We start from the raw sequence: 115,343 nt of genomic DNA on the forward strand, positions 1-115,343 counted from the left end.
CAGTTTTGGGTTAATCACATATTGATCGTAGGCTATGCCCATTCTGGCGTGCATTTGCTTAAATGACATTAACCCAGGACGAACCAAGTAGTCATTATAGGGTAATACCGCATATTGATATTGGCTTCCTACTAATCCTAGCTCGCCTTTTATGACATTCAGTAAACCTAGCAGATAAGATAGTTTTGAATGGGTAAACTGCAACAATGCAATCGGTTCACCCTGACCACTGTGAAGGTAGATAGTCTCGAATGCTTGTCCTGAGGTTACTTTAAGATGAATAGCCTTAAGCACTAATATAGGGCTGATAAATACCAGTAACATTAAGCTCAGTAGAGTCTCGATAATTCTTACTGACGCTGAAATTTGTGCAGTGTGAGTTCGCATAAGCCACCTCGATATATTGTTGAATTTCCACTAGGAAATTAGTTGTTATATATCTAGCAATGCTTAAATCGTGCCATGTTTTAAGTTGTTGTTATTTAGGGTTTTTTATTTGTTAATTAAGGAGGGGAAGAACCTGTTTGCAGTTTGCAAGGCAGCATGCAAACAGGTTTGTATCAGAGGGAATAAGGAATGTTACATGAGTGCTTTTATAAAAAGATAGATGACACACCATCACGGCTAATTTTATACTTTTGGATACTGCCGATGGCTTTTTGCCCTAAACTTTCTAGCCAATGATAGGCAAAAGCGGGTAACAACCATTGCATATATGCCGCACTGACAGTGCTAATGGTTCTGCCCATTTCATCTTTTAAGATTTTAGGCGAGGTTGTTAAGGCTTGTGTTGCTAATTTAGCGGCCATTTTGCCATCTTTCATTCTAATAGCCTGGCGTGCTAAATATCGTAGTTGATAAGCCCTAGCATCATTTTCATGACGTTTTAACAGCTTAGGAGCAAAGTAACGTGCCTTACTGATCATTTGTTCCCATGAGGCCAGCTGCTTCAATAAGTTAGCAGACAATCCGCCATGATTTAAGCGATAGTAAGTTAATGGTTGTGGTAAGCCTTCCATTTTCCACTTTGTTGTTGCCACAATGCGCAGCCAACACTCAATATCTTCAGATTGACGGAACTTTTCGTCAAAATAGCACGAGTAAAGCTCATAATGGTTCACCGCTTGAAAGCGAATATCATTGAGTGTTGCACGGCGGATCACCGGCGCCGAACCATTACCTACCGGGTTGCGACATAATAAATGCGCCGCATCAATATTGTTGAGTTGTGGCATCTGATAAAAGTCCAATAACTTGCCGTCATAGCTCATAAAACTCGAGCGCGAAAAGCTGATCCCGACTTTGGGGTTGGCATCAAGATGATCGCAATGACGTTGCAGTTTTTCTGCATGCCACATATCGTCAGAATCTAAAAATGCCACATACTTGCCAAGCGCATGCCTGATCCCCGTGTTACGTGCTGCAGCCAGCCCTTTGTTTTCCAGATGGTTAATTATCTTAACTCGGCGATCATGGAATTGTTGGCAGATTTTCAAGCTGTTATCTGTTGCACAATCATTGACAATGATCAGCTCAAAATCAGTAAAGGTTTGTGCTAAGACGGATTCAATCGCTTGTTTTACAAACTTTTGCACGTTGTATACGGGCATAACAACAGTAATTTTAGGGGTCATAGTGATTCTCCTACAGAGGTAAGTTGTTGATTATTTTTAAATACTTTTTGGTAGCTATAGATACAAATGACTGGCAAGGTGACGAGGTAACTCACCATTACGGTTTGTGCCACTGTGATCAGACTGAATTGGCAAGCAATGCCGATGACGATTGCCAGACAAATGGTGAGTGATACATTAATTTTGAGGTTGGTTTGACTTAAACCATTTGCAAGTAACAATTGGCTTGCGGCTTCGCCTAGCGGTCTTACTAAGCCACTTAGACAAAGAAACAGGAAGACATTTATGGCATCGGTTGATAGCCATTTATCACCGTAAACCAATGGAACATACCAATCAGAAAGTGCGCTTTGCAGTAAAATAACAGGTACGGTTATTGCCATAATGGCGGCGATACTGCTGAGGTATTTTGCCGATAAATCATCCTCAACCGCATTATGTTGGCAAAGGTGGCTATAAAATGCGGTGCCAAAGCTTTGAATTAACCCAAGGCTTATCCCCAGGCTAATGTTGTAAGCAAAAAAGTACACCCCTAAAGCTTCCACACCCATGAAGTAGCCAATTAATAAATAATCAATATTTTGTCTTAGGGTGTTGGTTAAATCGCTTAAGCTAACGGGTATGCCAAAGTGTAAAAGTGTGATGACTTGAGCATATTGAATACCCATTACAGATTGCACTTTAGGTAAAGGATTATGGTAACGATGAATCGCAATCCACACAATAATCACCAATACTTTGGGTAAAATAATTGCCCAAATTTCAAACCCAGCTAAGGCTAGTATTGCAGTAAGCGCCGCATCAATAAGGGTTTGCCAAAGATTCGCTCGGCCGACAATACGCATTTTGTTGTTGCGTAAGTTTAAGGTGGCATATTGCATACCTATTGGCAGTAATAAAAAGCTCGTTGCCATTACCGCAATAGGCAAAATTAACGATGCGTCATGGTAATAATTGGCAATTGGGTAACTAGTTAATAGCATTAGCAAAAATGCTAATAAGCATACTCCCCAGTTAACCCAATTAGCACTGCTTAAATGGCCAATAAATTGCTCGTTGTCCATACGGATTAATGCCGCGGAGGTAATTCTGCGTGTGGCGGTACAAATTAATTCGAACAGGGTGAGTACAATTGCCGCTTGGCCAAACATTTCAGGCATCAGTAATCTGGCCAGTACGATACTTGAAAGTAGACGAATAATACGTCCACTAAACTGGGCCGAACCTAACCACATCATGCTTTTGCCTAGCCCTGTAAATCCTGAGCGAATTAGCATGAGGGGTTGATCAAATAATGTTTTATGCTGGTGTTTCATATTCATCCTAGCGTTAATTTATCGCTTTATATGCTAGGGGTTACACAAATCGTGCCATATTTTAAGCTACTGTTTTTTAAATGTTTTTTATTTTATTTTTTAGTTTAGATAAATGGTTTTGCAGAATGCAAAGGCAAAATGCATGTGGGGGGATTAAGTTTGTGACAGCCAAGGTGAGCGCTGAAGTTGTGAAAGGGATCGAATGGTGAGATATTTCGATACTGATAATGTCTAACAGGGTCTTAGCGGCTTAGATTCTCGCGACTCATATTTTAATCATTGAAATTTGAATTGTTAGGGCATAATCATCTTGTTATCAAAAAGCAATTACTCAATTTACGGCCCTCACCATTGCATTTCAGTTATAAAATCTTTGACGCTGATGATGTAGCGCATTGTGTTTAGTCTTGTCTGGTTGATATTTGTTCATTAGCTTCTTCTGTGGGCATGTTGTCATTGTCTGCAATTAAGGCTTTACCTAAAATAATTAAGCCAGGCCAAAACAGATAAGCTAAGATTTCGAGGTTTTCACCTAAGGTGTAAAGCATTAGTAGCATTAATATCGCCATACCAACTTTAGCTAAAGGGCGGGCAAATATATTAACCATCAGCACAACAAAGCTCACTAACATAGGCACAGCCAGTGCAACTGCACCCACTAAGCCTTTTACGAACAAAAGCCCATACCAGGTATGATGTGACCCTATTGGCATATATTCCACCATGTGCGGGCCTCGCTCAACAATGCCATGCCCAAATAATACCGCCTCATTCCACCAACGCTCAACGGCAATGTCAGCTAAGGCCTGTCTTACTCTGGTGGAATCCGCCCGTGCTGATTTTACCGCGGCAATACTCATGGATATTTTGTTAAGAATCGATTCTCCGACAAACCCTGTAGCCAGAATGACAGGACACAGAATGAAATAAAGTATTGGAGAGCGGACAAATTTAAGCATAGAGAAATAGCCAAATAAGGCGAGATAACAAATTAATGCTAAGCGTGACTGCGACATTAACACCATTAACAGACTGCCTATCACTCCCCAGCGTTTCCATTGAGTTGATGATTCTTGTAAAGCAAAAATGAAATATAAGTTGCCAAGCATGCCTAAGGCTGGAGCCCAAGGCGTGAATAGTCGCCAGCGAGGAATACCGCTACCAGGGTCTATTTCATATAAGCTTAACGAGAAAAACTCAGGACCAGGTCCACCAATAATACTTAAAGGTGAAACATAAAGGGTGCTGGGTAAACGGATAATCCAAGCCAGTAAGAATATAGGCAATAATAAAACCGTGTGTTTACACACTTGGCAGCAAGCCCGGTAAATAATTTGCGGTCTGATATTAAGGCAAGCCACCACAGGGAATATGGCCAAAAGTGCCCAGCCTTTTGCCCAACCAATAGTCGATTTAATTAATTTGGCTAGGCCTAAACCTTGCTCTAAATGGCCCACAATCAATGCCATTAACATCACCCACATACCCAATAGCCATACATAGTGGGCCAGACTAATAGTATGTGCTGGTTGGTAAGATATTTTTTTAACCAATAAGCGACAAAACAATATCCAGGCAATCACAGGGGCGACAATATATAACGCCCCCACTAGCCAAAAAAGATAGCTATACACTATTGCTTTATAGACGAGTCTTTCGTCAGCATTTTGCGGAGTAACGGTTTGCGGATCCATAAAATACTCAGTCCTATTAGTGCCATAAATGACGCGCCCAAAGCCGCTACTAGTAATAACATTGTCGCCAAATTATCAGCTTTTGATGGCAGAGAAGGTGGTGACAATAATTGCAATAATGGATATGCAGTAAAAATATCGGCCTTGCCTACATCCATTTTGGCCACTGCTGAGGTCATTACCGCCGTCGCTAATTGATGAGCGCGGTGCAAATCTTCTAATTTAGCCGCATCATCATTAGAAAGCTCTAAGCGAGTTTCCCACTGCAAAATTTGGCTATCAAGTGTATTTAGCTCTTCATTAAGGCCAGTGTTAGTCGCTTTTAACTGAATGAGCTGCTCCATTAAATCGGCACGGCCATCAATATCATCTAATAATAGCTTGTTAATCAATGTGCGATCGGCTTTACCTTTTTGATGTGCAATTAAAGTGCTAATTCTTTCTGAAAGGGCATTTTGTAACTTTGTTTCTTCGGCATTTAGGCTGGTTATTTGTGGATGATTACTGCCAAAATGTGCAGAAAGCTCGTGTAATTTACCCAATATTTCATTGTGAGATGTCAGTAATTGCTGAAAATATTTATCATTGTGCAATTTTAATAAATCGGCGGCTTCATTGGCAGTGGTGCCTAAGTGCAACATTAATGATTTTTCTTCTGCTTCAATACCTTTCAATTTTGAAATCATATTAACGCGGTTATGACGTAGACGTTCGATGGTGAGCGCTAATTCTTTAAATTGGTCAAGTGAGACTAAGCCACGTTCAGATTGAAACGCTAAAATAGCGTCTTGGGATAGCTTCACCTTTTGGTTGTATCCCGCTAAACCCTGAATGATGCCACTTTCCCTTAAATTAACTTCATCGGCACGTAAATCGTTTAGCAAATTTTGCAATGAACGGTAAAGCGCCCAAGCTTTATCTTGCGCTTCTTTTGCTGAGCCGCCTTTGATACTAAATTCCATTAAGCCAGTTTGACTGGGTAATTTAAGTTTTGGTTTGCCAAGCTGGCCAACGGGTATTTTTAAGCTGGTCGCCGCAGAGGTCAGTAATAAGTCAGTGTCAGATATTGCTTTATAGTTTTCACGTGGGTCAATTGCCGAGCTTAAATATGGTGAGCTTGATGAGCTGGTGGCCTGACCAATACTGTCCAAACTCACCAATGAGCCTGCACCATTCCCCGGTAAAATCAGAGTCCATTTAGACACATAAGAAGTTGGTTTAATCGCCATCAGTAAGAAAGTAGCAGCCCAGATAATCAGTAAACTGACTAATGCGGTTTTAAGATACAATTTTTTACGGGCTTTAGGGGTGAGTTTACTGCCTTCTAATGCCGCGCGCTTAATCCAAAACAAATAAGCTAATTCACTTAAGCTATTATCTTTTGAATCATTTATTTGATAATCAGCTTCATTGGAAGATTTTTTTGAGTTGTTCTTTACGGGCTCAGTAAAAGGCACACTGATCTTTTCATATTCAATTATGTTTTTCTCAATGACGTTATCCATGGGAAACTCCTTTATAACCAGCCAATCAGGCTTGAAGGAATAAGCACTTCGGTTACGCTGCGGGCCATTTCACGGAAGTTAGTCATGCGAGAGTCATAACAGGCAAGTCCGTCACCAGGAAGCAACACAGGGTTCATCTTATTTGACCAGGGTTGTTGAATCAGGCCATCAATAGAGCGTTCTACCACATCCACTTGATTAGATAATGGATTTTTAGTGATAAGCAAAATGTAACGTCCAGCGTTAGTTGTTTGTGCGCCACCTACACAGTTCGCGGCAATGGCGCCATTCAATAAACGTGTTCCATAAGGAAAACGTGTTGCCTCACGGTCTACTGCAGATTGACTGTTTGAGCTTGCTGGTTGAGTTAGGTTTGAAATATACACTCGAATACCGGGCGCTGTGATCGGCGATGGTCTGGCTAGCTCATCATCAAACTGATTACTGCTTGGCACATGGACTTTATCGCCACTCATTAATGTGAACTCTTTGATAGCCTCACCCGTTAATATACCGCTGAGATCAAGACTATAAATTTGATTATCACGAATAACATTGACTGCTGTTAAGTCGGCATCAGGGCGAATGCCACCAGAGGATCGCAGAGCGGCTTCAATGCTGCGCTCGGTTGCCTGATCGCCGGCATAGTTGCTACCATCATCTTTCTCTTCAATGGGAAGTTTCTTGTTGATCATGTGTTGACCAGGTTCAAATACGGCACCTGAAGTCATAATGTTAATTGGCGCCCAGCTGATTGGAACAATGCTAATGCGGATAGCATGTGGCCGCATTAAATTTTCAATAATAAGCTGGTTTTTAATTGCGCTGTTGAGTTGCGCTAAAGTGAGGTTTTTAGCCACAACAGCCCGCATGTAAGGCAAATAGATATTGCCGTCAGCATCAATCTCAACGGCTTTGCTAAAATCATCACCGTTTAAGATACTGATATCTAATTTATCGCCAACAGACAGCTTAAGTTGGGCATTTTTCCATTGAGTTGCTTGTAAACTCGGATCTAAATGACCGATCTTAAAACTGTCTTTAGTTATAACAGCGTTGTTGGCATCGTTCATGGTCAGATGTTCTGCAAGTGTAAATGCAGGATGACTAGGTTTCTGGGCACTAATTTGGCGGTCATAGGGCATAGTTTGACCAAAATAATGGCATTCTGTCAGAGTGTCAATTTGACAAATATCTTTGCTAGCAGGTGCATTCGGGGTCACACAGCCGGTTAAGCTGGTGCTGAAAATACCGATAAGTGCTGCAAGTTTTGTGTTTGTCATAATGTAGCTCCTTAGAATGAATCAATTAAGATAAATGCGAGTTAACTGGCAATATCTTCGATGATTGAGCTAAAACGTAAGTTGTCTAACGCTTGTTCCTCTGATTCATAAATGTCCATAATGTGATGCAAACGAGTCAGTTCGATTAATGCCCTAACGCTCGATTTTGGGTTAAGTAGGACAATATTGCCTTGATAACTCATCGCCTGTTTACGAGCTGAAATTAATACTGATAAGCCACTTGAATCGATATACTCTAAGTTGCTCATGTCGATGACTAAACGGGTATGGCCTTGATTGATGTAATCTAAAATCGCGGCGCGGTATGTGGGTGTTTGTGCCATAACCATTTTTGCTGGTAGACGAACCACACTGGCATGTTTTTCTGCTTTTAATTCGAAGTTCATAATGTCACCTCATTTTTTGTTAAATTACCAAGTAAGATAATGTTGTCGTTTTACGTTTAGTTTAAGGGGAACCTAAAACGATCTATCTTGAGTGCTTAAGGTTTTGCAGTAAGCGTGCCAATATTTAATAGTCTGTTTTTATTGGATAATTAGTGTTTTCAGATCTGGCTTTTGCAAATTGAATATGAAAATTAGCAATATGCAACAGATTGCATATACCTCTTTTTAGGGACTTAAAATCTTGAAATGAGCATTAATAAATAAAAATCACAACATAGTTAAACGCTAGTGAGTACTTGGCTTTTGAGTCTTTATAACCAACAAAGACCTTGAATTAGTCTGACTTAACCATCTCTTAGACAAGCTTTTACCCGAGTGGCTAAGTTAATCAGCTTGTTGCACCTAAATCCAGTTTGACTAGTTTTAATGGATGTTGCTAAAGAGCTGAGGGCGGTCAGCAATATATAGGTGAGGGGGTTATTCGCCATTTATTTAACTAACAAAGCTATTCAATCTAGCTTTATTAAATGTAAATAATTAGACTCGATAGGTTTCAATTCATAAAATGGCTAGCTTAATCAAATTAGTAAAGGTAAAGGCATGTTGCTGAAATCAGTTTGCGGAATATTAGTGCTATTTGGGCTTAGTGCTTGTGCAACTTCACTTCACGACAATAATGATGGTCAGGATAACAGTATCGTGCCGCAGGTCCCAGTCGACAGTATTGACCCTATGAGGGAAAATAACGAGCGTCTTATTAAAGAGGGGCGCGAAGATGTGTGGCGAAAAGGCACGAAATAACCTTAATTTGGTATAGAAACGCTTATTAAGCATAATATTTAATGGCGTTTATTGAAGTAGTTTTTTTATTGCCGTTTAATAAAGTCTCAGTGCTGTGGTTGAGGCAACTTGGCTGCGATTTAGGTGCAGCCAAGCTGATAATTGTGACTGTTGATTTTGCTGTTATGGTATCTTCCATTTTAATGCCTTAATAGGCTCATTCTTAAATGGCTGCCTAACACAGTAGGTTGGTTTAAAACCTGATCCATCCAGTTATACATGATCCATAATCCTCTACCGTTTTCGGTATTATTATCAGGACAATCTGTTGGCGTTGGCAGCGAGTGATAGGGTGCGGTATCTAATAAATCGACAATAATTCGGTCGACATTACAATGCATCAATAAGATAATATTTGCAGCATCACATTCGGTATGTTGCAAGATATTGTTAACTCCCTCTAATGTGCAGGTGATCACCTTAAATCTTTGGCGGTCATTTATCGCGTTATTCAGCATAAATTGATCTAGCTCAACACAAAACTGTTGTTGCTCAATAACTTGTTCATTTAAGTTTAATTGTAAACTATTCATGTTGCGCTCCTTATGCCACGGATAATGGCGAGGGGGTTATTTGAGTTAATAAGTTATTACTCGGGTCTTTAGCGGTATTCTGTAATTGACTTGTACTCTGTGGTTGAGTAATGGTTGGACTGTGTGTGTTATTTGAAAACAGCATAATCGACATGTCATCTTGGCCATCACCTTGCTGCCAATCAGATAAGGCATGACGTATGTGGTGCATCATGGCATCACCACTGATGGTTTGTTTCAGGGTGCAAAGCGTTTTTAGCCTTTGTAGCCCAAACATTCCATGAGTCGGGTTATTCATTTCATAAATCCCGTCGGAAAAAATCATTAGCTGTTGATTAGCGTTTAACCTACCTTGCCAATTAACGTATTGGGTATTCCCATCTATCCCAATGGGGAGGCTGGATTGCATATTAATTGAGTCACAACTATTTTCACTGATTAATAAAGGCTGAGGGTGCCCTGCATTACACAGTTCATATTCACCTGTAGTGCAATTCATTTTGCCAATGATCATGGTGGCAAACTGCCCTTGATCACTTGGGTCAAAAAAGACTTGGTTAATATATTCCATCAATAGATCTGGGCTAGTATGCCAATTGGCTCTATTGGGGTTGAGCGCCTGGGCCAAGGTAAAACTTTGCATTGCAGCGCCAGCACCGTGACCTGATACATCAATCAGAAAAAAACCCATCCACTGCTCATTAATTTTGAAACATTGAAACACATCGCCCGCTAACTCGGTGGCAGCCTGAAAGTAATGATTTACCTGCCATTGCTGTTGGGTGAAACGTTTGGCGGGTAACAAAGAGTGTTGAAGTTGTGCGGCCTGCTTTAGTTCGGCTTTTTTTTCAGCTAATAACTTTATAGTTTGCTTGTGCGAGTCATTGAGCGCTTTGTGCTGGGCTTGCATTATTTTTTGAGTTTTTATTAGTCGTAATGCAGCTATGACACGAATGGTTAATACTCTGGGATCAAATGGCTTTGCTAAGTAGTCATCAGCACCTGATTGCAATGCATATACGAGATCTTCCGTTTCATTATTACCTGTCAGCAGCAGTATATAAGGCGTGTAGATTTCGGCTTTCAAACGTTTACAAAGTGCTATGCCGCTAAGATTTGGCATACGCCAATCACTTACCACTAAGTCAATTGCTTGAGTTTGACAAACCGCAAGCGCTTCTTCTCCATCTACAGCCTGATGCAATGCCATAGTACAACCATCAAGTTGTATCTTTTGCAAAATGCTGGCGATAAATAAGCGTTCACTTAGTGTATCTTCAACAAGCAAAATACTAATGTTATGGGGGGCTTCAGTTAAATTCATCTGTGACTCCAGTTTTCAGTTATGCCTGCATCATTGATTATGCAACAGCAAATAAACCACTCCGTGTTTATACCTAATTGGTATAGCAATAGCCGTTCCATAATTTAATAATCATATTAAACAATGTTTTATGTTTATTGGTTTTAAGTTTTCATCAATAAATTATCAAATTGCATCGTGCTCATTGCAAAATGCAACAGCGTCATCCATAGTGATTATGTGGTGTAAAATCAAACGTTTTAGCGGCCAGCTAATAAAGGGAGCAATAATTTGTCTTTTAGATTAAAAACAATTTTAGGCATTGCAATTATCGAGGGTGTGTTGCTTCTTTTATTGGTTTATACCAGTGTCAGTTACCTTAAAGAATCAAATCAGATTGAAATTGAGAAACGTGCTCAATTGACGGTGAGTTTATTTTCTGTAGCCGCTAAAGATGCGTTAGTTGACGTTAATAAACCTAAGTTAACCCTTCTTGTAACAGAACTGAGCCAGCAACAAGAGATTGCCTATGTCTATATTTATAAAGGTGATGACTTAATCGTTGCTATGCATAAAGAAGATAACACTGCTGTTTGGGGAGGTAATGATCTTGCACCGTCAAATAAAAATGATCATATTTTTAATATTGAAATGCCAATAATTAATCAAAAGAATGATGTTGGTTCAGTTAAAATTGGCTTTGACCGTTCTGGTTTTGATGCATTACTGGTTCAAGCCTCTACGCGCTTCTTTTCTATTGCTGCACTTGAAATGCTGCTGGTGGCTTTATTTTCCTGGTTGTTAGGCACCTATTTAACCCGCAATTTATCTCTATTGCAAAATGCATCTAAGTTAATATTAGACGGCCAAACAGGCGTTCAAATTCCAGTGTCTGGTCAAGACGAAGTTGCACAAACAACCATAGCCTTTAATCAGATGGTACGTAATGTCGATGCCAGAACACATGCATTAACAGGGGCGAATATTCGCCTGAATACCATTCTAGAGTCTGCCGCTGATGGATTTATTGTCATTAATCTTGATGGTGTTATTAGTGAGGCAAACCAGTCTGTTACAAATCTTTTTGGTTACACTAAAGAAGAGTTAGTGGGTCAAAATGTGGTTAAATTGATGCCTATGAATGAGCGTCATATGCATGATGGGTATATGAAACGTTATTTAGAAGGGGGCGGAGCTAAAATTATCGGCGTAGGACAGGAGTTAAAGGTTGAGCATAAAGATGGCCGACAGTTTCCAGTTGAGCTATCTATTTCAAAAATGATTATTGATGAACAAGTTTTATTTTTAGGTTTCCTTAAAAACCTTACCGAAATTAAGCTCAATCAAGAAGCTGCTGCCCGAACTCAGTCGATATTATTAGCGACCTTAGAAGCTAGTCAAGATGCATTAATCACCATAGATATTACTGGTAGCATTGTGGAGTTTAATACCGCAGCGGTTAAATTATTTGGCTTTAGCCGTGATGAAGTTATCGGTAAGCATTTAGAAGAACTTATTATCCCTAAGGCTTTCCAACAAGCGCATAAAAAAGGCATGGAGCATTTTCGCCAAACTGGGCAGGGCGCTGTTTTGCATAAGCGTGTTGAGGTACCTGCTCATAACAAAGCAGGCGAAGAGTTTCCTATTGAGCTTAGGGTGATCCCTATTCAATTAGGTGACGATACTTTGTTTACAGCATTTTTACGTGACATTTCTGAGCAAAAATCCAAAGAAGAAGAATTACGTCTTGCTAAAGAACAAGCCGAAGCGGGCAGTAAAGCAAAATCGCGCTTTTTGGCGACTATGAGTCATGAGATCCGCTCGCCACTGAACGCGGTGCTTGGCAGTGTTGAGCTATTGCTTCATTCAACTCTGTTAAAAGAACAGCGTGTATATGCCACTATGGCCAAAGAAGCGGGTGATGCTTTACTTAATACCATTAATGATATTTTGGATTTCTCTAAAATTGAAGCGGGCCAAATGGTGTTGGAGTGCCATGAATTTGAACCAGATAAGTTGGTGGCTCAGGTATTACAGATTTTAGAGAGTAAAGCACTTGATAAAGGGGTGCATCTAGCCAGCTTTATTAACCGAAATGTACCACAGCTGTTGGTTGGTGATCCGCAGCTACTTCGACAAGTTATCCATAATTTAGTTGATAATGCGATTAAGTTTTCTAATTCTGGCTGTATTACAGTAGAAATGTGGATCCCCGATAGCCATAAAGAACGAGTTGAATTATGTTGTGCGATAACGGATCAAGGTATTGGCATCAGTAAAGAAGCTCAGGATAAATTATTTGCTGAATTTTCTCAGGTACACGACACCCATACAACTAATTATAAAGGTACTGGGTTAGGCTTGGCCATTAGTGCCGAGTTAGTGCGTATGATGGACGGTACTATATCGGTTGAAAGCGAATTGGGAACAGGCAGTCGATTCAATGTGATGGTGACCCTTGATGAAAGCTCTGAAACATCGAGTCATTATGTTCGTTTACCAGAGCATGCTAGGGTATTAATTATTCATCCCAATGAACAGCTGTGTAAATTAGTTAAAAAGCAATACGTTCAATATGGCGTTGAAACTATCTATATTAATGATGTTGCTAAAGTTTTTAAACACTCTGAGATCCGTGGACGATTCGATCTGATTTTAATAGATGATTCTTGCATGATGACGGTCGATGCTAAGTTGCTGAAAGTATTGAACCAGGACTTTTTATTACCCAAGGGGATTTTAGCGGCGCTCAGCACAGGTGTAAATGCTCAAATATCACAAGTGTTAAATGACATTGGCATTGAGCAAGTTGTCAATAAACCCCTTAGTCGAGCCATGTTATTGAATTTGATCAGTGGTGCAACTCAAGAGAGTCATATTGAAATTGAATCACAGGAAATAACTGTCTTCCCTACCAATAGTAAAATTTTATTAGCCGAAGATAGTCCTGCAAATCAGATGGTTGCGGGCACCATGTTAACTAAGCAAGGTGCAGAACTAGCCTATGCTAATAATGGTATAGAAGCAGTTAAAATGGCACTAGCGGATGATTATGACATTATTTTGATGGATATTCGTATGCCTGAAATGGATGGTTTAGAAGCCACCAGTAAAATTTTGCAGCATAAACCACAACAAATTATTTTAGCGATGACAGCAAATGTGTTTAAAGAAGAATTAGCAGCTTGTACTCAAGCGGGAATGCTTGATTTCATTGGTAAACCAGTTAACAGCAAAGTGCTAATTCAAACGGTGGCGCAGTGGTTAAATACCGCAAAGCTACGCCACAAGACTGTTAACCCATCACCAAAAACAACCCAAACCTTAGATTTACAACTCGCGCCTAGCATGGAAGTGAAAAGTCATCTGAATATTGACCTTCAAATCCCATTGCAGAAGCCAATAAAGGTAGCGCTTTTGGATCACTCTCAAACGCCGATAATCGATAGCAATGTGATAAACAGTTTAATTGAGGTGATTGGTGAACCCAGTTTGAAAAAAATGTTAGACGTTTTGTGTCAAGAAACCCAAATGCGTATCGACATATTAAATAACATAAACGCAGATGATGATTTTAGTAAAATAGAAGACGAAGCTCATACTTTAAAGAGTAGCTCGGGTAGTTTTGGTGTCACAAGATTATATGAAGTGGCCAAAGTATTAGAAGCGGCTGCAAGGCTTAAACAGCAGCCAATTATTCCACTAATTGAACAAACCATTAACATTGCAGAGCAGAGTATTGCTGCGATTAAACAAACTTATTTATTGAATACAGAAGAATAAACTCTAATACTTCAGAGGAATATTATGGGATTTCGAGTCATTTTGGTTGAAGATAGTATGTCGCTAGGTGCGTTATATACTGAATACTTGTGCAGCGAAGGTGCTGACGTCACATTGGTGCAATATGGCGCCGATGCGATAAAAGAAATTGACCGTCAACCACCTGATTTGCTTATTTTAGATATCAAACTGCCTGATATGTCCGGTATGGATATTCTTTTACAGGTCCAGCAAAGTCATCCAGAGATGACAGTCATTATGATAACAGCCCATGGAACGATTGATATTGCCGTTGATGCTATGCGCTCTGGTGCGTTTGATTTTCTGGTTAAGCCATTTGACAGTAAGCGGTTGGCAATTACGGTTCGCAATGCAATGAAGCAACGTCAGCTTGTCAAACTAGTCTCTCAATATGAGAACAGTTTACCCAAGGCTAACTACCAAGGGTTTATTGGTGAGTCGCTGGCAATGCAAACCGTTTATAAAACCATTGATTGTGTGGCAAACAGTAAAGCATCTGTATTTATATTCGGCGAAAGCGGCACAGGTAAAGAGGTTTGCGCACAAGCAATTCATAATGCAGGCAATCGTAAAAATAAGGCATTTATTGCGTTAAACTGTGCCTCAATTCCAAAGGATTTAATTGAAAGCCAAATCTTTGGTCATACCAAAGGGGCGTTTACGGGGGCAGTGAGTCAGCGCGATGGTGCCGCAACCCAGGCCGATGGCGGAACATTATTTTTAGATGAAATTTGTGAAATGGATTTAGAGTTGCAAAGTAAACTGTTGCGCTTTATTCAAACCGGAGTATTCCGCCGTGTGGGTGGCTCTAAAGATGAAAAGGTGGATGTGAGGTTTGTTAGCGCAACCAATAAAGATCCTTGGCAGCAGGTGCAAGATGGCTTGTTTAGAGAAGATTTATATTATCGTTTGCATGTTATTCCTATTGAGTTGCCGCCGTTAAATCAACGCGGTAAAGATATTATGTTAATCGCCAATAAACTGCTTGGACAATACGCTAAAGAAGAGGGCAAACCGTTTAAAGGCTTTGACCAGATGGTGCAAAAAGTGTTGAGTGACTATCACTGGCCTGGCAATGTCAGGCAGCTTCAAAATGTGATCCGTCAAATTGTGGTGCTCAATGAGGCCGTTGACGTGGATATCACCATGTTACCTGCACGTATTGTCAATGATGGAAAAGATCGAGTAGCAGCGTCAATAGCCCCTAACACTAAGGTAATAGAGCAAGTTAGCTCACCCTCAATTGCAGCACATGACACTGCGGCTGTTATTCTGCATGATACGGATATAACAACAGAGCAGGTTATCGAGCCATTGTGGAAAACAGAAAAGCGCACTATAGAAAATGCAATTAACTTATGTGAAGGAAATATCCCTAAAGCGGCTGCAATGTTAGATATCAGTCCATCGACTATTTATCGTAAAAAACAATCCTGGGATGAAATGGAGCAGGTATAACTAAGCTGAACTAGGGTTATTATTTTCTACAATAAAAATGCCTGCTATCAAAGCAGGCATTTTTCATACAAGCTTTTCTAACCTGTTAGCTGTGGTATTGCTCACAAGCATATAGGGTATTTTCAAGCAAACTAGCAATGGTCATCGGGCCTACGCCGCCAGGAACGGGTGTAATAAAGGCTGCATTTTGTGCGGCTATATCATATTGGACATCACCGACTAAGCTACCATTGTCTAAACGGTTAATACCAACGTCAATTACGATTGCACCAGGCTTGATCCATTCTCCTGGTATAAAGCCAGGTTTACCCACTGCAACAACCACAAGGTCGGCTTGACGCACTTTTTGTTCTAGATTTTTTGTAAAACGATGGCATGTTGTCGTGGTGCAACCCGCCAGTAATAACTCCAATGTCATCGGTCTACCGACAATATTAGATGCGCCAACAACGGTGGCATCTAAGCCATAGGTATCAATACCGGTTGATTTTATCAGGGTCATAATACCCATCGGCGTACAAGAACGCAGCACAGGAATGCGTTGCGCTAAACGACCCACGTTGTAAGGGTGAAAACCATCTACATCTTTGTCCGGACGAATGTGCTCTATGACTTTAGAGTCGTCAATATGCGCAGGTAAAGGTAATTGCACTAAAATACCGTCAATTGCAGGATCTGCATTGCATTTATCGATTAATGCCAGTAAGTCTGCTTCTGTAGTAGATACATCAAGATCAAAGGATTGTGATTCAAAACCGACTTCTTCGCAGGCCTTACGCTTGCTGCCGACATAAACTTGTGACGCTGCATCACTGCCGACTAAAATCACCGCCAGTCCGGGTGCACGAAGTCCCGCGTCTTTTCGAGCGGTGACTTTTTGTTTAAGAGTGTTGCGGATAGATTGTGCAATGGCTTTACCGTCAATAATTTGAGCAGACATGGCTGTAGAGTTTCCTTTGAGAGACACAGGTATAGATTGGTGATGGTTAATCGGACGCTATTCTAACAGGCGTATGAAAGAGTGTCATTTGCTAGACTAGGAAAATACAGTGAATAAACTATTCGCGCTATGATGCTAATCATTATTTTGCTGTTTAAAGCACCATATAGATTATTCTATTAAAAAAATCGTTGACGCTAGCAAAGTGACTCGTTAATATGCGCTCCGTTCTTGAGACTATATAGCATTATATATTCTTAAATAACGTTTCGGTGATTAGCGCAGCCCGGTAGCGCATCTCGTTTGGGACGAGAGGGTCAGAGGTTCGAATCCTCTATCACCGACCAAATTTAAGTTATTTTTTTATGTTTATACTAAAAAGATAACGTGACAAGTGATAAACTTGTTAAGCCAGACAGGAAACAGTGAAAGCTGTACCATGCGCCCGTAGCTCAGTTGGATAGAGCACCCGCCTTCTAAGCGGGTGGTCGCAGGTTCGAATCCTGCCGGGTGTACCATTTCAGTGGTGATTGTAGCTCAGTTGGTAGAGTCCCGGATTGTGATTCCGGTTGTCGTGGGTTCGAACCCCATCAGTCACCCCATTATTCTCAAATTAGTATTTAAAGATAAATATTAATCTGATGAACCAATCGAACGTAATTTGTTCGATTATATTAAAAGCGACCTCAGGTCGCTTTTTTTATATCTTAAAAGCCACTATTGATGCTCGACTAAGCAAAAAACGCTAGCTATAATGTCGCGTCTTGATAAATATCAATTATGAGCTACTAGTGCCAACAGCGTTTTCAGCATTTATAAATAGCTGTGCTGGGTCTTCTAGTCAAAACCATGGTCAAGAAACGAATACTGAGTAGTTGAAATGTCGACTACTACAAAGGACGTTAGACATATTTCGAGGTAAAACAATGCAAGTTTCTGTTGAAACAACTCAAGGCCTAGAGCGTCGCCTAACCATTTCTGTTCCTGCTGGACAAATTGAGAAAGTGGTAAAAGACAATTTATTACGTGAAGCTAAGCGTGCACGTATTCCTGGCTTTCGCCCAGGTAAAGTACCTGCTTCAGTAATTGAAAAGCGTTATGGTGCTGCTATCCGTCAAGATGTGACTGGCGAAATCATGCAACGTAACTTCATTGAAGCGATTGTTGCTGAAAAATTAAACCCAGCAGGTGCGCCAGTATTTGCACCGGGTAAAGTTGAAGGCGAAAACTTTGAGTTTGTTGCTACTTTTGAAATCTACCCAGAAGTTGTACTAGCTGGTTTAGATAGCATTCAAGTAGAGCAACCAAAAGCTGAAGTGAATGACGCTGATGTTGATGCAATGATTGAAACGTTACGTAAGCAACACGCTACTTATGCAGCTGTTGAGCGTAACGCGGCTGACGGCGACAAAGTTAAAATGAACTTTGTCGGCAGCGTAGATGGAGAAGAGTTCGAAGGCGGCAAAGCTGATGACTTCGAACTTCAACTTGGTAGCAATCGTATGATCCCTGGTTTTGAAACCGGTATCATTGGTCATAAATCAGGTGATGAATTCGAAATCGAAGTGTCTTTCCCTGAAGATTACCATGCAGAAAACTTAAAAGGTAAAGCGGCCAAGTTCGTTATCACCTTAACTGAAGTTCAAGCGGCTAACTTACCAGAAGTTAACGACGAGTTTGCTTCACTATTCGGTATTGCTGACGGTGGCTTAGATGCCCTTAAAGCTGAGATCCGTAAAAATATGACTCGCGAGCTTGATCAAGCATTAAAAGCTAACGTGAAAGAGCAAGTTATCACGGGTTTACTAGCCGCTAATGACATTACTATTCCATCAGCATTGGTTGACGGTGAAGTGAATGTTTTACGTCAGCAAGCTATGCAACGTTTTGGCGGCGACGCTAAAAACATGCCTGAGCTACCAGCGGATCTATTCGCTGAACAAGCTGAGCGTCGTGTGAAGATTGGTCTTTTATTAGGTGAAGTTATCAAAACTAACGAACTTAAAGCAGAAGATACTCGTGTTAATGCATTAATCGAATCTATGGCTTCAGCTTATGAAGATCCATCAGAAGTTGTTGCTTACTACAATGGCAACAAAGAACTTATGCAAAACATGCGTAACGTTGCTTTAGAAGAACAGGCCGTGGAAGCATTGCTAAAATCTGCAAAAGTAACCGTTAAAGACGTCGCTTTTGAAGAATTTATGAACAAGGCTACCGGTCGCGCGTAACCTTCGCTTGACTTAATAAGGCGTTAGCCATTTATAATGGTTCGTATGAGGTTCTCATACGAGCCATTTTTTATTTTAGGGAAATGAATAATGTTTAAAGCGCCAGAATCTGTACTTAATGCTCTTGTACCTATGGTTGTTGAACAAACGGCTAAAGGTGAACGTTCATACGACATCTTCTCTCGTTTATTAAAAGAGCGTGTGATCTTTTTAGTTGGACAAGTTGAAGAGCACATGGCTAATCTAATTGTGGCTCAATTATTGTTCCTAGAGTCAGAAAGCCCAGACAAAGATATATTTTTGTATATTAACTCACCTGGCGGCTCTGTTACTGCGGGTATGGCTATTTATGACACCATGCAGTTCATTAAGCCAAATGTGAGCACAGTATGTATGGGACAAGCTTGTAGCATGGGTGCATTCTTGCTTGCCGCTGGCGCAAAAGGTAAACGTCATTGCCTACCGAATGCACGCGTGATGATCCACCAACCATTAGGTGGATTCCAAGGTCAGGCATCTGATATCGCTATTCATGCTAAAGAGATGTTAGGCATTAAGAATAAATTAAATGAAATTCTTGCTGAACATACGGGTCAACCGATTGAAGTTATTGAGCGTGATACAGACCGTGACAACTTTATGAGTGCCACTAAAGCGGCAGAATATGGCTTAGTTGACTCAGTAATTACCACTCGAAGCTAATACAAGCTGATTTTTTGCTGTGACTGGGTTATTCTTACTTTAATTGTGAGAATAACTCAGATATACGGCTTGAGAGTATATCGACAAGCAGAGCTCAGACGTCAGGTCTAGGCTGCAACCAGAGGTATAATAATGGGCGATAACAAAAATAACGGTGACAGCACAAAATTGCTGTACTGCTCTTTTTGCGGAAAAAGCCAACATGAAGTCAGAAAACTGATTGCTGGCCCATCGGTGTATGTATGCGATGAGTGTGTGGAATTATGTAATGACATTATCCGTGAAGAAATCAAAGAGATTTCACCTAAACGTGATGATGACAAGTTGCCTACGCCCCATGAGTTACGTAATCATTTGGATGATTATGTTATCGGCCAGGATAAAGCTAAAAAAGTATTAGCCGTGGCGGTATATAATCATTACAAGCGCCTTAAAAATGCGTCTCCAAAAGGTGGCCTCGAGTTAGGTAAAAGTAATATTTTACTGATAGGTCCAACCGGTAGTGGTAAAACATTACTTGCTGAAACCTTAGCGCGTTCACTCAATGTGCCATTTACGATGGCTGATGCAACTACTTTAACCGAAGCGGGTTATGTAGGTGAAGACGTTGAAAACATCATTCAAAAGTTATTGCAAAAATGCGATTACGATGTTGAAAAAGCACAACGCGGTATCGTGTATATTGATGAAATTGATAAAATCAGCCGTAAGTCTGACAATCCATCGATTACCCGAGATGTGTCAGGTGAAGGTGTTCAACAAGCTTTGCTTAAATTGATTGAAGGTACCGTTGCAGCAGTTCCTCCTCAAGGTGGACGTAAGCACCCTCAGCAGGAGTTTTTACAGGTTGATACCTCTAAAATCTTATTTATCTGTGGCGGAGCGTTTGCGGGCTTAGAAAAAGTCATTGAACAACGTATAAACACAGGAACCGGCATTGGTTTTGGGGCTGAAGTTAAAGGCGAAGCAGATAAAGCGACTATTTCTGAAGTTTTAGGTCAAGTTGAGCCAGGCGATTTAGTTAAATTTGGTTTAATTCCTGAATTTATTGGTCGTTTACCTGTTGTTGCTACTTTGACTGAACTTGATGAAGATGCCTTAATTCAAATTCTGTCCAAACCTAAGAATGCGTTAACTAAGCAATATGCCGCATTGTTTGAAATGGAAAATGTAGAACTTGAATTTCGCGAAGATGCCTTAAAAGCCATAGCTAACAAAGCAATGAATCGTAAGACAGGCGCACGTGGTTTACGTTCAATTGTTGAAAGTATCTTACTTGATACCATGTACGATATTCCTTCTCAAGAAGGTGTGGTTAAAGCTGTGGTTGATGAGTCAGTCGTTAAAGGTGAGTCTGCACCTATCTTGATTTATGAAAATAGTGAATCGAAAACGGCCTCTGGCGAGTAATAAATATACAGCTAGGTAATAAGTTGAAAAATAAGGAGTCCATTGGGCTCCTTTTTTCGTATTGACCATTGAAACTGAGTGCATCACCCCAATATACTCTGTAATAAGTCTTTTCATGAAACGGAATCGAGCCATGACCCAAGAGCGTGAAGCGCATATCGAACTCCCCGTATTACCACTTCGTGATGTTGTGGTATATCCCCATATGGTTATTCCGCTATTCGTCGGACGGGAAAAATCTATCCGTTGCTTAGAGTCGGCAATGGAACAAGACAAGCAAATTCTATTAGTGGCCCAACGAGATGCAGATCTCGATGAGCCAACAAAAGATGACATATTTGACATAGGTACTGTTGCATCAATATTACAGTTATTAAAACTGCCTGATGGAACCGTAAAAGTATTGGTTGAAGGTGGCCAACGGGCTAAAATTACCCGTTATACTCAGGAAGATACTTTTTTTGTTGCAACTGCTGAGTATTTAGAATCTGAGTCGTTAGCGGAGAAAGAAGAAGAAGTGCTGGTTCGTAGCGCGATAGGTCAATTTGAAGGCTATATCAAGCTGAATAAAAAGATCCCGCCTGAAGTATTAACCTCACTAACTGGTATCGATGAGGCTGCACGTTTAGCCGACACTATGGCGGCGCACATGCCACTCAAGCTTGAAGACAAACAGTCTGTGCTCGAGATGATCAATGTTGGCGAGCGTTTAGAATATTTAATGGCGATGATGGAAGCTGAAATTGACTTGTTACAAGTTGAAAAACGCATCCGTACTCGTGTTAAAAAACAGATGGAAAAAAGTCAGCGTGAGTACTATTTGAATGAGCAAATGAAAGCCATTCAAAAAGAGCTAGGTGATATTGACGAAAGCCATGATGAATTTGAGCTCTTAGGTAAAAAGATTGAAGAATCTGGCATGCCAAAAGATGCCAAAGATAAAGCGAGCGCTGAATTAAACAAATTAAAAATGATGTCTCCAATGTCTGCTGAAGCGACGGTTGTCCGCAGCTACGTTGATTGGATGACCTCAGTGCCATGGAAAAAACGTTCGAAAATAAAACGTGATTTAGCCAAAGCACAAGATGTGTTAGATACTGATCATCACGGTTTAGAAAAAGTAAAAGAACGCATTTTAGAGTACTTAGCGGTTCAAAGCAGAGTCAAACAGCTTAAAGGCCCTATTTTATGTTTAGTGGGACCACCAGGGGTAGGTAAAACCTCACTGGGGCAATCAATTGCGAAAGCGACAGGGCGTGAATACGTACGTGTTGCATTAGGTGGCGTGCGTGATGAAGCGGAAATTCGTGGTCATCGCCGTACCTATATTGGTTCTATGCCTGGCAAGATTATTCAAAAAATGGCTAAAGTGGGTGTTAAAAACCCATTATTCCTACTGGATGAAATTGATAAAATGAGTTCAGATATGCGCGGCGATCCATCGTCGGCATTACTTGAAGTATTAGACCCAGAGCAAAACGCGACCTTTAACGATCATTATTTAGAAGTTGACTATGACTTATCTGATGTGATGTTCGTGGCAACCTCAAACTCAATGGATATTCCCGGTCCTCTATTAGACCGTATGGAAGTGATCCGTTTATCGGGTTATACCGAAGATGAAAAACTCAATATCGCCAAGCAACATTTGTTGACTAAACAAATTGAGCGTAATGGTCTTAAAGCGAAAGAAATTAATATCGAAGACAGCGCAATTTTAGGCATTATTCGTTATTACACCCGTGAAGCAGGCGTGCGTTCATTAGAGCGTGAATTATCTAAAATCTGCCGAAAAGTCGTTAAGCAAATTTTATTAGATAAGAAAGTCAAAACGGTTAAAGTGAATCAAGATAACTTGAAATCATTTTTAGGTGTTCAGCGTTTTGATTACGGTAAAGCTGAGTCTGCTAACCAGATTGGTCAAGTAACCGGATTAGCTTGGACTCAAGTTGGCGGTGACCTGTTAACTATTGAGGCAACCTCGGTTGCAGGTAAAGGCAAGCTTACCTACACAGGTTCACTCGGTGATGTAATGCAAGAGTCTATTAAAGCCGCAATGACAGTTGTGCGTGCCCGCGCTGAACAGTTAGGCATTAATGCAGACTTTTACGAGAAGCGTGATATTCACGTGCATGTACCTGAAGGGGCTACACCGAAAGATGGGCCATCTGCAGGTGCGGCTATGTGTACCGCGTTGGTTTCTAGCTTAACGGGTAACCCTGTACGCAGTGATGTGGCAATGACTGGTGAGATAACGCTTCGTGGTGAAGTGTTACCTATTGGTGGCTTGAAAGAGAAATTGCTTGCAGCACACAGAGGTGGCATTAAACACGTGCTTATTCCTAAAGAAAATGAGCGTGATTTAGAAGAAATTCCACAAAATGTGATTGCTGATTTACAAATACATCCAGTACGTTGGGTTGATGAAGTGCTTAAATTAGCGCTTGAGCGTCCGGTGGAAGGCTTCGAAGTGGTTAAAAAGTAGCTCTTTAGTGAAAAAATTGCTCTAGAGCATGAAAAAAGTGAAAAAAGGGGCTTAACAAAACGCTGAGCTGTGGTAGCCTAGGTTTGTGGAGAGTCAGACACACCAAGCCCTTGGCGCATCTGACTTTGAGCTGTATCCAATTTTTATTTTTTTGGTTTTCTATAAAATTTGACATAGTGTTGAGTTTTTAACAAAAAGCCTCCGCAGACCGCTCTAAACATGGATTTGGTTGCGGCGCGACAATAACATTCAAGGGGATGACATGAACAAATCTGAACTAATCGAGAAAATTGCTTCTGGTGCTGATATTTCTAAAGCTGCTGCTGGTCGTGCGTTAGACTCATTTATTGCTGCAGTGACTGAAGGTTTACAAGACGGTCAGAAAATTTCTCTAGTTGGTTTTGGTACTTTTGAAGTACGTCAACGTGCTGAGCGTACTGGCCGTAACCCGCAAACGGGTAAAGAAATTAAAATTGCTGCTGCGAACATTCCTGCGTTCAAAGCTGGCAAATCACTAAAAGACGCTGTTAACTAAAAAGAGTTAATTACGTCGCCTTTTGTTAGGCATTCGTGAGTTAAGCACTGCTTTGGCGGTGCTTTTTACGAAATGGAATGTCAGTTGTTAAGTTCACTGATATTCGGAGTATTGGGTTGTACCCTTGGTAGCGTCTGATAACTCCATGTAAACAAGGCGCATCACAAGAGATGCGCCTTTTTATTTTAATCGCAACAAGCGAGAATTCAGATGTTAGAAAAAATCCGCGAAGGATCACAGGGAATTGTTGCTAAAACGATTCTAGTGCTTGTGATATTTTCATTTGCTTTTGCTGGTGTTAGTAGCTATTTAGGCTCTAGTACTGGTGTACCTGCTGCTATTGTTAATGGAATTGAAATTCCTGAAACTGAATTAGAACAAGCTTTCCAAAACGAGCGTGCTAGTTTAAAACAACAATATGGCGAAATGTTTGATGCTTTATCTGCAGATGACAGCTATATGCAAGGCATCAAGAAAGGTGTGTTAGATCGTTTAGTCGCAAACACACTTGTCGATCAAGCCGCTGTTGACCTTGGTTTACGTGTTTCTGATGAGCAAATAAAACAAGCTATTTACACTGAACCCGCATTTCAAACCGACGGCCAGTTTGATAACGATCGTTATCAAGCAGTATTGCGTCAATTGAACTATCAGCCAGTCACATTTCGCAATATGATGCGTGTTGATATGACGCGTAGTCAGTTATTAAAGGCGTTAGTCGGTAGTGAGTTTGTACTTGATGGTGAAGCAAAACAGCTTGCTGAAGTACAAAGTCAAACCCGTGATATTCGTTATATCTCTGTTGATTCAACACCTTTTTTAGTATCAGCTGATGTTACTGCTGAAGAAACTAAAGCGTTTTATGATGCTAACTTAATGCAGTTTATGAGCCCAGAGCTTGTCAGCCTTGAGTATGTTGAATTAAATGTGAAAGATATGGTCAGCGATATTGTTGTTGATGATGCTGAAGCGACTGAATATTATCAAGACAATCAATCACAGTATCAAACACCTGAAAAGCGTTTAGCGAGTCATATTTATGCAGCGAGTGGTGATGATGCAGCTGATGAAGCAAAGTTAGATGCGATTGCAGCACGTATTGCAGCAGGTGAAGATTTTGCTGAATTAGCGAAAACGGAATCTGATGATAAATTCAGTGCCGAGCAAGGTGGTCAAATCGATTGGTTTGAGCAAGGCGTTATGGATGCCGCGTTTGATGAAGTCTTATTCAGTCTTGAAAAAGGTCAAGTATCAGCGGTTGTTAAAGGTGAATTTGGTTTCCACATTATCAAACTAGTTGATGTTCAGCCAGGCGCAATTGCTGCGTTTGATGATGTTAAAGCTAAAATTATTGCTCAAATTAAAGAGACAAAAGCATTAAGTATATTCTATGGCTTACAAACTAAGCTTGCAGATACTAGCTATGAAATCCCTGACACATTAATTGATACTGCTAATGCAGTGAATAAAGAAGTTCAGACAACAGCTTTGTTTACTCGAGATAATCCACCGGCTAATTTAAACAAGCCTGATTTAGTCAAAGCGGCATTCTCAGATCAAGTACTGAGCAGTGGCATGAACAGCGAAGTGATTGAGCTTGACCCTAATCATGTTGTCGTTATCCGTGTTAAGCAGCATCAAGATGCCGGTACCATGAGTTTTGACAAAGTTGAAGCGCAAATCGTACAACGTCTTAAGTATGATAAAGCCAATGAAGCGGCACGTGAAAAAGCGGCTACTTATATGACTCAGCTTAAAACGGGTGATTTTGCTATTAGTGGAGCAGAATTAATCACTGTGGCTAAATTAGATCGCTTTAATCAAGATGTTGACGCTGCGATTGCTAATAAAGCATTCAAAATGCCAGCACCAGAAGCAGAAGCTGTGTCAATTGATACCGTTGCATTAGGTGCAGGTTATGCTGTTGTTGTACTTGATAAAGTTAACGCTGCTGAAAATATTGATGCTAGTTTGTTGCAGTCGATTAAAGACGGTTTATCACGTCAATATGGTCAAGCGGATTACCGTGCTGTGATAGATTCGTTAAAGTCTAAAGCACAGATTGAATATCCTGTAGCTGAATAATTTTTAGTTACATTATCACGATGCTAAAAAAGCCAAGGTTTATTTAACCTTGGCTTTTTTTATTTGCTTTATCATCTTATCGATGACTTATATCGCTTTTACAGCATCTGTTTATATAATGAATTTAATGAGCTATGTTCTCAGGCTTATCTCGATTAAATATGATTTTAAGAGGCTTTACTGTGGATCTTGAGCAGCAATTTGAAGGTGTTTTACAACTTATTGATAATCACTTAAATGAAAACCTGTCCCTTGAGCGATTGTCTGCTAAGGCGGGGGGACCTTTAAACCATTTTGAGTTTATTTTTTATAGTTTGTATCACACTCAAGTTGGAGACTATATCGCGTTATTGAGAAATATTGAAGCGGCTCAAACCTTAGGGTTTGATAAGAGTGTCAGTATCCTTGAGGTTGCAAAAGCAGCTGGGTATTCATCCACTGTTGAGTTTACCAAAGCTTTTACATCAAGTATTGGTCAAACTCCACAAGCTTTTAGGCAAGCACCCGATTGGGCTAATTTCTTTATAAAACAACAGCCACTAAAAACATTATCGCAGGGGCATAACACCTTAACTGATACTGATGTAAATATTGAAATCATACAGCTAGATAAACTTGATTTAGTGCTGATTAAACATCGCGGAGCTAAAGTTTATTTACCGCAAACTATTCAGGCGTTAATCGCCTTTAGAAAAGCACATCAATTAACACTCTTAGATAACCGAACATTTAATTTTGTTTATAGTTTGCCACAAAATATGAGTATGAACTACGCGATTGATATTGGTGTGAGTGTACCTACAGCCAAATTGAGTGATCTAAAGGTTGTAATGGCTGATTCAGAATATTTTAAAGCGAGCGCGACACCAAGCGGAACATACGCTACTTTCGAGCATAAAGGCTCTGAAATAGCGCTACAAAGTAAAATTAGCTATCTGTACAGCATATGGCTAGCTAAAAATGATTTTACCCTTACAGAGCACCCACTAACCTTTGAGCGTTTTGATCTTACTGACACTATTGACGACGTGCATGTGAAAGTTTATTTAGCGGTAAGTTAGATCACTATGGTTCAATATGTGAGTGATTTAATACCCGGTTAATTTAATGTGCCAGTGATTAATGCGTTAGCGTTGTTAAAGTGAGGACAAGGTGCTTCAGAGGCTTATCTAGAAAGAGGGAAGAGCTCTTTGAGTGAATGTGTACTTAGCCCACTTTTATTAAGTCTTACCTCGCTTAAAAAAGAAAAACCAGCCAAGTAGGCTGGTTTTTTAATAACTGAATCTATTGTTTATAAACTAACAACATCAAACTCTACATTCGGGTTTACGTCTGCTTCGTAATCAATACCGTCAATACCAAAGCCAAATAGCTTCAAAAACTCTTCTTTATATTCTCGGTAGTCCGCAAGTTCAGATAAGTTTTCTGTGGTTACGAGTGGCCATAAATCACGACAATGCTTTTGAATTTCTTCACGTAATTCCCAGTCATCTAAACGTAAACGATTAGTGTCGTCCACAGCAGGAGCTTGACCATCAGCACGGAATAAACGCTCACTGAACATACGGTAAATTTGATCCATACAGCCTTCGTGAAGACCTTCTTCACGCATTTTCTTGAATACCATAGCGATATACAATGGCATAACAGGGATCGCCGAGCTGGCTTGAGTCACAACACTCTTCAATACAGCAACATTGGCTGAGCCGCCTTTAGTGGCTAGTTTGTTATTTAATGAATGAGCAGCACGATCTAAATCCATTTTAGCTTTGCCAAGGGCGCCATGCCAGTAGATAGGCCAAGTGATTTCTGTACCAATGTAGCTGTAGGCGACTGTTTTACAACCGTCAGCAAGTACACCTGCTTGTGAAAGTGCTTCAATCCACAATTCCCAATCTTCGCCGCCCATAACGGTAACTGTATCTGCAATCTCTTGCTCAGTAGCGGGTTCAACGGAGGTTTCAATAATAGTGTCTTTATTAGTATCCACTGCGGTTGCACTGTAGGTTTCACCTATTGGCTTTAATGATGAACGAATAACTTCACCGGTATCGGGCAGTTTACGCACAGGTGAGGCAAGTGAATATACCACCATATCAATTTGACCTAAGTCTTGTTTGATAAGCTCAATAACCTTTTGCTTTGCTTCATGGCTAAATGCATCACAGTTAATGCTTTTTGAATATAAACCTTCGGCTTTAGCAAACTTATCAAACGCGGCAGAATTATACCAACCTGCTGTACCGGGTTTAGTTTCTGAGCTTGGTTTTTCGAAAAATACACCGATTGTAGCTGCGTCACTACCAAATGCTGAAGCGATACGTGAAGATAAGCCATAGCCACTAGATGAACCGACCACTAATACCTTTTTAGGACCATTAGTGATTTTACCTTTTGCTTTAGTTAAATCGATTTGTTCTTTTACGTTAGCTTCACAACCAACAGGATGGGTTGTGGTACATATAAAGCCACGAATTTTTGGTTTAATAATCATAAGTCAGTTCTTCCTTTGTCGTTGGCACTAGGATAATTAGATCGTCGATGAAATGGCACTTATTTTTGTGTAAAGTTGCCATTTAGGCCAGTGGTTGGAGCAGTTTAACGCTTTTGCATGAAATGAGTTTGTTCTTGAATGAGCCTTTGGGTGTATTCATGCTGAGGCGAAGTGAATAAGTCTGCAGTATTTGCTTTTTCTACCATACAGCCATTGTGAAGCACCATAATTTTATCGCTGATATGGCGGATGATATTTAAGTTATGCGATACAAATATATAAGATAAACCGAGTTCTTTTTGTAATTTTAACAATAAGTTAATGATTTGTGACCGAACAGATAAATCAAGTGCGGTTAATGCTTCATCGGCAATAATAATTTTGGGATTTAGCATTAATGCTCGCGCAACGGCAACACGCTGTTTTTGACCTTCTGATACCATATGGGGATAAAAATTAACGTGCTCAGGCAATAAACCAACCTTACGCAAAGTATCAATTACTTGCACCCGTCGCTCTTCAACGGTAAGGCTTGTACTAAACTTAAGTGGTTCATTGAGTAATTCACCAATGGTTAATCTTGGATTTAACGAGGTGTTTGGGTCTTGGAAAATCATTCTGATTAAGCGGCAACGCTGTTTTACATTACGTGACTCTAAGGCTTCACCTTCAAAAAAAATATCACCACTACTTCTTTGTTCTGCACCCACTAAAATACGCGCAAGGGTTGATTTTCCTGAGCCCACTTCACCGACAATTGCCAATGTTTCGCCACGCCCTAGCTCAAAGGATACGGGTAATAGTGCATCATAATATTGTGGTACGAACCCTTTGTAACCTGTTAAGTATTGCTTACTCAGGTTGGTCACTTTAAGCAAAGGTGTTGTCATCGGCTTCTTGCTCATTTTTGTATGGAAAGTGGCAGGCAAATGCACGATCTTTAACGTGCTCTATTTTAGGCTGTTTGACACATTGTCGTTTAGCTTCAGGGCATCGAGGCCCTAATCTGCAACCTGCAGGGAGATTTTGAATTGAAGGAGATGATCCTTGCAGTGTTGGTAAATCAGATTTATGTCGCATTTTACCCGTGTAATCAGGTAAGTTCTTTAAAAGTGCACGGGTATACGGATGAAACGGACTCGCAACTATCTCATCTGTGGGGCCAGACTCCATCATTTGACCACCGTATAATACGGTTAAATGATCGCAATATTGGACTAATGTTTCAAGTTCATGGCTAACTAATAAAATCGACACATTTTGCAGCTGATTTAACTGTGATAATAACCTAAATATCTGTGCCTGAGTATTTTGTTCCATCGAGTTTGTCGGTTCATCCGCAATTAATAACTTGGGGTGATTCGCAACCGCCATAGCTATCATGACTTTCTGGCATTCACCTTCTGATAATTCCCATGGATAGCACTTCATCAAGGATTTAGGGCTTTTGATGCCCACCTTATGTAACCATTTTTGCGCGTTTAGGTAGGTATCTTTGGCTCTACGCCAAAAAGGAACATTTTTGTTAGGTACCATAGCTTCAATTAATTGGCTACCGACGGTTTTTACCGGATCAAGACTGCCCGATGGGTCTTGAAAGATCATTGCCATATCGCTGCCCATTAAGCAGCGGCGCTCTTTGGCGGTTAATTCGAGTAAGTCTTTGCCATCAAACATCATTCTGTCAGCCATAACATACCAGTTAGTGCCTAAAATTCCCAAAATGGCTTTAGCTAATATACTTCGTCCTGAACCTGACTCTCCCACCAAACCATGAATTTCTCCAGGGTTCATGGTGAGACTGACCTTTTCTAATACCGCCACTCTACCGTGGTCGGTATCGAGTTCTATTGTTAGGTTTCGAATATCGAGTAATGGCATAAATTAGTTTCTTATTGGTGCAATAGCGGATCGTAAACCGTCACCAACCAGGTTAACGGCAAGTACGCTGAATAATATAGCTACACCAGGAATGGTAACAGTCCAGGGCGCCAGTAATAAATTATCTAAGCCCTGTGCAATCATCGCGCCCCATTCTGGACTCGGTGCCTGGGCGCCAAGGTTTAAAAAACCTAACGCAGCAATATCTAAAATGGCTGCCGAAATAGCCATAGTAATTTGAATAATAAGTACTTCCCATACATTTGGCATAATAACATACCAAAAAATTTGCAGATTATTAGCACCGTCAAGCCTAGCGGCAGTGACATATTCTTTTTGTAATTCTTCATGAACAGCCTGATGGATTGTGCGAATAAACTGCGGCACCATAGCGATTCCAACCGCCCAGAATACGTTATAAAGTCCTGGCCCTATAACCGCGACCACTAATATGGCCATTAATAATGATGGAATAGATAAAAGAGCATCGAGTAAATGCCCTAAAATACTAGACTTTAGCCCTCGCATCATGCCGGAAATCGAACCGATTAAAAATCCAAAGAATAGTGCGCAGCTTACAATAATAAGTGACATGCCAAACGTTAGCTGAACACCGTGTAAAATACGGCTGAATATGTCTCGCCCGAGATCGTCAGTGCCTAAAAAGTATTCCACGTGCCCTAATGGATCCCAAGAAGGGGGCAGTAATAAAATTTGTTGATTCTGCTCATTAACAGAATAAGGGGCAATAAAGGGGGCTAAAATAGTGAGTAATAATAAAAAACAAACCCCCCCACAATCCAATAAGTGCAAATGGATTTTTAGAAAATGCTTTCCATACCCTACCAGCAGGGGTAGCAATATAGTCTTGTTTGTAAATCTTAATAGGAGGCATACAGTTCCTTTTTGCTCATTGGATTGATCACTGTATGGATAAATTCAATCAGTATGCTTAAAAAGATAATTAACAGTGAAACAGAAAATATACCTGCTTGAATGACGGTATAGTCACGTTGGTAAATACCTGATACTAACCAGCTACCTACTCCCGGCCATGAAAAAATAACTTCCACAACAATACCATAGCTCGCAAATGAGCCTAACATAATCCCGATGCTTTTAAGCACAGGTATCATTGCATTTGGTAATGCGTGGCGAATAATAATTTTGAATGTGTGTAGGCCCCTAGCTTCAGCAGCACGAATATAGGTTTGATTCATCACATGTAACATTGCCTGATGTGTAATGCGCACTATTAAGGTAAAGGGCAAAACCGCAAGTGTAATAGCGGGCAAAATCAAGTGCATGATGGCATCGACAAAAGCTTGAAGCCGATAAGCGGAATCGGATAGCAAGGTATCAATTAACATGAAACCAGTGACAGGCTCAATTTGATAAAGTAAATTTATTTGCCCAGAGATAGGCAACCAGCCTAAATTTACGCCAAACCAAAGTGATAAGGTTAATCCAAGCCAAAATATCGGAGTGGAATAACCGGTCAAGGTAAGTCCTAATATACTACCCTGGACAAGTTTATTTTTGCTCAGCGCCGCAATAATTCCAATTGGTACGCCTAAAAATAATGCGATAGCGCCTGAGAATAGTGATAATTCAAATGATGCGGGTAGCACCGCTTTTAATTCGTCATAAACAGGTTGTTGTGAGTTTATGGAAATGCCCATGTTGCCTGAAAAACGTTGTTGTACATAAGCGATAAATTGTCTTACATCATTACTATCTAGTTTAAAGTCTTGATATATTTGAACGAATTGTTGATTGGTCGGTTGTTGAATACCGGTTAAAGCGTAGGTCTGATCTACGGGGAATAGATGAGTGGCATAAAATAATACGGCCATCATAATCAAGGTTGTGGCTAAAAACAAACTGCTGCGTCTAAAAAAATATTGCCACATAATTATTTACTCTCTGGTGTTTTCTCAACTATTTTTGCAAATGCAATGCCGCCATAGGGCCTTACTTGCATTGAGGTTATAGTGTCTTTCTTTAAAATAACCTTCTGAGCATGCGCAATAGGAATAAGCGGAACTTGATCACTCAGTATGGCTTCAGCTGCTTGGTATATTGCCTTACGCGCTTCACGTTCAGTAGTATTTTGAGCACTGGTTAGTAAGTGATCAAAATCTTTTTGGCACCATTTTGAACGGTTATTGTGCGATGCTAAAGCTGCGCAGCTAAGTAAAGGAGTAAAGAAGTTGTCAGGATCGCTATTATCTGCGTTCCATCCAATTAGCACAGAATCATAATCATCACGGATAAGTTTTTGTGTAAAGACACTCCAATCATATGAAACGATATTGATTTTGACGCCAATTTTAGCCAAATCAGCTTGAATTAATTCTGCTGTTTTAAGGGCGTTAGGGTTATAAACTCGCGCCACTGGCATTGCCCAGATATCAATTGATAATTTATCAATACCGGCTTCATTTAATAGTGCTTTAGCTTTTGCAGGATCATAGTTATTGGCATTGATATTATCAGAATATGCCCATGACGCGGGCGGTAAAATCCCTTTTGCTTCTACTGCAATGCCATTATATACCACGTCTAAAATATTTTGTTTATCAATAGCGTGTGCCAGCGCGCGTCGGACCTTAATGTCATTTAAAGGTGGCTTTTGAGTGTTGAGCGCCCAAAATGCAACATTAAGCCCAGGTTTAATATCCACTTTGATATGCTTATGCTGGTCTATTACTGCTAACTCTCCAGCTTTAGGCAAGGCTGATACACTGCAGTCGCCGGTAATTAATTTGGTAATACGCGCAGTGCTTTTAGGTGTGATATCAAAAACTAAATGCTCAATGTCTGCCGCCGCTCCCCAATAATAAGGATGCCTGTTGTAACGAATGTACTCATTTTTGACATATTGATTTAATTGAAATGGGCCAGTGCCAATAGGCTGGAAATCTATCTGTTCGGGTTCTCCATTTTTAAGCAACATGTCGCCATATTCTGCAGACAGTATCACCGCAAAGTCTGTAGCTAAATTTGATAAAAATGAAGCATCTTTACGATTCAAGTGGAAAACCACATGGTGAGAATCAATTTTTTCAATTGAACCAATAAGTTTATCAAAACCGATGCTTTGAAAAAATGGATAACCGGTGCGACTAACGAAATGATAAGGGTGTTGCGAGTCAATAATGCGATTAAACGAGAATAAAACGTCGTCTGCATTGAACGCTCTTTGTGGTTTAAAGCGACTTGTTTGGTGAAATAAAACATCATTACGCAGCACAAAAGTATAATTTAAACCATCATCACTAATGTGCCACTCAGTGGCTAACCCTGGCACAATATCACCCAGTTCAGGGTCGTAATTAACTAACCGACTGTATATTTGATGGGAAGTGGCGTCGATAGTTGTGCCTGAAGTGACAAGTTGAGGGTTAAAACTTTCTGGGTTACCTTCACTACAATATACCAGCCCTGGGGGGAGGGTTGCTTGACCACACGCACTGAGTATAAGTCCGCCAAGACATATAAACATATGCTGAATCTGTTGTCTTAAAGACATTGCCATAGCTAAATCGTATTTTATGAGTCTGAAGAGCTATTTTAGCAGTGTAAATATCTTGGGAGCAAACAAGTTATTAAATTGTTTTTTTTAGTTTTTATCTTTGCCCTTTAAATGAATATTGAATTAAAGGGCAAACAGAGAGTTTAGCTTCACAATAAGTTGTATTTTTTTAGAATCCCCCGTAGTTGATGATAGCTAAGGCCTAAGTTTTCAGCGGTTTTCTTCTGATTAAACTGGCTTTCAGCTAAGGCTAATTGTAATAAGGTGACTTCTTGTTTTTCTGTGTACTCTTTAAAGTCGATAGGGAAGTTGATTGGAGGTAATTGTGTTGTTTGCCCGTGATGGCTCTGTGAAGTTGATGACTCTATGGAAGGGCTCGCTTCTATACCCATCGACTCAGTGTTTGTCTCATCGACATTATTCGAAATAACGGGCTGAATAAATGCCTGTTGACGCTCTTTGGTTTTAACACGAGTTTGTGGTCTATAAGGAGATGCGAAAGGGTCAAGAATAATATGATCTATTTGCTGCCCCTCACTACCTTCTCGATATACGCTACGTTCAACCACGTTTTTAAGTTCTCGTATATTACCTGGCCAGGTATAACTTAATAATTGTTCAACAGCTAAAGGACTAAAACCGCCAAAATATTCTAGTTTGAGTTGCCTAGCCATACTGATGGCAAAGTATTCAGCTAAGTCCATAATATCTTCTGTACGACAACGCAGTGGTGGTAAAGTTATTACATCAAATGCTAATCGGTCTAATAAGTCTGCTCTAAATTCACCGGATTCAGCCAGTGCAGGTAAATCTTCATTTGCCGCACATATCAAGCGCACATCGGTTTGCACCGTTTTACTGCCGCCCACACGTTCAAATTCACCATATTCAATTACCCGTAATAATTTTTCTTGAATAAGCCCAGAGGTATTTGCTAGCTCATCTAAAAATAAGGTGCCGCCGTCGGCCCGCTCAAAACGGCCTTCGTGTTTTCCTTTAGCTCCAGTAAATGCGCCAGATTCGTGACCAAAAAGTTCGCTTTCGAGCAAGTTTTCACTTAAAGAAGAGCAATTCAGTTTGATAAAACTCTGATCCCACCGACCGGAAAGATAATGTAGCCGCTCTGCGATTAGCTCTTTACCTGTGCCACGTTCACCAATAATAAGCACAGGCTTTGACAAAGGGGCTATTTTAGATACATGCTCTAATACTTCGAGTAACGCATTGGATTGACCGATAAGGTTATCTTGCTGAAATTGCTTATTCACAGTATTTTAGTCTTTTACGCTAATTATTGGTGAAAATCATAATAGATGGCTTAAGAGAATAAATAAAGAAAAACATCATTTTCACTTTAAGTAACTGAAAATAGAGTATTTGTAAATGTTGGCACACATAATGTATTAGTCTATGCGACATCTACATATAACTTTGAGGAACACATTATGGGAATTTTCTCTCGCTTTGCTGATATCGTTAATTCAAACATCAGCGCAATACTTGATAAGGCCGAAGATCCAGAAAAAATGGTTCGCCTTATCATCCAGGAAATGGAAGATACAGTCGTAGAAGTGCGTTCTACTTCAGCAAAAGTGTTAGCTGAGAAAAAAGAACTACTTCGTCGTATTAGCCGAGTGCAAGAGCAAGTACAGGATTGGGAAGATAAAGCTGAATTAGCTATTTCAAAAGATCGTGAAGACTTAGCTAAAGCTGCGTTGGTTGAAAAGCAAAAAACAGCTGGTTTGCTGGCAACGCTTGAAGCGGAATTAAAGGTTGTTGAAGAACACATTGCTCGTTTGAAAGATGAAGTGGCGCAATTACAAGATAAGCTAACCGATGCGCGTGCCCGTCAAAAGACGATAATCATGCGTAAGCAAACAGCGACTTCTCGTTTAGAAGTTAAAAAGCAACTTGATTCAAGTAAAATTGATGATGCTATGATGAAGTTCGAACAATACGAGCGTCGTGTTGAAGGACTTGAAGCGCAAGTTGACGCTTATGATTTAGGCAAGAAATCGACCTTAGATGATGAGTTTGCCGCGCTTAAAGCTGAAGACTCAGTTAACGATGAGCTAGCTGCATTAAAAGCAAAGATGAAAGCGAAAAACCAACCTAAATCAAAAGTATAATAATTTTTCAGAGGTGAGTTATGGATATGGATCTTCTTATTGCACCAATTATCATCTTTTTGGTTATTGTGGCACCTATCTGGTTGGTTCTTCATTATCGCAGTAAGCGACAAGTGAGCCAGGGGCTCACTGAAGAAGAATTTAACCAACTAAATGATTTAATTGCTAAAGCGGAAAAGATGGGTGGTCGTATTCATACGCTTGAAGCAATTCTTGACAGTGAATCTCCAGAATGGAGGACCAAACATGAGTGAACCTAAAGCGCGAACCTTATACCGAATTCCCCAAACGGGTAAAATTGCAGGTGTATGTGCGGGGATTGCAGAGTATTTAAATTTTGAAGTGTGGTTGGTCAGAGTGGTCGCTGCATCAATATTTTTACTCGGTGGTAGCGGTGTAATCTTAGTCATTTATATCGCAATGTGGATGATTTTAGATGTAAAACCGCGAGTGCAACAGCACCAAGACAACCATAAAGACATTGAGCTTAAAAAGAAAGTTTGGCAAGCGGGCGAGCCAGCAAAACAGGCATTGTTTGATGTCAATCGACAGTTTTCAACATTGGAAGCTCGATTACAAAAGCTTGAACAACATGTTACTTCAGACACATTTGATTTGAAACGCCAAATCAATAGTCTGTAATCAAATCTAGGGCGGTTATCCGCCCTTATTTTATTTGGAATCAGCCATGAGTTTACTGGATCGATCGCTCAATAAAATAACTCAGTCAGCCCAATCTTTACTTCATCGCAGTACCGACCGACATGTTCGCCTAGCGGTAACGGGTTTATCTGGTGCTGGTAAAACCGCATTTATTACTGGATTGGTGAATCAGCTGCTACATGCTGGTGTGAACTTCGATAAAAATCCTTTACCTTTGTGGCAAGTTGCGCGTGACGGGCGTTTACTGGCGGTAAAGCGATCATTACAACCTGATCTTGATATCGCCAGTTTTGATTATCAAAGCGCAATGCAAGCTTTGGGTGAACAGCCTCCGCTTTGGCCACCATCGACACGAAATATTACTGAACTGCGCCTAGCGATTAAGTATCGTCCAGAGCAAGGTGTGTTAGCTAAGCTAACTGACTCAGCGACTTTGATTGTTGATATTGTAGATTATCCTGGTGAGTGGCTGCTCGACTTACCTATGTTAAAACAAGATTTTACCGCCTGGTGCTTAAGTCAGCAGCAGGGCGTGAGGCGATTACAAAGCTCCCCTTTATATAGTGCATTTGCAAAACAAGTCACAGCACTCGATTTATCAGCCCCTGCCGATGAGCAAGTGTTAAAGCAAATAGCAGATGGTTATCAGCATCTTTTACAAGACATGGTGCATAAGCAGGGCTTTTATTTTGCTCAACCTGGAAGAATGCTATTGCCTGGTGAGTACGAAAATACCCCGCTGCTAACATTCTTTCCATTATTGTCATTATCGCCCGCTCAGCATGCTGAGCTGAGTCAGTCTGATCCCGCTAGCACTTATCAGGTGCTAAAAAAGCGCTACCAGCAATATGTTATTCAGGTGGTTAAACCATTTTATAAGGATCATTTTGCTAAGTTTGATCGCCAGGTGGTGTTGGTTGATTGCTTAAACGGTCTAAACCATGGGCAGAGCCAGTTCAATGATATGGGATTGGCATTAAATAGTATTATGGAAAGTTTTCAGTTTGGGCAGTCGAGTTTACTAAAACGCCTGTTTTCGCCAAAAATTGATAAGGTGCTTTTTGCCGCAAGTCAGGTGGATCGTGTAACCCGAGGTCAACAAAGTCATATTTTGAGTCTATTAACTGACATGCTAAAACAAAGCCAGCATTTTGCTCGTTTTGAAGGTTGTGAAGTCGAAACCATGGCAGTTAGTGCGATTAAAGCGACTCAGCATGGGATGATTAATACAGCTGATGGCCAACAAGAAGTGATCAAAGGGCGCGATAAAACGGGAAAATTAATCACCCTTTACCCTGGTGATGTGCCCAGCCACTTACCAGATGCTGAATTTTGGCGGCAACAGGGGTTTGGTTTTCCAACTTTTGCACCGCCTTATCAGGACTTTGTTTCTGGTAGCAGTGTTAATCCACAAGAGCGTCTTTATCCCCATATTCGTTTGGATCATTTATTAGAGTTTTTACTAGGCGATAAGCTTGCCTAATTAGTGAGTATTAATTGTATGGAACAGAGTAATACAATAAAACAGGCTAAAGTGTTTTCAGCACAAGACGTTGAAGAATTGACTGAAATACAACATTCAGAGATTCGTTCAGTTCCAGCGTCAAAGTCTATTAAACCCGCACAGTCTTTTGATCACGCCGATTTTATTGATGAATTGTCATCTATGTCGCAAGTTGACGCTGATAGCGATGAATTCAATCAAATGATGCCAGAGAGCGTACTAGATGAAGTGACAAAAGAGGCAAAAAAACCACATCGTTGGTCGTTACTGGCAAAGCTATCTTTACTCGCTATTACACTGCTTGTCATAGTACAAACTGTGACGGGTTTGATTAGTGCCTTTGAGACAAGTCCTTATCTATTTAGTTTCTACTCTATGGCACTGGCTGTGGTGATGAGTTGGGTTGCCATGGTAAGTATCAAAGAGTGGCGTAAGTTAGCGGCACTAAAGCAGGTCAGTGTTGATCAAGACACAGGTTCACGATTAGCTGATAGCATGCAGATAGGGGAAGCTGAAGCTTATATTCAAACATTATTACAGCGTTATCCTGATAATAACGCCAAGCGTGCGTATTTATCCCAAGTCAGTGCGGAACACAATGATGCAGAAAAAGTGCTACTTTTTGATGACTTAGTCCTTAGCGAACGTGATGAACTTGCTAAGCAGTATGTTGCTCGATTTGCTGCAGAGTCGGCATTATTGCTGGCGGCTAGCCCTTTAGCTGCATTAGATATGGCGTTGATATTATGGCGAAATCAAGCAATGATTTCAAAAATTGCCAAGGTTTATGGCATTGAACTTGGCTATTGGAGCCGAATTAAACTCATTCGCTCGATTATTGTTAATATCATTTATGCTGGTACAGCTGAAGTGGCAACTGATTTAGGCACTCAACTATTATCGGTTGAGCTGACAGGCAAACTTTCCGCACGAGTCGCGCAGGGCTTAGGTGGTGGTTTGTTAACGGCAAGGTTGGGTTATCAGGCGATGAGCCTATGTCGACCAATTCAGTTCAATTCGAAGAATAAACCAAAATTAAGTAAAATACACCAACACTTATTGGCTGAGATAAAAGGGCTGACGATTGATGCATTGAGTCAGTCAAAAGCATTAAAAGAGCAGGTCATTAAGCAAAAAAACCAATAAATTAACAAGGTGATTTGTATGTTTTTTAATCTTAGTCTAGCCTTATTATCTGCTTTACTGATGAAGTAGATTATTGAGCCCGCCAGGGAATAGGGAAGTCGGCATATAGGCTCTGATTTTGGATAACAGGAGAACACCATGAAAATATCATCTTTTTGGCTTGCAGCTGTGATGGCGATAATGCTTTGTACCTTTGTTAATAATACAGCCTATGCAGCACAAGAAACAACGCCAAGCATAAAAGCTGCAACTGAATCTAGCGCTAAAATGACTGCTAAAGTCAATCTGAATAAAGCGGATGCAGCACAGTTGCAAACTCTTAATGGGATAGGCGAAGCAAAGGCGAAAGCAATCATCGAATATCGCAATAAAAATGGTAAGTTTACCGATATAAAACAGCTGACTCAGGTCAGTGGTATTGGTGAAAAACTATTAACTCAAAATGCAGACAGGTTAGCTATTTAAAACGAGTCTGGTAATAAAAAGGAAGCATTAAGCTTCCTTTTTATTTAACTGCAACTGCCTTTTAACTATATTTGTTATAGATAATTGCGGCTTGTAGATAGTTGTTTATTGTGCGTTTAAAGCTTCGCCATTGGTGTTAAGCGAATCATCTCCCATTAAAAACACATAGGTTGGCATGATATCTTCTGGCGTTTTTAATGCTTGTGGATTTTCAGCCGGGTAAGCTTTTGCACGCATTTCAGTACGAGTAGCACCAGGGTTAATGCTGTTTACTCGTACTGAGGTGTTTTCACATTCATCTGCCAGAACTTGCATCATGCCTTCGGTAGCAAATTTTGAAAACGCATAGGGTCCCCAATAGGCACGACCTTTTCTGCCAACACCGCTTGATGTAAAGATGATAGAGGCATTTTTAGCTTTTCGCATTACAGGTAACAATGCTTTAGTCATAATCGCCGCTGCAGTCACATTCACTTTCATTATTTTTTCTAGTGATGTTAAGTCTATATGCTCAAACGGCCCAAGTGCGCCTAAGTGTGAAGCATTATGTAACAGGCCATCTAATTGCCCAAACTGTTCAGCAATGGTGTCGGCCATATCGAGATAATGTTGCTCAGTAGCGCCGCTTAAATCTAAAGGGACTATCGCAGGATTTGGTGAACCCTGCGCCACTATCTCATCGTATACTTTTTCAAGTTTTTTAACGGTTTTACCCAGTAGTATTACCGTGGCACCATGTGCAGCGAATGTTAATGCCGCTACGCGACCAATGCCATCACCAGCACCTGTAACCAATATTATTTTATTACTAAGGAGATCTTTTTTAGCTTGATATTCCAACATGATTCATTAATTCCTTGGGACGGAACTGCCCGTCAAATCTACAATCGAACAAAACATAAACGACTGTTTTAAACAAATGACTGATATTTGTATGTCAAACAGTCAATAGTGTGTAATAAACTTGTAGCTAACTCTATATATTTACGTTAACTTGAGACTAGCTAAGGACTAAAATAAGTCCTTATGGTCACAGGATTGGACTATTGTGACCAATTTTTGGGGAAAACAAAATTATTACAACAAGATTTGGGGAAAAAAGATGAAAAGACTCATTTTGGGTGTTGCTATTGCATCTGCTCTAGGACTAACCGGTTGTTCAGAAGAAAGCTTCAATGAAGCAAGAGAAACAGCAACTCCATTAGTACCTGTTTCACATATGCAATTTGATCCAGCTAACGGCAAGGTACCATTACCAAACGATTTACTCTTCAGTGGCACGACAGACGGCACATTAAGTATTCCAGGTGAAGATGGTATTGATTATGTCAATCCACAGCTTGCATTAGGTGCCCTAGATGGTTGGTCAACCTCATCTCCTATTACTATTACTGTTGACCTTGCCAATGACTTAGATGGCAATAAATTAACACTGGATGCTGCTTCTGTATTTCAGCCAGGTGCCGTAAGAGTATTTGAAGCAACGGTTGGCGGGGCATTATCAAGTGACCCAGAATGTAAGGCAGCCGCTTCAGTATCTGCATGTAAAGTAGGTGAAGAATTATCATTTGGCGTAGACTTCGTTTCTAAGGCTTCTGGTAATAAAGTTGCCATTGTGCCACTTAAGCCACTTAAAGCTGGCCAGTCATATATTTATGCAACAACTGACCTGATTCAAGATTCACTTGGGCGTGGTATTGCACCTTCAACAACCTATGGTTTGCTGAAGTTAGACATTGATGTTAATCCTTTAGCAACACCTCAACAATTACAACTACAAGGATTAGTAAACAGTTATGAAAAAGGTATGGCAGAAGCACACGGTGTTGATGCTGAAACCATTAGTTTCTCAGGTTTATTTACCACTCAATCGGTAAAAGATGTATATGAAACGACTAAGTTACTAATGGCGTCTCGTGCACCTTATAAACCTTCGTTCGTTCAAACTCCTACTCCTATGCCTAATGGTGCTGGTGGTGTTGTGACAGTTGCGCAAGCAGCAGGATTAACACCTGCAGACGGTGCCGCTTATGTGGTTTCTAGTTTAGCGGATGTGTATACCGCGAGCATTAAGTTGCCTATGTATGGAAGCTGTTCATCAAGTGCTTGCTTAAGCCCACAAGGTGCGCCGTTAATTAATGGCCGTTGGTTTGCCCAAGGCGATAGCCCTGTATCAGTCTTATTAGCGGTTCAAGCTGGTAAGATGAGTCAAGCTAACTTTGCCCAGCAAGCTATTGGTTTTGGTATCGACCCAAGTGCTGCACTTGCTAATCCTGCTTTGCTAGCCGGTTACCCTTGGATGTTAGATGACGGTACCGTTGCCGATACAACCAAGCATTTAACAAAATTCAATCCTATTCCAAAAATCATGAGCTATGAAACGGTACCAGTATTGATTGCAATCCCAAATGCTGCGAAAGTTGCAGCATTTCAAGCATCTCAAGGTTTGACCTTTATGCCGCCAACGAACGGCTGGCCAACTAACATTGCATTGCATGGTTTAGGTGGTGGTAAAGAGATGGCCTTAGCCTACGCAGGTTCTTACGCTGCAATGGGCATTGCTACAATTGCGATTGATATGCCATTGCATGGCGCCCGATCATTCGATGCCAATGGTGACGGCAAGTATGAAGTGTCGGCAACTGACCCATCTTACGGTGCGGTAGTTGGCAAACCTGATGCATTCAAAAATGGTAGCCCATTAGTATTTGTCAATATTGGTAGTACATTAACTGTGCGCGATAACTTCCGCCAAGCGACAATGGATCACCTAGCGCTGCGTTTATTGCTTACTGGTATGTACTCACAAATTGCCCAAGCGGGTGGTCAGCAAGTATTCGATATAAGCAAAATCAGTGCACAAGGTTTAAGCCTTGGTGGGATTGTAGGCACAACGTTCTCAACTTACGCAAGCACAGGCTTAGTTGATCCAGCATCGGGCACACAATTACCTAATGCTTATGGAATAACTGCATCTTCACTAGTTGCTCCAGCAGGCGGTTTAGCAGGGGCTTTTGCTGGCTCAGCAGCCTTTGGTCCAGTATTGTTTGATAGCATTAGTAAGTCAGATACCTTTATGGCGTTGGTTAATGCTGCTAATAAAGTACCTGGTTATGAAGTGGGCTCACCAGAATATGCCGCATTAGTTCAAGCGGTTTATGCCGAGTTTCTTCCGACTTTTGCATTTGCTGTTCAAACAGCGGTAGACAGTGCGGATCCAATTAACCATGGTGCTAAATTAGCTGCAACAGGGTTACCGGTTCATTTAATTGAAGTGGTTGGCGATGGCGCTGGTAATCTATCAGACCAAACTTTACCTAATGCGGTTGCTGGTTTTCCGCTTTCAGGTACAGAGCCATTAATTACTTCTCTTGGTTTAGGTTGTGCGGATTCAACAGCTGCGGGTTCTGCTGCGGTTCGCTTCTCTAAAGGACATCACAGTTCGATTGTGAGCCCACGTGAGACAGCAGCAACTGATGGCATGGCAGCGCAAGCTACTGCTGAAATGCAATCTCAAGTAGCCATGTTTGCTCGTACTGCAGCATTAGGTTCTGCAACTGTATTAATTTCTAATTCTGATGTGATTCAGTCTTGTAATTAATCATGACAATTTAGTCTTTTGATTGTTTAAAAACCCAGCAAAAGCTGGGTTTTTTATTGTTTGTTTCTCAGTAGATGTTGGTAAACTAAGTTAATATTTTTTTTCGGAGTAAATTTTGAATTTTTTAATTGAATACGGCATGTTTTTGGCTAAAGCGGTCACTATAGTGATTGCCATCGTGACTGTCGTCGTTGTTGTTATCGCCAGCGGAATGAAAAACAAAACCGATAAAGGCGAGCTAATACTGACAGATTTAAGCGATGAGTTATTGCAATTAAAACATGATTTGAAACACGAGTTATTGTCTAAGAAACAACTTAAAGCTTACGAGAAAAAAGTTAAAGCAGAAGATAAAGCAGCCGACAAAAACGAGCAACCAATTAAAAAAGTTTATGTTCTAGACTTTAAAGGCAGTATTGATGCTGGTGAAGTTGCTTCATTGCGTGAGGAAATTACTGCTATTTTGATCATTGCTGAAGAGGGTGATCAAGTATTAGTCAATGTAGAAAGTGGTGGTGGGATGGTTCATGGCTACGGCTTAGCATCAAGTCAATTAGACCGTTTACGCCAAGCCAATATCCCATTTACTGTTTGTATTGACAAGGTCGCAGCCAGCGGTGGTTATATGATGGCCTGCGTGGCCAACAAAATAGTTGCTGCCCCGTTTGCTATTGTGGGTTCTATTGGTGTAGTAGCGCAATTACCTAACTTTAGTCGTTTGCTTAAAAAACATGAAATTGATTATGAGCAACATACCGCAGGCAACTTCAAACGGACGTTAACAGTGTTTGGCGAGAATACCGATGAAGGACGAGAAAAGTTCCAACAAGAATTAGAAGAAACCCATGTGTTATTCAAGCAGTTTGTTAGTCATTATCGTCCAGCGTTAGATTTAGATAAAGTGGCTACTGGCGAGCACTGGTATGGTAAACAGGCGATAGAGTTAGGTTTGGTTGATGAAATTGCTACCAGCGATGATATCGTGTTGCAGCTAGCCAAAGATCATCAAGTTTACAAGCTTAAGTACCAAATGAAGAAAAAACTGGCTGATAAAATTGCCCACGGTGCATCGTTATCTGTTAACAGTGTAGTTAATAAGCTGACTGAGCTTAATCGGCCCATTTAGTTATCTACTAGAGAGCAAGGCTTAATGCTTAAACAAGGCGGTTATAACGCAAATTTAATGGTGGGTGACCAATGTTATCCCGCTTTTGAGCTGCGTAATCTTTTGCTGTTTATCCAACAAGAATTAGGTGATGAATTGGTGCAAACCGTTTGTCAGCAAATTGGTGTTGGAATGGTGGAGTTAGCTGCTAGTCAATTTGTTTATGTGTGGCAAGTCGATTTTGCGCTTGAAGCCTTGCGCCTCAATAGCACCCACGACATGGGAGCAAGGTTAGGCGCCAGTTATCAGGTTAGTAGTTTAGATTTACTGTTACCTTATTTAAACCAGTTTGACTCTTTAGATGACTGTTTACAGTTTGTGGTTAAAAACCCGCAATTGGTCGGGAGTTTTACTGATAGTTTAGTGCGGTTCGAGGATGGCAAAATTTGGGTTCGTTGGCTTAATACGGGTAAATCGAATAGAGAAAAATATTCGTTTCAGTTTCAGCACAGTATTTGTTCCCTTGTTGGTTTGGCTAGGCAGCTGGTGGGGCAAAGTATTATGATAAATGATATTCACTTAGCTGAAACCTGTGATCAAAGTGTTATTGATAATGGCTGTTTTTTATCTGAATTTACCGGTGCAAACATTTGCTATCAACAAAGTTATTTTGAGTGGAGCATCGAACTTAAGTGGTTAGCTTTACCTATCACCTACCTCTTTGACACTAAAGATAATCACCTACAAACGCCGCAAGTACCGTCATTAATTGAAACCGTTTTACAGCAACTTCGTCAATCAATGCCTTCAATGTTAACCTTACAGGGTATGGCAGAAAAAATGCATATGAGTGATAGAAGTTTACGGCGTAAATTGGCATCAGCGGGCAGCAGTTATCAAAAACTGGTCGATCAAGTTCGATGTCAGATGGCCATTAAAATGATTCTATCCGATAAAATGCATGTCGAAGATATTGCCGAGTTAATGGGTTACAGTGATGTAAGCCATTTTCGGCAAAGCTTTAAACATTGGTTAGGCTACCCCCCAGGCTATTTTTTACGTTTAAATAAACCTGAGTAAGCTTACTGACAATTGCCTAAACTTGGTGGCAATGAATCTATCCAGCGTTTAATTAACTCAGCCCCTTCGGTATGAATAACCTCTCTGCCAATAGGGGGCATTTTATCTTTTGCTGACGATAGGATTTGCCTATTATGCACAATAGAGCGTTCGCCATTTCCCGGCACAATATCATATGCAAGGCCATTAGGGCCGCCATCCCAGCCTGGAGGCTGTTTACATATGCCATATTGAGAAGATGTATGATCTATTTCAACACCGAGTCTAAGCCCTGAAATACTGGCAAATCCTTGCGAGTTATGACAATGGGCACAGTTGATATCTAAATAGCCTTTTGCCCGCGCGGTGAGATCTTTTGAATCGTCTCCTAATTCGAATGACTGTGGTGCATCATCTAATGAGGTTAACCCGTTAAGCCAACCCTTATTGCTCCAGTACTGTAATTGATTAATGCTTTGCCCGTTAGCGAGCATTATTTGGTGGTTTAACACATGGGTTTTTAAGCCTATAGGCATGATTTTACTTGTTTGAACATCAATCACTTGATGGCAAATTTTACACTCTGCTCTACTGGGAATATGGTATTTAAATTGTAGCGTTTCACCTTGATTATTCATGGTGTGTGATACATCCGCCCCGGTAATGATTAATTTAGCTTGTTGGTTTTTCCATTGATACGTCAGCGCTGTCCAACCTGTCTCGCGGTGGATTAACAGCCGCGTTTCTATTAATACTTCGTTTTCACGGCCTTTAAGGCTAGTGTCATAGGGAAGGGCAAAGGTTTTCACTAATACCGAACCAACTGGAGGCGTCATACGCTCACTGGCTTGGTAATTAAATGATAGCCCTTGTGGAATAAACAAAAAACGGTATTTACTGGCATAGTTAGAAAAAAGCTCAGTAGATAACTGGTATAGATGCCCCGGCGTTCTCGGTGAGGCTGTCGGGAGGCTAGGGTCGATAAACAGACTGTAGTCGGCTAAGTCGTCACAATCTTTACTCATTAATGCTTGCCAGTTCACTTCAGAGGTTTGGCTTTTACAGACATCATCTTCGCTGGGCGGATTGACTATTGGCGGTATGATTATTGGCGGTGTAATCGTTAATGGTGGGATTTCTGCTTCACTATTTCCGTCACCGCAGCCGTATAAACAGACCAGAGCAAGTATCAAAGTTGAGATAAGTCCGCCATTTTTTACTGACAAATTGGCTAAGTTGCGAATATATTTTTGGGGCATCTTATGATCCTCCACATAATAAAGCCGGGTTTCCCCGGCCTTATTTTAGTGACAACGCGTTTATCTTATGAACAGCTAGCAGCGGGTAAGCGTTTAATCCACTCGCTGATTAACGCGACCCCTTCTGCATGGGATAAACTTCGACCAATCTCAGGCATACGGTCACCCGGGTTGTTGTTTTCCATCCGGAAGTGAAGAATAGATTCAGCAGGCTTACCTGGAACCACATCAAAGCCTAAGTTACCACCACCATAAGCAACAGGTGACTTACAGGTACCATGCGAGAAACCTGCATCATCAGCATAAGCACGCCAGTATTCAAGCTTTAAGCCTGTGTTTGATGCGTTGCCTTCAGGACGATGGCAATGGGCACAGTTAATGTCTAAATAGCCTTTAGCGGTTTGCATTAATTGGGTATCGGTCATGCTGGTAATATTAGTCTCATCACCATCTTGGTATTGAGGAACACTATCAACCTCAGTTAAATCAGGTACACCTTGTAAAATCCCTGCGGCTTGCCATTTTGTTAACTGATTCATAGTACCCTCAGCGTAAGCGTAATCACGATTTAAATGACGCGCTTTAGGGCCAATTGGTACGAACACTGCGTTGCTATCATCATCTGCTTTAAACTGATGACATTGTTTGCACTGGTTCATGCTAGGGACAACATAGTCAAAGTTTAAATCTTCTCCTTTATGAGTGATTTGTTTACCTTGAATAGCACCTGCTTTAGCAATAACCGCATCAGACTTGTCTGATTTCCAAACATAGGGCAATGCGCTCCAGCCTGTTGCACGATGAATTAATAATCGTGTTTCGACTAAATCTTCATTGGCAAAACCACGATTATTGGTGTTATCAGGTAATGCGAAGGTTTTACTGATGACAGTGCCGACAGGGAAGTTAAATGACTCATTTGCTGTGTAATCAGCTTTTTTGCCCTCAGGCACATATACAAAGCGATACTTAGTCGCATGGTCAGTAAATAACGGGGTATTTAAATCATAGGGTAAGCCACCAGAATTAGGCCCGCTTGTTGGGTTTTTCATATCGGCGAATAAATTATAGTCCGATAGGTTGGGACAGTTTGCTTTAAGAAGCGCATCCCAATTAACATTGCTACCTTGTGTTTCACAAAGCGTTAAATCGCCATCGCCAACTAAACCGCCTTCACCTTCACCAATCGTACCGCCGCCACCAACTAAGGTGCCGCCATCGCAACCCGCGGTATCATCATCGACACCACAGCCGAAGATTTCATCGCCAAAGGTGACGGTATGAACCGGTAAGCTGACTTGTGAGCAAGCGAGTAAATCAGTTTGTGGCGCTTGGAAAAGCGTGTCAGGAATATTCATATCGGTATTAGAATTAGCAAATAAACGACCGACACTCACATCACCGTTGTTTTGAACACAGACATTGTCGCTACCGTCTGTAGCAAAGGGTAACTCTTGAAGGCCTAAATAGGCCGCCGTCCCATTATTTGACAGCATTTCACCTAACCCATCGTACAAAATCCCCGGTAATTTTCCATGGGTGAGTACATAGGCTTTAATAATATCATCAATCAGATAACCCTTAGGTTTTGAGCCGTAGTCAGTGATGATGTTATCGTGAATATGAATATTACGCGGAGTAGGGCGCCAGCCATCGCTGATCGCTTGACCAGGTTGACCATAGTTACCGACAAAAGTACTAATGTCAGGCTCTGCAATAAAAAAGCTTGATACCGTTAAGCCGATAGTGTCGTGGTTGGTGATTTGGTTATTGAATATTTCAACATTATCGGTAGATAATACAATCACCCCAGTCCCAGGGGGGACAATATGCACACCAGCAGGGTTTGATGAGGCGTTAGCAAAATTTAAGGTATTGTTATCATAAACTTTGTTATTAAAGATACGCACACTAGAGCCATAACGATGGTTATTAATCGGTAAATCAAATACTAGAATACCGCCAGTATTACCCATTGCCTCATTGTCATAAACATCGGCGTATTTTGAGTTTTCAATTTCAATACCCGCTACGTTCTCTTTGGCAATGTTACGACGAACCACAATGTATTCAGACTGACCGACATAAATACCCGCATCGGCGCTGCCGCGTACATAGGTATCTTCAATCAGAATGTTCTCACATTCAACCGGATATAAACCGTAAGCGCCATTATCTTGGTCCAGCTCGCCTTCCCAAATAGTGGCTAATCGACGCAAAATAATGCCATTGGTGTTTTTAAGTTTTATGCCGTTATTTTTGGCTTCGTTTACAGACAAGTCTTGAATGATAATATTAACCGCATTTTGAACGAATATACCGTCTCCTGAATTAGCATCAGAAAAGTCCAAAACGGTTTCATTCATGCCGTAACCCATGATAGTGACATTTTTAGCGAAGGTACCATCACCATCAACATCACCATCAAATAATAATGTAGATTGAATTTTAAAATGACCTTTGGGCAGAACAATGACCGCATTCGATTGCGCGTTAATTAATGCTTCTTGAATACTCATGGTGAGATTTTCGCCAGCTTCAACCATAATTGCACCTTCAGGGAAGGTAGGGCTGGTTTCTGTTGGGGGTTGAACGACTGGTGGGGTGATGTTTACTGTTTTATCGTCATCAGAACCACAACCGGTAAGCCCGATACTTACCGCTGTAGCCACTATTGTTGGCATAAGCCAAGGCAATTTCTTGTTGAACATAGCATCTCCTGCTTTTTATTATTGATATTGGTTTGATTGAGCAAACCACTACGGTTTTTCCGTATGCTGTTCAACATGCCTTGTTTGGAGATCGTTAATCAATGTGAAATCTGGCCACAATTTTGTAACATATTTTTTTTAGTCTTAAAAACAAAAACGGCAGCCTAGGCTACCGTTTGAAACGCATGTATAACGTTTTGATAAAAATACTGTTATTTAAGCCTTGTAACTTAAATGCTGATGGAAACGTAAAATCACATCAATGTGTTCTTTATCAATATCAAATTCATTAGTGAAGTTGCGAATTGCGTCTTCCACTTGATTCATGAATCGACCAAAGCCTTCATCGTTAGCGTCATTTTTACCTGCAACAATAACGAATCGAATCGCTTCAACTAATTTTTGGTCATCCCAGTGCAATATCGGTGCAGGGGCGTCGGCGTTAGGATCAAAGCCGACCATTTGAAATTCTGCAGTGCTATTTAAACGCTCAAACTTACTATTACGCACTAGCGGCACTTTACCGTTTGCGACCATGGCCACACGAAATAGTTGGCTATTATTAGTTGCTGCAATAAATTTATCAGCGACATTTTGATAGCTAGGACCAAAATTAGTCATGTTCTCTGCAAGAAGTTGTTTCTTAATTCGACGACCGATAGGTAAGCTAACGGTGACGTAATTCAGTGTGCTGACATCTTCTGGTAGATTACATTCACGGCGTTTATAGCGGTTATCTACTGCACGTAGTTTGTAACCGTAGGTTTCTTTGATGCCTTTATTTTTAGCAAAGAAATCGTATGAAATATGCTGATGGTCACGTACTTTAATTTTAATATCTTTAACTGGTAGCAAAGGTTTAACTTCAGCTAGAAACTTTTGTACGTTGGCATGGAAGGTTGCAGAGTTACTGCGAAGTTCAGTACCCGTTGCTAAAAACACAATTTTAAGTTTTTTGGCTCTATGACCGGCAATACTGTGCAAACGGTTTGCTTCGTGATGAGCTGGATTATAGAAAAAACGCAGTTGCTCTTCAGTTGACAGGCAATATGATTCACTATGGAAACGCACCATAGGTAGTTTGTCTGTGGCAATCACATGAACATTAAACAACTCATGTTTTTCGGCTACCTGATAAACTAGTTTACTGAATTCGTGGTAGCAAGTGTCTACATCGGCATATTCAGCTAAGAAAGCATCAGTTAATGGAAAGCCTACCGAAATATATTGGTTTTTGCGTGTTGCGGTAGGTAGGTATACTTTTTTTTGACGACTGACGGACATAATTTTTCCTTTTAGTCTTGTTAGGTCTTATTGTAAATATTGTTTGAGTAATAATATTGATTTAACGTTTTAAACAAATCCTTGTAATCACATTCTAAAGATTAAATCTTAAAATAATATGACTTTTTGTTATTTTATGTTGAATATATTTAACTAGGATCACATTTTTAGCGCATCAATGATCCAAGGCTTCATCCATTGCGTAATAACCGGCTGGGCTTCTACGTTAGGATGGATTCCGTCGCGTTGCATCAGTGCTGGGTTGGGGGCAATTTGTTGCATGAAAAATGGAATAAGCCCGATATCATAGTCTTCAGCAAGTTGACTAAAAACATCGTTGAACATTTTGCTATAACGTGGTCCGTAATTGGGTGGCACCATGACTTCTGTTAGTAAAACTTTTGCGCCTGCTTGTTGTGACAGAACAATGATTTTTGTAAGATTTGATTTCAGTTGTGCTGGTGGAAATCCACGTAATCCATCGTTACCACCCAGTTCAACGACAACCAGGTCAAATTGCATCGATTCCAGTAAACTCGGGAGCCGCCTTGCTCCTCCTGCGGATGTTTCACCACTGACTGAACCATTAATGATAGTGTGTTCTGGGAGCTCATTACTTAACAATTGTACCCAACCTTGACCTTCTTCCATGCCATAACCTGCACTTAAGCTATCACCTAGTATCAAAATCGTGGCAGCATAGCTGGTAGAAGAAAGTGAAACAATAATAATTAGCGTCGTAAGACTGCGCTTAATAGCTAATTTTAAGAAGGATCCTATGTTGACAAATTTTGCTAAAGATTCTAGTGCCATTACAGTAACTAACCTCATAAAAACGGTGGTAACTCAAGAAGGTGAACTGACTATCCTCAAGGGCATCAACATGGATGTCAAGCAAGGAGACAGCGTTGCAATATTAGGACCCTCTGGCTCGGGAAAGTCAACATTACTTGGTTTGTTGGCCGCATTAGATACACCAACATCTGGAGAAATATTACTCGATGGCGCGGCATTATCAGGTTTAAATGAAGAGCAAAAGGCTGCCCTAAGAAAGCGCAAAGTCAGTTTTGTCTTTCAGTCGTTTATGTTGGTCGATACTTTGACTGCGCTTGAAAACGTAATGCTACCCGCTGAGCTTGCAGGGGTAAAAGATGCCAGGCAAAAAGCACAAAACATGCTTGAGCGTGTAGGATTATCGCATAGATTAACCCATTTACCGAAACAGTTGTCTGGTGGTGAGCAGCAGCGCGTTGCCATTGCAAGGGCCTTTATCTGCGAACCTAAAGTACTATTTGCCGATGAACCAACCGGAAACTTAGACAGCGTTAACGGTGATAAAATTGCCGATATGTTGTTTGAACTTAATCAAGAAAGTGACACAACTTTAGTGTTAGTTACCCATGACCTGCAGCTTGCAAAACGCTGTAAACGTCAATTTGTGATGGATAATGGCCTGTTGACCGAGCCTAATGCGTCCGTCGCTAATACCAATGCACCTCAAACCAATGCACCTCAATTTGAAGTAAACGGGGAGGCGCACTAATGGAATGGCAGTTAGCATGGCGTTTATTCAAACGTGAACTAGCGCAGGGGCAGTTGCTGCTTATCGTACTGGCTATCACCTTAGCCGTGTTATCCGTCAGTGGCCTTGCGCGGGTAAGTGAACGCTTACAAGTTGCTATCAATGGTGAAGCGGCGACGTTTATTGCAGCCGATAGAAGTATTGATTCACCGGTTGAGGTTGATCAAAAGGTACTGCTTATAGCTGATGAGTTAAAGCTGAATCATGTTACTAATATGCAGTTTAACTCCATGGTCTATGCGGGTGACAAGTTTCAGTTAGTCACCATAAAAGCGGTCGGAGAGGGTTATCCTTTAAAAGGGAAAGTGGAGTTATCTACCGGTGAAACTTCACTGTTACCGGCTAAAGGCCAGGCCTGGTTTGAAAACCGTTTAGGCGGACTGTTAGGTTATCCAAAGTCATTAGAATTAGGTAATAGTGATCTGCTGTTATCTGCCGAAATAAGTCGTTTACCCGATGGTGGTTTTAACCCATTTGCTTCTGCTCCTGTGCTGTTAATGCGCCTTGATGATGTAGACGCTACCGGCATTATTCAACCCGGTAGCCGTGTGAGCTACATATATCAATTCACCGGTGATGCAGATGCATTAGTTGCCTTTGAAGAGCAAGCAAAGCCACTATTGAACAACAGCCAGCGCTGGATAGATGTCCAATCCGGTGACTCACCAATTGCCTCGGCAGTTAAACGTGCGGAGCGTTTTTTACTGTTAGCCAGTTTACTCGGTATAGCTTTAGCGTGTGCCGCTATTGGTATTGCTGCGCAGCGTTATTGTCAGCGCCATTATGATGTCGTCGCCATGCTAAAAACCTTCGGCGCATCGGCAAAGCAAATTAGATTGTTATTTGGCTTTCACCTTATGTTGGTGACCTTGCTGGGTATAGCGTTAGGTTTATTCGGTGGAGTATTACTTGATTTAGCTATTACTCAGTTTTTACCTCCCGAGATAGCGGCGTATTCACCGCCTTATCTGCGACCATTGCTGCTGGGAATGTCAACAGGATTGATCAGCGCCTTTATGTTTTCTGCTTATCCGTTAATGCGATTATTGGCAATTCCACCTTTACGAGTATTGCAACGTCAACTTGAAGGGCTGCAATTTGGCATGTGGTTGCATTTGTTACTCAGCTTAGGAGCTATGGCACTGTTAGGCTACTTATACTCTCGTAGTCTCGCCCTAACCATGACGGTGGTGCTCACGGTACTATTACTCGGTGCATTATTGAGCATACTGGGTTTTGTGATGATCCGCATGGGGCATAGTGTAGGCATGAAAACCACTAATCCACTGCAATTAGCATTGGCTGGTCTTCGCCGCCGAGCAAGACAAAATGCAGTGCAACTGGTTGGTTTTAGTAGTGCCTTGGTATTATTGCTGACTATTTTAGCGCTAAGACAAGATTTGCTCAATGAATGGCAAAAGCAGCTTCCAGAAGATGCACCTAATTACTTTTTAGTCAATATTGCGCCGGAAGACAGCCAACCATTACAGCAGTTTTTAGATGATAACCGCATTCAGGCAACCGATATTTATCCTGTGATTCGTGGACGTTTAACCCACATTAATGATGAAGAGTTGATTTCGGGTGAGCAAGAGCGTGCCGGTATTGCTGGGAGAGTAGGTATTTCTCGAGAATTGAATCTGACCCATCGTGATACTTTACCACCTAATAATCCGATAGTTGAAGGGGTGTTTAATCAGGCCGATGATGAGGTTTCAATCGAGTCTGGTGTGGCAGAACGGTTAGGGCTCGCGTTGAATGACACCATGACATTCAATATTGATAACCAGTCGTTTACCGTAAAAGCGACCAGTATACGCAAGGTGCAGTGGGAAACTTTGCAGCCTAATTTCTTTATGATTTTTAGGCCCAAAGCCTTAGCACCTTTTTCGTATACTTCTATGGCCAGTTTTCATTTAAATGACCAGGATTTAAAGGCGCAAGGCAGCGAATTAACCGCCAATGCTGTTGTGCTGCAGTTGATCCAGCAGTTTCCGACTATTTCAGTGATTGATGTTGGCGCTATGGTTGAACAATTGCGACAAATTATTGATCAAGTGTCGTTATCGCTAACCTTAGTATTGGTATTAGTCTTACTTGCCAGTGCGTTAGTGTTAATAGCACAAACCGAAGCGGGAATGGCAACAAGGCAGCGCGAACTAGCAGTATTAAGAACCTTTGGCGCATCGGGTTGGTTACTGCGCGCAGCAACGGGACTTGAGTTTGCGTTACTCGGTGCAATAGCGGGGTTCTTAGCTGTGATTGTTGCTGAGTTTGCCCTTTATATGCTTAAAACCCAAGTATTTGAACTTGTGGTTTATATGCATTGGGAGTGGTGGGTTATTGCGCCAATATCGGGTGCGTTAGTGGTAGCATTATTGGGTGTCTGGCGTTGTCGTCAATTACTCAATCAATCATGCAGTGAACTATTGAAAGCGGGTTAAATACACAAGGGAGATAAGTTAATATCTCCCTTTTTGTACTTATTGTTAACATATTTTCCGGTGTTATCTCGGTTTAATCTTAGCGACAGCGATATTGTCAGCTCAAAGCTAATTCGGAGTTTATTGGCTGGGTATGAATTTATTGAATCAGGTTTTGCAATCTTACGACACACAGTGAATAATCGGCGTTTTAGCGTTTATAGTATTTTTATTTGAAGGTTTTTAATACGATGAAATTTAGTCCGTTGGTCGATGAACTGATCCAATCACTGCGCATTTTACCTGGCGTCGGCCCTAAATCGGCTCAACGTATGGCATTTCAATTATTAGAGCGTGAAAGAAAGGCAGGTATTAAGCTTGCTGAGTCATTACAAAAAGCCATGTCTGAAGTCGGTCACTGTCAGCGTTGCCGCACGTTTACCGAGCAAGACCTTTGTCCTATTTGCGCCAGTCATAAACGTGGTAATGCGGAAATAATATGCGTAGTCGAAACCGCAGCAGATGTGCTTGCCATTGAAGCAGGCGGCCACTTTAACGGCCGATATTTTGTATTGTTAGGCCATTTATCACCTTTGGATGGCATTGGCCCAGAAGAGCTAGGCTTAGCCTTACTTGAGCAGCAATTATCCTCAGATGACGTGCAAGAGCTTATTCTCGCTACTAATCCAACCGTTGAAGGTGATGCTACCGCCCATTTTATCGCTGATATGGCCCGCCGTCATAATGTGATCATTAGTCGTATTGCCCATGGTGTACCAGTCGGCGGCGAATTAGAGTATGTAGATAGCACCACATTAGCCTTATCTTTTAATGGTCGTATTAAACTATAATCACTACTTAAACCTCCTCCACAGTCCTGCGAATACATTTGCCATCATTGACAGTCAGTTGATGATGGCTTAAAAAAACAGCAAAAAAATCATTACCCCTTGAAAAGTGATCACCAAGCCCCATCTCTTGTATAACGAAACATTAAAGAGTGGTGACTTTTGCTGGGTGATATCAATTTTATCTGCCAAATGTCATCGTTTATGTAAAAAGTAATATCAAGGGAATTATTCATGTCACAACAAGAAACACATGGCTTTCAAACCGAAGTTAAACAATTACTGCATTTGATGATCCACTCTCTGTATTCAAACAAAGAGATTTTCTTACGTGAATTAGTTTCAAATGCGGCCGATGCAGCGGATAAATTACGCTATTTAGCGCTAAGCAATGATGATTTATATGAAGGTGACGGCGACCTTCGAGTTCGCGTCAGTACCGATAAAGAAAAAGGCACTGTCACTATTTCTGATAATGGTATCGGTATGACACGTGATGGTGTTATCGAACATTTAGGCACAATTGCTAAGTCAGGTACCAAAGAGTTTTTCAGCCATTTATCAGGTGAAGCGTCTAAAGATTCACAATTGATTGGTCAATTTGGTGTCGGTTTTTACTCTGCATTCATCGTCGCGAAAAAAGTGACCGTGCGCACTCGCGCAGCGGGCAAGCCAGCCAGTGAAGGCGTGTTGTGGGAATCGGCTGGTGAAGGTGACTTTACTGTCGATAACATCACTAAAAATACCCGTGGTACTGAAATTACCCTACATTTACGTGATGAAGAAACTGAATTTGCTGACGATTATCGTTTGCGCTCTATCATCACTAAATATTCTGATCATATCTCTGTACCTGTGCAAATGTTTGAAGCAGGTCAACCTGAATCAGACGGCCCAGATGGTGAGAAAATTCCAGCTACTGAAGGTGCTTGGAAACTGATGAACAAAGCCACCGCGCTTTGGACCCGTAATAAAGCGGATATTTCAGATGAAGAATACCAAGAGTTTTACAAGCATATTTCACACGATTACAGCGACGCACTAAAGTGGGCGCATAACCGTGTTGAAGGCAAGCAAGAGTACACTAGCTTATTATATATCCCGGCAAAAGCGCCGTTTGATATGTTTAACCGTGATCAAAAACATGGCTTAAAGTTATTTGTACAACGCGTATTCGTTATGGATGACGCAGAACAGTTCATGCCAACCTATTTACGCTTTGTAAAAGGGTTAATTGATTCTAATGATTTGCCACTGAACGTGTCTCGTGAAATTTTGCAAGACAACAAAGTGACCCAAACATTGCGTCAGGCACTAACGAAACGTGCTTTAGGCATGCTTGAAAAAATTGCTAAAGATGATGCTGAGCAATATCAATCTTTCTGGGCTGAATTTGGTCAAGTATTGAAAGAAGGTCCAGCAGAAGATTATGCTAACCGTGAGCGTATTGCCGGTTTGCTACGTTTTGCTTCAACCAATGACAATAGCGCAGCAACTACTGTGTCATTAGAAGACTATATTGGCCGTATGAAAGAAGGCCAAGAAAAGATTTATTACATAGTGGCAGACAGCCATGACGCTGCGGTAAATAGCCCTCATCTTGAACTATTACGCAAAAAAGGCATTGAAGTGTTACTGATGTCTGAGCGTATTGATGAATGGTTAATTAACCACTTAACTGAATTTAAAGGCAAGCAACTGCATTCAGTAACCAAAGGTGATTTAGAGCTAGGTTCATTAGAAGATGAAGCTGACAAAGAAGCACAAGAAAAAGTTGCCGAAGAAGCTAAAGGCCTAGTTGAGCGCATCAAAGCGGCGTTAGCCGGTAAAGTGTCTGATGTTAAAGTGACGTCACGCTTAACTGATACTCCAGCTTGTGTGGTCACCGGTGAAGGCGAAATGTCGACCCAAATGATTAAATTGATGCAAGCGGCAGGTCAACCTGTTCCTGATTCAAAGCCAACATTTGAGATTAACCCAAGCCATCCTTTGGTTGAGCGTTTGAGTAATGAACAAGATGAGCAATTGTTTGCAGATTGGTCTAACTTGTTACTACAACAAGCGCAGCTATCAGAAAAGGGCAGTTTAGCCGACCCTTCAGCGTTCATTAAATTAATGAACCAAATGTTAATGTCGAGCTTTAAGTAATACTAAGCGGATAAAAAAGCGGACTTAGTGTCCGCTTTTGTATTTTAAGGGGACCTATGGAACACATCATTTCGTTAACCAAAGAAAATATCCAGCAAGTTGTTGATGCTTCTATGGAAAAAGTCGTGGTATTGACTTTTTTTGCCCAACAAAAGCCAGAAAGTATTCAAATGTTGCAAACACTTGAGCAACTTGCCACAACGCAAGCTGGTCGTTTTATATTGGCCAGTGTTGATTGCGAAGTGGAGATGGAAATCGCCCAGTATTTCCAAATTGAAAGCTTACCCACTACGTTAATTCTAGATAAAGGTCGCCCGATTGATGGTTTTGCAGGCGTTCAAGATGCTGCCAGTGTCGCAAGCTTGTTGGATAAGCATTTACCAGCACTTTGGTTGCAAGCTTTTGATGGCGTAAAAGCGCAGCTTGCGCAAGCTGAGCCCTTAACACAGGGGGCATTAACCTTACTGGTGGCGCAATTAAAAGAGATCGCGGTACAAGCTGATAACATGGCTGAAGTGCGTTTAGTCTTAGCTGATGTTTATTTACAGTTAGGTGCACTTGCAGATGCCAAGCCTTTAATTGAAGGGATAGGGCTTGCGGATCAAGACAGTTATTACCAAAACTTAAAAGCTAAGCTGGCGTTAGCAGAAGATGCTGCGGACACACCAGAAATTCGCCAGCTTCAACAACAGCTTGAAGAAACGCCGGGTGATATTATCTTATCTATCGACTTAGCTAAGGCACTGAATAAAGCCCAGCGTAATGAAGAAGCGTTAGCTTGCCTTTTTAGCTTTTTACAAAAAGATCTTAATGCTGGTGATGGAAAAGTTAAACAAATGTTTCTAGAGATCATGACCGCCATGGGGCAGGGGAATGCGTTAGCCAATCAATATCGCCGTAAGTTGTATACCTTGCTGTATTAAACACGGACGCCGTTACATTAGGCCAATCTTATTAGATATAGGTCTAATGCAGTGCTATTGCTACTATGAAAAGAGCGGTAGATATGCGAAAATCGCCGCCCTAAAAAGAATATAATCTTAAAAGAGGACTTTAGAGATGCGCATTATTTTATTAGGTGCCCCAGGCGCCGGTAAAGGTACTCAAGCTCAGTTTATTATGGAGCAATATGGTATCCCACAAATCTCTACGGGTGATATGTTACGCGCTGCGGTTAAAGCGGGAACGCCACTTGGTTTAGAAGCTAAGAAGGTGATGGATGCAGGCCAGTTAGTTTCAGATGACTTAATCATAGGGCTAGTTAAAGAACGTATCGCGCAAGATGATTGTGTTAAAGGCTTCTTACTTGATGGTTTCCCTCGCACAATTCCGCAAGCTGATGCAATGACTGCCAATGGTATCGTTATTGATCACGTGATCGAAATTGACGTACCAGACGAAGAAATTGTTAAGCGCATGAGCGGTCGTCGCGTTCATTCAGGTTCAGGTCGTGTTTACCATGTTGTATTCAATCCACCTAAAGTGGAAGGTAAAGACGATGTTACTGGTGAAGAGCTCGCTATTCGTCCAGACGACGAAGAGTCTACAGTACGTAAACGTTTAGGTATTTACCATGAGCAAACTAAGCCATTGGTAGATTATTACGGTAAAGTGGCTGCTGAAGGCCGTACCGTATATAACAAGTTTGATGGCACTCAGAGTGTTACTGCCGTAAGTCAGCAATTAGCTGCAGTACTGAAGTAATAGCTTAATCAATTTGATCACAATGCCTTAGTTGGTATTGTTTAAAAGCCTGCATTGCAGGCTTTTTTATTTTTATCACAGCCTATAGCTATGATAGTTGCTGAACATTTAATTCATAAATCGCATAAATCGTTGTTTTCGACGTCCTATGAGATAAGTATTAGCACTATCTGCGGATTAGTTATTGGCCGGATTAACGAACAGTGGAGTGAGTTTAGTAGATTTAATATGTCCTGCCTTTATATCAGACTGTTAGAAACCCTAGTAGAAATCTCGATAGCGGTAAAACAAACCTCTGTTAATGCAGGAACTAAGCGTAATGGCTTTATGCCAGGTTTAAATGATGATGATATTCATAGCGATATGATAATTGACCTAGTTAAAGAACAGGTGTCGTTTAGCGGCAATGAAGCACTAAAAGTCATTTAATCTCATGAAGTTAATGTGATATCATGCGCCGCCTTTTGTCAAAGGCGGTTTTTATTTAATCATGGCTTACAGCAATAATAAGCTAAACTGATATTTATATTTGGTTGCACGGATGCAAACTCATGAGAATCGATTATGAAGTTTCCTGGTCAACGTAAGTCGAAACATTACTTTCCTGTCAGTAACCGCGATCCACTTCTGGCGCAGTTTACCCATCAACCTCAAGCATTTTCTACTTATATTTGTGGAGTTGATCAAACGTTAGTCGATATTGAAGCGAAAGTTGCCGATGATTTGCTTGAACGTTACGGCTTGCCTAAAGGTAACTCAACACTAATCGATGATGATGGCGCCCATGCGCTTTATAATGAACTTAAATCTAATGACATGATCAGCGACGAGTTTGCGGGTGGCACCATAGGCAACACGGTACATAACTATTCCATTTTAGCTGACGATCGCTCAGTGTTGTTTGGCGTGATGAGCCAGAATATTATGGTCGGTAGCTATGCTTATCGCTATCTTTGCAATACCTCTTCAAAAGTTGACTTAAATTATCTTCAACCTGTAGATGGCCCAATTGGTCGTTGCTTTACATTAATTTCAGAAGACGGTGAGCGCACTTTTGCTATCAGCAAAGGCTCGATGGATAAACTGACCCCACATTATATTAATCAACAGGTGGTTCAAGAAAGCTCAGCATTAGTGATTACTGCCTATTTGATGCGTGCTAGCGAAGGTGACGGTATGACATCTGCGGCAATGAAAGCGATTGAATATGCAAAAGCTGCTGAAGTGCCTGTAGTATTGACCTTAGGCACCCGTTTTTTAATTCAAGAAGACCCTGTTTGGTGGCAAAAGTTTATTAAAGAGCATGTGACTATATTAGCCATGAATGAAGATGAAGGTGAAGCGCTTACAGGGTTCAAAGACCCATTGTTAGCCAGTGAGGCTGCACTTGAGTGGTGTGATATGGTGTTGACCACCGCAGGCCCAATTGGTTTATATACAGCAGGATATGCCGAAGACAGTGCCAAGCGTGAAACGAGTCATACTTTATTACCTGGTGCTATTCCTGAGTTCAATCGTTATGAATTTTCTCGCCCTATGCTAAAAGCTGACTGTGAAGAACCCATTAAAGTCTATGCCCACATTGCGCCTTATATGGGTGGACCTGATTATATACGTAACACCAATGGTGCAGGAGATGGCGCTTTATCAGCCTTATTGCACGACTTGTCAGCCAATACCTTCCATAAAACCAATGTCCCTGGGTCAAGTAAACATAAACGCGATGGTTTATGTTATTCATCGTTTTCGCAAGTGTGTAAGTATGCTAACCGCGTTGCCTATGAAGTGTTAGCTCAACACAGTCCACGTCTATCGCGCGGTTTACCAGAGCGAGAAGACAGCCTAGAAGAGTCTTATTGGGAACGCTAATCAGTGGTTTAGTGAGCTAAATAAAAAACAGTCTAAAAATAAACGATAATGTTTTGTCATTATCGTTTTTTTTTCATCAAATTTTAATAGAATAGGCCCAGGTTAGTAATTGAAGGAGCTTAAAGTGAAAGGACAAATTTTACGTGAAATGCATGTACTCAAGGCTATTGAGCCTGATTTTGAAGTGCAAAGACGTGTAGCCTTTATAAAATCGAAGCTCAAAGAGGCCCATTGTCATTCATTAGTGTTGGGGATAAGCGGTGGAGTGGACTCATCTTTAACCGGTCGTTTATGTCAGTTAGCGGTCGATAGCTTAAATCAAGAGTTAGCCGATAATCGCTATCAATTTATTGCCGTGCGCTTACCTTATCAAGTCCAAAAAGATGAAGATGAAGCACAATTAGCCTGCCAATTTATTCAACCATCTAAACAGGTGACCGTTAATATTGCTGAGGGTGTTATTGGCGTACATCAAGCCACCTTAGCTGGTTTGAGCGATGCGGGAGTATCTTTACCTGAAGAAGGTAAAGTCGACTTTGTTAAGGGTAATGTAAAAGCCAGAATGCGCATGATTGCCCAGTATGAAATAGCCGGTATGGTAGGCGGTTTAGTGGTTGGCACCGATCATAGCGCAGAAAATATTACCGGTTTTTATACTAAATTTGGTGATGGTGCCTGCGATTTAGCGCCATTGTTTGGTTTAAACAAACGCCAGGTTCGTCAACTTGCTGCCTTTTTGGGGGCGCCAGATATTCTGGTAAAAAAAGCGCCTACAGCTGATTTAGAAGAAGACAAACCACAATTAGAAGATGAAGTGGCGCTAGGTATGAGCTACGATCAAATTGATGATTTTCTGGAAGGCAAACCGGTCGATGCAAGCGTTGAAACCAAGCTGATTAGCATTTATCAGCGCACCCAGCATAAGCGTAAAGCGATACCCACTATTTACGATTAATATCGCTATGATTACGGATTAAGCCGACAATATATGTGACACAAGTTAAGCTAATGCTAACCTGTGTCATTTGGTTTTATGTCATTCGACTTAATGTAGGGTGGCTAATAAGCTGATTCTCTATGTTAATATATTAAAAGCATTACTTTTAAGGAATTAACTTGTTAGCTAAGGTCCAATCTAGATTATCGCTTCAGGTCGGTCTGATTATTACCATCACAGTAGCGTTTATCACTGTAACTGGTTGCAATCAAGTTGCTGTTAGCAAAAGTCCGGATAACGCTCTGAGACTGGTAAAAGAAACCCTGGTTGATGGCGTTTTGTCCGCCGATGCGAGTATAGCTGTGACACTAGGCAGAAGCCGTACATTATCGGTATGGGAGATTGCGACCAATAAATTATTACATCAATGGACTGATGATGACTTTGATGAGTCTAACTATCTGCTGGCTATGTCAGGTAATAACCAATATCTAGCTACTGCCGGTAAACACAGAATATCTATTTTCAACCTTGAAACCGGCAAACTAGATATACGCTGGCCTGCTCAAGGCTTTAACCCAGACGCAAGTGTTTCAAGCCTTTTTTTAAGCCAAACCGGCAGTACTATTTTGGTGGGCATGAACGATGGTTCTATTACTGTTATTCAACGAAGTAGCATGACGATGTCATTGTTCAAGCAACACAGTGGCGCAGTTAATCATATTGAACTATCTAATTTTGAACAGCAGGTATTATCAACAGGACTAGATGGTTACGTGCATATTTGGTCCACTTATAGTGGCGCGTTGATTAGTAGTTTTTCACGTCCGCAGCGGATCACCAGTGCTAGCTACGATGAAACGAATCGACGCTTGTTTATTGCCGATGCACTAGATAACAATGTTATTCTTGACTCTCAAACCGCTTTGCCTATTAGCCAACTAGATTACCTTGAGCGTTATCGCTATTTTAGACAGGCTCTATTTATCAATAATGCTAATAACTTAATTACCGCCACCTCAAAACAAACGGTTATCTACTGGGATGCAAACTCTGGAAAGGAGCTTTGTCACTGGGATATCACCGCCTACAGTGCAGGCACAACGGTATTTTCCATGAAGATTAAACCTAATGGAAAGCTATTAACCTTAAGTTCAGATGGTGGTCTTGAAACCTGGAGTTTGTAAATGTGCCCAAATTTAGCTGGCAGTAGGTATCAGATTGATTTATCTGTCCTGGTGTAGCTTGGGTCTCAATAGATCAATCAAGGCATTAGGAAACTGTCGATAATCTAAATATGGTGTGTGAAAAACCTGTTGGTGGTATCGAATCGTTTGCTGTTGATTCAATGAAAGAGTGCTAACAAGTAATGTACTTTCAATGGTAAAACCTGAAAAGGTATTTTTACCGCAAATGATATGGATGATTGAGCTATCAGGTTTTATGTCGATAGTTTTCTCAGTAGACTGATCCACAATCGCAATGGCCATTGGTAAATGAGCAATACTATTTTGTTGAAATAGTGTGTTTTGTATCGTTCTCCAACAAGATAATTCTTTACTCACAAGTTTGCAGATAATAATGATAATTTTTCGCCAATGATTACCATTAGCTTCGATTAGTCTTTTTGCTGCATTTGGGTCACTTTCGCTCCAATCTGTTGGAATGATAGGTGGTGTGGGCAAGTAAAAAATCACTTTAGGTAAAAGGGAACCAAAGTAGTGACTAATAATATTGTTTGAAAGTGTCTCATTGCTAGCGGTATTCATGTTCTTTAGCTTTTAGCATACTTGCTATTATAATTACCTATTCTGTCAGGCTATTTTAGGCCTTTATTTGCATCGTTGTAATCATTTTTTAGTATAAGGGAAATCATGCGCGCTATTGTTATCGGATCCACTAAGCATATGTTATTTGCCCTATTCTATAGCACTATAGGCACGTCTATTGCGTTGATTATTATTGCTGTATGGTTATTGAATGCTAGGCCAGAACTGTCACTTTGGCATACCACACATCTTAAAAATGAATATCATCAACAATCAGGTTTAGATAATTTTAAGCAGTATTTAGCACTAGAAAATAAACTATTTGCTGAAGTCGAGCAGAAAATATACCAACAATACCAGCCGGAGGTCGCCTCTCCGATAAATCGTTATGAAAAGGGCAGCTCATCGGATCCTGCTTTGTGGCATGAAGACTGGAATCGATCTTTTGAGTGGCCAAATGATGATGCAGAATTTGGTTTGTTATTGATCCACGGCATGTCTGACTCACCTTACTCGATGTCGCATATTGCTGAGCATTACCGACATCAAGCCCATATAGTCGGATTAAGATTACCAGGTCATGGCACCACGCCTTCAGGGCTAACAGATATTACCTGGCCTGATTTAGCCGGTGCTGTGGCGTTAGCTACCGCTCATTTATCAGATAAATTAAAAGGTAAACCCTTATATGTTGTCGGTTTTTCTACTGGTGCAGCACTCGCGCTAAACCACCAATTAGAAGCGATAAGTCTGAACAAGCCGACTCATTATGACAAGATGATTTTTATGTCCCCAGCTATTGGCTTGGCTCCCATTGCTCAGGCTGCATATTGGCAGGCTAAACTTGGTGCATTACTTGGGCAGGAAAAACTGTTTTGGAATAGTATTGAAGTTGAGTACGACCCATTTAAATATATGTCATTTGCCGTTAATGCAGGTGATATTGTTTACCAGTTAACTCTGCGTAATAAACACTTATTAGACAGTTTATCCGCAGAGCAAAAACAAAAAATTGCGCCTATACAAACCTTCCAGTCAGTCATAGATGATACGGTTTCATCTGTGAATGTCGTCGATGAGCTTTACCGATATTTGCCTAAAAACGGTCATGAATTAGTGATGTTTGACTATAATCGCAGTACCGGTTTTAGGTTGTTAATGAATCTTGATCCAATCACGTTTTTTGAACCATTTTGGACAAATAATGATATGGATTATCGCTTAACGCTAATTGAAAGTCAGGCACAACAATCTAGGGCCGTACAAGCTAGAGAGCTTGGTATATCGAATCAGCAAGCCCCACAAGAACTATTGCTCGAATGGCCTAAAGGTGTGTTCTCGCTTTCGCACATTGCGTTGCCATTTCCGATAGAAGACCCACTTTATGGCCCTTTGATAATAGAAAATACTGAAACGGTACAAATAGGCTTAGCGGTATTTCAAGCTGAAAGAGGATTGTTTTCCATGTCTGCAGCCGATATGTTGCGCCAAAAATGGAACCCATTCTACCCCTATATGATGGATAGAATGGACAAATTTATGATTCCACCTCAGGATTGATGATAGTGACAATAGTGCGATTACGGCCTTGAGCTTTAGCTTGATACAAATTATCGTCGGCTATTTTTATCCATTTATCTAGCCTAGCATCAAAGTTAGCATTAGCTGTGATAGCCCCGATACTGACGGTAATATCAAATGCTTCAGTTCTGTCTGGCGTGTTAATGGGCATTTGAGACAGTTTGATTTTAAATTCATTCAAGTGATTTTCAATGTTAAGTGCGTTCGACATAGGTAAAATTAAAATAAACTCCTCTCCGCCATAACGGGCAATAATATCAATATCACGTTTAAAATGTTGAGACAGTTGTGCTGACACTTGACGTAAGCATTCATCCCCCGCTAAATGGCCGTAACTATCATTAACAGCTTTGAAAAAATCTAAATCAAGAATAGCCACAGTAATGGCTTGTTCACTTCGAAGACAAAACTCTCTCACTTCCTGGAACTTATGTTCAGCAAATCGGCGATTAAACAGTTGAGTTAATGGGTCTTTGTCGACTAACTCTTTGAGTTTTTGATTGGCTTTCTCTAATTCTTTAGTGCGGTTAACAACCGTTTCTTCCAGTTCTAATTGCTGAGTTATCAGCTGTTGCTTACTAATCAATAACCTTTGATAAAGGCTATACACTTCCTTAGGAGAGCTTTCATCTAGTACTTGGTTATTTAAATCATGCTGGCTAAGTTGGCCAAATTGATTCGCTACCATTTCGAGGGGAATAGTTAGCAGCTGGCTAATTCGATTTGAAATGAAAAAACTGATAAAAAGAGCACCAAGTAACATAAAGAAACTGGCTTGCATTTGTTTTTCAGCGAGCTGCAATAATGGTGAAAAGGGCTCAATAATATAAATATTCCAACCGTTTTTTAGTTGCTTCTGAGCATAAATGTATTCTGGAATTCTTGATTCCGTTTCGGTGATATTCATCAAGGGTAATTGGGTTAAATACAGTCCATTGTGAATACCATATTTAAAGGGCGACATGACGTTTAAATTGAGCTTTTCCGAGGCATAAATAATATTATTGGTTTCATCGGTCAAAATTATCGATTGGTTTTTCTGTTGATTAAAATCATAGTCTATTGCTGAAAAGTATTTTAGATCTAACGAACCTTCAATTATACCCAAAGGCTGTGCTGTATTTTGCTTGTCATAATATGGCGCACTAATCGCTACAATCGCGTCGTTGCCAAAGCCCCTCCCCAAAAACACTGAAGAAACAAACACTCTTTGGTTATAAAATGACTCTATGAAATAATCTCTATCATTAACGATGACATTGTTATTTTTGGCATCATTTAATCGTATAGTAGGTGATGCGGCAATTATTCGTGCTTGATTATCGGTAATTAACATACTGATAAAGCCGGGGTAATTTTGATGTAAATTACTCAGAAGAGGTTGTATCTCTTGTGGTGAACCACTGGCTATACTGAAATAGCGTGCAGCATTCTCAATCACTTTTTGGTGATTATCGATATATTGCTCGCCAGCATTACTTAAATGAAAAACTGATTCTTGTTGATTTTTCACGATTAAGTTTTGTTGCTTATCCAGTGAAATATAGTTGAAATAAAGCGTTGAAAATAATAACGACAAGGTAATCATCAGAGTGACGAAATAAGTCATCTGCTTGCTTAGGCTTCTGCGCTGCTTATCTTTTATCTTGGTTTCAAACATCCATAATTTAGGCACCATCAAAACTAATATAGAGGCTATGCTGGTATAAATTAAACTATTTATCGCCTGCTTTATGGTTACAAAGGGTAAGTGCTCGGTTGGCATATCAAAAAATAACTTGGCCATTAAATAGAAAATGGGCATGCCAATAACAAGCCAAAATATAATATTGCCATATAGCGCATAGATATCTTTTCTTCGGCAAAAACCTAAAAATAATGCCTCTAACCCAAAAATGAAGAAAACATGATAGCTGTCCCAGGTAAGCATTAAACTGGTTGAGGCCAGTAATGACGTCACTAACGCATACCAGGGGCCACATAAAATGGCGACGACGATGGTCAGTGTATTTCCGAGTATAAATTGGACGTTTGCGAAGAAGGGGATAGGATAAAAGTTAATAATAAGTGCAATAACACCCATTAGTATTGAAAACATCAGATTCTGTGGATTTAACGACAATTTCTTCAATGAAATATCCTTTCTCATTATTATCAAAAAATTTTACCTCCCTTATAGGATAATCACAAGTGATTGACTGTTAATTACGGCTTAAATCTCAGATAAGTAAAGTTTTTTAGATTGTTTGCTTATATTGAATTTAATTGTATTCGCTTATTTTAGATGAATTTGAAGCGTTTAAAGGGCTTTTTGTGTGTTGCTAACTATTTTTTATCGACAATTAGTGCTGTTCTCTTATCCAAGGTTGCTAAAGCCCGTTATTTCTCGTTCGACCTTGGTCTAGTTTTTCAATAGTTATAGTGTGCGCTAGGTTTGTTGTAAATTTTTTATCCTATTGTTTATTAATAGATAAATATTATTTATAGGTTATTTTTGACTACGGGTTAGACTAAGGTCTTGATTGTCGAACCCCTGTGAGTTGCTAAATTAACAATGACTTTACAATTCGACTTTAAAAAAACAATACAGGGGAAGTCGCAATGGCTTTTGAAAATAACGAAAAGGCAGCAGGGTATTGGCGTGAAAATTTACGTTTAGTACTTGTACTGCTAGCAATTTGGGCAGCAGTTTCATTTGGCTGCGGTATTTTATTAGTAGACGTGCTTAATGAGTTTTCCTTTATGGGATTCAAATTAGGCTTTTGGTTTGCGCAGCAGGGTGCAATGTATGTATTCGTGGCGCTGATTTTTGTTTATGTGGCAAAAGCAAATGCCCTAGACAAGAAATATGATGTTCACGAAGATTAAGGGGCACTGAAAAATGGATGTTCAAACATTAACATATATTATTGTTGGCGCGACATTTGCGCTATACATTGGCATCGCGATTTGGGCGAGAGCTGGTTCCACTCAAGAGTTTTATGTAGCCGGTGGTGGTGTGCATCCGGTAATGAACGGTATGGCTACAGCAGCAGATTGGATGTCGGCGGCATCCTTTATCTCGCTAGCGGGTATTGTGTCATTTACAGGTTATGATGGTTCAGTTTATTTAATGGGCTGGACAGGGGGTTATGTTTTATTAGCCTTGTGTATGGCGCCTTACTTACGTAAGTTTGGTAAATTCACGGTTCCTGATTTTATCGGTGACCGCTATTACTCACAAACTGCCCGTACTGTTGCGGTAATTTGTGCCATTTTCATCTGTTTTACTTATATTGCGGGTCAAATGCGCGGTGTCGGTGTGGTCTTCTCTCGCTTCTTAGAAGTCGAAGTTGAAACTGGCGTATATATTGGTATGGCAGTGGTGTTTTTCTATGCTGTTTTAGGTGGAATGAAAGGGATTACCTACACTCAGGTTGCACAATATTGTGTGTTGATATTTGCCTTTATGGTTCCAGCAATCTTTATCTCTGTGATGATGACAGGTCATATTCTGCCGCAAATCGGTTTTGGTGCTGAGCTAGTTGATGCTGCAGGTAATGGTACCGGAGTCTTCTTACTCGATAAGCTTGATGGTCTTTCTGCTGAATTGGGATTCTCCCAGTATACAGAAGGCTCTAAAGAAATGATTGATGTGTTCTTTATTACAGGCGCATTGATGTTTGGTACCGCGGGTCTACCCCATGTGATTGTTCGTTTCTTTACTGTACCTAGAGTAAAAGATGCACGTTTATCTGCGGGTTGGGCGCTAGTGTTTATTGCTATTATGTACACAACAGTACCTGCTTTAGCTGCTTTCTCTCGTGTTAATATGATTGAGACCATTAATGGACCAGATTCTACCGGTGTTGCTTATGAAGCTGCGCCACAGTGGATTAAAAACTGGGAAAAAACTGGCTTAATTACGTGGGATGATAAAAACAGTGATGGCAAAATATCTTATGCTAATGGTGATTCAAATGAGATGACCATTGACCGTGATATTATTGTGCTAGCAACGCCTGAAATTGCCAGTCTGCCTGCGTGGGTTATTGCCTTAGTTGCTGCAGGTGGTTTAGCTGCTGCACTATCAACGTCAGCGGGTTTACTGTTAGTGATATCAACATCAGTATCGCATGATTTGCTTAAGAAAAATCTTATGCCGGATATCTCTGACAAGAAAGAGTTAATGTATGCGCGTATTGCAGCAGCATTGGGTGTTGTAATGGCTGGTTACTTTGGTATAAATCCACCTGGATTTGTGGCCGCGGTGGTTGCGATAGCTTTCGGTTTAGCCGCTGCATCACTTTTCCCTGCAATTATCATGGGGATCTTCTCTAAAAAGGTAAATAGAGAGGGTGCAATTGCCGGTATGGTATTAGGCTTACTATCTACCGCTGCTTATATCGTGTACTTTAAGTTTATTAACCCTGCTGCTAATACAAGCGATAATTGGTTCTTCGGTATTTCACCAGAAGGGTTTGGTATGGTTGGCATGTTTATTAACTTCGCAGTTGCTTTTGCTGTCAGTAAAGTCACTAAGCCTGTACCTCAAGATGTTGTTGATATGGTTGAATCGATTCGTTTCCCACAAGGAGCAGGCGAAGCGCATGACCATTAATTATTCATTCCTTATTTAGACCCCTTTAAAAGGAGCGCCTCGGCGCTCTTTTTTATTGACTAAATATAGTAAGCTTGGGCTTAAGTCTTATAGCCAGTATTCAGTTGGCACAGGTATATTAAATAAAACCGCCAATGAGAAAATAATATGAATGCCAGTGAATTACAGCCAATTGAGCAGTTTTTGCAAACCCATGCACCTTTTGATTTATTGTCTAAAGCGTTAGTTGAGCGCTGTGCTAGGGAAATTAATATTGGCTATTACGCAAAGGCATCGGCATTTGTTGAGTTTGATCCTGATAATCCTAAATTATATTTGGTTAGAAGTGGCGCATTTGAAGTTAGAGATCCACAGGGTGTATTAGTTGATAGAGTCGCTGAAGGAGAATGTTTTGGTTTTTCGACATTATTGTCAGGCGAAAAAGTGGTTAACAAGGTCGCTATTTTAGAAGATGGCTTGGTTTATCATATCCCCCAACATTTATTCACCGAATTAAAAACCCATAATCGTCAGTTTGATACGTTTTTTACCCGTGCGTTTGCTCAGCGATTACGCAATGAACATAAGTTTAAAGCTAAAGATCTCACTACGACCAGTCGCATTACTAATATGATGTCTAAAAATCCAATTTGTATTGCTACCAACGCCAGCGTGCAAAATGCTGCAAAATTAATGCGCGATAATAGGGTTTCATCTGTGTTGGTGTTAAATGATCACGGTTTAGTCGGTATTGTCACTGATCGCGATTTACGAAATAGAGTCTTAGCAGAAGGTTTTGATGGCAATATTTGTGTAGACCAAGTAATGACTGTTCAGCCCAAAACCGTGGCCTCTAATGCACTGGTATTTGAAGCTATGTTATTGATGAGTGAATATAATATTCATCATTTACCTGTAATAGACAATAATCAAGCTAAAGGTATGGTCACCAGTACTGATATTTTACGTGCCCAGAGTTCACAACCATTATTATTAATTGGTGAAATAGACCGCCAGGATTCAATTGAAAAGTTGATCTTTGTCAGTAAGCAAATCCCAGTATTATTACAAAACCTTATAAGTGCTGATGCACGGGCAGAAGAGATTGGCAGAGTGTTAACGTCGGTCACAGATGCATTAACCCGTCGCTTAATTGTACTAAATCAGCAATTATTGGGTAAAGCTCCGATGGCTTTTTGTTGGTTAGCTTTTGGCTCGCAAGGTAGGCAAGATCAAGTGGCTTGTTCAGATCAAGATAATGGTTTGTTATTAGCACATGAACCGGATGAGTTCGCAGCGGCTTACTTCGATAAATTAACCCATGCGGTTTGTAAGGGACTTGATCAATGCGGTTATATCTATTGTCCTGGCGATATTATGGCGCAAAATCCTAAGTGGCGGTTATCACTCCTCGAATGGCAAAATAAATTCAAAAAGTGGGTACTCACACCTGATCCTAAAGCCCTAATGCACGCCAGTATTTTCTTTGATATGCGCGCAGTGTATGGACCGCAAACCTTGTTTGATGAATTACAGAACTCAGTGATGTCGCATACCCAAAATAATGACATCTTTTTAGCCGGTATGGCGGGTAACTCATTACAGCAATCACCGCCTTTAGGTTTTTTCAGAAAATTTGTACTTGAACGAGATGGCAGTGAAGTCAAAGGCATGGATTTGAAGCACAAGGGCAGTGCGTTAATCAATGATATTGCCAGAGTCTATGCTCTAAGTGCCGGCATTAAAGAGGTCAATACCGCTAAACGTATTCGCGCGTTAATGGACGCCAATATCATTAATCGCAAAGATGCTCTTAATTTAGCGGACGCCCATGAGTTTATAGCGCATATGCGCTTAGCTAATCAGGGATATCAGGCGACAAATAATTTGGTTGTGAGTAATTTTTTAAAGCCACAGGATTTGTCATCTTTATTGCGCCATCAATTACGGGATGCCTTTAAAGTGGTCCATGATGCTCAATCAGGTTTGAAACTTAAGTTTACCCGGAGTTTTTAGTGGTCAATCATTTATGGCTTAAAGGTCGGTTTTGGTTAGATTCACTGGTTAATCAGCAGGGCGAAAAGTCGATATTAGCGGATTATCAGCGGGCATTAACAAACCAATTTAATCATACTATCTTTGATGCTAAATTGATGGCGATTGATTTGGAAATGACCGGCCTTAATGCTGAGAAGGATCAGATCATTAGTATGGGTATTGTACCTATCATTCAAGGACAAATCCCCCTGTCTCAAGCTCAACATTTGATGATTTCAATCGATGGTAGTGTAGGCCAAAGTGCGACTGTTCACGGTATTGTTGATCATCAATTACAAGATGCTTTACCCATTGATTTAGCAATGAATTGGTTACTAAAAGAAACCCAAGGATATATTTTGGTAGCACACCATGCGCCAATGGATATGGCATTTATTCAAAAAAACTTACACAGTGTATTTGGACAAAAAGTACTCATGCCTTTTATTGACACCTTAGCGATTGAAAAAACACGCTACCTGCGTCAGCATGACCACTTAGTTAAAGGGTGTGTTCGATTAGGGCAAAGTCGAGAACGTTATCACTTGCCTGTATATGGTGGACATAATGCATTAATAGATGCCATTGCCTGTGCTGAGTTATTTTTAGCGCAAGTATCGGCATTAGGCGGAACTAAAAACATCAAATGCCATGAGTTAATTGGGGTAACTAAATAGCTCTAATTAACAGCTTTAATTCAAACATAAAATAAGCCAGTCAATTGACTGGCTTATTTTATGAGTACGATAGAGTATCGTTTTATATATTAGGTCTATCGACCTTCTTGCTCAGCTTTATTGAAAAAGTAATCCACCGCAGGTTTAATTAATTCTAGTGCAGTTTGCTCACAATCTGGCACTTTGGCTTCACTAGTATTAATAGGAGTAACGCGGTCAGTCCATTTAAAAAGTAAAGCTGCTGATGTCAGTCCAGCACCAAATGCACAGGATAAAATAGTTTGTCCAGGCTCAATTAAGCCTTTATCTAGTGCATCACAAATAGCAATTGGGATAGTCGCAGCTGATGTATTGCCATAGTTTGCTATATTGACGATGGCTTTTTCTTTAGGAATTTTCATCCGACTGACCAAAGTATCTATGATACGTTCGTTAGCTTGATGGGGAATAACCCAATCGACATCGTCTTTATCAACATTGCATTTCTCAAGTACTTTAGTACTTAAAGATCCCATACCCTGAATGGCGCGTTTGAAGATTTCTTGGCCATTAAACTCAATATAGAAATCTAACGAGCTACTGTCTAAGCGATCCATTTGGCTGCCAAAATTCGATTTTAAAATTTCACGTCCATCAGGATCATTATTAAGCTCATAGCCTAATACTCCGCCTTCTTCATCACGGGCTTCTAAAATGACCGCACCAGCACCATCGCCAAATAACACCGCAGTTTCACGACGAGACCAATCTAAGTAAAAAGATAAACGTTCAGCACCAATAACTAATACTTTTTTATTCTGGCCGCTTTTAATTAACGAGCTTGCTAATCCTACGCCGTATAGAAAACCACTGCATGCCGCATTTATATCAAATGCGCCGCATGTTGCACCAATATTTGCTTGTACAGTAGAGGCTATATTAGGAATTAAACTATCAGGGCTGGCCGTTGCTAGAATAATTAAATCCAACTCACTGCCATCAATCCCGGCAGCAGCTAAAGCATGTTGTGCAGCAACGCTGGCCAGTACAGAAGTATTAACGTGACTAATATTACGTTTACTAATACCTGTACGAGATTTAATCCACTCATCAGATGTTTCCATAAAGGTGGCAAGGTCATCGTTGGTTAGCGATGCGGGAGGGACAGCTTTTCCCCATCCGGTGATATGTGCATACTGCATAAAACTTCTCTCAATGTATAAATAAAACAGGCAATTAAGGTGATATTTGACCCACTCAGTCTTGAAGTCGTCTAGTCTAAATGCTTAACAACTAACTTTGTAATAGCTTCAGCAGCGTGAAGAATATGTTCACGCAGTAAGTGTGTCGCTTTTTCAATATCTTTTCTTTGGCACAACTCAAGTAATTCACGGTGCTCTCGCTCCGCAGTGGGGATCCCACCTGTTAACAATAGTTGTAAACGAATATAGCGATCACAATTAGTATTTAAGCCATGAACAACTTCGAGTGTATGGCTGCGGTTGGCGGCTTTATATAGGCAAGTATGAAATTGCGTATTAAGCTCGCTCCAACTGGCCACAGAATCCTGGCGTTTAAATGCGTTTTCTAGTGCATTTAATACTCTGTCCGCTTCTTCAAAATCGGCTTCTTGTAAATTAGGAATAGCCTTTGCAAGCAAGTCAGACTCAATCATTGCTCTGAGTTCAAATAACTCTGTGACCTGTTCAACAGATAAAACCGTGGCCGTAGCACCTTTATGCGGCTCAAACTTAACTAACCCTTCAGCTTCTAATTGTACTAAAGCCTCTCGTACTGGAATGCGACTGACGTTCAATTGTTCAGCAATAGCAGTTTGACGTAAGGGTTCGCCACCTTTTATATCACCAGAAAGGATCTGTTCTCTGAGTACTTCAACTACAAGTTGAGTACGCGTTTTGTGAATGATAGGGGGTATATTACTCATTAGCTCTTTTGTTTTCGCGAAATAACCGAGCAAGGTTACCGCTTCATGGCGCCTTAATAAAGTGAAACATGGTTATTCGCTATAATTATCCTTTATTGGGCTAGCTCAAATGCGAAGACGGTGTGATAATTAATACAGAAAATTAATGAGGATTAATAAGTGAATAAAGCAGTTTTTCTTGACCGAGATGGTGTGATCAACAAAGATCATGGCTATGTATATCAAACGGATGACTTTGAATATATTGAAGGTGTCTTTGATGCCTGCCTCGCATTGAAGAAAATGGGCTATAAACTTGTCGTTGTGACTAACCAATCGGGTATTGCTCGCGGCATGTACAGTGAAGACGATTTTCATTCCTTAACTGAGTGGATGGATTGGAACTTTGCTGATAAAGGCATTGAACTGGACGGTATTTATTATTGCCCGCATCATCCAGAAAAAGGTTTAGGTGAATATAAGCAAGATTGCGATTGTCGCAAGCCAAAACCAGGAATGATGTTAGAGGCGGCTAAGTTTTTAAAACTTGATCTAGCCAATTCAATTATGGTCGGTGATAAGGCTGATGATATCCGTGCAGCTAAAGCTGCGGGTATAGGTCACAGTATTTTAGTCAGAAGTGGTAAGAAGGTAGACGAAGCCGGAATTGATATCGCATCTATTGTAGTTGATAGCATTGCAGATGTGCCCGCTTTTATAGAAACACTTAATTAGTCCAGCCTAAAAAGGCCTTTCAGGCCTTTTTTGATGGTTAAGTGTACGCTTAGTTTAAAAAGTGTTCGGTTGGTTGGTTTATTTGAAAGTTTTTGCAAAAAGGGGTTGCGGTAAAATCTCCTATCCCTATAATGCGCACCACTGACACGGAACACGGCGTCTAACGCAAGTTACCAAGTCCGCTCTTTAACAATTTATCAAGTAATCTGTGTGGACATTCACAGGTATTGAGTTATTCGAAATTGCTTCTTCTTAGGAAGAGCAATCAAAAAATTTAACTCGATGATGAGAATGTTCATAGTAATATGAAACTACAGCAATGTAGTAAATAACTCGTTAGCTCTTATGAGCGAAGCGAATTATGACAGTAGAATTCATTGAGCCGTTCGACGTAGTCGAACAAAAAAACTTTAATTGAAGAGTTTGATCATGGCTCAGATTGAACGCTGGCGGCAGGCCTAACACATGCAAGTCGAGCGGCAGCGGGAAGATAGCTTGCTATCTTTGCCGGCGAGCGGCGGACGGGTGAGTAATGCCTAGGGATCTGCCCAGTCGAGGGGGATAACAGTTGGAAACGACTGCTAATACCGCATACGCCCTACGGGGGAAAGGAGGGGACCTTCGGGCCTTTCGCGATTGGATGAACCTAGGTGGGATTAGCTAGTTGGTGAGGTAATGGCTCACCAAGGCGACGATCCCTAGCTGTTCTGAGAGGATGATCAGCCACACTGGGACTGAGACACGGCCCAGACTCCTACGGGAGGCAGCAGTGGGGAATATTGCACAATGGGCGAAAGCCTGATGCAGCCATGCCGCGTGTGTGAAGAAGGCCTTCGGGTTGTAAAGCACTTTCAGTAGGGAGGAAAGGCAGTAGTTTAATACGCTACTGCTGTGACGTTACCTACAGAAGAAGGACCGGCTAACTCCGTGCCAGCAGCCGCGGTAATACGGAGGGTCCGAGCGTTAATCGGAATTACTGGGCGTAAAGCGTGCGCAGGCGGTTTTTTAAGCCAGATGTGAAAGCCCTGGGCTCAACCTAGGAATTGCATTTGGAACTGGGGAACTAGAGTCTTGTAGAGGGAGGTAGAATTTCAGGTGTAGCGGTGAAATGCGTAGATATCTGAAGGAATACCGGTGGCGAAGGCGGCCTCCTGGACAAAGACTGACGCTCATGCACGAAAGCGTGGGGAGCAAACAGGATTAGATACCCTGGTAGTCCACGCCGTAAACGATGTCTACTCGGAGTTTGGTGACTTAGTCACTGGGCTCCCAAGCTAACGCATTAAGTAGACCGCCTGGGGAGTACGGCCGCAAGGTTAAAACTCAAATGAATTGACGGGGGCCCGCACAAGCGGTGGAGCATGTGGTTTAATTCGATGCAACGCGAAGAACCTTACCTACTCTTGACATCCAGAGAATTCGCTAGAGATAGCTTAGTGCCTTCGGGAACTCTGAGACAGGTGCTGCATGGCTGTCGTCAGCTCGTGTTGTGAAATGTTGGGTTAAGTCCCGCAACGAGCGCAACCCCTATCCTTATTTGCCAGCGAGTCATGTCGGGAACTTTAGGGAGACTGCCGGTGATAAACCGGAGGAAGGTGGGGACGACGTCAAGTCATCATGGCCCTTACGAGTAGGGCTACACACGTGCTACAATGGCGTATACAGAGGGTTGCAAAGCCGCGAGGTGGAGCTAATCTCACAAAGTACGTCGTAGTCCGGATTGGAGTCTGCAACTCGACTCCATGAAGTCGGAATCGCTAGTAATCGTGAATCAGAATGTCACGGTGAATACGTTCCCGGGCCTTGTACACACCGCCCGTCACACCATGGGAGTGGGCTGCAAAAGAAGTGGGTAGTTTAACCTTCGGGAGAACGCTCACCACTTTGTGGTTCATGACTGGGGTGAAGTCGTAACAAGGTAGCCCTAGGGGAACCTGGGGCTGGATCACCTCCTTACCTATACGACTAACTCAATACCTAAAAGTGCAGAGATGCATGTGAGTGTTCACACAGATTACTTGATAGAAAGAAAGAGAAATTACGTTGGGTCTGTAGCTCAGCTGGTTAGAGCGCACCCCTGATAAGGGTGAGGTCGGTGGTTCAAGTCCACTCTGACCCACCAATTCTTCATTTCTCCTGTGTTAATTTACCGCTCGTTTAGTGAACTAAACGTCGCAATAAATTGCCTTGGATAAATTCGAATTGGCAAGCCAAATAAATTGGCTGACCTTCTTAGAAGGTAAACGTAAATTCTCACTGTATGTAAAGGGGTTATAGCTCAGCTGGGAGAGCGCCTGCCTTGCACGCAGGAGGTCTGCGGTTCGATCCCGCATAGCTCCACCATTCATCTTCGATGAAATACATACATATTGGTCCGAGATGCCAAAGATAAACGAAATTTTATCTTTGGCTTTTTTAAGCCCGCTCTTTAACAATTTGGAAAGCTGATAGTACTAACTAAAGGCGCATGAATGATGATTCGTTGTCGTTTGTGTGATTAGGTTAGTGCGAAAATAATATTGATGCGAAAGCATCAGTATCTTGAGTTCTCAAAACACTGTTTAAGTGTCTTGAATATTCTAAAAACTAAGGCGAGTCACACTTCCTGGTCGGGAGTGAGACAAGTAAAAACCAGCTAGTTGCAATACAGTCCGATTAGTTCATTCTCTTGTTTACAAGGGCAGTGAAACTCATTTGGGTTGTATGGTTAAGTGACTAAGCGTATACGGTGGATGCCTTGGCAGTCAGAGGCGATGAAGGACGTAATAACTTGCGAAAAGCGTTGGCGAGCTAGTAATAAGCATTTGAGCTAACGATATCCGAATGGGGAAACCCGGCCACATAAGTGGTCATCATACAGTGAATACATAGCTGTATGAGGCGAACCTGGGGAACTGAAACATCTAAGTACCCAGAGGAAAAGAAATCAACCGAGATTCCCCTAGTAGCGGCGAGCGAACGGGGATTAGCCCTTAAGTCTATGGGGTGTTAGTGGAATGAGTTGGAAAGCTCAGCGGCACAGGGTGATAGCCCCGTACATGAAAACTAACCATAGATGAAAACGAGTAAGGCGGGACACGTGACATCCTGTTTGAATATGGGGGGACCATCCTCCAAGGCTAAATACTCCTGACTGACCGATAGTGAACCAGTACCGTGAGGGAAAGGCGAAAAGAACCCCTGTGAGGGGAGTGAAATAGAACCTGAAACCGTATACGTACAAGCAGTGGGAGCGGTTCTTGAGACCGTGACTGCGTACCTTTTGTATAATGGGTCAGCGACTTACGTTTTGTAGCGAGGTTAAGCGAATAGCGGAGCCGTAGGGAAACCGAGTGTTAACTGCGCGTTTAGTTGCAAGGCGTAGACCCGAAACCGAGTGATCTAGCCATGGGCAGGTTGAAGGTTGAGTAACATCAACTGGAGGACCGAACCGACTTATGTTGAAAAATGAGCGGATGACTTGTGGCTGGGGGTGAAAGGCCAATCAAACTCGGAGATATCTGGTTCTCCTCGAAAGCTATTTAGGTAGCGCCTCGAGCGAATACCATTGGGGGTAGAGCACTGTTAAGGCTAGGGGGTCATCCCGACTTACCAACCCTTTGCAAACTCCGAATACCAATGAGTACTACTCGGGAGACAGACAGCGGGTGCTAACGTCCGTTGTCAAAAGGGAAACAACCCAGACCGTCAGCTAAGGTCCCAAAGTGTATGTTAAGTGGGAAACGATGTGGGAAGGCTTAGACAGCTAGGATGTTGGCTTAGAAGCAGCCATCATTTAAAGAAAGCGTAATAGCTCACTAGTCGAGTCGGCCTGCGCGGAAGATTTAACGGGGCTAAACATACCACCGAAGCTACGGGTTTGCAGTTTACTGCAAGCGGTAGAGGAGCGTTCTGTAAGCGGTTGAAGGTGAAGGGGTAACCCACACTGGACGTATCAGAAGTGCGAATGCTGACATGAGTAACGATAAAGGGAGTGAAAAACTCCCTCGCCGAAAGACCAAGGGTTCCTGTCCAACGTTAATCGGGGCAGGGTGAGTCGACCCCTAAGGTGAGGCCGAAAGGCGTAATCGATGGAAAACAGATTAATATTTCTGTACCTCTGCTAACTGCGATGGAGAGACGGAGAAGGCTAGGCTAGCGCGGCGTTGGTAGTCCGCGTTTAAGGTAGTAGGCGGTGTTCTTAGGCAAATCCGGGAACACGTACTTAAATGTACACGTTGAGAGCTGATGACGAGTCACTAAGGTGATGAAGTAGTTGATGCCATGCTTCCAGGAAAATCTTCTAAGCTTCAGGTTAGTAGGGATCGTACCCCAAACCGACACAGGTGGTCGGGTAGAGAATACCAAGGCGCTTGAGAGAACTCGGCTGAAGGAACTAGGCAAAATGGTACCGTAACTTCGGGAGAAGGTACGCTGCTGTTGGTGATGGGACTTGCTCCCTAAGCTGACGGCAGTCGCAGATACCAGGTGGCTGCAACTGTTTATCAAAAACACAGCACTGTGCAAAATCGCAAGATGACGTATACGGTGTGACGCCTGCCCGGTGCCGGAAGGTTAATTGATTGGGTTATCGCAAGAGAAGCTCATGATCGAAGCCCCGGTAAACGGCGGCCGTAACTATAACGGTCCTAAGGTAGCGAAATTCCTTGTCGGGTAAGTTCCGACCTGCACGAATGGCGTAATGATGGCCACGCTGTCTCCAGCCGAGACTCAGTGAAGTTGAAATTGCGGTGAAGATGCCGTATACCCGCGGCTAGACGGAAAGACCCCGTGAACCTTTACTATAGCTTGGCACTGAACATTGAACCTACATGTGTAGGATAGGTGGGAGACTTTGAAGCTTCGTCGCTAGATGGAGTGGAGTCAATCTTGAAATACCACCCTTGTAGTTTTGATGTTCTAACTCTGGCCCCTTATCGGGGTTGAGGACAGTGCCTGGTGGGTAGTTTGACTGGGGCGGTCTCCTCCCAAAGAGTAACGGAGGAGCACGAAGGTTGGCTAAGTACGGTCGGACATCGTACGGTTAGTGCAATGGCATAAGCCAGCTTAACTGCGAGACATACACGTCGAGCAGGTACGAAAGTAGGTCATAGTGATCCGGTGGTTCTGAATGGAAGGGCCATCGCTCAACGGATAAAAGGTACTCCGGGGATAACAGGCTGATACCGCCCAAGAGTTCATATCGACGGCGGTGTTTGGCACCTCGATGTCGGCTCATCACATCCTGGGGCTGAAGTCGGTCCCAAGGGTATGGCTGTTCGCCATTTAAAGTGGTACGCGAGCTGGGTTCAGAACGTCGTGAGACAGTTCGGTCCCTATCTGCCGTGGGCGTTGGATGATTGAGGGGAGCTGCTCCTAGTACGAGAGGACCGGAGTGGACGAACCGCTGGTGTTCGGGTTGTCATGCCAATGGCATTGCCCGGTAGTTACGTTCGGAATCGATAACCGCTGAAAGCATCTAAGCGGGAAGCGAGCCCCAAGATGAGTCATCCCTAGAGCTTTAAGCTCTCTAAAGGGCCGTAGGAGACTACTACGTTGATAGGCAAGGTGTGTAAGCGTTGTGAGGCGTTGAGCTAACTTGTACTAATGACCCGTGAGGCTTAACCATACAACCCAGATGGGTTTTACTGACCTTAGTGGTTAGAATGGGACGCTTAAATAGTGTGACGAGACTCAACCTCAGATAAAGCAATCAGCTTTCCGAATTATTATTTAATGCTAGTTAACTGGCGTTAGATAAACAAAATTTGTCTGGAAACCATAGAGCTGTGGCACCACCTGATCCCATTCCGAACTCAGAAGTGAAACACAGTATCGCCGATGGTAGTGTGGGGTCTCCCCATGTGAGAGTAGGTCATTTCCAGGCGCCAAATAATACAGCAAGGCCACTCTAATTGGGTGGCCTTTTTGTTTTGTGTCGAAAAATTATTCTTGAGCATAAGTCATACATAGTGTGGCCGATATGCCCATGTGAGAGTAGGTCATTTCCAGGCGCTAAATTTACTCGAAAGAGTAGTGATAAGCCCGTTACTAACGTAATGGGCTTTTTTACGTTTGAGATTTGAGCATGTCATTTGAGCATAGTATTAGTGTGGCCGATATGCCCATGTGAGAGTCGATCATTTCCAGGCGCAAAAAAGTAAGGCTACCTTAATCGGGTGGCCTTACTTTTTTATCTGGTTGAAATGTTTTTTGAACTAATGTGGCTTAATGAAGTTATAAGTCAATATGTAGCTTAAGGCGCTAAAGGGTATTCTGCTGAGTTTCAATTTCACTGGCACGAGTGAATCCGCTGTGCGTATTAAGTTGTTTATAGTAGCGATCAAGGTTTGGGTATTCAGCCAGTTCACCTCTTGCAGCTATCACTTCTATAACAAATGACATCATGATATCGGCGCCAGTGAGTTTATCGGCCACTAAATAGCGCTTACCTTCTAAAGATGCATTTAAGTAACCCATTACTTTTGCGACTTCTATATCGGCGTAACCCGCCATGAAATTGGTTTGGCAGCCATCTTTTTCAACAAACAATCGAAGTAACAGAGGTAACATTGCAGAGCTTTCAGCGAAGTGCAGCCACTGTATATAACTAACGTAATCAGTGCTATTTGATTCAGGTGCTAAGTGACTTGCATATTGATTAATTAAATACTCGGTGATGGCGCCTGATTCAGCAATGACTAGGCCATTGTGCTCAATGACTGGTGATTTACCTAATGGGTGAATTGCAGTTAATTCAGGTGGTGCTAGAAAGGTGACTTTGTCTCTTTGATAAGCTTTAACTTGGTAGGCTTGCCCTAGTTCTTCTAACAACCATAAAATACGTTTCGAACGAGACTGATTGAGATGGTGTAGTGTGATCATAATAATCCCTTTACTGTCAGTTTGCCTTTAAAAGCGGGCAAGATATAAATTAATAAATCTATTAACCAGATTTAACTAAGCTGAATCAAGATTAACTTGGTTTGAACCTAGGGTTAATTCGATAGATTGCCGTGGTTAGTATATTTTATTAGCCAAAATAATAACCCTAGCCATGTTTCAGTTTGGCTAGGGTTATTGATTGACTCTTTACGCCTTAAATAGTTTGGCCATTATGCCGCTATTTATGAACCATTAAACCCAAAGGTGGCTTAAAATATTTATGCTTTAAGTAACATCAGCATGGCTTGAGCAACTGCTTCTGATGAAGCCGGATTTTGGCCAGTAACTAAGTTGCCATCAACTTCAATATGGCTAGCCCAATCTGCACCTTTAGTGTAAATACCACCATTTTCTTTCAGCATATCTTCAACTAAGTAGGGGACGATCGCCGTTAGTTGCACAGCATCTTCTTCGCTGTTAGTAAATCCTGTAACTTTTTTACCGTTAACTAGAAAGCTGCCATCGGCATTTTTAGCATGGCGTAATGCGCCTGATGCATGACACACGAGACCAAGTGGTTTACCTTGCTGGTAAGTCTGTTCAATTAAGGCAATCGAGTGTTTGTCTTCAGTTAAGTCCCAAAGTGGCCCATGGCCGCCAGGGTAAAAGACAGCATCAAAGTCAGCTACATTTATACTGTCAAGGCGTACTGTATTTGCGAGCTGTTTTTGAGCATCAGTATCGCTTTTAAAGCGTGCAGTTGTTGCCGTTTGGAAGTCTGCACCATCACTACTTGGATCTAAAGGTGGCTGACCACCTAAAGGGGAAGCCAGCACTATCAGTGCGTCATTATCAGCAAAATGATAATACGGTGAGGTAAATTCCTCTAGCCAAAAGCCTGTTTTATTTCCTGTGTCACCTAGTTTATCGTGTGAGGTTAATACCATTAAAATTTTCATCTGCATTCCTAATTAATAGACCAGTCGTCTATTTTGGGGCTGTCAATATCCGCTGTAAAACGGTGAGGATGTACCTTAAATCGTATAGCTTGTCGGTTTAGATAAATCTTTTAGAATCAATTAATCATCGCTGACTATGGCTTTAAAAATAATATAGTTATGTCCATTGCCTGCTTTAGCCCTTTGTCATCTTTGCTTAGTTTTGCCATTAAGCTAGCGCCGATCCACAAATTATAAAGCAGTTCAGCTGTCTCATCCGCACTGAGTTTTTTAATCGATTTATCTTCAATACCCGCGGTGATACAGCCACTAATCGCGCCTTGTACTACTTGGGTGCCTTTTAATAATGCGACTCGCATAGGTTCTGATAAATCAGCTACTTCGGCACTCAGTTTAACCACTAGGCACTTTTGTGATGAACAGCTATCTGCTTGTGACGTCATCCAACCTTGCCAATATGTCATTAAACGTTTTAATCCAGATTGAGCTGGGTTACCAAACAGGATTTGTAAACGTTGCTGATATTCATCGAAGTAATCTTCGATGAGCGCTTCACCAAATTGCTCCTTTGATTTGAAGTAATGGTAAAACGAGCCTTTAGGGACTTCGGCATGTTTAAGGAGTTCAGACAATCCAACGCTGACAAAGCCGCGTGCTGCGATCAATTGATAGCCGATATCTAAAATATGTTGGCGTGTATCTTGGGTGCTTGTTTTCATCCAGTGAGGATACACTCAAATAGACCAGTCGTCTAGTGGGTGTCTTATGACTATCAATTCGTTCTTATTTCAAATCTGGCTATCCTTTTTTGTTATCAACTAATATTGGGCTGATGAGCATCTGAATTTATAGTATTTTCTTAATATTAATTTTTGCATGTAAAAAATCTTCTACGATTAATTTATTAATATAATCGCACGATCTATGCTTAAAGGCATTCCGAATAATATTACAACTCAGTTTTTGATGGGTTAACTACTAATGTCAAAGCACTGTCAAAAGGTGTTTAGTTGTCGGCTTTGCTCAGATTAACGACTTGGATCCCTCTCAACTGGGAGTATATAACTTGCATTTGCGCTATAAAATTGTCAAAGCGAGTGGTTTAAAGGTCTAGATGGTCTTTATCTTGGCTAGTTTCAGGATGGCAATTGGGTTAATGCAAAAAATAAGCTGGTCATTTCTCTTGTAAATATAACCTCGATGTTGCGTGATGCAACTTACCTCACTTTATAAATGAGATGGGTTATAAAATAGAGTTAGATCAACCGCTATTTTCAGCGTTTTTTATCATATTTAATATGTTTACTCGCTCATAGAGTGACTTTTGTTTAGAATGTTTATCCTCATCGTCCTTTGGCCATTTGCTAATTGGAACTGATTCACACTGAGGTGGACTGTTTTTCTGCCTAGGAGCTTTAATGCAACTGTTTGTAAAAGATTTAACCGTAATAGACTTCTCTTATCTTTGTCCCATTCGCGGTATGGTCGGCGAAAGCTGGATTGTTGATGTGCTGCTTGATGGCGGGCTAGACGAGCAAAATATGGTGCTTGATTTTTCTAAAGTCAAAAAAACCATTAAGAATACCATTGATGATGTTGCCGACCATCGTTTGTTGATCCCAACAGCGTGTAATCAAGTCAGGTGGCAACAACAGGGTGACAGAGTGTGGATGGATTTTGCTAGTCAAAAGGGCGATATTCATTTGGCTTGCCCATCACAAGCATTTGCCCTCATCCCTACAGAAGTCATCGACTTTGAAAGTGTGAATGACTTTTTACAAAAAGCCCTTCGCGAAGCATTACCTGACAATGTGCAAGATATTAGTATTACATTACGTAATGAAGTACTGACGACGCCTTATTATCATTACAGCCATGGTTTACGTAAACATGATGGCAATTGTCAGCGCATTGCACACGGTCATCGCAGCCCTGTAACCGTATTTGAAAATGGCATAGCCGAGCCCAAATGGGACGAGTATTGGGCTGAACGTTGGCATGATGCTTATTTAGGCACAGAAGAAGATATAGTTCCTGTTGCAGATCTCCAATTATCTAAACAAGCCAATGTCAGTGATGATACCCATTACGGTTTTCATTATGTTGCGCCGCAGGGAGATTTCCAGTTAGCCATGCCTAAAAATTGCTGCGATATTATTCCCCATGACACCACAGTAGAGTTACTGGCTGAGTATATGGCAGTAACTTTGGCGGCTAAAGTGCCTGAAAGCCATTTTAAAGTGATTGCCTATGAAGGCATTGGCAAAGGGGCTATAGCGGTCAGAGGATAGGCCTGAACAGCAGTCTGAGTAATAGTCTGAACAAAATAGATAGAAACAAAAAGTCATTGTCGTTTATTAAATTGCTGTTAGTTATTGTGAGTTATTAGGGGTAACAAGGAATTGAGTCATATTAAATTGTTTGCGGTAGCTTGCAGTGCTTTACTATCGGGTGTGCTTATATCTCCAGCTAGCGCTGAAATTACCTTCCAAGGGCAATTTGAACAGGGCGCATTAGTGCGCGGCACTGTGCCCGCAGGAAGTGTTATTAAACTTAATGGTGGACCTGTAAAAGTCACCCCCAAAGGGCAATTTGCTATTGGATTTGACCGCGATGCTAAAACCGAGCAAATGTTGGAGGTTACCTACCCAACAGGATTAACTGAGCTTAAGCCGATTAAAGTCGCTAGCCGTGAATATAAAATTGATCGTGTTACCGGCATTAGTACCACAATTATGAAGCCTGATCCCGTTGCGCAAAAACGTGCCGCTGAAGATGCAAAGCAAACCTTCGCAGCGCGTGAAACCTTTATTGAACAAGACGCTTTTATGCAGGACTTTATTTGGCCTGCAACCGGTCGTATTTCTGGGGTATATGGCAGTCAGCGTGTGTATAACGATGTACCAGGTAACCCGCACTTTGGTGTCGATGTCGCTAGACCAACGGGTACAGTCGTCGTATCTCCAGCTGACGGTGTGATTACCTTAGCGGTCCCAGACATGTTTTACTCGGGTGGGACATTAATTATTGACCACGGTTATGGTGTTAGTTCGACATTTTTACATTTAAGTAAGTTATATCCAAAGGTTGGTGATAAAGTGACTCAAGGCCAAAAGCTGGCTGAAATAGGCGCAACAGGCCGTGTAACTGGGCCACATTTAGACTGGCGTTTGAACTGGTTTCAAATGCGTTTAGATCCTGTGTCTATCGTGCCATCTATGTCGAGTGTGTTAGCTGCGGAAAAAACAGCTAAAAAATAACGCTTTGATGGGCTAAACAGCATTAATAAGATTGTTAAAAAAGGAGAAAAAAGAGGTTCTCCTTTTTTATCTATATGTATCTAGAAGATCTACTGTACAGAGCGAAGCTTAGTCGCGAGTTAGTTTACCAATAACCGTAAAAGGTGAGTTCGCTTGCTCACTTTCAATAATTTTTTGAATATCGTGCGGATGCACTTTGACACAAATGCCATTCGCCTTAAACGCGATGGTAGGATTTGCTAAGCGCTCATTGTCACCTTTAGGCGAGCTCAATTTGACCTTGATCTCGGTTTTTCCTGCAATGACGTCTGCAAGTTGCGGTACATGGGCGATTAACTGTGATGCTAAATCATCACAGGTTTGCGCATTTGACGGAAACACTAACTCTACATGCTCCCAACCTTCTATTGGATACACTTTATCTGATGGAAAGGGCAGTTCAACGCATTCAATCGCTGTCGTCCCCATCATCATAGGTTCGGATAATTTAATAATTAAAATGGGGCGACCATTAATTATATTATTTGAAATGATTTTACCTAGTAGAGCAAATTCATCAGCAAGTGCTTGAGCAGTTTGGCTATTATTGACACGCAACGCGGCGTGATCACACGCTAGCGAGAGTGAGGCTAATCCAAGCTTGTTGATAAAAGCTTGGATTTGCAGGCTAAAGTCTGACCACGTGTGTTGCAAAACGCTGTAATTCATAAAAAGTCCAAAGTTTTAGGCTGCTTAAATGGCCTGTTTATTATGGCCAAATCTCAATAGGCGTGCCTGCATCAATCATGCGCCACAATTCATCCATTTCTTTATTGGTCACGGCAATGCAACCGTTAGTCCAGTTGTATCTTTGCGCTTCTTCCGGAGACATGGATGAGCGAGGATTTTGACCATGGATCATTATCATTCCGCCAGGGCTGATGCCTAAAGCTTGCGCACGCAGTTTGTCTTCATCATTGGGATATGAAATGTGAATAGATTTGTAAAACGCGCTATCAGGCTTTTTATAATCAAGTACGTATCGTCCTTGCGGGGTACGTTGATCGCCTTCTTTTAATTTATGTCCCTGTGGGGCATCTCCCATCGCAATAACATAGGTTTTTAATACTTTACCGTCACGCATCACTGACATACGAGATTCAGATTTATTGACCACCACTAAATCGATTTTAGCATGTGGTTGAGCTGAAGAAGCACTGGCAAAAAAAGGGCAAACAATACTGAGGGCGAAAAACCAATAACGCAAGTGCATGATATCTCCGTATAATGAATATTATTATTTTTATAACGCGGGTAAATTAGCCATTTTTAGTGGACTAATCAGTTAATTGAAATGATTTTAACGTTATCTGTTTGTAAATGGTATGGTTATGTTAGATATCTTTTTCAGGATTTGAGCTAAACAAGCATGAACGAAGCACACTTAGAAGACTCGCCGCTAAAACAGCGTTTACGGACCATTATTTTTGGTACAGATACCCCTGAGGGTAAAGCATTTGATATTGCGCTTTTAATATCGATTGTCGCCAGTATATTGCTAATAAGCTTAGACACTATTGATAGTTTGCATGCCGATTATGGTGAACTTTTTCTAATAGGTGAATGGATATTTACCATCATCTTTACCTTTGAATATGCACTTAGGCTTTATTGCTCACAAAATCGATTACATTACGCTCGCAGCTTTTTTGGCATAGTGGATCTATTGTCGATTCTGCCAAGTTATTTAGCATTGATCTTCCCAGGGGCAAATTTTGCTCTTGCTATTAGGGTACTGAGATTATTTAGGGTATTCAGAGTGCTGAAGTTATTACGCTTTCTAGCCGACGGAAACTTATTATTAAAAGCCATGCTGCAATCAAGCCGAAAGGTGTTTATATTTTTCTTTTCGGTGAGCTTGATAATATTGGTATTAAGCGTCGTTATGTATGTGGTTGAAGGCCCTAATAATGGTTTCAGCTCCATTCCTAAATCTATGTATTGGACCATTGTGACTATCACCACTGTGGGGTACGGTGATATCACCCCACAAACGCCACTTGGCCAAGCAATAGCTGCATTAACCATGTTGATAGGTTATTCAATCATAGCCATTCCGACCGGTATTTTAACCGCTGAGATTTCTCAAGAAATGGTCAAGGTACGTGATCTGCGTAAATGCAGTAATTGTGGCAAAAAAGGTCATGATAATGACGCCCAGTTTTGTAATCATTGTGGTAGTGAATTAGAGTCGCTTGCTTCGCTCACTCAGCCATAATGTTTTGCTCTTTTTTATATACTAAATAATGACGTATAACCCTAATAAAGTCGTATAAGACAATCGCGAACATTTCAAAGGATAAGCATGACCACAGCCAAGTTTGTCGAAGGGCCGATTTTACGACATATATTAGTGATGAGTTCTACTGCCGCAGTGGGGATCTCAGCCTTATTTGTCGTTGATTTATTAGATATCTTCTTTTTAAGTTTACTGGGTGAGCAAGAGCTTGCTGCTGCTGTGGGCTATGCTGGGACTATTTCATTTTTTACCACTTCGATAGGAATTGGATTATCTATTGCACTGGGTGCTTTGGTTTCAAGATCCATTGGAGCTAAAAACAGCGAACAAGCAAAACGCTTATTTTTAAACTGTGCCGTGGTGACATTCATTATCAGTGTGCTGGTGGCATTGATCGTGATGAGCTTTATTCCAGAGTTACTTGCCCTTGTTGGCGCCAAAGGTTACACCGCTGAACTTGCACAAAGTTATTTATATATATTAGTGCCATCGTTACCGGTAATTTGTCTTGCAATGGCACTGGGCGGCGCACTTCGAGCGGTAGGCGATGCCAAGTTGTCGATGATGTCGACATTAGCGGGTGGCGGTGTTAATGCGGTACTTGATCCGATTTTTATTTTTGTATTCGCTATGGGGATTGAAGGCGCCGCTGTAGCATCAGTATTTTCGCGTTTTGCCGTATTGTTCATTGCAGGGCATGGGGTTTTAATTAAACATCAGCTGGTAGGCAAATTTAACTTTGATGAGTTCAAACAGGATTTACCGATTATTTTTGCGATTGCAGGGCCGGCAATGCTAACCAATATCGCCACACCGATAGGCAATGCGGTAGTCACCCGGGCTATTGCTGATTTTGGTGACAGTTATGTCGCTGGTTGGGCTATTTTAGGCCGGCTGATCCCGGTTAGTTTTGGGATGATTTTTGCGCTATCTGGCGCAGTAGGGCCGATTGTAGGACAAAATTTTGGTGCTAATGAATTTGATCGAGTTAAACAAAGTTTGAATAAAGCGATTCAGTTCTGTGTGATTTATGTTGTCAGCGTATCACTCATATTATTCTTACTTCGTCATCACATTGTGAGTGGTTTTGATATGAAAGGCGATGCGGCAGAGCTGATATTGTTCTTCTGTCAGTATATTGCGGTGTTTTTCATTTTCTCGGGAATACTGTTTGTTGCCAATGCTTCTTTCAATAATTTGGGCAAGGCTAAATATTCAACCTTTTTCAATGTGGGTAAAGCCACAATTGGTACCATTCCATTTGTTTACTTTGGTGCGCAGTGGGGCGAGGTTTACGGCGTGTTAATTGGCCAGATTATCGGTTCAATTATTTTTGGTCTTGCGGGTGTGATTGTGGCCTACCGACTAGTGGATAAATTATCTCATACCGCAACGGCTGAATTGTCTGCGCAGGTGTTTACTAAGTCAGAAGACTTACCTTTAAACACCACAACAGTCTCTTCACCATTGTCATCAGCATCTGCTCAAATGGCTCAGTTAGATGATGAACCCTTGTGTAAGCAATTAGGTGAAACAGATGCTAAATCTGAATCTGAACCCACTTCTGCTTCAACAAGTAATGATAAGCTTGATGTAAAGTAATTCAATACCCTGTGGCTAATCCACATCTTGAGTATTGAATTAAATGATTATCAGTACTTACAGTTGTAAAAAGTCACTGTAAGTAAATTATATTAGGATAAGTACTGTGATAAATCTGTGCCAGGTTCAATCGGCACTTCTTGCTGCTCACCCTGGAACAAATAGCCTGGCTTGTTACCCACTAATGTCAGCTTATTACCTGTTAACTTAAGTGCTGTACCTTCTTGAATAGCAATAATAGGGGTGAGCGGATCCACTTGAGTAAACTCATATAAACGCTGGGCACGCGTTTCACCATTATGGCCCGGTGCTTGATAATTACTGTAATGTGGATTTATTTGAAATTGCACTAGGCCGATAGCGGTAAATGAAGGCGGCTCAATAATCGGCATATCGTTGGTGGTGCGAATTGACAAGCCTGCAATGTTAGAGCCAGCGCTCCAACCCACATAAGGCTTACCCTCACTGACCTGCTGTTTAATCAGGTGAACTAAATCATAACGATATAATTCATTGAGTAATTGGAACGTATTACCGCCACCAATAAAAATACCATCGGCATCTTTTATGGCTTGTTTTGGATCGCCGTATTCATCAATACTACTAATACTGATGGGTAAATCAGCTAAGCCTTGGCGGACTTTTTCCAAATATTCACTGTAGCTCATACCAACACCTGCATAAGGAATAAACAGCCATTTTTGTCCTGCTATACACAATGGTTTTATAAGCTCAACAGCATGCTGTAAATACGGGGTGTCACCCACTCTAGAAGCGCTTAATAATAAAGCATTCACTGACATAAAATATCCTTTTTTTGTTCAATAACCACAGTCGATTATCCCCATATTAACAAAGTTAATCACAGCATGATAATAGAGATAACTCTCCGGTTTTTGTTTAGCGACATTTAAGTTTCAATTAAGTATCTGTACCTAAAATCTCCGCGTAATAATGTATCTTGGTTGATTAAATCATATTTAATCTTCAATACCTTGAAAATCATTTTACCGGACATATTATGTCTGTAGAATGTATTGATATCGGCAATCTTGCCAACACAGGAGCTAAAATGAAGCGTATCTTTTTGTTAATTGCGACCAACATGGCAATTTTGCTAGTGGCCTCAATTGTAATGTCTATTCTAGGAGTTAACACTTCTACGATGAGTGGATTATTAGTGTTTGCTGCCATTTTCGGTTTTGGTGGCGCCTTTATCAGTTTAGCCATTTCAAAATGGATGGCAAAGAAAACCATGGGTTGTGAAGTGATCACCAATCCACGTGATAATACTGAACGCTGGTTAGTTGAAACCGTTGCTCGTCAAGCTGAGCAAGCAGGTATAAAAATGCCAGAAGTGGCAATTTACCAATCACCTGAAATGAATGCGTTTGCTACTGGCCCAAGTAAGAATAATTCACTGGTTGCGGTAAGCTCAGGCTTACTTTATGGCATGACCCAGGATGAAATTGAAGGCGTTTTAGCCCATGAAGTTAGCCACGTTGCTAACGGTGACATGGTAACGTTAACGCTAATTCAAGGTGTAGTGAACACGTTCGTTATTTTTGCAGCACGCGTCGTTGCGGGTATTATTAATAATGTTGTCTCTAGTAACAGTGAAGAAGGTGAAGGTTTAGGTATGTTTGCCTATATGGCCGTGGTGTTTGTATTAGATATGCTGTTTGGTATCTTAGCTTCAATCATTGTGGCTTACTTCTCTCGTATACGTGAGTTTAGAGCCGATGAAGGTGCTGCACGTTTAGCGGGTAAGAATAAGATGATCGCTGCGCTTGAACGTTTAAAAACGGGCCCAGAAGCCGGTGCAATGCCAGCTCAAATGTCAGCGTTAGGTATTAGTGGTAAGCGTTCTATGGCTGAGTTTATGATGAGCCATCCACCACTAGAAAAACGCATTGCGGCTTTAAAGAACAGCTAATATTGCCGGTAAAATAAACACCACTAAACTGGAGCCTTGTGCTCCAGTTTTTGTTTTATAACTTTTATTATGGATGTATTGATGTAGCGCTCGTTTCAAGTTCAGCTTCAATGCTAAGGTCTTGTTATAACATGATAGTTGCTTAAGTACGGTAGTTCGACTAAATTGGATTTAAGCTAAAAAAATCATCCATATAAAGTCTCAATCATGAATAATGACCTTTATTCAATACCATTGTGGCTAGCGTGGATAAAAAGAGGTTGATATGAAAAATATTTTCTTATGTTCCCTATTCGCTGTTTGTTTTGCTGTGCTCACTTTTTCAATTGGCGCGTCTGCCGCAGAGGAAAACTTAGCTGATTTTCATGCCGGCATGAACGGGTGTGAAAGCTGTCATGTAAATGAAGAACCTTCGGTTGACGGTGGATATGAATTTGAACAATGTCAAAGTTGCCATGGTTCATTAGCTAAAATGAATGATAACCATAAACCGCATGATGGCATGTTGATGTGTGTCGATTGTCATGCGGTACATGAAGTGAATGTAGGTGAACAACCTGTTTGCGAAGCCTGCCACGATGATGGTCGCCTGGCTAAATAGTGCGAGCTAATGTGTTGATGATGGTGTTATATCAACACTTTTTGCGACATTTTTTCAATACTATCAATCATTGTCTACTCTGTTTTATCGCCTTCAACTCCCCCCCAGCCACATCGATATACCTCTAAAGAGGTATTTTAATTGCTTTATTTTCAATAAGATGCGCAACATTGGTGCGACTTGTTGCACTTTAGCTGCACAATGTCCGATTACTTTCCTAAGTAAATTTATAAAAAACCTTTAATTTCAAACCAGTATAAATTTGGCACGCTAGTTGCGATATTAAATGTAATTATTGTAGTGATCAAATAGGTGTAGGAATGACGGATATTCAATCAAGTTGTGCATATTGTGGTGTCGGCTGTGGATTAACCATCAGCCAAAATTCAACACACACACTTGGTGAAACCGGCTCAGGATTAACGTTACAAGGCGACAAGGTTCATCCGGCTAACTTTGGGCAGCTATGCGCTAAAGGTGAGCGTTTATTAGAAAGCTTAAACCAGCCCAACACATTGCGCTACCCTAAGTTACGTTCAGGTAAACCGCTTGAGTGGGATGCTGCTACACAATTAATTGCAGATACATTTCAGCAAACCATTGATCAATATGGTTCAGATTCAGTGGCCTTTTATTTATCAGGTCAGTTGCTTACCGAAGACTATTACGTGGCCAACAAGTTTGTTAAAGGTTTCTTAAAAACCGCTAATGTCGACACTAATTCACGCCTGTGTATGTCTTCAGCAGTGAGTGCAATGCAACGTGCATTTGGTGAAGATGTGGTACCCGGATGTTATCAAGATTTTGAGCATGCAAAAGTTATTGTCTTAATTGGTGCCAATACCGCCTGGACCCATCCGGTTTTATTTCAACGTATTTTAGCAGCAAGAAAAACCAATGGCTGCAAATTGGTCGTAGTCGACCCGTTATCAACCGCAACCGCTAAGCAAGCTGATTTACATTTAGCGATAAACCCAGGGGCCGATTTAGACTTATTTGTTGGCTTGCTGGGCTTTATTGCAGATAACAACACACTGAATCAACGCTATATTGATGCTCATACAGAAGGTGTTGTTGAAGCCATTACCCACGCACAACAGTTCAGTGCAAACCTGCAAACACTTGCTGACTCTGTTGGGGTGACGTATTCAGACTTAGTGCAGTTTTACCAACTTTTTAGTCAGCATGAGCAAGTCGTTACTGCCACCTGCCAGGGTGTTAACCAGTCAGTGAATGGCACCGATATCACTAATGCGATCATTAATTGTCATCTTGCATTAGGCCAAATAGGTCAGGTTGGCGCCGGATTCTTTTCCCTGACCGGACAGCCTAATGCCATGGGCGGGCGAGAAGTAGGCGGTTTGGCCACTCAATTAGCCTGTCATATGGGATTTGCTGATAATGAGCGGGCGTTACTGGCTGACTTTTGGCAATGTGGTGATGTGGCGGCACAAAAAGGCTTAGCCGCTGTTGATATGTTTGATGCATTAGCCGATGGCAAAATAAAAGCTATTTGGATTATGGGCACTAATCCTGTGGTATCGCTACCTAATAGCGCTAAAATTGCCAAAGCACTAGCCGATTGCCCGTTTGTGGTGGTGTCTGAAGTGAGCCCTGACTCCGATACAGCTAAGCTGGCAGATATATTACTTCCCGCCCAAGGCTGGTCTGAAAAGTGTGGCACAGTCACTAATAGCGAGCGCACCATTACCCGCCAGCGTGGTTTTATTGCCGCTAAAGGTCAGGCAAAACCAGATTGGTGGGCGGTGAGCCAAGTGGCAATTAAAATGGGCTTTAACGGTTTTCAATTTGAACACAACGCCGCGGTATTCAGCGAATTTTCTGCTTTAAGTGCGAAAGTGAAACAAGTTTTTCCAGATAAACACTTTAATCTTGCCGGACTCGCTGGATTAACAAAAACTCAATATGATGATTTAGTGCCAACACAGTGGCCAGTCGCAAGCATTGAACAAATCGGTCAACAGCATCAGCGTGTGTTTTCAAATGGTCATTTTTCTACTATCAGCGGTAAAGCACAGTTTATTACGCCTGCGAACGTATCAACTCACTTAGCCAAAGGGCAATCAGTGAATGGTGTTGAAAATAGCCGCCAAAACTTACCCGCTTTGTTGCTCAATAGTGGCCGCAGTCGAGATCAGTGGCACACCATGACTCGCACAGGCCATATTGCTAGCCTACGCGCCAGCGTGCCAGAACCTGTGATTCATTTGCATCCAAAACAACTGGGTTTATTTAATCTAGTGGAAGGTGGGTTAGCCCGTATTCAAGCGGAGCAAAAAACAAAATCAAAGCCCCAAGCTTTTACAATGGCTCGAGTGATCGCAGATAAAGACATGCCAGTCGACGTCGCATCTATGTCTATGCACTGGTCAAAGCAGTTTTCACTGACTCAGGGAGTTAACCAAGTTGTTGACAGCCGAGTAGATCCTATTTCACAGCAACCTGCATTTAAGTGCCAACCAGTGACTTTATCGCCGGTGACGTTAGCCCTGCAAGGAGTGGTATTTGGCATTCATGACAAAGCGGCCGCAGGTCTTTGTTGGCAAGTGGCTCAAACGTTAACCAATGGTATTTGTCATCATATTGGTTTTGAAAACGAACAAGATGGTTTTGCATATCAAGCCACGCCCTATTCATTAAAGTGGACCTTAACGCGAGTTTGTCAATCTGGGCATCAGCTATTGCACATTCAATGCAATATCCAAAAAGGGCAGTTAATTGCGTTGAAACTGTTATCTGATAAACCGGTGAGTGTGGCATTAGAACCTATGAGCGCATTTATTGGTAAAACCTTAAATAGCCAGCTATTAAGCCAACTTCATCAACAAATTAATGCTGGGAATAGCCCATTAATTTGTGCCTGTACAGGCATGACTGAAGCTGATATTAGCGATGAAATTAACCTGCAGTTTAATCAGCAAGTATTTAACAAAGGTGTGACTAACCTTAGTTTTGAACAGGCTTTAGATGCGACGCAATCCATATTAGGTTGTGGTCGACAATGTGGCAGTTGCCAAAGTGAAGTTAACCAGTGCGCCACCGCGCATTGGGCTGAAGCACTTACTTATACTGATACTTACAGTGACCCAGATACCGAGCATGAACAAACCAATCCAGCAAAAGAGGATGTTGCCTAATGAATAATGTCGAAACCATCATTAAAAATACTCATCAGACACTTAGTGCAGATCAAACTCTCAAAGGGGGAGAAGTGGCTATTGTTGGCGCAGGCTGTGGTCAATTAGATTTGATGACAATTAAAGCCGCACGCATTGTGGCACAAGCAGAGGCATTAGTGTTCGATAGCCTAGTCAGTAGCGATATTTTGACCTTAGTTAATGCCCAATGCCAACGTCATTTTGTGGGAAAACGTTGTGGCCAGCCCAGTACTCAGCAGGATGACATTAATGCTTTGTTACTGACGTTAGCTCAGCAAGGATTAAAAGTGGTGCGCTTAAAAGGTGGCGACCCACATATATTTGGCCGCGGCGCAGAAGAAGCGCTTTATTTGGCTAATCATGGAGTGCGATCGCAGTTTTTTGCCGGGGTTACCGCCGCTTTGGGCAGCGCGGCTAGTACAGGTATTCCACTGACTTTTCGAGGTGTCGCACGCAGTGTCACTTTAATTACCGGTACTAAAATGACCGATGCCGATAATGCCAATGCGCCAACACAATGGCAGGCGTTACTTGCGGCGCAATCTACCCTAGTGTTTTATATGGGAAAAGAGCAAGCGGTAGGAATCTCAGATGGGTTAATAAACGCCATGTGCGCGGCAAATCTGCCGGTTGCTTTTGTCACTAATGGCGGTCGTCCCAATCAATTAGTCACTTATTCAACCGTCGGTAATATGGGACACGATGCATTAACCATTAAAAATTCTGGGCCAACGCTAATTATTATCGGTGAAGTGGTCAGTGTCGGGTTGCAGTTGTCGCAGTTACTCGCAGACATTGACGATAATCCCCAGCATTCATATAAACAAAATGAGCCATTTGAGGTGTTATATGCCTAAAATTGGACCGCTTGAACTCACCTCAGTTGAAGAATTTGATTTTCGATTGTTGATCAAAGCGCTTGGCAAGGGCGAAAAAGGCTCACGCAGTTTAACGTTTGCCGAAGCCAGTTTGTTAATTCAAGGTTTTGCCAAGGGCAAAGTGACTAAAGCCCAAATGGCCAGTGCAATGATGCTAATGCGGGTGCGAGGCGAAACCGTGATAGAGGTTGCAGGTGTTGTCGCTGGGCTTAAACATACTATTAATCCTGCTTGGGGGGAATTAAACGTTGATATTGACTGGCCAGTTTATGCCGGAAAACGTGAGCAGTTGCCCTGGTTACTGCTGGTGACAAAGATGTTAGCCCGCAAAGGTATGCGGATTATGTTACACGGTGATAGTCAGGCCTTGCCCCATCGTCGACATGTTGAGTCTTGCATTCAAGCATTAGATATTGCCCTGTGTCAAACGGCAGAAAAAGCACAACAAGCATTGGATGATAGCGGCATAGTCTATGTGCCTGCAGGTGATTTAGCCCCTGTGTTAGATGATTGCCGTTTATTGCATCAAGAACTCGGCTTAAGAAGTATTATTCAAACCGCATCTCGTTGCATTAACCCTAGCAATGCGCCATTGAGCCTACGCAGTTTTTTTCATCCAGGGCTTGATGAATTGCATCAAAAAGTGGCAGAAAAATTATTTACTGAAGATGTCTACCAACAAGGTGTTGTCGGTATTTTTAAAGGCTTACAAGGCGAGACGGAAATAAATCCCCGAGTAACAACTGATGTTCAAGTCGTGAAATACTCTGGTGAGAATGTCCAGTTTAGTGCATTTGAGCTACCAACATTGTTGGAGGGCTTTTCTGGTGCAAAAGTGGGCCAGGCAGAACTGCCCAGTGAAATGCTTGCGCAGCTTTGGCGCACAGAAAACACCACAGAATTAAGCTCTCTACATCATAATAAGTCCTCATCTTATCTCACTCAACCAATGACGCCTGCAATGCATGAGCAAGCGTTAAGCAGTGTGCAAGCTACGCTGTGTTTGGTGTTGAGTTTACATGACGTTTTACATGCTAATAGTCTTGTTCTTGCGAATAATATGACTCTGAGTCAGTGCTGGTGGACTGAGCGATTAGTGCCAATAAGCGCATCTGAAATGGATATTAATCCGGCCCACTTATCTCAGTCATTAATCACATCACCGTTAACTGCCAAGGAGAGATCATGCACAGTGTAATTTTATCCGACCCTACTTTCTCTGTACTTGATACCGCTGCGCAGCGCTTGGCTGATTATCAAACCGTTTTAGCCTCTCTGGGCAAAGTCAGTGTCGTGAATTCAATCAGTGCGGTTGAAAGAATTTCGACACATTTTGATGTTTTACTAGTATTAACTGACAGGCTAGAAGGGCAGATTGATGGTTTTATTCAGCGTTGCCTGTTAAACCAACCCACTGCCATTATTGTGAATGTTAATCAGTGGCAACCTCAGCAATTAGAAGGCTTGTTGGCCTGTGGTCGACTCACTTTTGTCCCCGACATTATGGTCGCCAGCCGATTACTGAGCTTAGTTGATTTGGCCAGGGCGCGTTTGAATGCCGCCAATAAAAGTATCGCAGAATTCAAGAAATTAGATGATGAAATTAAAGGTCTAAAACTCTTGAACCAAGCCAAATTGATTGTAATGCAACAAGGGTTTGATGAAGCAAAAGCACACCAAATTATTCAGCAACAAGCGATGAAAAAAGGCTTAAGTGTATTTCAAATGTCAGCACAAATTATTGCCGTAATGACATCAAACCAGGTTTCGGCACATGCAGGTATATCTGTTATGTCTGAAAATAGTGCGCCTCATTATGGTGCGACTGCGCTTAATATGAACGTAGCAAGCAGAAATGTGAGTAATAGCTAGGTTGTAGGTTATTGTTTTAAAAGTAGTAAATGTTTTTGATAATAAAATTGTTTTTGGCATGTAGTCTGCAACATCAATATCAGTAAAGGTTTACATTAAAAATTGGGTTTTATTATGGCAAAGGCGCCAACTTCTTAAACGGAGTTGGCGCCTTTTGTTTTTAATAAACCAAGGCATGAAGGAGCCGCATATGGCAGTCACAAAATCTAAGTTAGTTGTCGTGGGTAATGGCATGGTTGGCCATCATTTTATTGAACAATTGTGCAGCCTAGGGCTGAATAAACAATTTTACGTGCATGTCTTTGGCGAAGAGCCTCGTCCAGCATATGACCGGGTGCAATTATCCAAGTATTTTGAAACTGGCAGTGCCGACCCACTAATGCTAACCAGTGCGCAAGATTATGCTGACTGGGGAATTAATTTACACCTTAATACGCAAATTACCGCCATTGATATTGCCACTAAAACACTCACCAGCGCGAAAGGCGAGCAATATCAATATGACCGCTTAGTACTGTCGACAGGCTCATTTCCATTCGTGCCACCGATCAAAGGCAACGACCGTCAGCAATGTCTGGTTTATCGCACCATTGAAGATCTACAAGATATTCAAGCCGCAGCCAACAACAGTAAAGTGGGCGTGGTCGTCGGCGGTGGTTTATTGGGGCTTGAAGCGGCTAATGCCATGATGCAGTTAGGAGTAAAAACCCATGTGGTTGAGTTTGCACCGCAATTGATGCCGGTTCAGCTTAACGACAAAGCCGGTGATTTGTTATGTAGCAAAATTGAGCAGCTCGGGGTGAGTGTTCATACCTCTAAAGCGACTACTGCAATTATTGATGGTGAAACCGCGTTGCATCGGATGACATTCAGTGACGAGTCATATTTAGAAGCCGATATGATCGTGTTTTCTGCCGGTATTCGTCCGCAGGATGCATTGGCTAGAGTGTCCAACATTAACATTGGTGAGCGCGGCGGCATTGAAATTGACGATTACTGCTTAACCTCAGCACCTGATGTTTATGCCATTGGTGAGTGCGCTTTATGGCAACAAAAAATATTTGGCTTAGTCGCGCCGGGTTATCAAATGGCCCGTGTTGCGGCATCGCATATCGCCGCATCGGTATCTATTTTAGAACCTAAAAATAAAGCCGCTAGCTTTACCGGCGCCGATATGAGCACCAAACTAAAATTGCTGGGTGTAGATGTTGCCGCAATTGGCGCTAGTCGTGGTTTTGATAATGCACAGTTTGTCGAGCTATCTGATAATCAAGCGGGTATTTACAAAAAACTCTGGTTAGATGAAACCGGCAAATTTTTAAAGGGCGCCGTGCTGGTGGGCGATAATAGCGACTACAGCCGTTTATTAGAGGCTTATTTATCGCAGGATGAAATTATCGGCTCAGCGGTTGAGTTGTTATTAGCGGGCGCAGAATCTGAAGCAGATTTAAAAGACACTTCAATAGTGTGTTCATGCCATCAGGTGACCAAAGGCGATATTGTCGATGCAGTGAAAGCCGGCAATCATAAAATGGCTGAAATCAAATCATGTACTCGCGCCGCATCGGGTTGTGGTGGCTGTGCACCTATGGTACAAAAAATTATTGACCAAACATTACAAGCGCAAGGGCTAGATTTTAATGCGGGAATTTGTGCTCATTTTGATCATGACCGTCAAGCCTTGTATCACCTTTGTCAGGTAGAAGGCATTAATGATTTTGAGACCTTAATGACCTTGCATGGCAAACCTTCACCCCAAGGTCACACCTATGGATGTGATATTTGTAAGCCTACAGCAGCATCCATTTTTGCCAGTTTACAAAATCAATATGTACTAAACCAAGACAATAGCCATGTGCAATTACAAGACACTAATGATGCGTTTTTAGGTAATCTGCAAAAAGACGGCTCTTATTCAATTGTGCCGCGCATTGCTGGCGGTGAAATTACCCCAGCCAAACTTATCGCTATGGGGCAAATCGCGCAAGATTATGACTTATATACCAAGATAACCGGCGGCCAACGTATCGATATGTTCGGTGCGCAGTTATCGCAATTACCCGAAATTTGGCAAAAACTGATTGATGCAGGTTTTGAAACCGGTCATGCGTACGGCAAATCTTTGCGCACGGTTAAATCTTGCGTTGGCAACACATGGTGCCGTTACGGCGTGCAAGACGCGATTGGCTTAGCGATTGATTTAGAAAATCGCTACAAAGGCTTACGCAGTCCTCATAAATTAAAATTTGCGGTATCAGGTTGTACCCGTGAGTGTGCAGAAGCCCAAAGCAAAGACATTGGTGTAATAGCAACTGACAAGGGTTGGAATTTATATGTTGCCGGTAATGGTGGTATGCGCCCGCGACATGGTGATTTATTTGCAACCGACTTAAGCACAGCAGAGCTATACCAATATATCGATCGAGTGTTGATGTTCTACGTAAAAACAGCCGATAAATTACAACGTACTTCAACGTGGATGGACTCGTTAGAAGGTGGTTTAGGCTACTTAAAGTCGGTGGTTATTGATGATGCACTAGGTCTTAACACTGAGCTTGAAAAACAAATGGACAGCATTGTCGCCTCTTACCAATGTGAGTGGAAAACCAGTCTTGAACAGCCATCATTCCTAAGCCGCTTCAATGAGTTTGTTAACCCGGCAGATGCCCCTAAAGCGGACACTTCAGCCTATCAACGCATACGTGAACAGCGTTTTCCAGCCATTAAAGATGCAGGGGCAGGCACTATCGCTATTCGCGACATTACAGATGAACAAACACACAATACTGTAGAGGAGGTCGTAGCATGAGTTGGATAAATGTATGTGATGAAACCAGCCTGCCACAGGGCTCTGGAGTGGCGGCTTGGGTAGCGGGTAATGCGGTTGCCATTTTTAACCTAGGTAAAGATGGCTTATTCGCATTAGACAATGTTGACCCAGCATCAGGCGTGAGTCTGCTGGCAAGAGGATTGATTTGCGAAATGGAAGGTGAACTTTGCGTGGCCTCGCCGCTTTATAAGCAGCATTACAACCTGGTGACAGGGGTTTGCATTGAAGATACCAATTTGGTGGCCAGTCCATTTGAAGTCAAAACCGAGCAGGGCAAAGTCTTTGTTCTCGCCAAAGTATCAGGAGTTTAATATGAGCGCAGAAAAATTTAACTTGTTTTCATTTACGGGCAAAATGAAAGTATTGCACTTGAGCTGGATGGCCTTCTTTATCACGTTTGTAGTGTGGTTTAACGCCGCGCCTTTAGTGAGCGTAATAGCAGACAGTTTGGGCTTAACGAAAGATCAAATCAAAACCCTATTAATTTTGAACGTGGCGTTAACTATTCCGGCGCGGATTATTATCGGCATGGTGACTGATAAATATGGTCCAAGGTTAACCTATTCAGCGTTATTAGCCATTTGTTCTATTCCGTGTTTTATGTTCGCGGTCGCAGATACTTTTGAGCAGTTAGCGTTAGCACGTTTTTTAATTGGCTTTATCGGTGCAGGCTTTGTGATTGGTATTAGGGTAGTAAGTGAGTGGTTTCCCGCTAAAGAGCTGGGCACCGCTGAGGGCATATATGGCGGCTGGGGTAACTTTGGCTCTGCGGCGGCGGCCTTTACATTACCAGCTGTTGCGTTAGCTTTTGGTGGTGAAAATGGTTGGCGTTATGCTATCGCCTTTACCGGGTTAATGAGTTTGGCATTCTCTTTTGTGTATTATTTTAATATTACCGACACACCTAAAGGGTCAACTTATTTTAAACCCAAAAAAGGCGGCGGCTTAGAAGTCACCAGCAAAGGGGATTTTGTGTTATTGATTATCATGAAAATCCCTATGTATGCCACGCTTGCTTTACTGGGGTGGAAGCTATCTCCAGCAGGCGTCAGCATGTTTACCCAAGACATCACTAACCTCATTTATGGCGCATTAGTTGTAATATTTATTATTGACTATTACCAGACCTATCAAGTCAATAAGCATATCTTTAGCAGCGAAGTGCCAGAGTTTGAGCGTTATGAGTTCAAGCAAGTGGCGGTGCTGAATGTGTTGTATTTCACCACATTTGGCTCAGAGCTAGCGGTAGTGTCTATGTTGCCATTATTTTTTGCTGAAACCTTTGGGTTAGGTATGGCGCAGGCGGGTATGGTGGCGTCAAGTTATGCCTTTATGAACTTAATGTCTCGCCCAGGTGGTGGTTGGTTAAGTGATAAGTTTGGTCGTAAAGTTACCTTACTTATTTTAACTGCGGGGTTAGCGATTGGTTATTTCTCGGTGGCGCAAATTGATTCAAGCTGGAATTTGCCTGTGGCGGTAGTGGTGGTGATGGCATGTTCGTTCTTTGTACAAGGTGGTGAAGGGGCAGTATTTGCCGCAGTGCCATTAATTAAGCGCCGTTTAACCGGGCAAATAGCTGGAATGACAGGGGCTTATGGTAATGTCGGTGCAGTGTTTTTCTTAACCGTTTACTCTGTGGTATCGACACAAATATTCTTTTATGTGATAGGCGTGAGTGCCATATTTGGCTTTATCACCTTACTATTTATGAGTGAGCCTAAGGGGCATATTGCCGAGGTGAATGAGCAAGGTGAAGTCACTTTAATCAGTGTTAGCTAATTGCCAAAAGTGTAACCTGTTTAGCTCGCCGTGAGTCTATTTAACCTCATCGGCGAGTTTTGTGCTTATTGATGTGAATGTACTTTTTTGGTTTTATTTTAGTGACATCGTTTTTGTCATGCTAGTAAATCACGCCAGCCAATCAAGTATGAGAATAACGGCCGCGATAAATTTTATAATGCTTGGCTTTAAATAAGGTGCGGGTAAGACGATATGATCAAACAAAGCGCTGAACCACCCACGCAACAGACGTTAGTATCGCCATCAGAAGTGTTGGTAACATTAGCAACATCAGCAACAGCAAGTAATCAAGAGCCAGATAACACTGTGTTGATGTGTTCCGATACAGAGCAACTTCATATCCATGTAGGTCAAGCGTCAGACAAAGGGATTAAAGCGGCTAATGAAGATGCAATTGGCATTCGTATTCCCTCGGGATTAATGCTGACCACTAAAGGTATTGTCACGGTTATTAGTGATGGCGTAAGCACCGCAGAAGGCGGCGCACAGGCATCAGCCATCAGTGTCAGTAATTTTATTAGTGATTATTATTCCACGCCTGACACCTGGAGTGTGCAAACCTCAAGTAATAAAGTGCTAACAGCATTAAACCGTTGGTTATATGGGTTAGGGCAAGATTATCGAGATGCTCGCCGAGGTTTTGTGTGCACCTTTTCTGCACTGATATTCAAATCGTGTACCGCTCATATGCTGCATGTCGGAGACTCTCGAGTGTATCGACTGCGAGCCGGTGAGCTGGTTAAACTCAGTCGCGATCACAGTACCAGCGTCAGTGAGACCCAGCATTATTTGACTCGCGCATTAGGGATGGATGTTAAGTTAGAGGTCGACTATAAAGCCATTTCGTTACAGGTTGGGGATGTGTTTTTACTGACCACAGACGGCATTAATGATGTACTCACTGACTATGAAATTAGCCAATACTTAAATAAACACATTAGCCTGCACCCGCAATTATTAGATGAACAATGTGAGCAGTTTTGTCACCAGTTAATGGCAAAAGCACTCAGCGCGGGAAGCAAAGATAATGTCAGTGCGCAGCTGTTGTGCATCGACCGTTTGCCCAATCAAGAAATCGATGACGTTTATCAACGGCTGGCCAGCAAACCTTTTCCACCGCCAATGGATATAGGGATGAAACTTGATGGATATCAAGTGACCCATATTATCCATCAGTCGCAACGCAGCCAGGTTTATCGGGTAATAAATAGCGAGGGTAAAGCTTTTTGCATGAAAACCCCTTCGGTCAATTACCTTGATGATGCCGCCTATATTGAGCGATTTATGCTAGAAAGCTGGGTGGGTAATCGCATCAATAATAACTATGTGGTTAAAATAGCCGAACAAAATAAACCCAAATCCGCACTGTATTATTTAACCGAATTTTTAGATGGCGTGAGTTTGTCACAGTGGTTAGTGCAGCATAGAAAAGCCTCGGTAGAAGAAGTGTTGCGGCTGGTTAAGCAGATGGAACTTGGCATTAGAGCCTTTCATCGACGTGAGACACTACATCAAGATTTAAAGCCAGATAATATCTTTATTACCCGCCAGGGTGGGGTGAAAATAATTGATTTTGGCTCATGCTTTATTAAAGGTATTGCTGAAATTAGCACGCCATTAGTGCGCGATAATATCTTGGGTACTGCAGATTACACAGCACCAGAAGTGATATTAGGTTATCAGTCAGATGGCCGAGCAGACTTGTTTTCGTTAGCGGTAATCGCCTTTGAAATGCTTGCCGGTGAATTGCCGTTTAAAGGTCAGCTATGCAAATGTCACAAGCGAAATGATTTTTTAAAACTAACTTATGTCAGCGTACATAAATTGAATCCTATGGTGCCAGAATGGATGGATTCGGTCCTTAAAAAAGCCATGAGTATTGAACCCAGCTTTAGGCAAGCCGATACCTGTGAATTTATCCATCAAATAAATACCCCTCAAATACATAAAATTACCAAAGCTAGGGTACCTTTTATCGAAAAAGATCCACTCAAGTTCTGGCAAATAGTATCAATTATGCTGTTTCTGTCATTGCTTGCGTCTTTGTTTAGCAAATTTTTATAGTAATAAAGAGGGGGGAACCTATTTAAGTTAATGATAGCCCTAGCTGTTATTTATTATTTTTTTAACTTTATCAATGATTTACGATTTAGCTTGTTGGTTTTTTGATAGCGTTAGATGTTTAAATATAAACAAAAGTGACAACTCTACTCTTTTGGCTAATATTTAATGTAATACTAATTTGTTACTTTAGTGCTTTAGCGTTTCATCTAGACTGATGAAACGGCACTGTATGTTAATCAGTTTACAAGGAGAGTTAAATAATGTTTAAAGTAGCCAACTGGATGCTGGTATCACGCTCGCATTTATTAATGGATTTATTGACAGTAAGATGGCCACAAGAGTTTTTAGTTAAATTAACCTGTGCACAGCCAGGTAACATGGCCGATTTTCTTGCGGTGCAGAAATGCAGTTTAGTTGTTTTTGATTTGTCGACTATAGATTTACAACAAACTTACCAATTACAACGAGTGATTGAACGGGAGTTAACTGAAACGAAAACCGTGTTTATCAATTTTCCTAAGCAAGTTGATGCAAGATTTTTAATAAACCCTAAGACTACATTAGGCGTTTTCTATACTGATGCAACATTAACCAATTTAGGTAAAGGGCTTGAAAGTATTTTAAAAGGCCAAAGTGTTATTCCTGCTGATTTACGTGTTGATTCCGACAATGTAGACAATGAAAATGATATTGATAACCTCACCATCAGAGAGCGTGAAGTATTACAGGCATTATTATCTGGTAATACTAACCTTGATATAGCCAATAAATTATTTGTCAGTGAATCAACTATTAAGACCCATTTGTACCGCGCATTTAGAAAAATTGGGGTATCAAGCCGCGGTCAAGCAATTGCATGGGCTCAAACTCATGTTCATGAGGTGATGGTTTAGGGACCACTTGACTAATGACGGACTTAATTAGCTTAGAAGATATCGCATACAATACGATACCTTCTAGGGCTAAGCTTAAGCACTTTTTTTTAATCAGTAGGCGCTAATATTTAAGTACTAAGTTATTTTATCTATTGAGATAACCATAGTTTGACTAAATTTTTATCTTTAATCTTTAGCATCACAGTATCTTTTACAGCAGCTTGAATTATTAAGTCACCTTGCATTAATTCATCGCGTCTAAACCAATGTAGTTTAATCGACTCATTAATAGGGTAGTGTTGCAGTTGTTGCTCAAATTGACCATTTACTTGTAAATTATCAGCGGCTATTAATAAGTCGCCAGCACTTAAACCTGCCTGATGAGCTGGACTATCCTGGGTTACGGTAAGTATTTTTAAGCCTAAACTTTCCGCTTTAACACGGGCACCAAATCCAATTTTAAAGCCCTTAGCTTTGCTGCCGCCAGTATCACTGCTGCCTTCACTGCTTCGCAGGCTCATTTCAACGCCCACTTTAGCGAGTAAATCAGCTAATGGCAGATCATCTGTGTTGTATAAAAAGCTGAAAAGATCATCACAATTACGCTTTAATAATGATTCAACAATGCGTTGATGGCTTTTGTTATCGGTGCCTTTTTCGGTTAAACCATACTCTTGCCATAAAATGCGCATCACATCGTCCAGGCTTTTACTGCCCTGGGTTTCAAGTCTTAAGGTTAAGTCTAACAGTAACGCAAATAGCGCCCCTTTAGTGTAATAACTGACAATAGCATTGGCGGCATTTTCATCTTGTTTATAAAACTTTGTCCACGCATTAAAGCTTGATGAAGCTAAACTTTGTTTAAAGCGGCCTTGACCACGATAAACCCGAGTCATGGTTTCACTTAATAAGGTTAAATAGCTTTCTTGATCGATACAGCCACTGCGATAAGTGATTAAGTCATCAAAGTAAGAGGTAATACCTTCATAAGCCCATAATTGCTCAGTGTAGCTTTCTTGGGATAAATCAAACGGGGTAAACTTTGCCGGCTTGATGCGTTTTACATTCCAGCTATGGAAATATTCATGGCTGCAAAGGGATAAATAGGTGCGATAGCCTGTTTCGACTTCACCTTGTTCACTTTTAGGTAAATCATTGCGTGAACACATTAAGGCAGTAGAAGCTTTATGCTCTAAACCACCAAAGCCATTATCTAATACCGTGGTCATAAACACATAGCGTTCAAACGGAGCAGGGGTATCAAAAAAGTGAATTTGGTACTCGCAAATTGCTTTTAAGTCTTGCTTTAAACGGGCCATATTCGCGCGATGCTTTCCACTTAACACAATATCGTGTGGTACGCCTGCTGCGACAAAAGTATCAATAGTTAAGTCGCCCATTTCAACCGGATGATCAATTAAGTCCTGGTAATTTTCAGCGGTAAACTCGCCAAAACCAAATTGTTCACCCGCTGCGCGTGTCATGCTGGTCGCCACTTTCCATTGGGCTAAGTCATTCAATGCTGGTGGCGCTATCGTAACCTGTTGAGGGTGATGCTCTAATCCATTGGCAGCGAGAAAAACTGAACTACCATTAAAAAAGCCATGATTAGTATCAAGGTGAGCTGTACGCACCGATAAGTCCCAGGCATAAATTTGATAACGCAAGGTAATCGTGGTTGATTGATTATCCACTTGCCATGTTTGTTTATCGAGTTGCGTAAAGCCAATCGGCGCATCATTTTCATCAAAAAATTGAATGTCGATGATGTTCTTAGCAAAGTCACGGATCATATAACTGCCCGGTAACCAGGCAGGTAAGCTGAATATTTGATGCGGCTGAGCATTATTCAATGTGGCGGTTACGGCAAATAAATGGGCTTTGGGATCGATGGCATGAATGTGATGATGCATAAAAGGTCCAGTCGCTAAAAACTATAATGAACCCATGCTGCCAAAATTGCCGGGTTTACGCAAACGACTACAATGAAAAAGCATCATTAGCGGTTATATTTATTGAAAAATACTATAAACTTAAGCCTATCCACATTTTGTCATTCAACATGGCTACCGCAAAAAGGACAATCAAATGGCTGAAGAAACCATTTTTAGCAAAATTATTCGTCGTGAAATTCCTGCTGATATTCTTTATCAAGACGATTTGGTTACTGCATTTCGTGATATTTCACCGCAAGCACCGACGCATATTTTGATTATTCCTAACCATTTAATAGCGACTGCAAATGATGTTAAAGCGTCTGATGAGTTAGCTTTGGGTCGAATGATGACTGTCGCGGCCAAGCTTGCCGATGAAGCAGGCATTGCCGAAGATGGTTATCGGTTGATCATGAACTGCAATAAACATGGTGGCCAGGAAGTGTACCATATTCATCTGCATTTATTAGGTGGTAAGCCGCTTGGACCTATGTTGAGCCGCGGCTAATGAAAATTAATTCTGATTTTTTCCCGTTAACGGAAGTGGCAACCCGATTTGTTAATCAATTAGCCCAGTGCCGTCGATTAGGCTTGTCGGTTAAAGAAGCCAGCGAACACCATGTACTTATTGAACTACCTTATAGTCAAGATATTATCGGTTATCCAGATACCGGTGTTATTCATGGCGGCGTGATCACCACATTGATTGATACAACCTGCGGCACTGCGGTAGTGTGTGCAATTTTAACAAAATATCAAACCTTAGAAATATCACCCACATTAGATCTACGTGTCGATTATATGAAACCGGCTGAACCGCACAAAGCTGTGTATGCGTTTGCTGAATGTTATCGATTATCCTCTAGCGTAGCCTTTACCCGTGCAATCGCTTATCAGGACAGCATTGATGAGCCTATTGCCCATGCCGTTGGCACCTTTATGCGTATCAGTCCTGAAATGGTCGGCGAAGAGTTTCGCCAGGCATTAATGGGCAATTTACCGGAGGCCAAACATGACTGACTCTAAAACCTTAGCAAACAAAGCCGATATGCCAGCCTCTTCAGCCTCACTGGATGTGAGAGATGTGGTAAAACGTGCGATTGAACTGAATGACTACAGTTATTTGCTGGCTAAAGTGCCGTATTCACAATTTATTGGTATGTCGGTAGAACGATTTGGCGACGAAATGGTGTTTAAATTACCCGCTAAGGATGACAATATAGGTAACCCTATATTGCCCGCTATACACGGTGGGGTAATAGCAGGTTTTATGGAAATGTCGGCAATTGTGCAATTAATGGTGTTTATGCAAGCCAAAAAGGTGCCTAAAATTGTCGATTTCTCCATTGACTATTTACGCGCAGGTTTACATCAAGATACCTTTGCAGAATGTAAAATTACTCGCCAGGGACGAAGAGTCGCGAATGTGAGTATTAATTGTTGGCAAACCAATAGAAAGCAGTTAATTGCCACTGCTAGAGCACATTTTTTGATCGAATAATTGAAGAGGCTTTGCAATGAATATCAAAAAGTTAACGGGTTACTTCGTATTATCTGTAAGTTTATTATTGTCAGCCTGTGCTAATCATACAGCGGGTATTTCAGTTAATTCACAAGGCGAAGTACGAGTCGATAATAGTACTTTTGGCCGACAAGTGTCAGTGACTAACGTGAATGAGCGTCAGAGCGCAGATTTAATTCAAGCAGCGGCACAAATCAATAGTTTAGTGGCAACAGATTTACGCCTACAGTATAAATTCACCTGGTTTGATGCCAGTGGTTTTACCATTGAAGATGAAGCCACTAGCTGGAAATCACTTAAGCTACACGGCAAACAACAAATGCAAGTTAATGCGGTTGCCCCTAATACCACAGCCACTCGGTTTGAGGTGTATATTCGCCAGGCATTTTCAAATTAACCCATAACTTATCTAAACAGGTGTTTAGCTTTTAAGATGAGTAAAAATCCACGTTTTTTAAGCCAGCATTTGCTGGCTTTATTTTTAGTCAGAAAAAAGTATTAGTTTTGCCTGCTAGCGAGCTAAATTTAAGATATAATCCCCTCCGCCAAGGGGTGTTTTGCTGGTTAAATTTTATATTTAATTGGAAAACTGAGATATCAAATGATAAACCCTTAGAACCTGATCCGGCTAATACCGGCGTAGGAATGGGCCACTTCGATCTCATGGATGTGCACTTCTTTATCGCTACTTGCCGGATCTCAAACTTAATATTTGAGGTCCTATGCTTCCTGTAAAAAATATCTTCCCATTAAAATCATCACTCGCATTAGCTGTTCTTACGGCACTTTATGCAACCAATGGTCTTGCCGCAACTGAATCTATTGAGCGTATCGCACCTGAATCTGAAAAGATGGAAGTGATTGTCGTAAATGCAGATTTCAGCAATATCAGTCTTGATAAAATGCCTTCAAGTGTCACGGTTATCGATGCCCAGCAATTAGAAGATGAAGGCGCACAGCATTTTGAAGATGTATTAAACTCTATTGCTAACTTTAACTGGTCGGGTGGTAGCTCACGCCCAAAATACTTCCAAATACGCGGAATTGGCGAACAAGAGCAATATCAAGGCGCGCCTAACTCATCGGTTGGTTTTATTGTTGATGATATCGATTTGTCAGGTCTTGGCATGGTGTCAAGCATGTACGATATGCAACAGGTTGAAGTATTACGTGGTCCACAAGGCACACAATACGGCGCCAATGCATTAGCGGGTTTGATCTATCTTAAAAGTAATGACCCAACAGACACGTTTGAAAATGGCGCCAAAGTCAGTTTAGGTGATGATAATCTGCAAACTTTTTCAGGTTTTAGCTCTGGTCCTATCACGGATTCAGGAAAGCTACTTTATCGAGTGTCGCTTGAAAAGCATGATCAGAATGGTTATAGAAACAACAGCTATTTAGGCCGTGATGATACTAATCAACGTGATGAATTGACCACTCGAGCAAAATTACGTTGGTATGCCACCGATGATGTACAGGCAGACTTAACCTTGTTACACGCCAACTATAACAACGGTTATGATGCATGGACATTGGATAATAATGGTTTTGATACCCTAACTGATCAACCGGGTATTGATAATCAAAAAACCACTGGCGCAGGACTAAAACTGTCGTTCACAGGCGCTAAATATTTTGAATTAACGTCATTAACCTCATTTGCACAAACTGATCATCAACATGGATACGACGGTGACTGGGCTAATCCTGCTTATTGGAGCAGTAAAACCTGTAATGAATATGATGATAACTGGAATGTCACCGGCTCAGCACCTTGTGTTTACGATTATACCTGGAACAAAAAGGGCGACCGTAACACTGTATCGCAGGAATTTCGCTTCACATCAAACCAGGCAAGTCGTATTTTTAATGACTCAACTGACTGGTTAGTTGGCGTGTATGCTATGAACCTTCAAGAAGACAATGACTTATATTCTGAATATAACACCTGGCCCGATGAAGTGTTGCAATCAAGCTATGATGCATCTAATTTCGCGGTATTTGCGCAACTTGATAGTCATTTAGGTGACGATTACTTACTGTCTAGCGGATTGCGCCTTGAGCGCCGCAACAGTGAGTATTCTGATACTAATAATGACAACTTCAAGCCTTCTGAAGACATGTGGGGCGGCCATATAGCCTTGTCTAAATCGCTTAATGCTGCACACAATGCTTATGCGAAAGTCGCGCGTGGCTACAAGGCGGGTGGTTTTAACATGACTTTACCGGCAGAGTTGGCTGATAAAAAACAATTCGATACTGAAATTTTATATAACTACGAGTTGGGTCTTAAGTCTGTGTGGTTAGCGGGGGCAATTGATACTAACTTTGCGCTCTTCTTTATGGACAGAGAAGATCAACAAGTTGCAGCATCATTACAAGATCCTGAAAATCCACAACGCTTTGTGTTATTCACTGAAAATGCAGGCAGCTCAAGTAACTACGGCGCCGAACTTGACTTGAATTGGTACGCGACTGAAAATCTGCAAATGTACGGTAGTGTTGGCTGGTTAGAAACAGAATATGGCGATTATAGCTACCAGGATAAAAATGGGACTATTGTTGATTTATCTGGACGCGAATTAGCTCACTCTCCCAACTTTACTTACAGTGCTGGTGTGACTTATCTTGCTGACTCCGGTTGGTTTGCCAATATTAATACTAGTGGTAAAAGTGACTTCTATTATTCAGACAGTAATGACTCTCAATCTGATGCTTATAACATAGTCAATACTCGCCTAGGTTATGAAACACCAACCTGGTCGGCCTATTTGTGGGGTCGTAATGTGTTTGATGAAAACTATGGCGTGCGTGGATTCTACTTTGGTAACGAGCCCGATACAGATTGGGCTGATAAGCAATACATTCGTTACGGTGACCCACGTCAAATTGGCGTAACTTTCGACTATAAATTTATGTAATTTTTCGTGAAGCTCATTTGCATCATATGTTGATATTGGACGTTGTTAAATGAGCTTAACCATTGCGGCGGTTTGGTATTTGCAGGCGCCGCAAATACTATTTGAGGGGCAATAATGAAATTAACTGCAGAAATTAGCATGTATCCATTTAATGAAAATTACCTAGACCCTATTAAGTGGTTCATAGGCCGAGTTGACAGTTACAGCAATATTGAGCGAGTAACCAACGCTATGGCAACACAAATATGTGGAGAGTATGGTGATGTTATGTCGATGCTGGCGATTGAAATGCAAGCGGCACATGTTAAGTGGGGCAAGGCGGTATTTGTATGTAAGTTTATTGGTGGTGAACTTAATTTAGCCCACAGTGAGTAATGTTTATGTTTGAATTTAGCCAAACAATAAGCCAGGCCTTCAATGAAATGGGTGTCATGACCGCCTGGGAGGCCGTTGCAGTCATTTTAGCCGTGGTGTACCTAGCATTAGCCATGCGCACCAATATTTGGTGCTGGGCAGCGGCGTTTATCAGCACGGCAATTTATACGGTACTTTTCTGGAAAGTGTCTTTGTTAATGGAGTCAGTGCTTAATATTTATTATATGGCGATGGCTGTTTACGGTTATTGGATGTGGATGCAGCAGCCGAGTAATAGCCCGGAGCATGCTATTAATGACAGTGGCTCAGCCATTGTTAGTTGGTCGCTTAATACGCATTTCGTGTTGATTACTGTGACATCAATAATATCAATTATTGTGGGTTACCTTATGGCAACCTACACCCAAGCATCATTTCCTTATCTAGATTCTGCCACTACCTGCTTTGCCGTAATGACCACTTTTTTAGTGGCTCAAAAGGTGCTTGAAAATTGGTTTTATTGGATTTTTATCAATACGCTATCAATTTATTTGTACTTTAGTAAAGGCTTGATGCTGACAACTGCACTGTTTGTACTTTATGTCTTTATGGCTGTGGTGGGATACTTTATGTGGCGCAAAACATGGCTTGCAGAAACAAATTCAAATTCAGAGCCACTCTCTCAAAATGGTTGAATTAGAAACATTGGTTGCTCAATCAGCGTTAAACTTACTTCCTAATGACGTGGTCAGCTTGCTGAACAAGCTTGTACCTTCGAACCAACTGGAAAAACTGGCTAAGTATTGCATCAGCGTTGAACACTTGTCAGCGGGATTGAGTAACCAAAATTATCTGCTTAAATCTAAATTTGAGCAGATACAAAAATCACAAGTATTAAGAGTGAACCAACTTGATGCTGTGTGGTGCTCTCGTCAAGATGAAGTCGCTAGCTGGCGACAAGCACAGCAGATAGCAATAGCACCTAAATTACACTTTTACAGTGATAATTATGAAATTTATCTCAGTGACTTTATTGTTGAAACCACACCTTGGCATAAGGCTTATCACGAGTATGGTGTAAATACTCCTCGCCAGGGTGAGATACTCATAGGTACATCAAACTCACAACCTGTAGAACAACTTCTTGAAGTATTAAAAAATCTATCAACTTTGCCTTTACCTGAAAAAAAGGTGAGCTTACTGCAACAATGGCACGAGTATCGGCAGCAGCTTATAGCCTCTTATCCGCAGGAAACCGCCGAATGGCAACACTATTTCAACCAACTCGACGACCAAAGCGACATGGTTAAGCAGTGGTTTGATGCATTAGAGGAATGTTTAATTGCACCGACTTTTTGCCACAGAGATTTAACCCCCTTTAACTTGCTATTGGACATTCACGGCTATCAAAACAAAGGCTTAGCAAGATTAATGTGTATTGATTTTGAATATGCAGCCACCAGTCATCCTCTTTTTGATTTAGCGTCAATATTGGCAACCCACAGTTTATCAACGCAACAAACGGATACTTTGTTACAGGCCTACTTTCAATGGCAAGCAGAAACTGCATCTCCTTCACTAAATAATAATGCCCCCAAATGCGTAGCATATGCGATAAATTGTTATTGGCTATTTTGTGCGATGTGGGCTTTATTGATGGCAAGAAATACCCGTCAAAACTTCTTTCCCTTGTATCATAGATACTTTTCATTAATTGATTTCAGCTATCCTTAAACCAAAATTTAGACAGTAAGTTAATCAATATTTATGATGCGCATTGCCTGATAGTGCTGAATTTGGGTTTAAATACCTCTG

General features: G+C 41.4%; 91 protein-coding genes, 5 tRNA genes, 3 rRNA genes, 1 pseudogene and 1 riboswitch (1 of these 101 running past the window's edge). Of the genes and pseudogenes, 66 read left to right on the forward strand and 34 right to left on the reverse strand.

Annotation, left to right across the window (positions count from 1 at the left end):
• The 7 genes from ACRWQL_RS16505 to ACRWQL_RS16535 form a co-directional block, all read right to left on the reverse strand.
• Positions 1-387 carry the beginning of a WecB/TagA/CpsF family glycosyltransferase gene (locus ACRWQL_RS16505; RefSeq protein ID WP_434951124.1) on the reverse strand. The gene continues 1,596 nt to the left of window position 1, outside the view, so 387 of the gene's 1,983 nt are visible here — the first part of the coding sequence; it begins with the start codon at positions 385-387; the stop codon falls past the left edge of the window.
• A gap of 206 nt (positions 388-593) precedes the next feature.
• Complete coding sequence (locus ACRWQL_RS16510) at positions 594-1,634, reverse strand: glycosyltransferase family 2 protein (RefSeq protein ID WP_434938437.1); 1,041 nt, start codon at positions 1,632-1,634, stop codon at positions 594-596.
• Positions 1,631-2,950, reverse strand: a complete 1,320-nt coding sequence (locus ACRWQL_RS16515; RefSeq protein WP_434951126.1) for an oligosaccharide flippase family protein — start codon at positions 2,948-2,950, stop codon at positions 1,631-1,633. The genes ACRWQL_RS16510 and ACRWQL_RS16515 overlap by 4 nt, the downstream gene beginning before the upstream one ends.
• Before the next feature lie 401 nt (positions 2,951-3,351).
• Complete coding sequence (locus ACRWQL_RS16520) at positions 3,352-4,644, reverse strand: O-antigen ligase domain-containing protein (protein WP_434951127.1); 1,293 nt, start codon at positions 4,642-4,644, stop codon at positions 3,352-3,354.
• On the reverse strand, positions 4,584-6,149 hold the full coding sequence (locus ACRWQL_RS16525) for an exopolysaccharide biosynthesis protein (protein ID WP_434951129.1): 1,566 nt from the start codon (positions 6,147-6,149) through the stop codon (positions 4,584-4,586). The genes ACRWQL_RS16520 and ACRWQL_RS16525 overlap by 61 nt, the downstream gene beginning before the upstream one ends.
• 11 nt (positions 6,150-6,160) lie before the next feature.
• Positions 6,161-7,432 carry a polysaccharide biosynthesis/export family protein gene (locus ACRWQL_RS16530; protein WP_434951131.1) on the reverse strand — a complete coding sequence of 424 codons (1,272 nt, stop codon included), beginning with the start codon at positions 7,430-7,432 and terminating at the stop codon, positions 6,161-6,163.
• A 41-nt stretch (positions 7,433-7,473) separates the two neighbouring features.
• The gene (locus ACRWQL_RS16535) at positions 7,474-7,839 is read right to left on the reverse strand and encodes an STAS domain-containing protein (protein ID WP_434926637.1); all 366 of its coding nucleotides are present in this window, start codon (positions 7,837-7,839) and stop codon (positions 7,474-7,476) included.
• 600 nt (positions 7,840-8,439) lie between these two features.
• On the opposite strand from ACRWQL_RS16535, the gene ACRWQL_RS16540 reads away from it, so the two are divergent.
• A complete protein-coding gene (locus ACRWQL_RS16540; RefSeq protein ID WP_434951133.1) occupies positions 8,440-8,640 on the forward strand; it encodes a hypothetical protein in 201 nt (66 codons plus the stop codon).
• 25 nt (positions 8,641-8,665) lie between these two features.
• Here the strand turns inward: ACRWQL_RS16540 and ACRWQL_RS16545 are convergent, their stop codons facing one another.
• Genes ACRWQL_RS16545 through ACRWQL_RS16555 form a run of 3 tightly spaced genes read right to left on the reverse strand, consistent with a single transcriptional unit; the run spans position 8,666 to position 10,536 of the window.
• On the reverse strand, positions 8,666-8,818 hold the full coding sequence (locus ACRWQL_RS16545; RefSeq protein WP_434951135.1) for a hypothetical protein: 153 nt from the start codon (positions 8,816-8,818) through the stop codon (positions 8,666-8,668).
• Between the two features lies 1 nt (position 8,819).
• Positions 8,820-9,212, reverse strand: coding sequence for an ATP-binding protein (locus ACRWQL_RS16550; protein WP_434951137.1), 393 nt, complete (start codon positions 9,210-9,212; stop codon positions 8,820-8,822).
• Between the two features lie 10 nt (positions 9,213-9,222).
• Positions 9,223-10,536, reverse strand: a complete 1,314-nt coding sequence (locus tag ACRWQL_RS16555) for a SpoIIE family protein phosphatase (protein WP_434951139.1) — start codon at positions 10,534-10,536, stop codon at positions 9,223-9,225.
• A 270-nt stretch (positions 10,537-10,806) separates the two neighbouring features.
• Here ACRWQL_RS16555 and ACRWQL_RS16560 point away from each other — a divergent pair, with 270 nt between their 5' ends.
• Both ACRWQL_RS16560 and ACRWQL_RS16565 read left to right on the forward strand, forming a co-directional pair.
• Entirely contained in the window at positions 10,807-14,298 is a 3,492-nt protein-coding gene (locus ACRWQL_RS16560) for a PAS domain S-box protein (protein WP_434951141.1), read from the forward strand.
• Between the two features lie 24 nt (positions 14,299-14,322).
• Entirely contained in the window at positions 14,323-15,777 is a 1,455-nt protein-coding gene (locus ACRWQL_RS16565; RefSeq protein ID WP_434951143.1) for a sigma-54-dependent transcriptional regulator, read from the forward strand.
• A gap of 85 nt (positions 15,778-15,862) precedes the next feature.
• On the opposite strand, the gene folD is transcribed toward ACRWQL_RS16565, so the two are convergent.
• Positions 15,863-16,717: a bifunctional methylenetetrahydrofolate dehydrogenase/methenyltetrahydrofolate cyclohydrolase FolD gene (gene folD / locus ACRWQL_RS16570; RefSeq protein WP_434938420.1), complete on the reverse strand. Its 855-nt coding sequence runs from the start codon at positions 16,715-16,717 to the stop codon at positions 15,863-15,865.
• Positions 16,718-16,987: 270 nt separating this feature from the next.
• On the opposite strand from folD, the gene ACRWQL_RS16575 reads away from it, so the two are divergent.
• The 10 genes from ACRWQL_RS16575 (at position 16,988) to ACRWQL_RS16620 (ending at position 27,226) form a co-directional block, all read left to right on the forward strand.
• Positions 16,988-17,064: transfer RNA gene (locus tag ACRWQL_RS16575), tRNA-Pro, on the forward strand.
• Positions 17,065-17,158: 94 nt separating this feature from the next.
• Positions 17,159-17,235: transfer RNA gene (locus ACRWQL_RS16580), tRNA-Arg, on the forward strand.
• A gap of 8 nt (positions 17,236-17,243) precedes the next feature.
• A tRNA-His gene (locus tag ACRWQL_RS16585) sits at positions 17,244-17,319 on the forward strand.
• A 324-nt stretch (positions 17,320-17,643) separates the two neighbouring features.
• Positions 17,644-18,948: a trigger factor gene (gene tig / locus ACRWQL_RS16590; RefSeq protein WP_434926629.1), complete on the forward strand. Its 1,305-nt coding sequence runs from the start codon at positions 17,644-17,646 to the stop codon at positions 18,946-18,948.
• Between the two features lie 90 nt (positions 18,949-19,038).
• Positions 19,039-19,650 (forward strand): ATP-dependent Clp endopeptidase proteolytic subunit ClpP, encoded by a 612-nt coding sequence (gene clpP, locus ACRWQL_RS16595; protein WP_226414549.1) that lies wholly within the window; start codon positions 19,039-19,041, stop codon positions 19,648-19,650.
• A 132-nt stretch (positions 19,651-19,782) separates the two neighbouring features.
• A complete protein-coding gene (clpX, locus tag ACRWQL_RS16600) occupies positions 19,783-21,060 on the forward strand; it encodes an ATP-dependent protease ATP-binding subunit ClpX (protein WP_226414552.1) in 1,278 nt (425 codons plus the stop codon).
• 133 nt (positions 21,061-21,193) lie between these two features.
• Positions 21,194-23,545: an endopeptidase La gene (gene lon / locus ACRWQL_RS16605; RefSeq protein ID WP_434953410.1), complete on the forward strand. Its 2,352-nt coding sequence runs from the start codon at positions 21,194-21,196 to the stop codon at positions 23,543-23,545.
• A 262-nt stretch (positions 23,546-23,807) separates the two neighbouring features.
• Positions 23,808-24,080, forward strand: a complete 273-nt coding sequence (locus tag ACRWQL_RS16610; RefSeq protein ID WP_226414554.1) for an HU family DNA-binding protein — start codon at positions 23,808-23,810, stop codon at positions 24,078-24,080.
• A 210-nt stretch (positions 24,081-24,290) separates the two neighbouring features.
• On the forward strand, positions 24,291-26,165 hold the full coding sequence (locus tag ACRWQL_RS16615) for a SurA N-terminal domain-containing protein (RefSeq protein ID WP_434951145.1): 1,875 nt from the start codon (positions 24,291-24,293) through the stop codon (positions 26,163-26,165).
• A 134-nt stretch (positions 26,166-26,299) separates the two neighbouring features.
• Positions 26,300-27,226: an AraC family transcriptional regulator gene (locus ACRWQL_RS16620; RefSeq protein ID WP_434951147.1), complete on the forward strand. Its 927-nt coding sequence runs from the start codon at positions 26,300-26,302 to the stop codon at positions 27,224-27,226.
• A 230-nt stretch (positions 27,227-27,456) separates the two neighbouring features.
• Here ACRWQL_RS16620 and fabV read toward each other — a convergent pair whose 3' ends face one another.
• The 7 genes and pseudogenes from fabV to pspF form a co-directional block, all read right to left on the reverse strand.
• On the reverse strand, positions 27,457-28,659 hold the full coding sequence (gene fabV, locus ACRWQL_RS16625) for an enoyl-ACP reductase FabV (RefSeq protein WP_434926625.1): 1,203 nt from the start codon (positions 28,657-28,659) through the stop codon (positions 27,457-27,459).
• A gap of 104 nt (positions 28,660-28,763) precedes the next feature.
• Positions 28,764-29,549, reverse strand: coding sequence for a peptide ABC transporter ATP-binding protein (locus ACRWQL_RS16630; RefSeq protein WP_434926624.1), 786 nt, complete (start codon positions 29,547-29,549; stop codon positions 28,764-28,766).
• The gene (locus ACRWQL_RS16635) at positions 29,530-30,540 is read right to left on the reverse strand and encodes an oligopeptide/dipeptide ABC transporter ATP-binding protein (RefSeq protein WP_434926623.1); all 1,011 of its coding nucleotides are present in this window, start codon (positions 30,538-30,540) and stop codon (positions 29,530-29,532) included. The genes ACRWQL_RS16630 and ACRWQL_RS16635 overlap by 20 nt, the downstream gene beginning before the upstream one ends.
• Positions 30,541-30,543: 3 nt before the next feature.
• A pseudogene (locus tag ACRWQL_RS16640) lies at positions 30,544-31,435 on the reverse strand (ABC transporter permease subunit).
• Positions 31,422-32,453 (reverse strand): ABC transporter permease subunit, encoded by a 1,032-nt coding sequence (locus ACRWQL_RS16645; RefSeq protein ID WP_434938408.1) that lies wholly within the window; start codon positions 32,451-32,453, stop codon positions 31,422-31,424. The pseudogene ACRWQL_RS16640 and the gene ACRWQL_RS16645 overlap by 14 nt, the downstream one beginning before the upstream one ends.
• A gap of 2 nt (positions 32,454-32,455) precedes the next feature.
• Positions 32,456-34,081, reverse strand: a complete 1,626-nt coding sequence (locus ACRWQL_RS16650) for an ABC transporter substrate-binding protein (RefSeq protein WP_434951149.1) — start codon at positions 34,079-34,081, stop codon at positions 32,456-32,458.
• A 146-nt stretch (positions 34,082-34,227) separates the two neighbouring features.
• The gene (gene pspF, locus ACRWQL_RS16655) at positions 34,228-35,346 is read right to left on the reverse strand and encodes a phage shock protein operon transcriptional activator (protein ID WP_434951151.1); all 1,119 of its coding nucleotides are present in this window, start codon (positions 35,344-35,346) and stop codon (positions 34,228-34,230) included.
• Between the two features lie 177 nt (positions 35,347-35,523).
• On the opposite strand from pspF, the gene pspA reads away from it, so the two are divergent.
• From pspA to ACRWQL_RS16685, 6 genes are all read left to right on the forward strand, one after another.
• Positions 35,524-36,207 (forward strand): phage shock protein PspA, encoded by a 684-nt coding sequence (gene pspA, locus ACRWQL_RS16660; RefSeq protein WP_434931553.1) that lies wholly within the window; start codon positions 35,524-35,526, stop codon positions 36,205-36,207.
• Between the two features lie 20 nt (positions 36,208-36,227).
• Entirely contained in the window at positions 36,228-36,461 is a 234-nt protein-coding gene (gene pspB / locus ACRWQL_RS16665; protein WP_235089213.1) for an envelope stress response membrane protein PspB, read from the forward strand.
• Positions 36,454-36,849, forward strand: a complete 396-nt coding sequence (gene pspC, locus ACRWQL_RS16670; protein ID WP_434931554.1) for an envelope stress response membrane protein PspC — start codon at positions 36,454-36,456, stop codon at positions 36,847-36,849. The genes pspB and pspC overlap by 8 nt, the downstream gene beginning before the upstream one ends.
• Before the next feature lie 46 nt (positions 36,850-36,895).
• A complete protein-coding gene (locus tag ACRWQL_RS16675) occupies positions 36,896-38,353 on the forward strand; it encodes a YcjX family protein (RefSeq protein WP_434951153.1) in 1,458 nt (485 codons plus the stop codon).
• Between the two features lie 18 nt (positions 38,354-38,371).
• Complete coding sequence (locus ACRWQL_RS16680; protein WP_434951155.1) at positions 38,372-39,520, forward strand: TIGR01620 family protein; 1,149 nt, start codon at positions 38,372-38,374, stop codon at positions 39,518-39,520.
• A gap of 138 nt (positions 39,521-39,658) precedes the next feature.
• Positions 39,659-39,985: a ComEA family DNA-binding protein gene (locus ACRWQL_RS16685; RefSeq protein ID WP_434931558.1), complete on the forward strand. Its 327-nt coding sequence runs from the start codon at positions 39,659-39,661 to the stop codon at positions 39,983-39,985.
• A gap of 105 nt (positions 39,986-40,090) precedes the next feature.
• Here the strand turns inward: ACRWQL_RS16685 and ACRWQL_RS16690 are convergent, their stop codons facing one another.
• Positions 40,091-40,828, reverse strand: a complete 738-nt coding sequence (locus ACRWQL_RS16690) for a YciK family oxidoreductase (RefSeq protein ID WP_434951157.1) — start codon at positions 40,826-40,828, stop codon at positions 40,091-40,093.
• A gap of 259 nt (positions 40,829-41,087) precedes the next feature.
• Here ACRWQL_RS16690 and ACRWQL_RS16695 point away from each other — a divergent pair, with 259 nt between their 5' ends.
• The 3 genes from ACRWQL_RS16695 to ACRWQL_RS16705 all read left to right on the forward strand — a co-directional run bounded on the left by ACRWQL_RS16695 (position 41,088) and on the right by ACRWQL_RS16705 (position 45,771).
• Entirely contained in the window at positions 41,088-43,586 is a 2,499-nt protein-coding gene (locus ACRWQL_RS16695) for a VolA/Pla-1 family phospholipase (RefSeq protein ID WP_434951158.1), read from the forward strand.
• Between the two features lie 115 nt (positions 43,587-43,701).
• Positions 43,702-44,712, forward strand: coding sequence for a protease SohB (sohB, locus tag ACRWQL_RS16700; protein WP_434951160.1), 1,011 nt, complete (start codon positions 43,702-43,704; stop codon positions 44,710-44,712).
• A 24-nt stretch (positions 44,713-44,736) separates the two neighbouring features.
• The gene (locus ACRWQL_RS16705; RefSeq protein WP_434951162.1) at positions 44,737-45,771 is read left to right on the forward strand and encodes a helix-turn-helix domain-containing protein; all 1,035 of its coding nucleotides are present in this window, start codon (positions 44,737-44,739) and stop codon (positions 45,769-45,771) included.
• A gap of 2 nt (positions 45,772-45,773) precedes the next feature.
• Here the strand turns inward: ACRWQL_RS16705 and ACRWQL_RS16710 are convergent, their stop codons facing one another.
• The 4 genes from ACRWQL_RS16710 to ACRWQL_RS16725 form a co-directional block, all read right to left on the reverse strand.
• Entirely contained in the window at positions 45,774-47,009 is a 1,236-nt protein-coding gene (locus ACRWQL_RS16710) for an SO2930 family diheme c-type cytochrome (RefSeq protein ID WP_434951164.1), read from the reverse strand.
• 65 nt (positions 47,010-47,074) lie between these two features.
• Entirely contained in the window at positions 47,075-49,720 is a 2,646-nt protein-coding gene (locus tag ACRWQL_RS16715) for a parallel beta-helix domain-containing protein (RefSeq protein ID WP_434951166.1), read from the reverse strand.
• A 216-nt stretch (positions 49,721-49,936) separates the two neighbouring features.
• Complete coding sequence (locus ACRWQL_RS16720) at positions 49,937-51,004, reverse strand: DUF3083 family protein (RefSeq protein ID WP_434951168.1); 1,068 nt, start codon at positions 51,002-51,004, stop codon at positions 49,937-49,939.
• A gap of 159 nt (positions 51,005-51,163) precedes the next feature.
• Positions 51,164-51,817, reverse strand: a complete 654-nt coding sequence (locus tag ACRWQL_RS16725) for an arylesterase (RefSeq protein WP_434951170.1) — start codon at positions 51,815-51,817, stop codon at positions 51,164-51,166.
• Here ACRWQL_RS16725 and ACRWQL_RS16730 point away from each other — a divergent pair.
• The 10 genes from ACRWQL_RS16730 (at position 51,783) to ACRWQL_RS16775 (ending at position 63,702) form a co-directional block, all read left to right on the forward strand.
• Positions 51,783-52,547 (forward strand): ABC transporter ATP-binding protein, encoded by a 765-nt coding sequence (locus tag ACRWQL_RS16730; RefSeq protein WP_434951172.1) that lies wholly within the window; start codon positions 51,783-51,785, stop codon positions 52,545-52,547. The two genes, ACRWQL_RS16725 and ACRWQL_RS16730, sit on opposite strands and share 35 nt — an antisense overlap.
• Complete coding sequence (locus ACRWQL_RS16735) at positions 52,547-55,030, forward strand: ABC transporter permease (protein ID WP_434951174.1); 2,484 nt, start codon at positions 52,547-52,549, stop codon at positions 55,028-55,030. The genes ACRWQL_RS16730 and ACRWQL_RS16735 overlap by 1 nt, the downstream gene beginning before the upstream one ends.
• Positions 55,031-55,260: 230 nt before the next feature.
• Positions 55,261-55,860, forward strand: a complete 600-nt coding sequence (recR, locus tag ACRWQL_RS16740) for a recombination mediator RecR (RefSeq protein ID WP_434926607.1) — start codon at positions 55,261-55,263, stop codon at positions 55,858-55,860.
• 231 nt (positions 55,861-56,091) lie between these two features.
• Positions 56,092-58,005 (forward strand): molecular chaperone HtpG, encoded by a 1,914-nt coding sequence (htpG, locus tag ACRWQL_RS16745; RefSeq protein ID WP_434951175.1) that lies wholly within the window; start codon positions 56,092-56,094, stop codon positions 58,003-58,005.
• Positions 58,006-58,061: 56 nt separating this feature from the next.
• Positions 58,062-58,928, forward strand: coding sequence for a co-chaperone YbbN (locus tag ACRWQL_RS16750; protein ID WP_434951177.1), 867 nt, complete (start codon positions 58,062-58,064; stop codon positions 58,926-58,928).
• A gap of 136 nt (positions 58,929-59,064) precedes the next feature.
• Positions 59,065-59,709: an adenylate kinase gene (gene adk / locus ACRWQL_RS16755; protein ID WP_226414629.1), complete on the forward strand. Its 645-nt coding sequence runs from the start codon at positions 59,065-59,067 to the stop codon at positions 59,707-59,709.
• Positions 59,710-59,799: 90 nt separating this feature from the next.
• Positions 59,800-60,138: a hypothetical protein gene (locus ACRWQL_RS16760; RefSeq protein ID WP_434951179.1), complete on the forward strand. Its 339-nt coding sequence runs from the start codon at positions 59,800-59,802 to the stop codon at positions 60,136-60,138.
• A gap of 135 nt (positions 60,139-60,273) precedes the next feature.
• Positions 60,274-61,578, forward strand: a complete 1,305-nt coding sequence (locus ACRWQL_RS16765; protein WP_434938374.1) for an inosine/guanosine kinase — start codon at positions 60,274-60,276, stop codon at positions 61,576-61,578.
• 124 nt (positions 61,579-61,702) lie between these two features.
• Complete coding sequence (gene nadE, locus ACRWQL_RS16770) at positions 61,703-62,533, forward strand: ammonia-dependent NAD(+) synthetase (protein WP_434951181.1); 831 nt, start codon at positions 61,703-61,705, stop codon at positions 62,531-62,533.
• Between the two features lie 161 nt (positions 62,534-62,694).
• A complete protein-coding gene (locus ACRWQL_RS16775; protein WP_434951183.1) occupies positions 62,695-63,702 on the forward strand; it encodes a WD40 repeat domain-containing protein in 1,008 nt (335 codons plus the stop codon).
• Positions 63,703-63,741: 39 nt separating this feature from the next.
• Here the strand turns inward: ACRWQL_RS16775 and ACRWQL_RS16780 are convergent, their stop codons facing one another.
• On the reverse strand, positions 63,742-64,284 hold the full coding sequence (locus ACRWQL_RS16780) for a DUF6942 family protein (protein ID WP_434926599.1): 543 nt from the start codon (positions 64,282-64,284) through the stop codon (positions 63,742-63,744).
• A gap of 105 nt (positions 64,285-64,389) precedes the next feature.
• Here ACRWQL_RS16780 and ACRWQL_RS16785 point away from each other — a divergent pair, with 105 nt between their 5' ends.
• Positions 64,390-65,844: an alpha/beta hydrolase gene (locus ACRWQL_RS16785; RefSeq protein WP_434951185.1), complete on the forward strand. Its 1,455-nt coding sequence runs from the start codon at positions 64,390-64,392 to the stop codon at positions 65,842-65,844.
• On the opposite strand, the gene ACRWQL_RS16790 is transcribed toward ACRWQL_RS16785, so the two are convergent.
• Entirely contained in the window at positions 65,822-67,996 is a 2,175-nt protein-coding gene (locus ACRWQL_RS16790) for a sensor domain-containing diguanylate cyclase (RefSeq protein WP_434951187.1), read from the reverse strand. The two genes, ACRWQL_RS16785 and ACRWQL_RS16790, sit on opposite strands and share 23 nt — an antisense overlap.
• Before the next feature lie 470 nt (positions 67,997-68,466).
• Here ACRWQL_RS16790 and ACRWQL_RS16795 point away from each other — a divergent pair, with 470 nt between their 5' ends.
• The 4 genes from ACRWQL_RS16795 (at position 68,467) to ACRWQL_RS16810 (ending at position 73,158) form a co-directional block, all read left to right on the forward strand.
• Entirely contained in the window at positions 68,467-68,733 is a 267-nt protein-coding gene (locus tag ACRWQL_RS16795) for a DUF4212 domain-containing protein (protein ID WP_226414645.1), read from the forward strand.
• A 13-nt stretch (positions 68,734-68,746) separates the two neighbouring features.
• Positions 68,747-70,465, forward strand: a complete 1,719-nt coding sequence (locus tag ACRWQL_RS16800) for a sodium:solute symporter family protein (RefSeq protein WP_434951189.1) — start codon at positions 68,747-68,749, stop codon at positions 70,463-70,465.
• 147 nt (positions 70,466-70,612) lie between these two features.
• The gene (locus ACRWQL_RS16805; RefSeq protein ID WP_434931568.1) at positions 70,613-72,460 is read left to right on the forward strand and encodes a DUF294 nucleotidyltransferase-like domain-containing protein; all 1,848 of its coding nucleotides are present in this window, start codon (positions 70,613-70,615) and stop codon (positions 72,458-72,460) included.
• Complete coding sequence (locus ACRWQL_RS16810; protein ID WP_434951191.1) at positions 72,460-73,158, forward strand: exonuclease domain-containing protein; 699 nt, start codon at positions 72,460-72,462, stop codon at positions 73,156-73,158. The genes ACRWQL_RS16805 and ACRWQL_RS16810 overlap by 1 nt, the downstream gene beginning before the upstream one ends.
• 95 nt (positions 73,159-73,253) lie before the next feature.
• Here ACRWQL_RS16810 and ACRWQL_RS16815 read toward each other — a convergent pair whose 3' ends face one another.
• Both ACRWQL_RS16815 and ACRWQL_RS16820 read right to left on the reverse strand, forming a co-directional pair.
• Positions 73,254-74,339: a ketoacyl-ACP synthase III gene (locus tag ACRWQL_RS16815; RefSeq protein WP_434931569.1), complete on the reverse strand. Its 1,086-nt coding sequence runs from the start codon at positions 74,337-74,339 to the stop codon at positions 73,254-73,256.
• Between the two features lie 71 nt (positions 74,340-74,410).
• Positions 74,411-75,082, reverse strand: coding sequence for a GntR family transcriptional regulator (locus tag ACRWQL_RS16820; RefSeq protein ID WP_434938361.1), 672 nt, complete (start codon positions 75,080-75,082; stop codon positions 74,411-74,413).
• Between the two features lie 159 nt (positions 75,083-75,241).
• On the opposite strand from ACRWQL_RS16820, the gene gmhB reads away from it, so the two are divergent.
• The 6 genes from gmhB (at position 75,242) to rrf (ending at position 81,662) form a co-directional block, all read left to right on the forward strand.
• Positions 75,242-75,796, forward strand: coding sequence for a D-glycero-beta-D-manno-heptose 1,7-bisphosphate 7-phosphatase (gene gmhB, locus ACRWQL_RS16825; RefSeq protein ID WP_434926591.1), 555 nt, complete (start codon positions 75,242-75,244; stop codon positions 75,794-75,796).
• 411 nt (positions 75,797-76,207) lie between these two features.
• A 16S ribosomal RNA gene (locus ACRWQL_RS16830) occupies positions 76,208-77,752 on the forward strand.
• 89 nt (positions 77,753-77,841) lie between these two features.
• A tRNA-Ile gene (locus ACRWQL_RS16835) sits at positions 77,842-77,918 on the forward strand.
• 145 nt (positions 77,919-78,063) lie between these two features.
• Positions 78,064-78,139, forward strand: a tRNA-Ala gene (locus ACRWQL_RS16840).
• Between the two features lie 362 nt (positions 78,140-78,501).
• Positions 78,502-81,404: ribosomal RNA gene (locus ACRWQL_RS16845) — 23S ribosomal RNA — on the forward strand.
• Positions 81,405-81,546: 142 nt separating this feature from the next.
• Positions 81,547-81,662: ribosomal RNA gene (gene rrf / locus ACRWQL_RS16850) — 5S ribosomal RNA — on the forward strand.
• The 16S, 23S and 5S rRNA genes sit together here with 2 tRNA genes alongside, the layout of an rRNA operon.
• A 377-nt stretch (positions 81,663-82,039) precedes the next feature.
• Here rrf and ACRWQL_RS16855 read toward each other — a convergent pair.
• From ACRWQL_RS16855 to ACRWQL_RS16865, 3 genes are all read right to left on the reverse strand, one after another.
• Positions 82,040-82,660 carry a glutathione S-transferase family protein gene (locus ACRWQL_RS16855; RefSeq protein ID WP_434951193.1) on the reverse strand — a complete coding sequence of 207 codons (621 nt, stop codon included), beginning with the start codon at positions 82,658-82,660 and terminating at the stop codon, positions 82,040-82,042.
• Between the two features lie 278 nt (positions 82,661-82,938).
• Positions 82,939-83,625, reverse strand: coding sequence for a type 1 glutamine amidotransferase domain-containing protein (locus ACRWQL_RS16860; protein ID WP_434951195.1), 687 nt, complete (start codon positions 83,623-83,625; stop codon positions 82,939-82,941).
• 128 nt (positions 83,626-83,753) lie between these two features.
• Positions 83,754-84,338: a TetR/AcrR family transcriptional regulator gene (locus ACRWQL_RS16865; RefSeq protein WP_434951197.1), complete on the reverse strand. Its 585-nt coding sequence runs from the start codon at positions 84,336-84,338 to the stop codon at positions 83,754-83,756.
• A 699-nt stretch (positions 84,339-85,037) separates the two neighbouring features.
• Here ACRWQL_RS16865 and ACRWQL_RS16870 point away from each other — a divergent pair.
• Together ACRWQL_RS16870 and ACRWQL_RS16875 are read left to right on the forward strand one after the other, a co-directional pair.
• Positions 85,038-85,910, forward strand: a complete 873-nt coding sequence (locus tag ACRWQL_RS16870; protein WP_434931573.1) for a 6-carboxytetrahydropterin synthase — start codon at positions 85,038-85,040, stop codon at positions 85,908-85,910.
• A 162-nt stretch (positions 85,911-86,072) separates the two neighbouring features.
• Positions 86,073-86,879: a M23 family metallopeptidase gene (locus tag ACRWQL_RS16875; RefSeq protein ID WP_434953412.1), complete on the forward strand. Its 807-nt coding sequence runs from the start codon at positions 86,073-86,075 to the stop codon at positions 86,877-86,879.
• A 108-nt stretch (positions 86,880-86,987) separates the two neighbouring features.
• Here ACRWQL_RS16875 and ACRWQL_RS16880 read toward each other — a convergent pair whose 3' ends face one another.
• The gene (locus ACRWQL_RS16880) at positions 86,988-87,587 is read right to left on the reverse strand and encodes a VOC family protein (RefSeq protein WP_434951199.1); all 600 of its coding nucleotides are present in this window, start codon (positions 87,585-87,587) and stop codon (positions 86,988-86,990) included.
• A 40-nt stretch (positions 87,588-87,627) separates the two neighbouring features.
• Positions 87,628-88,131: a L,D-transpeptidase family protein gene (locus ACRWQL_RS16885; protein ID WP_434951201.1), complete on the reverse strand. Its 504-nt coding sequence runs from the start codon at positions 88,129-88,131 to the stop codon at positions 87,628-87,630.
• Between the two features lie 156 nt (positions 88,132-88,287).
• Between ACRWQL_RS16885 and ACRWQL_RS16890 the strand changes: the two genes are divergently transcribed.
• Together ACRWQL_RS16890 and ACRWQL_RS16895 are read left to right on the forward strand one after the other, a co-directional pair.
• Positions 88,288-89,136, forward strand: a complete 849-nt coding sequence (locus tag ACRWQL_RS16890; protein ID WP_434951203.1) for an ion transporter — start codon at positions 88,288-88,290, stop codon at positions 89,134-89,136.
• Between the two features lie 87 nt (positions 89,137-89,223).
• A complete protein-coding gene (locus ACRWQL_RS16895) occupies positions 89,224-90,759 on the forward strand; it encodes an MATE family efflux transporter (protein WP_434951205.1) in 1,536 nt (511 codons plus the stop codon).
• Between the two features lie 92 nt (positions 90,760-90,851).
• Here the strand turns inward: ACRWQL_RS16895 and pepE are convergent, their stop codons facing one another.
• Positions 90,852-91,562 carry a dipeptidase PepE gene (gene pepE, locus ACRWQL_RS16900; RefSeq protein WP_434951207.1) on the reverse strand — a complete coding sequence of 237 codons (711 nt, stop codon included), beginning with the start codon at positions 91,560-91,562 and terminating at the stop codon, positions 90,852-90,854.
• A 269-nt stretch (positions 91,563-91,831) separates the two neighbouring features.
• On the opposite strand from pepE, the gene htpX reads away from it, so the two are divergent.
• The 11 genes from htpX to ACRWQL_RS16955 all read left to right on the forward strand — a co-directional run bounded on the left by htpX (position 91,832) and on the right by ACRWQL_RS16955 (position 106,812).
• The gene (gene htpX, locus ACRWQL_RS16905; protein ID WP_434926580.1) at positions 91,832-92,695 is read left to right on the forward strand and encodes a protease HtpX; all 864 of its coding nucleotides are present in this window, start codon (positions 91,832-91,834) and stop codon (positions 92,693-92,695) included.
• A gap of 265 nt (positions 92,696-92,960) precedes the next feature.
• Positions 92,961-93,296 carry a cytochrome c3 family protein gene (locus ACRWQL_RS16910; protein ID WP_434951209.1) on the forward strand — a complete coding sequence of 112 codons (336 nt, stop codon included), beginning with the start codon at positions 92,961-92,963 and terminating at the stop codon, positions 93,294-93,296.
• Positions 93,297-93,616: 320 nt separating this feature from the next.
• A complete protein-coding gene (locus tag ACRWQL_RS16915; RefSeq protein ID WP_434951211.1) occupies positions 93,617-96,454 on the forward strand; it encodes a molybdopterin oxidoreductase family protein in 2,838 nt (945 codons plus the stop codon).
• Positions 96,454-97,332 (forward strand): uroporphyrinogen-III C-methyltransferase, encoded by an 879-nt coding sequence (gene cobA, locus ACRWQL_RS16920; protein ID WP_434951213.1) that lies wholly within the window; start codon positions 96,454-96,456, stop codon positions 97,330-97,332. Before ACRWQL_RS16915 ends, cobA begins: the two co-directional genes overlap by 1 nt.
• Positions 97,325-98,551, forward strand: coding sequence for a glycosyl transferase (locus ACRWQL_RS16925; RefSeq protein WP_434951215.1), 1,227 nt, complete (start codon positions 97,325-97,327; stop codon positions 98,549-98,551). Before cobA ends, ACRWQL_RS16925 begins: the two co-directional genes overlap by 8 nt.
• Complete coding sequence (locus tag ACRWQL_RS16930; protein WP_434951217.1) at positions 98,539-99,225, forward strand: ANTAR domain-containing response regulator; 687 nt, start codon at positions 98,539-98,541, stop codon at positions 99,223-99,225. Before ACRWQL_RS16925 ends, ACRWQL_RS16930 begins: the two co-directional genes overlap by 13 nt.
• A 190-nt stretch (positions 99,226-99,415) precedes the next feature.
• A complete protein-coding gene (gene nirB, locus ACRWQL_RS16935; RefSeq protein WP_434951219.1) occupies positions 99,416-102,034 on the forward strand; it encodes a nitrite reductase large subunit NirB in 2,619 nt (872 codons plus the stop codon).
• Complete coding sequence (gene nirD / locus ACRWQL_RS16940; RefSeq protein ID WP_434951221.1) at positions 102,031-102,366, forward strand: nitrite reductase small subunit NirD; 336 nt, start codon at positions 102,031-102,033, stop codon at positions 102,364-102,366. The genes nirB and nirD overlap by 4 nt, the downstream gene beginning before the upstream one ends.
• Position 102,367: 1 nt before the next feature.
• A complete protein-coding gene (locus ACRWQL_RS16945) occupies positions 102,368-103,834 on the forward strand; it encodes a NarK family nitrate/nitrite MFS transporter (RefSeq protein WP_434951223.1) in 1,467 nt (488 codons plus the stop codon).
• Positions 103,835-104,047: 213 nt separating this feature from the next.
• The gene (locus ACRWQL_RS16950) at positions 104,048-105,919 is read left to right on the forward strand and encodes a protein kinase domain-containing protein (protein WP_434951225.1); all 1,872 of its coding nucleotides are present in this window, start codon (positions 104,048-104,050) and stop codon (positions 105,917-105,919) included.
• Positions 105,920-106,179: 260 nt separating this feature from the next.
• Positions 106,180-106,812 (forward strand): LuxR C-terminal-related transcriptional regulator, encoded by a 633-nt coding sequence (locus ACRWQL_RS16955; protein ID WP_434926570.1) that lies wholly within the window; start codon positions 106,180-106,182, stop codon positions 106,810-106,812.
• Between the two features lie 131 nt (positions 106,813-106,943).
• Here the strand turns inward: ACRWQL_RS16955 and ACRWQL_RS16960 are convergent, their stop codons facing one another.
• Positions 106,944-108,707, reverse strand: a complete 1,764-nt coding sequence (locus ACRWQL_RS16960) for a M61 family metallopeptidase (protein ID WP_434931588.1) — start codon at positions 108,705-108,707, stop codon at positions 106,944-106,946.
• 175 nt (positions 108,708-108,882) lie between these two features.
• Between ACRWQL_RS16960 and hinT the strand changes: the two genes are divergently transcribed.
• From hinT to ACRWQL_RS17000, 8 genes are all read left to right on the forward strand, one after another.
• Positions 108,883-109,236, forward strand: a complete 354-nt coding sequence (gene hinT, locus ACRWQL_RS16965) for a purine nucleoside phosphoramidase (RefSeq protein ID WP_226414711.1) — start codon at positions 108,883-108,885, stop codon at positions 109,234-109,236.
• Positions 109,236-109,748, forward strand: coding sequence for a PaaI family thioesterase (locus ACRWQL_RS16970; protein ID WP_434951227.1), 513 nt, complete (start codon positions 109,236-109,238; stop codon positions 109,746-109,748). Before hinT ends, ACRWQL_RS16970 begins: the two co-directional genes overlap by 1 nt.
• Entirely contained in the window at positions 109,741-110,229 is a 489-nt protein-coding gene (locus tag ACRWQL_RS16975) for a PaaI family thioesterase (RefSeq protein ID WP_434951229.1), read from the forward strand. Before ACRWQL_RS16970 ends, ACRWQL_RS16975 begins: the two co-directional genes overlap by 8 nt.
• A 22-nt stretch (positions 110,230-110,251) precedes the next feature.
• Positions 110,252-110,647, forward strand: a complete 396-nt coding sequence (locus tag ACRWQL_RS16980) for a YcfL family protein (RefSeq protein ID WP_434953413.1) — start codon at positions 110,252-110,254, stop codon at positions 110,645-110,647.
• A gap of 141 nt (positions 110,648-110,788) precedes the next feature.
• Positions 110,789-110,913: riboswitch (TPP riboswitch) on the forward strand.
• Between the two features lie 59 nt (positions 110,914-110,972).
• Complete coding sequence (locus tag ACRWQL_RS16985; protein WP_434951231.1) at positions 110,973-113,174, forward strand: TonB-dependent receptor; 2,202 nt, start codon at positions 110,973-110,975, stop codon at positions 113,172-113,174.
• Between the two features lie 114 nt (positions 113,175-113,288).
• Positions 113,289-113,549 carry a hypothetical protein gene (locus ACRWQL_RS16990; protein ID WP_226414723.1) on the forward strand — a complete coding sequence of 87 codons (261 nt, stop codon included), beginning with the start codon at positions 113,289-113,291 and terminating at the stop codon, positions 113,547-113,549.
• 5 nt (positions 113,550-113,554) lie between these two features.
• The gene (gene pnuC / locus ACRWQL_RS16995) at positions 113,555-114,223 is read left to right on the forward strand and encodes a nicotinamide riboside transporter PnuC (RefSeq protein WP_434951233.1); all 669 of its coding nucleotides are present in this window, start codon (positions 113,555-113,557) and stop codon (positions 114,221-114,223) included.
• Complete coding sequence (locus ACRWQL_RS17000; protein WP_434951235.1) at positions 114,216-115,262, forward strand: phosphotransferase; 1,047 nt, start codon at positions 114,216-114,218, stop codon at positions 115,260-115,262. Before pnuC ends, ACRWQL_RS17000 begins: the two co-directional genes overlap by 8 nt.
• Positions 115,263-115,343 lie beyond the last annotated feature (81 nt).

Source organism: Shewanella sp. HL-SH4 (assembly GCF_051164845.1).
Lineage (GTDB): Bacteria > Pseudomonadota > Gammaproteobacteria > Enterobacterales > Shewanellaceae > Shewanella > Shewanella glacialimarina.

What these genes read in the sequence shown, in the direction of transcription:
- pspA (WP_434931553.1), top strand. Translation starts at nt 35,524, where the DNA reads ATGGGAATTTTCTCTCGCTTTGCTGATATCGTTAATTCAAACATCAGC.
- ACRWQL_RS16630 (WP_434926624.1), bottom strand. Translation starts at nt 29,549, where the DNA reads ATGACAACACCTTTGCTTAAAGTGACCAACCTGAGTAAGCAATACTTA.
- ACRWQL_RS16895 (WP_434951205.1), top strand. Translation starts at nt 89,224, where the DNA reads ATGACCACAGCCAAGTTTGTCGAAGGGCCGATTTTACGACATATATTA.
- ACRWQL_RS16765 (WP_434938374.1), top strand. Translation starts at nt 60,274, where the DNA reads ATGAAGTTTCCTGGTCAACGTAAGTCGAAACATTACTTTCCTGTCAGT.
- ACRWQL_RS16990 (WP_226414723.1), top strand. Translation starts at nt 113,289, where the DNA reads ATGAAATTAACTGCAGAAATTAGCATGTATCCATTTAATGAAAATTAC.
- ACRWQL_RS16565 (WP_434951143.1), top strand. Translation starts at nt 14,323, where the DNA reads ATGGGATTTCGAGTCATTTTGGTTGAAGATAGTATGTCGCTAGGTGCG.
- ACRWQL_RS16645 (WP_434938408.1), bottom strand. Translation starts at nt 32,453, where the DNA reads ATGTGGCAATATTTTTTTAGACGCAGCAGTTTGTTTTTAGCCACAACC.
- ACRWQL_RS16730 (WP_434951172.1), top strand. Translation starts at nt 51,783, where the DNA reads ATGTTGACAAATTTTGCTAAAGATTCTAGTGCCATTACAGTAACTAAC.
- htpG (WP_434951175.1), top strand. Translation starts at nt 56,092, where the DNA reads ATGTCACAACAAGAAACACATGGCTTTCAAACCGAAGTTAAACAATTA.
- ACRWQL_RS16870 (WP_434931573.1), top strand. Translation starts at nt 85,038, where the DNA reads ATGCAACTGTTTGTAAAAGATTTAACCGTAATAGACTTCTCTTATCTT.
- ACRWQL_RS16955 (WP_434926570.1), top strand. Translation starts at nt 106,180, where the DNA reads ATGTTTAAAGTAGCCAACTGGATGCTGGTATCACGCTCGCATTTATTA.
- ACRWQL_RS16760 (WP_434951179.1), top strand. Translation starts at nt 59,800, where the DNA reads ATGATAGTTGCTGAACATTTAATTCATAAATCGCATAAATCGTTGTTT.
- ACRWQL_RS16615 (WP_434951145.1), top strand. Translation starts at nt 24,291, where the DNA reads ATGTTAGAAAAAATCCGCGAAGGATCACAGGGAATTGTTGCTAAAACG.
- clpP (WP_226414549.1), top strand. Translation starts at nt 19,039, where the DNA reads ATGTTTAAAGCGCCAGAATCTGTACTTAATGCTCTTGTACCTATGGTT.
- ACRWQL_RS16710 (WP_434951164.1), bottom strand. Translation starts at nt 47,009, where the DNA reads ATGCCCCAAAAATATATTCGCAACTTAGCCAATTTGTCAGTAAAAAAT.
- ACRWQL_RS16885 (WP_434951201.1), bottom strand. Translation starts at nt 88,131, where the DNA reads ATGCACTTGCGTTATTGGTTTTTCGCCCTCAGTATTGTTTGCCCTTTT.
- ACRWQL_RS16725 (WP_434951170.1), bottom strand. Translation starts at nt 51,817, where the DNA reads ATGGCACTAGAATCTTTAGCAAAATTTGTCAACATAGGATCCTTCTTA.
- hinT (WP_226414711.1), top strand. Translation starts at nt 108,883, where the DNA reads ATGGCTGAAGAAACCATTTTTAGCAAAATTATTCGTCGTGAAATTCCT.
- nirD (WP_434951221.1), top strand. Translation starts at nt 102,031, where the DNA reads ATGAGTTGGATAAATGTATGTGATGAAACCAGCCTGCCACAGGGCTCT.
- recR (WP_434926607.1), top strand. Translation starts at nt 55,261, where the DNA reads ATGAAATTTAGTCCGTTGGTCGATGAACTGATCCAATCACTGCGCATT.
- ACRWQL_RS16715 (WP_434951166.1), bottom strand. Translation starts at nt 49,720, where the DNA reads ATGTTCAACAAGAAATTGCCTTGGCTTATGCCAACAATAGTGGCTACA.
- ACRWQL_RS16510 (WP_434938437.1), bottom strand. Translation starts at nt 1,634, where the DNA reads ATGACCCCTAAAATTACTGTTGTTATGCCCGTATACAACGTGCAAAAG.
- ACRWQL_RS16535 (WP_434926637.1), bottom strand. Translation starts at nt 7,839, where the DNA reads ATGAACTTCGAATTAAAAGCAGAAAAACATGCCAGTGTGGTTCGTCTA.
- tig (WP_434926629.1), top strand. Translation starts at nt 17,644, where the DNA reads ATGCAAGTTTCTGTTGAAACAACTCAAGGCCTAGAGCGTCGCCTAACC.
- ACRWQL_RS16520 (WP_434951127.1), bottom strand. Translation starts at nt 4,644, where the DNA reads ATGGATCCGCAAACCGTTACTCCGCAAAATGCTGACGAAAGACTCGTC.
- ACRWQL_RS16880 (WP_434951199.1), bottom strand. Translation starts at nt 87,587, where the DNA reads ATGAATTACAGCGTTTTGCAACACACGTGGTCAGACTTTAGCCTGCAA.
- pnuC (WP_434951233.1), top strand. Translation starts at nt 113,555, where the DNA reads ATGTTTGAATTTAGCCAAACAATAAGCCAGGCCTTCAATGAAATGGGT.
- ACRWQL_RS16820 (WP_434938361.1), bottom strand. Translation starts at nt 75,082, where the DNA reads ATGAGTAATATACCCCCTATCATTCACAAAACGCGTACTCAACTTGTA.
- ACRWQL_RS16675 (WP_434951153.1), top strand. Translation starts at nt 36,896, where the DNA reads ATGAGTTTACTGGATCGATCGCTCAATAAAATAACTCAGTCAGCCCAA.
- ACRWQL_RS16780 (WP_434926599.1), bottom strand. Translation starts at nt 64,284, where the DNA reads ATGAATACCGCTAGCAATGAGACACTTTCAAACAATATTATTAGTCAC.
- adk (WP_226414629.1), top strand. Translation starts at nt 59,065, where the DNA reads ATGCGCATTATTTTATTAGGTGCCCCAGGCGCCGGTAAAGGTACTCAA.
- ACRWQL_RS16960 (WP_434931588.1), bottom strand. Translation starts at nt 108,707, where the DNA reads ATGCATCATCACATTCATGCCATCGATCCCAAAGCCCATTTATTTGCC.
- htpX (WP_434926580.1), top strand. Translation starts at nt 91,832, where the DNA reads ATGAAGCGTATCTTTTTGTTAATTGCGACCAACATGGCAATTTTGCTA.
- ACRWQL_RS16550 (WP_434951137.1), bottom strand. Translation starts at nt 9,212, where the DNA reads ATGAATAGTTTACAATTAAACTTAAATGAACAAGTTATTGAGCAACAA.
- ACRWQL_RS16680 (WP_434951155.1), top strand. Translation starts at nt 38,372, where the DNA reads ATGGAACAGAGTAATACAATAAAACAGGCTAAAGTGTTTTCAGCACAA.
- ACRWQL_RS16530 (WP_434951131.1), bottom strand. Translation starts at nt 7,432, where the DNA reads ATGACAAACACAAAACTTGCAGCACTTATCGGTATTTTCAGCACCAGC.
- ACRWQL_RS16910 (WP_434951209.1), top strand. Translation starts at nt 92,961, where the DNA reads ATGAAAAATATTTTCTTATGTTCCCTATTCGCTGTTTGTTTTGCTGTG.
- ACRWQL_RS16800 (WP_434951189.1), top strand. Translation starts at nt 68,747, where the DNA reads ATGGATGTTCAAACATTAACATATATTATTGTTGGCGCGACATTTGCG.
- ACRWQL_RS16815 (WP_434931569.1), bottom strand. Translation starts at nt 74,339, where the DNA reads ATGCAGTATGCACATATCACCGGATGGGGAAAAGCTGTCCCTCCCGCA.
- ACRWQL_RS16515 (WP_434951126.1), bottom strand. Translation starts at nt 2,950, where the DNA reads ATGAAACACCAGCATAAAACATTATTTGATCAACCCCTCATGCTAATT.
- ACRWQL_RS16650 (WP_434951149.1), bottom strand. Translation starts at nt 34,081, where the DNA reads ATGGCAATGTCTTTAAGACAACAGATTCAGCATATGTTTATATGTCTT.
- ACRWQL_RS16860 (WP_434951195.1), bottom strand. Translation starts at nt 83,625, where the DNA reads ATGCAGATGAAAATTTTAATGGTATTAACCTCACACGATAAACTAGGT.
- ACRWQL_RS16785 (WP_434951185.1), top strand. Translation starts at nt 64,390, where the DNA reads ATGCGCGCTATTGTTATCGGATCCACTAAGCATATGTTATTTGCCCTA.
- ACRWQL_RS16690 (WP_434951157.1), bottom strand. Translation starts at nt 40,828, where the DNA reads ATGTTGGAATATCAAGCTAAAAAAGATCTCCTTAGTAATAAAATAATA.
- ACRWQL_RS16685 (WP_434931558.1), top strand. Translation starts at nt 39,659, where the DNA reads ATGAAAATATCATCTTTTTGGCTTGCAGCTGTGATGGCGATAATGCTT.
- ACRWQL_RS17000 (WP_434951235.1), top strand. Translation starts at nt 114,216, where the DNA reads ATGGTTGAATTAGAAACATTGGTTGCTCAATCAGCGTTAAACTTACTT.
- clpX (WP_226414552.1), top strand. Translation starts at nt 19,783, where the DNA reads ATGGGCGATAACAAAAATAACGGTGACAGCACAAAATTGCTGTACTGC.
- ACRWQL_RS16925 (WP_434951215.1), top strand. Translation starts at nt 97,325, where the DNA reads ATGCCTAAAATTGGACCGCTTGAACTCACCTCAGTTGAAGAATTTGAT.
- ACRWQL_RS16705 (WP_434951162.1), top strand. Translation starts at nt 44,737, where the DNA reads ATGCTTAAACAAGGCGGTTATAACGCAAATTTAATGGTGGGTGACCAA.
- ACRWQL_RS16525 (WP_434951129.1), bottom strand. Translation starts at nt 6,149, where the DNA reads ATGGATAACGTCATTGAGAAAAACATAATTGAATATGAAAAGATCAGT.
- ACRWQL_RS16555 (WP_434951139.1), bottom strand. Translation starts at nt 10,536, where the DNA reads ATGAATTTAACTGAAGCCCCCCATAACATTAGTATTTTGCTTGTTGAA.
- ACRWQL_RS16855 (WP_434951193.1), bottom strand. Translation starts at nt 82,660, where the DNA reads ATGATCACACTACACCATCTCAATCAGTCTCGTTCGAAACGTATTTTA.
- pspB (WP_235089213.1), top strand. Translation starts at nt 36,228, where the DNA reads ATGGATATGGATCTTCTTATTGCACCAATTATCATCTTTTTGGTTATT.
- ACRWQL_RS16695 (WP_434951158.1), top strand. Translation starts at nt 41,088, where the DNA reads ATGAAAAGACTCATTTTGGGTGTTGCTATTGCATCTGCTCTAGGACTA.
- lon (WP_434953410.1), top strand. Translation starts at nt 21,194, where the DNA reads ATGACCCAAGAGCGTGAAGCGCATATCGAACTCCCCGTATTACCACTT.
- pepE (WP_434951207.1), bottom strand. Translation starts at nt 91,562, where the DNA reads ATGTCAGTGAATGCTTTATTATTAAGCGCTTCTAGAGTGGGTGACACC.
- ACRWQL_RS16950 (WP_434951225.1), top strand. Translation starts at nt 104,048, where the DNA reads ATGATCAAACAAAGCGCTGAACCACCCACGCAACAGACGTTAGTATCG.
- ACRWQL_RS16805 (WP_434931568.1), top strand. Translation starts at nt 70,613, where the DNA reads ATGAATGCCAGTGAATTACAGCCAATTGAGCAGTTTTTGCAAACCCAT.
- ACRWQL_RS16540 (WP_434951133.1), top strand. Translation starts at nt 8,440, where the DNA reads ATGTTGCTGAAATCAGTTTGCGGAATATTAGTGCTATTTGGGCTTAGT.
- ACRWQL_RS16945 (WP_434951223.1), top strand. Translation starts at nt 102,368, where the DNA reads ATGAGCGCAGAAAAATTTAACTTGTTTTCATTTACGGGCAAAATGAAA.
- ACRWQL_RS16610 (WP_226414554.1), top strand. Translation starts at nt 23,808, where the DNA reads ATGAACAAATCTGAACTAATCGAGAAAATTGCTTCTGGTGCTGATATT.
- ACRWQL_RS16970 (WP_434951227.1), top strand. Translation starts at nt 109,236, where the DNA reads ATGAAAATTAATTCTGATTTTTTCCCGTTAACGGAAGTGGCAACCCGA.
- ACRWQL_RS16635 (WP_434926623.1), bottom strand. Translation starts at nt 30,540, where the DNA reads ATGCCATTACTCGATATTCGAAACCTAACAATAGAACTCGATACCGAC.
- ACRWQL_RS16735 (WP_434951174.1), top strand. Translation starts at nt 52,547, where the DNA reads ATGGAATGGCAGTTAGCATGGCGTTTATTCAAACGTGAACTAGCGCAG.
- ACRWQL_RS16795 (WP_226414645.1), top strand. Translation starts at nt 68,467, where the DNA reads ATGGCTTTTGAAAATAACGAAAAGGCAGCAGGGTATTGGCGTGAAAAT.
- ACRWQL_RS16720 (WP_434951168.1), bottom strand. Translation starts at nt 51,004, where the DNA reads ATGTCCGTCAGTCGTCAAAAAAAAGTATACCTACCTACCGCAACACGC.
- fabV (WP_434926625.1), bottom strand. Translation starts at nt 28,659, where the DNA reads ATGATTATTAAACCAAAAATTCGTGGCTTTATATGTACCACAACCCAT.
- ACRWQL_RS16620 (WP_434951147.1), top strand. Translation starts at nt 26,300, where the DNA reads ATGTTCTCAGGCTTATCTCGATTAAATATGATTTTAAGAGGCTTTACT.
- folD (WP_434938420.1), bottom strand. Translation starts at nt 16,717, where the DNA reads ATGTCTGCTCAAATTATTGACGGTAAAGCCATTGCACAATCTATCCGC.
- pspC (WP_434931554.1), top strand. Translation starts at nt 36,454, where the DNA reads ATGAGTGAACCTAAAGCGCGAACCTTATACCGAATTCCCCAAACGGGT.
- ACRWQL_RS16915 (WP_434951211.1), top strand. Translation starts at nt 93,617, where the DNA reads ATGACGGATATTCAATCAAGTTGTGCATATTGTGGTGTCGGCTGTGGA.
- ACRWQL_RS16985 (WP_434951231.1), top strand. Translation starts at nt 110,973, where the DNA reads ATGCTTCCTGTAAAAAATATCTTCCCATTAAAATCATCACTCGCATTA.
- ACRWQL_RS16975 (WP_434951229.1), top strand. Translation starts at nt 109,741, where the DNA reads ATGACTGACTCTAAAACCTTAGCAAACAAAGCCGATATGCCAGCCTCT.
- ACRWQL_RS16930 (WP_434951217.1), top strand. Translation starts at nt 98,539, where the DNA reads ATGCACAGTGTAATTTTATCCGACCCTACTTTCTCTGTACTTGATACC.
- ACRWQL_RS16545 (WP_434951135.1), bottom strand. Translation starts at nt 8,818, where the DNA reads ATGGAAGATACCATAACAGCAAAATCAACAGTCACAATTATCAGCTTG.
- ACRWQL_RS16750 (WP_434951177.1), top strand. Translation starts at nt 58,062, where the DNA reads ATGGAACACATCATTTCGTTAACCAAAGAAAATATCCAGCAAGTTGTT.
- ACRWQL_RS16890 (WP_434951203.1), top strand. Translation starts at nt 88,288, where the DNA reads ATGAACGAAGCACACTTAGAAGACTCGCCGCTAAAACAGCGTTTACGG.
- cobA (WP_434951213.1), top strand. Translation starts at nt 96,454, where the DNA reads ATGAATAATGTCGAAACCATCATTAAAAATACTCATCAGACACTTAGT.
- nirB (WP_434951219.1), top strand. Translation starts at nt 99,416, where the DNA reads ATGGCAGTCACAAAATCTAAGTTAGTTGTCGTGGGTAATGGCATGGTT.
- ACRWQL_RS16865 (WP_434951197.1), bottom strand. Translation starts at nt 84,338, where the DNA reads ATGAAAACAAGCACCCAAGATACACGCCAACATATTTTAGATATCGGC.